The organism is Rhodoferax sp. GW821-FHT07G04, from assembly GCF_059418585.1.
The window spans coordinates 1199862-1314058 of the sequence record NZ_JBWKQD010000001.1; the positions used below are offsets into that span (position 1 = coordinate 1199862).

Below are 114197 nucleotides of genomic sequence, written 5' to 3' on the forward strand. Positions count from 1 at the left end.
CCGGCCATATCAGGAAATCGCACCTCAAAACCAAAACTCATCAATTTGGACGCAAAAGTCCTCTGCGGTACAGGGCCTTGGCGTTTTTCCCCAAAGCCGGGGTCCCCATCGTATTCAACGTAATTTGCAAAGTGCGCAGGTATGCGCACCTTCACACCGCCCAGATCACCAATGACGTCGCCCTTGGCAACCGCCGCTGCATTCATCTCATTTGGGAAAAGTGGATTGGGCTGTGAAGGCGTCTGAGCAGCAGCGTTCGATGTAAAAGACAGCCAGAATACACTGACAAACAGCAACCCAGCAGCAAGCGCCGAGTCGCCAGCAGCTTTGTTGATGTGCGCCCAAATGGTCTTCACGTTGATCCTATTCGTTGGAGGCTTGCCAGCGCATCCCGATGGTTTGCACTTCACCCGAAGCAACATCTATTAAGCGAAGTGACCAGTTGATGCTAGGTTTGTCACCACCACTGACAATGGCAACGGTTTTGTTGGATGCGGAGATTGATGCAGAAGGGGCAAAGGACCGCTTCTTCGTGAAACACGCCTCCTTGCGCAGCGGCTCTTCGACAAAGCGAAAGCACATGCCAACGCCCTGTCGATCAAACACTGCCAGCGTTCCGTCCCGCGAGACATCCCGGACCATGAGCCACATGTTTTTCTCTACCGGAAAGAAAGGCTGTATGGGTGCGCGGGGGCCGTCCACAACAACCGTCAAGTTTGCGCCAAACCGGCCTGCGTAGTCCGTTCTGAAACGGCGCCCGGTCTTTTCGTCATTGACAAAAAAGTCTTCGTCATTCGGGCGCTTCGGGTACTCCTCTGCCACCAGCATCAGCCGCTTGCCATCTGGCAAATACCGCGGTGTCGTTTTCGGAAAGGCCGCCTGGTAGTCCGTCTTTTGGACCGTCGTTTGGCTTGCAATATCCAGCTCTTTCACATCCCACGCACCGCCACCCATGCCGGCGGACAGTTGATTACTGACACCCCAGTACAGGATGCGCTTGCCGTCCCTTGTCAGGCTGGGGAATGCATAGGTGTTGTGGGGCTCCTGGGTCAGGTTCTGAAGTTTTTTGCCATCCAACCCCAGCAGCACCAAGTGGCCGCAGTATTCGCGTTGGGACGGGCCTGCGGGCAGACCTTCGCAGCGCGCATACTCCTGAGCAAAGATGACCGTGCCGTCCCAGTTGTAGGCTACATCATCGTAGTTGGCGTCGGTATTGATATGCGCCAAGCTGGACCACTGTTGGGCGGCAATGTCATAGCGCATGACGGTGCAGCGCTGGGGCTTTTTGGACAACTCCGGGTCGGTGCATGCGGTGACCATGACATTGGTCTCGTCTGGTGAGAAGCTGACCGTCTTGGGGAACCAGCCAAAGTTGACTGGGTATTTGACAGGCTCTGGAACGGGCTGGGCTTGAGCTCTAGGCACCAGGAGCGCCAGTAGCACCAACCCGGTAAGGGCAGGGAGGCATACTCGATCAATCTGTGACGTCATGGGCGACTTTTATGAGGCAACGATATTCAGGCGGCTGAGAAGCCAAACAGTTTTCTGAGTTCGGCACCTTGAAACTGATGCCATACAACAAGACAGCTTTTGAGCACATCTTTGATCGCGAATTGATCTCCAGCCTTTTAGCCAAGACTGGCGACCGATATATCCAGGAAATGCTTCAGAAGTGCAGCCTGCATTCTTTTCACTTTCTTACCTATGCGGCATGCGGTTTGCGCATGAATCGATGCATGACCTGTGGTCGGATTTCAATCGGGTCCTTGCGTCAAACTCCACTTTTTAATCATGTGTAAGTCTAAAAAGTGGGCTCCTTTTGGTCGCTTGATCAGCGACCGATAAGGTGAGGCTGCTTGTAACAAAGCGTTAGATTTTAACTTTCCAGACACATTTTCCCCACCCCATAAATTAGGGATGCGGCACAGCTTTTTGCGACTTATTTCACAAAACCCGACTTTATTTACACTAGCCCCGTCTACACCCCGATTCGCCCCTTGCTTGGCTCTGCACAAGGCCGAATCGGCCCGCGCCAGCGTCTCGGTCAAATGCTCCGCTACGCAGTACTGCGCCACACCAATGCCGATGGATTGCTTGCCGATGCCTTCAAAGACCAGAGCCTGCACTGCACTCGGCCAGGGTCATGTCGATGAAGAGAGTTGGTTGTCATTTTGGGACAGCTGATATGTCGCCGGGCAAAACCTTTGTGAGTTCAACTTGAATCAACGATGCACAGGGTTGGAATCCGAATCCAAAGTTGATGTGCCCTCTGTACGGCCCAGTGCTAGTTCCGTTGAAAACATGCACCTCATAGCCAAACCATTGACCGCCTAGCCTCGCAAGCTCTGTCTTGTCGGGTCTACTGCGCGCTGCGCGGACGCTCATGGGGCGAAACAGGTAGCCTGGCTGGCTCTCAAAGACCTGCTGTATGTCGATGGGTGTGACGCAAATTTTTTCGGTGTCTATTCCAATAATGGATAAGCGCCTCTTACTAGACATAGTCACGCCTGAGGGGGTGACCACTTGAGTCCCATACACGCCAAGTATTTCACTATGCAGTTGGAGTGGTGCGGCACTCTGTGCCTTTGCATCGGAAAACAGCGATGAAAACACATCCCCATTTGGAAATGTGCTCCGTCTAACTTTTGAAGGTGGCAGCGTCGTCCCCAGCCAAGTGTTGACGTAAGCCACCCAATCATCTGACTCCGCAACAACATAGGCTTTCAATCCCCTTAAAAGGGATTTCACGCGAGCTTCATGCTCTGGCATGCGTTGCGGTACGAACTTTGGATTGGGGTAACTCTGGGTGGTCCAGGCATAGTCCGAGTCGGAGCAGCCTTCAAAGTAGCCGTAGGAATTTGTGAAGTCCGGCAGTTGGGCTACTTCAATCCAAGGCACCTTTGTATCGGGGGTTAGGGGGGTACATTGCAAAAAACTGGGGGGAGCAGCAGGCTCCGCATACGCGCTAAGTACACAACACGTCCAAATCAGTAGGCCAATGGACCCCGACTTAGTCGCACCAAAATTCTTGCTACTGTTCATTTTTAAAGTGTTGAATTTCTGCTTCAACCCAAGAATATAGTGTTTTGCCGTCACCAAGGGTTTGTCAGTTCCCCTCCCCCGACTCCACCCGATTCCGCCCCCCTTGCTTGGCCCTGTACAAGGCTGCATCGGCCCGCGCCAGCGTCTCGGTCAGGTGCTCCGCGGCACGGTACTGCGCCACACCGATGCTGACGGACTGTTGGCCTATGCCTTCAAAGACTATCGCCTGCACGGCGATGCGCAGCTTCTCGGCCAGGGCCATGGCGCCATCCGCTTTTGTCTCGTGGCAGATCACCAAAAACTCTTCACCACCCCAGCGGCCGGCCACGTCGACCTCGCGGGTGTTTTGCACCAGGGCGCGCGCGATGCCTATCAACACCTGATCGCCCACCGGGTGGCCATAGGTGTCGTTGACGGCCTTGAAGTGGTCCACGTCAACCATCAGCACGCAGAAGCTGGCGCCGTGGCGCAGGTGGCGTTGGCGTTCGTCGCGCAGGGTCTGGTCCAGGCGCAGGCGGTTGTTGAGACCTGTCAATTGGTCGGTCACGGCCAGGCGTTCCAGCTCCTGGTTTTGCTCCAGCAAGCGGGCCTGGGTCTGGCGCAAGTCGTGCAAGGCCTGGTCCGCCCGGCGCTGTGCGGATGCAGCCACCGCATAGGCTTCGGAGTTGTCCAGCGCGATAGCGCCATACGCGCATAGCGACTGGAAGATGAAGCGTTCGCGTTCGCCATAGGCATTGGGTTGCGCGGACTGTATGGTCATCACACCCAGCAGGCGCTCACCGATCAACAGGGGCGCATACAGCAGGCTGCGCGTGGGCAGGGTGCCGGGGATCAGGCCGGCCACGTCGTCGGGCTCCAGGTGGATGACCAGCTCGCGCCGCTCGCGTGCGCAGCGTGCGAAGCGCGAGGTGGTGCTATCGAGCGCGACACTGCGCACGGGCCAGTCGACACCGCCCTCGCGGCCAAAGGCGGTGGTCAGCACATTGCGCTCACTGTCCAGCAGATAGACGGCGAAGCTGGTGGCATCCAGCAACGCATGCACATGGCGGTGCAGGGCCTCGAACACGGCCTGCGCATCCAAGCTGGCGGTGACGGCGCGGCCTATGGTACCCAGCACTTCCAGCGTGGCGGCGGTCTCGCGCAACGAGTTGGCCAACTGGCGCTGGTGGTCGGCCTCGGCCTGCGCGTGCTGCACCTGGCTGCGGATCTGCATGGCCAACGCCCGCGTCTGGGTCTGCGCGGCGTACAGCTTGTCGCGGGCGGCGACGGCCAGTTGGCTCTTCTCAAACGCGGCCTGGTAGTCTCCGCACTCAGCGTAGGCCAAGGCCAGTTGGTTCAACAGGTCTGATGGCGGTGTGTAGCCCTCCATGGAGGCTGCCACATCCAATGCCGCTTGCAGGTAGTGCAGCGCCGCTGTGGGGGCTGTCATCTGGGGCGGCGGGGGTAAGGCGTACTTCTGGTGGATCTGGGCCAGTACGCGCAGCACATGCACCTGTGGCTCGGAATGGCCGGTCTCGCGCGCCATGGTCAACGCCGCGGTGGCCTTGGCATAGGCTTCGTCCGCGCGATCCAACTGGTACAGGGCACTGGCCTGGCCGCGCCAGGCGTTGATCATTTGGTCGGGCTCCATCTGCCGTTTGATGCGGTTCTCCAGCTCGACGAACGATGCCAGGGCAGCCTCGTGCTGGCCCAGGTCCAGCTCCAGATCGCCCAAGGCCCCCAGCACCGTCTCGTACACACGCGAGCTGGACAAGACACTGGCCGTGGCCAATGCGTCTTGCAGGTATTTGCGGGCCTCGGCATAGCGGGCCAGCAGGCGCATCACATTGCCGACCTGCATCAGCGTCACGCCCAATGTGGCGGGCCAGGCGCTGGTATGGGCCAGTGCCAATGCGCGTTCGCTCCACTGCAGCGCGGCGTCCAGGTCACCCAGCTTGGCGAAGGCCTCGATGGCATTGGCCAGCACCACCAAGGCCTGGCGCACCTGGCCACTGGCCATGGCATCGTGGTGGGCCTGCATGTACTGCTGGATGGCGGTGGCGGGGTCGTCGGTGAGGCCCGCCACATTGGCACGCGCGGTGCCAAGCCATGCCGCAACTGCCGGCGGGTGCGCTATATCGGGCGCAAAGGCTTCGTGCAACTTGCTTGCCGTGGCCAATGGGTCTTTGAAGGCTTTATAAGTCAACCGCCGTGCGACGCAGGCATTCATACGCAGCACATCGCCATGGCGGTGGTAGTGGATCCATGCCTGCTCCAGCGTGATGCCGGCCTGCGCCATGCTGCCGCGGTCCAGCGCGATGGTCGCTTGCATCCAACTGGCATCGCCCTGGCCAGCAGAGTCGCCCAGTTCGGCAAAAGTCTGGGCAGCGGTCTGCACCATGCGCTCGGCCTCATCCAGCTCAGCGAACAGCAGCTTGACCTCGGCACGCAGCAATTGCAGGCGTGCGGCATGGCGGCGGCGTTCGGCTTGTGGGCTATCGGTGTGGCGCAACAGCGTGTCGGCCTCATCGGCCAGGGCCAAGGCCCGTGTGCAATCGCGTTGGCGCAGGTACCAGGCCAGTGCGATCAGGGGCGCCAGGCGCAGGCTGCCTCGCTGTGTCTCCAGATGGCGCTCCAGCAGCGGCAGATCGTCGCCAAGGGCAAACAGCGCTACGTCGGTTTCCGTAGAGGACAGCATGTGCAATCGTAGCGGCTTTCTTGCCAGCCAGGGGCGCCCAACACCACAAGCGGCAGGGTCAACGTGCAGGTGGCCTGACCATGCCATTTGGGGTGGGCTTGCCCACCGGATAATGCGCGGGGCGCCACGCGGATTGCCGCTTGGTTTTTTTCATTCCACGGGAGAGTCGATATATGTCCGATCAAGCAGGCGGTCAGAGCCGCCGAGGATTTGCGCTGCACCGGGTCGAGAATTTCAGCGATGCGGTGTTCGCGTTTGCCGTCACGCTGCTGGTGGTGTCGCTGGAGGTGCCCAAGTCGGCCCACGAGCTGCTGCACACCATGCACGGATTCGTGGCCTTTGGTGTGTGCTTTGTGTTGCTGATTTCGGTGTGGGCCGAGCACAGCCGCTTCTTCCGCCACTACCCGCTGACCGATAGCGTGACCGTGGCGCTGAACATGCTGCTGCTGTTTGTGGTGCTGCTGTATGTCTACCCCATGAAGTTTTTGTTCAGCCTATTGGCGGACCAGTTGTTCTGGACCGTGTCGCCTGATGCCATTCGCACAGAGCAGGAGATACGCCAGTTGATGGTGACCTACGGCCTGGGCGTGATCGCTGTGAATGCGGTTTTCTTCCTGATGCATTGGCGCGCGCGCAGCAAGCGGGTGGACTTGCAATTGTCAGCGATCTCACTGCTGGAACTCAAGGGCGCTCTGCTTCGCAACGCCTTCACGGGCGGCGTGGGCTTGCTGTCGGTGCTGATTGCGGCCCTGACGCACGATACGGGCCTGTTCAGCGGCATGATTTATTTCTTGCTGTGGCCGCTGAACCATGGCAGCGGCGCCTACATTGGCAAGCAGATGCGCAGCCTGCAAGCGGCCAAAGCCTAGGCAAACAAGCCGTGCAAAAACCAGTGAGACGGGTCTTGCGCGCCCAATCGCTCGCAGTACACCCACACCAGGCCCGCCACCGCGCTGCGGGCCACGTAGTAGTCGCGCAGCGCGCAATGGGCGGGACCATCCAACCAGCCAGCCTCCAGCCGCTGCGGCCCGACCAGCAGGTCTAAAGGGCCGCCCTCGTATTGCGGCACCCCCTGGTGCGCGGTCAGGCGCAGCGGCGTGGCCAGCAGCCAACTGGGGTAGAGGGCCATTCTGGCGGGATCGCTTAAGCCATTCTGACCGCTAGCCCTCGTCGGATATATACCATCCGCTCCTGATTTGGTAGCAAACGCCAATCCCTTGGGCCCACCGCCCGGTGGCAGTGCGGTGGCCGCGTGCCAGTGTTGCATGCGCTCGGGCCGGTGGTCGGCGTGCAGCGTGGCGCGGCGCACCTGCTGCGGCCCCAAGCGGGCGCTTAAGCGTTCCAGCAGCTGGTGCAGGCTGTCGCCGTGGCGCACATCTTCGGGCAGCAGGCTCACACTCTCGCCCGCCATGGCCTGGGTCTGCAGCGAGCGCATGCGCAGGTGCAGCACCGGCGCGGGCAGCGTGACCTGGGCCAATTGCTCGCCCAGCAGGCGGGCCAGGTGTTGCATGTCTTGCGTGGGCTGGGCCGTGCGCAGCACCAGGCGGCCCTGCCCGCCGCCACTGTGGTGGGCGTCCACATGCAAGGCATTGGAGCGCCGGGCGTCCAGCTCCCACAGCAGCTCCAGCCCCAGCACGCCGCGCTGGCGGGCGCGCAGCCACAGCTGCAACTGCGCCAGCAGGCGCCGCGCGCCGAACAGCAGGGCCGAGGCGCTCTCCACACTGGACAGCAGCTCCAACGGCGCGTCAAACACATCGGGCAGGGTCAGCCAGGGGTAGACCTCGGCACGCTGGCCATAAGCGCAGTCCAGCGCGTCCACCAGGTCCGCACCGAAGCGGCGCACCAAGCCGCCGCGCGGCAGCGCCCGCAACTGCCCCCAGGTGGAGAGGCCCAGGCGGGCCAGCGTGGACAGGTGGGGGCGCGCGGCCGCCAGCGTGGGCAGGGGCAAGGCATCGGCAGACAGGGTGCGCGCAACATCACCCTCCCCCGTATTGGCACATTGCAATCGCCCATACGCTACCAAAGATGTAGCGCCATGTGCATATTTGACGAGGGCTAGCGGCCAGTTTGGCTTAAGCACTTGGTCCAAAAGTGCATCTGGTCCGCCAAACAGGCGCTCGCTGGCCGACACCTCCATCACCAGCGCAGACTCCACCCGCGCCACCAGCGGCGTGAACTGCAACGCCCACCAGGCCCAGGCGGCGTGCGCGTCCACCAACAGCGCACCGTCTGCGCCCGGCGCATCCGTCGCGGCGGGGACTGGCGCGTCAGGCCTGGGCTGCAGTGCGATCCAGTGCATGGTCGACGGCTCCCCATTCGGCAGTGGGCCGGGCAGCGGCTGGTGTGGCAGCCCTATCCCTTTGGCTGGCCTCCAACAGGCAGGCCAGCCGCGCCGGGCGGGCCGCCAGGTGCAAGGGCTGCTCCAGCGGCGGGCCGCGGCGCTTGAGGGCGCGCACCTCCAGCCGGTCGGAGCCATCGTCGGCCGGGGCCGCCCACAGCCGCAGCGTGGCAGGAGAGGATTCGTGCTGGGCCTGCTCAGGCCGCAGCACAAACAGCAACTTGTCGTATTCGGCCGCGGCCATCTGCAGGCGGCGCAGTTGCTCGGGGCGCGCCTGCACCAGCCAGGCCAGCACGGCATCCACGTCGGCGCAGCGCAAGGCCTGCTCGGTGGCCCACAGGCGCTGCGCGCCGGCCTGGGCGCCTGCCTGCGGGGCCACCCACAGCAGGCGCTGGGGCAAGAGGCCTTGTGCGCCCAGCGACGGCCCAAACGGCATCTGCGGCGCGCCCACCAGCACTACGGCACCGGTGCCGCAGCGGGCCAGGGCGGGCAGCAGCAGGCGCCATTCGTTGTGCACGCCGGGAGGCTGCAGGATTTCGCTCAAGGCCCCCAGGGGCCAGCCGCCGCCGGGCAGTTGGGCGTCGAGCAGCACGTCACCCGTGGCAAGCACCCTTCCTGCCGCATTGGCCAGCGCATCGGCCTGCCAGACGTCCGCGTGGACGCCCTTCCAGGAGGGCAGATGGGCAACGGCAGGCATGGGTGGGCATTCTTTTTAACTGTATTTTCATACAGTATACGATTATGCCAGTGTTTATGGGAGAGGCCTGGCGGCCGTTTTTGTGCAAACGCCGGGGAGGCGCCGCTAAGCAGCCAGAGACTGCCCGGCCCCGCCAGCGGCGGCGGGCTCGGGCCCCAGCACCTCGACCAACTCCACCATCTCGGCCTTGAGCGCGGCGGAGATATCGCGCTCCAGCACCGGCATGACCTGCTCAAACGGCGCCAGCAGGCGGTTCAACCCGTAGGCGCGGTTGCGGCCATTGACCTTGCCCAGGTAGAGGGCCATGTCGGCGATCTGCATGGCTTTTTCCCAGTTGCAGTCGGTCTCGGACAGGCCAGAGAACGGCAGCGACAAAAAGCCGCCGGTGACCGTGATGGTCATCATCTTGTCGCCCACCGCGATGGGCTTGTCGCCAATGACATTGAGCACGCGCTGCGCCAGGCTCTTCAGGTGGGCGGCATTGGCCTTGGGCGAGAACACCAGAAACTCCTCGCCACCCCAACGCATCACCATGTCGGTGTCGCGCACCGTGCTGCGCAGGCGCTTGGCAATCTCGATCAGCACCGCGTCCCCGCCGGAGTGGCCCAATGTGTCGTTGATGTGCTTGAAGTGGTCGATGTCCAGGATCATCAGGCCGTCGGGGTTGTCGTCTGCGCGGCGGCCATTGGGGTTTTCGGCGCGGCAGTTCATCAGCTCGAAGAAGGAGCGGCGGTTGAACAGGCCGGTCAGCGGGTCGCGTACGGCGTGGAATTCCAGCTGCTTGTTGGCCTCGCGCAGCTTCTGGTTGGTCTTGCGCACGCGGCGGTACAGCAGGTAGACAAACAGGCCAACCAGCACGGTGACGATGGCACCCAACAGCGTGACGATTTGCTGCAGGCGCTGGTTGCTGATCTTGGCGTCCTTGAGGCTGTTCTCGCGGGCCAGCAGCTCGATCTGCTTTTGCCGCTGCACCGTATCGAACTGCTCCTGCATGGCGGCAACGGATTTCTCGCGGTCGGCCTGGAACAGTTGCTCGCTGAGCTTTTGCTGGTCGCGTATCGTGGACACGGCTTCGCTGTACAGGCCCAGTTGTTCGTACATGCGGCCCAGCTCGCCCAGTATGTCTTCCTCGTCGGCCATGGCACCGGCATCGTGCGCGCGCTTGAGTGCGGAACGGACCTCGGCTACGCCCTGCGACACCTTGCCCTGCCCCATCAGCGCAAAGCCGATGTTGCACTGCGCCGTGACCACGCCCGACTGGTCGTCCAGCTCCTTGTACTTGGCCAGGGCCTGGCGGGCCAGCGCTTCGGCCTTGGGGTAGTTGTGGCTGCGCAGGTAGCTGTCGCCCATGTTGTTGAGTACGGTAGCCTCCAGGCGCACCAGGCCGCTGGCACGGCTGACTGTCAGGGCCCGCTCATTGGCCAGCGTGAAGTCCTTCATGCGCCCTTGTGACGCGAATTCGGCACCCTGGTTGAGGTAGAGCGTGGCCTGCATTTTCTTGGCGTCCAGCTCCTGGGCCAGGGTCAGTGCCTCGCCGATCACGGCCAGGGTCTTCTCGTGGTTCTTCATCGCCGAGTAGACATTGCCCAGGCCGCTCAGGGCCCGCAGACGCGACTGCTTGGGGTGGCGGGTCTGTTGGTCCGCGTATTGCAGGCTTTTGAGGTAGCTGTCCAAGGCGGGCTCAAACTTGCCCATGGCCAGTTGAGCGCCGCCCAGCACGCGGTAGTGTTGCCACAGGGTTACGGCGTCACCGGCGCGCTGGGCATAGGGGCGGGCCTCGTCCAGCTTGACGAGCGCCGTGGCGTTTTGTGCCGCCAGCACCAGCACCGAGGCCTCAAAGCTCATGGCCATGGCCTGGCCTGTGTCGTCCTTTTGCGCCTGTGCCAGGGCCAGCAGCTTGGCGATGGAGGCCTTGGCTGCATCAATCTGACCGGAGTCCAGCTCCATGTCGATGCGCCGGATCAGGTATTCGCGCTGCACCGCATAGGGTGTGGTGCTGGGCAGCTGTTCACCCAGTGCGCGGATCTGGGTCAGCGCCGCGGCGTTGTCGCGTTCGGAGAGCACATAGAGTGCGTCGATGCGGTCTATGCTGCTGTCTTGCTGGGCCATGGCGGCACCAGCCAGGCCCAGAAGAAGGGCCATACCCATTCCAACAACACGATGCTTGCGCAGCCTAGCCATGCGCAATGGTATGCCCGATTTCGGGCCAGCGGTGGCGAATATAGGTCCATGACACCAGCCCCAGGCCCATCATCAGCAGCGAAGATGCTGCCAGTGCCACCGTGGAGTGCATGACCAGCGGCGAGACCACGCCCGCCACAATGCCATTGGCCGTAGACCCCACAAACATCTGCAGGCTGGAGGCCATGCCGCGCCGCTCGGGGTGCAAATCCAACACCAGCAGCGTGACCACCGGCACCATCAGCGCCCAACCAAAGGAAAAAATACCCAAGGGGAACAAGGCCCAACTGACGTGGGCCTTGAACAACAGATTGGCCACCAGGTTGAGCACTGCGATAACCAGCATGATGGAAAAGCCCATGCGGATCTGCCGCTGGGGCGCAATCTTGCCCGCCAGGCGCCCGCTGACCATGGCCCCGCCCATGATGCCGCCAATGGTTATCAAAAAGCACCAGAAGAATTGCTGCGGTGCCAACTGCAGGTGCTCACCCAGAAAGACCGGCGCGCTCAGGATGTAGAGAAACATGCCGTTGAACGGGATGCCACTGGCCAGGGCCAGCAAAAAGAAGCGCGGGTCCGAGCCCAGTTGCCAATAGCCGGCCATCAGGTTGCGGGGATGAAAGTCTTGGCGCTGGGTGCTGTGCAGGGTTTCGGGCAGCAGCCGGTAGATGGCCAGCCACAGCACGATGCCCACACCGGTCAGGAACCAGAAGATGCCATGCCAGCTGACATGCACCAGCATCCAGCCGCCCACAATGGGTGCAATCGCCGGGGCCACGCCGAAGAAGATGGTGACTTGGCTCATGACCTTTTGCGCCTGCGAGGGCGGAAACATGTCGCGTATCACCGCACGCGACACGACGATGCCGGCACCGGTGGACAGGCCTTGCATGGCACGGAAGACGATCAACAGGCCGATGTTCTGCGACAGCGCACAACCGGCCGATGCCACGGTAAAAGCCGTCAAGCCCCACAGCACTACCGGGCGGCGGCCAAAGCTGTCGGAGATGGCACCGTGGAACAGGCTCATGAAGGCGAAACCGAACAGGTAGGCCGACAGCGTCTGCTGCATCTGCACCGGCGTAGCGTCCAGCGAGCGCGCAATGTCGGCAAAGGCCGGCAGGTAGGTGTCGATGGAGAATGGGCCCAGCATGCCCAGCAGTGCCAGCAGGACCGCAAAGGCCCACTGCGGGGCCAGCCAAAGTTTGTGTGCGTCGGGATTCATGCAATCATTGGAACATGGCTATGCCGTGGGTGGCGGAAGTTCACCACCTCAGGTTTGCAAGCGCAACCGGGCAAACAGGCGGCCACCAAACAGGTTCACCGCCAGGCCAGCCATCAACAGCGCACCGCCGGCAAAGTGCACCGGCTTGAGCACTTCACCAAACACCAGCCAGCCGGTGGTGAGACCCACCAAGGGCACCAGCAATGAGAAGGGCGCAATGCGGTTGGCCGGGTAGCGGGCCAGTAGCGCCGTCCACACCCCATAGCCAAACAGCGTGGCAGCCCAGGCCAGGTAGGCCACGGCACCAAAGGCAGACCAACCGAAGTGGGCCAAGCCATTGGCCATGGCCTGTGGCCCCTCTATGCAGGCCGACAGCGCGAGCAGAGGCAGAGGCGGCACCAGGCTGGCCCACACCACAAAGGCGAACTGGTTCATCGGGCCATGGCGGCCCACGGCGCGGGTCACGATATTGCCGCAGGCCCACATGGCCGCCGCGGCAATGGTCAGCATGAAGCCCGCCAGCGGCATGGAGACGCCGTGGGCACTGCCAATCAGCATCAGCCCACCGGCCGCCAGCACCAAGCCCGCCAACTGGTTGGCATGCCATTTCTCTTTAAGCCACAGCGCAGCAAACAGCATCGTGAAAAACGCCTGCGACTGCAACACCAGCGAGGCCAGCCCGGTAGGCATGCCCACATGGATTGCCGTGAACAGCAGCGAGAACTGTCCCACCGAAATTGTCATGCCGTACAACAGATACAACCGCAACGGCACCTTGGGAGCTCGCACAAACAGCAGCGCCGGAAAGGCTGCCAGGATGAACCGCAGGCCGCCCAGCATCAGCGGCGGCACATCGGCCACGCCCACCTTGATCACCGCAAAATTGACGCCCCACAGCAGGATGACGACCAGTATCAAAAGCAGGTCTTTGGTGCGCAAGGGGCTCGTGGTCATAGGGGCAAAGTCAGCGTGGAGACATAGTCCTCTGGCACGGGGCGCAGACGGCTGCTCTTCTTGCGCGACTGCACGGTGCCGATGTTGATGAAGCACAAAGCGTGGTCGCCCTCGGCGAGGCCAAACAGAGTGCGCAGAGCGCTCGACTTTACTGCCTTGCCACTGGTCAGCGCCGAGCCATAGCCCAAGGCCGTTACCACCAGCAGGATATTTTGAATGGCACAGCCGGTGGAAACGATGCGTTCGTACAGGTCTATGCCCGGGTCGCCGCAATCGGCATTGACCACCACCAACATCAGGCAGGGGCTGCGCTGGGCTTTCTCCTGGGCCTGCGCAACCTGCTCGGGCGCGGCCTGTGGGTCGCGCTCCAGCAAGGCTTCGCCAAAAGCCTGTCCCAGCGCCATGCGCGCACCGTCAGGCACGATGACGAAGCGCCAAGGCCGCACCTGGCCATGGTCTGGCGCCGAGGCCGCGGCCCCCAGTATCTGGCGCAGTTGCTCAGGGCTGGGACCGGGTGCGGCCAGGCGTTTGGGCAGTATGGTCTCGCGCGCCTGCATCAGCGCAGAGACGGTGTCGGCCAGGTTCGAAGGCGAGGCCGTCGTCACCCACAGCTTCCCACGTGGCCGCACTGGGTGCAGTAGTCGCAACCATCCTTGCGGATCACCGCATGGGCACCGCATTCGCCGCACTTTTTGCCTGCCATGACGGGCAGGGGCGCGGTAGCCAACGCGTTCTCTTGCTGTGGCAGCAGAGTGTCAGATTCGGTCTGCACGTCGGTGGAGCGGCGGTTGTAGTTGCTGGTCTGCGCACGGTTGCGCTGGGCCTGGATGTTCTGGATGGCAAAGGCCACGGCCGCCACTTCGGAGTCGTGCCACATCGGCACTTGCGTGCCGTCTTCCTTCTGGTGTGTGCCCAGGCGGACCGGGCCACGATCCCATGCGACCTTGCGCATGTCACTCAAGGCCCGCTCCAGGAAGCCGCCGCGTGCGGCCAGTGACAGCAGGCGCATGCTGGACGTGATCCACTGCTGCGATTCCCCGCTCTGCCCCACCGGCATGAAGAACTCGATCGCGCGTTCCACGGTGGCACCATTCGGTGTCGTCACCGGTAGAAAGGACACCAGCAGGTACAGCGTCTTGTGGCCTTCTTGTGTCCAATAGTCGATCTTCTCGGCCACCGCAGACAGCGCACCCTTGGGGCGGCGCTCGATGACCGTGCGCATGGGGTCCACCACCGGGGCGGGCGGTGCTGGGGGTGTTGGGGGCGCGGCCGTCTCGGTCGGCGTGACATGCAGCACCGAACCCAGAATCGCATTGGGCCGGTAGGTAGCCAGACCCTTGAGGCGGGCCTTCCATGCCTGCTGGTACAGGCCCTTGAAATCGTCATACGGGTAGTCGGCCGGTACGTTCACGGTTTTGGAGATCGCGGTGTCGACAAAGGGTTGTACCGCTTCCATCATCGCAATGTGGTCGGCGGCCGACATGTCCAAGGCCGAGATGAAGTAGTCCGGCAAGGCGTTGACATCGCCACCCAGCTCGCGGTACAGGCGCCAGGAGTGGTCTTCGACCGAGTACTCGCTGAAGCTGCCATCGCCCTCGCGCTTCTTGCGCTTGTACATCCACGAGAACGCCGGCTCGATGCCGTTGGACGCGTTGTCGGCAAAGGCCAGGCTGACCGTACCGGTGGGCGCGATCGACAGCAAGTGGCTGTTGCGGATGCCGTGTGCGCGGATGGACTCTTGCAATGCGGCTGGCAGGCGGCTGGCAAAGGTGCCTGCGCCCAGATAGCCGTCCGCATCGAACTGCGGGAAGGCGCCCTTTTCTTGCGCCAGTGCCACCGAGGCGGTGTAGGCCGCATCGCGCATGCTGGTGGCAATGCGCGTGGCCATGGCGCGGCCTTCGGCCTTGTCATAGCGCAGGCACAGCATGGTCAACGCATTGCCCATGCCGGTAAAGCCGACACCGATGCGGCGCTTGGCGGCCGACTCATCGCGCTGCTGTTGCAGTGGCCAGAAGGTGACGTCCAGCACATTGTCCAAGGCCCGCACCTGGGTAGCCACCGATTTCTCAAACGCTTCGAAATCAAAGGACGGCACGCCGTCAAAGCCAAAGGGATGGCGGATGAAGCGGGTCAGGATGATGGGACCCAGGTCACAACAACCGTACGATGGCAGCGGCTGCTCGCCACAGGGGTTGGTCGCGGCGATGGTCTCGCAGTAGCGCAGGTTGTTGTCTTGGTTGATGTGGTCCAGGAACAGGATGCCGGGTTCGGCAAAGTCGTAGGTGGAGCGCATCACGGTGTCCCACAGGTCGCGCGCCTGCAGCGTCTGGTAGACCCACTTGCCATCCGCGCGCTGGAAGGCGCCCTTGTCCAGCAGACCGGCACCGGGCTTGGCCGTATGCACCAACTCCCAGGCCTGGTCTTGCATCAGCGCCTGCATGAAGGCGTCGGTCACACCCACCGATACGTTGAAGTTGTTCCAACGGCCTGGCGTGCGCTTGGCGGTGATGAACTCCATGACGTCCGGGTGGTCCACGCGCAGCACGCCCATTTGCGCACCGCGGCGCGCGCCGGCGCTCTCGACCGTGGAACACGACTGGTCAAACACATTGATGTAGCTGCAAGGGCCGGAGGCCATGGACGCCGTGCCCTTGACGGCCGCACCGCGTGGGCGGATGCGCGAGAAGTCGTAACCCACACCGCCGCCACGGCGCATGGTCTCGGCCGCCTCGCGCAAGGCCTCATAGATGCCGGGGTAGCCATTTTCGTCCACGCCCTGGATGCAATCGCCCACGGGCTGCACAAAGCAATTGATCAGCGTAGCCTGGATGTCGGTACCCGCCGCACTCATGATGCGGCCGGCACCGATGGCACCGGCATACAGGTTCTCCAAGAAAGCCACTTCGTACTTGGCGCGGTCTTCTTCTTTTTCGACCGAGGCCAGGGCACGTGCCACGCGAGCAAACAGGTCTTCGATGCCGGTCTCGCCGGGTTTGAGGTATTTTTCCGCCAGCACGTCGTGGCTGATGGCTTGGATCACGATCTGGTTCTGCGTGGGGCTGATGGGGTCGCGTTTCATATCGGTATCTCCTGAGAAAACTACCCGAGGCTGAGGCCATGGCGTGGCCAAAATGAGCGGTTCGGGCAAGGCGCATTGCGCGTAAAGGGGGGTGATTCTGGCAGGAGTTTGGCCCCCTGTATCGGTCTTAAGTCCCGTTTTAGACCATCGGTTTTTTCATATTGAGAAAAAACACACCCAGCCCTCGGACCCATTGGCGCACCCGCTATGCTTCCCATAGCTAGTATTTTGAACTTTTTGTGAAGGCGTGCAGGCGGGTGGCGGGAAACACCTGTTTCAAGATCGGCACTATTGCAAATAGGCTCTGTGCCCCCATTTGCAGTCCGAACACCCCTTGAAGTGATCTACTTTTATTGATCAGGGGCATTGAACTTCTTTATTAGCACTCACTCAGAGAGAGTGCTAATATTGACAACAAGACACAAGGAGTTCGGGTATGTCATACCAAGTGGGACACGCATCTACCGCCGTAGCACTGGCCAATCCATGGTCGGTTGTTCCGTCGCTGGGCAATTTGGACGCCTATATTTCGGCCGCCAACCGCCTGCCGATGCTCACATTGGAAGAAGAGCAAGAGTTTGCGCGCAAGTTCAAGAATGCCAATGATCTTGAAGCTGCCGGTAAGTTAGTGCTCTCTCACTTGCGCTTGGTGGTATCCGTGTCACGCCAGTACCTGGGGTATGGGCTGCCCCACGGTGACCTGATCCAGGAAGGCAACGTGGGCCTGATGAAGGCCGTCAAGCGCTTCGATCCCGACCAGGGCGTGCGGCTAGTCAGCTACGCATTGCACTGGATCAAGGCCGAAATCCACGAATACATCCTGAAGAACTGGCGCATGGTCAAGGTTGCAACGACCAAGGCCCAGCGCAAGCTGTTCTTCAACCTGCGCTCCATGAAGCAGCGCTTCAAGAGCGACGATGCAGCTGCCGACCTGGGCACGCACCGCGACACGCTGAACGCCGAGCAGATCGATGCGATGGCGCGCGAGCTCAAGGTCAAGCCCGAAGAAGTGATCGAGATGGAAACCCGCATGTCGGGCGGCGACGTGTTGCTGGACCCCTCTCCATCCGACGATGGCGAGGATGCCTTCGGCCCTATCGCCTACCTGACCGACACCAGCCATGAACCCGTGGCGATGCTGGAAGCACAGCAACGCGATGTGCTGGCCACCGATGGCATTGCCGCCGCGCTGGACAGCCTGGACGCCCGCAGCCGCCGCATCGTTGAAGAGCGCTGGCTCAAGGTCAATGACGACAATTCGGGCGGCATGACATTGCACGAGTTGGCCGCCGAATACGGTGTCAGCGCCGAACGCATCCGCCAGATCGAAGTGGCAGCCATGAAGAAGATGAAGACCGCACTGGCTGAATACGCCTAAGCCGCATAACACGCCAAACAACAACCCCTGACGGCTGAGGCCTCAGGGGTGTTTTTTTGGGGTCAAACGCACATCGTTGCGCGCGCCGCCGCATGGCGTCTGTGCGCCGCGCTACACAGCGCAAATTGTTGCGTGTAGACGCACACTTGTGAGACAGGCTACGGTATTGGCGTTAATATGACCGTTATACAGCTTGGTATCGCAAGACCAACTACCCCAGCGATCATCCCACCATGCAGCGCCTTAAGACATATATTGTTGAAGACAGCAGGCTCATACGGGATAGTCTGATCGCCGCGCTGGAAGAAATGGCGCCCGTAGAAGTCGTCGGTATTGCGGAAGATGAGGCAAGCGCCGTGCGCTGGCTGGCCGAATCCGCAAACGCAGCGGATCTGGTGATCGTCGATATTTTTCTGAAGTTGGGATCGGGTCTGGGCGTGTTGCGCGCGGCGGATGGTGCGCTACCCGCGCGCACCATGGTGGTCCTGAGCAACCACGCCACGCCCGAGATACGCCGCAAGTGCACCGAGCTGGGCGCGCGCAAGGTGTTCGATAAATCCAACGAACTGGACGCGCTGATGCTGTACTGCGGGCGACTGGCATCCGGTGATGCGGGCAGCAGCCTGTATGGCGAGCTGAACTGAATACGATGCGCCCGCCGACTCCTTCTATTTCTATTGGATCAAGCCGTTCTTCAGCGCGTAATAGGTCAGGTCGCTATTGGACGCGAGGCCCAACTTTTCCATGATGCGGGCTCGGTATGTGCTCACTGTCTTGATACTGAGCGACATGTGTTCGGCAATGTGGCCCACGGCTTCACCCGCTGCCAGTCGCAAGAACACTTGCAACTCGCGTTGCGACAGCTTTTGATGCGGTGGTTTTTCGACACCCCCACCCACCAAGGCATCGGCCAATTGCTCGGCAACGGCCGCGCTGATGTACTTGCGTCCCCGGCTGACCGTACGGATAGCCTCCACAATGTTTTCGGGTTCACAGTCTTTGCCCAGGTAGCCACTGGCTCCCTGTTGCAACAGAGCGGTCGCGTAATGGGCTTCGGGCAAGGCGCTGAATATCAGCACCGGCAAGTCGGGCGCACGGGCCTTGATGGCCACCAAGGCCTCGACACCGCCCTGCTCACCCATGGAGAGGTCCATGACCATGACGTCCAGCCCGCCGGCGCGGGCCAAATCGACGGCTTCATGGCCATTGGCGGCCTCCGCAACAACCAAAAGATCGGGATGGTCTGCGAAGAACTGCCGCAGCCCCGCACGGACGATGGCATGGTCGTCAACGATGGCAATCCGAATCATGGTGGTGGTCAGCGCTTTCCTACCCTGGTTGACTCAGCATTCTAGGCCTACCAATGCGCACGCCCCCTCTGCCCGCCGTCATCAAGCGAAACCCCAAGGCCATCGTGCTGCTGGTCATCGCCTCCATTGCCATGGTTTTGATCACCGAAGATTCGAACCGGCGCGCCACCGAGTTAGTGCAAAGACTCGGTGCAATCGCCGAAAACCGCCTGCATCTCTACGACTTGACCAAGGGCCTGCTGGATGCGGAATCGGGACAGCGCGGCTATCTGCTGACCGGCAACGAAGAGTATCTGACCCCCTATGACGCGGGCCTCAAAAGTGTTGCCCTCGCCTTCACGCAATTGGACTCGGCCTACAGCAGCGAGCCACGTTCGGCGGAACTGCTGCGCAAGTTGCATGCCCTGGCGGAGACCAAGCTGTCTGAATTGGCGCTCACCGTCCAGATGCAAAAGGACGGCAAGCGGCAGACCGGCAAAGACCTGACCTTGAGTGGTATAGGCCAGGAATACATGAACGCCATTCGCAGCACGGGCGCAGAGCTGTTGGAAGTAGAGACGCGCAACCTGCAGGCCAGCCAAAGCCAGGTGGCCGACATCCTGCTGTTCAGCCGCATCGGCGTGGCCCTGCTGTCGGTCGTCAGCTTGATTCTGGTTCTGGTGAATATGCGGCACAACCAGGCCTTCAAAGCCCAGCAAGACTTGCATCAACGCGACTTGCTGCATGAACAAGAGCGGCTGCAGAACGAAGTGGCGCGGCGCACCGTGCAATTGGTGGAGCTGAACTTGCATTTGCAGACCGCTCGCGAGGACGAGCGCCACCGCATTGCGCGTGACCTGCATGACGAACTGGGCGCCTTGCTGACGGCCGCCAAGCTGGATGTTGCGCGCATCCGCGCACGGCTTGGCAGCGCAACGCCCGAAACCCAGGAACGCCTCAGCCACTTGGTGGAAACACTCAATGCCGGTATTGCGATGAAGCGCCGCATCATCGACGACCTCTGGCCCTCCACGTTGAGTAATCTGGGTTTGGTCTCGTCACTGGAGATTCTGAGTCGCGAATTCTCCAAGATTTCCGGCATTCCAATGCACTGTGCGTTGCAGCCGGTGCAGTTGACTCCGAATGCTGAATTGGTGGTCTACCGCCTGGTGCAGGAAGCAACTACCAATGTCGCCAAGTACGCGCAGGCGCGCAATGTGTGGATCGGCCTGAGCAGTGAAGACGCGCGGGCGGAGGTGACCGTGCGCGACGACGGCGTAGGCTTCGATGCCAGCCAGTTCAGCAGCAAGGCCCACGGGCTCCTGGGCATGCGCTTTCGGGTGGAAGCCGAAGGGGGCGCGCTGGAGGTGGTCTCCACGCCCGGCCAGGGCACCCTGGTGCGTGCCCGGCTACCCGAGCGCTCGCCGCCAGCCCCCACCATCGGCTAAAGGGGGTTCGGCCTTAAGCCGCCAAGGCCACCGGCAGCAAGCGGCGGTACTCCTTCTTGGCCACGGCATAGCACTCGCAGGTTCTTTCCTCCAAGCGCTCGCGGTCCAGCACAACGATATGGCCGCGGCGGTAACGGATCAGCCCCGCGTCCTGCAGCTTGTGGGCGGCAACAGTCACGCCTTCGCGACGCACACCCAGCAGATTGGCGGCCAGCTCGTGCGTCATGTCCAACTCATCGGATGGCAGGCGGTCCAGTCCCACCAACAAACGGCGGCACAGCTGTTGGTCTATGGAGTGGTAGCGGTTGCACACCGCCGTTTGCGCCATTTGGCCCAAGACGGCCTGGGCATAGCGCATTACAACCTTCATGACGCCACAAGAGTGCTCAATCTCGTTTTTGACAAAGCGTGCGCTGACACGGTAGGCCCGTCCTGCGCTCTGCACCACGGCGTCGGTTGCTGCGGATTCAGCGCCCAATAGCCAGGAGATGCCGACTACGCCGTCATTGCCCACCACGGCGACTTCGGCCGATGCACCTTCCAAGGTAATGGACATCAGTGAAACGATGGCCGTGGTTGGGAAGTACACATACTCAGGCGCCGAGCCGGCGGACAACAAGACCTGGTTCAGCGATAACTCAACCAGTTCCAGGCGCCCCTGCCAGTTGTCCAAGTCCGCCTGCGGCAGCGCAGCCAACAGTTGGTTTTGCTGTACGTTGCAGGTATTGCGGTAGCTTGCTCCCATGGAGTCCTCCTTGAATTGATGGAAGCCCCATGTTCTCCAATTACACGGTGCACCGGTATCGGCGCAGGCCGCGACTGCACGTCAGCCTTGTCCTACAAGGGCTGGTCCTTGGCAGACTTGTCCAGCGTACGCAGGGCACGGCGCACGGTGTACTGGGTGGCCGCGCAAGGCGACTCCTGTAACCACCGCGCACCCAGCTGCTGCACCCATGCGGCTTGGGTCTTGCTGGCGTCGTTCAACCAGTTGGCGACCGAGTTTTGCACATAGCGGCTGGGATCGGCTCGCAGTGGCTCCAGCAAGGACAAGGCACGCCAGGGCTCGGACTTGAGCGCAGCGATGGGTGCACACCAGACACCGCGCGGGCGCGTCAGCTCACAGGCAAAACGCCGGATGTTCGGGTCCGCGTCCTGCACCCAGGGCAATAACAGCGCTAGGGCTGGGTCCAGCGCACGGATCACGTCTGCACGCACCGCCGACCAAGCCATCTCCCGCACACCAAAGTGCGGGTCCGCGGCAAAGCGGCGCACGGCATGCAGCTTGTCTGCCAAGCTTTGTTCGGTGCAACTCAACCACCCCACAGCCCAACTGCGTGCGACATCACTGGGGTGGCATGCCAGGCGGTGGGCGATGGCATCACGGTCCGCGCGGGGCGCCGTCATGTTGTACAGGGCACGGGCAATGTGGCCCTGGCGCTGAAGGGGTTTGAACGCCCCCAACATGGTCAGGGTGTCGGTCAGGTGCTCATCGTCCGGGTCCAGCCCCACATCGGCAGCAACCCGCGGCGCCAATTGAGCCAGATCAATGGCCAGGAATTCGTTGAGATTGGCGGTGGCAATACGCCCTGCATTCAAGGCCTGCAGTACGGTGGGCGGTATCAGCGCGATGCGGTGCGCGCCCACGCGGCCGGCCAGCGCTTCAACGTCGTCCTGCATGGGCTGTAGGAGGGCCTAGCGAAACCTCAAGACGCCTGCTTCAGCAATTGGCGGATGTCCTCGGTCAATGGCTTGGGGCCGCTGCCATAGCGTGTGAATAGGCGCAACTGGCCCTTGGCGTCGTACACATAGCTGCCCGCCGAGTGGTCCATGCTGTAGCTGGTGGGGGTCTTGCCTTCGACCTTTTTGTAATAGATCTTGTAGTCCTTGGCCAATGCGCCGAGCTTGTCGGGCGTGGTGTACAGCGCCAGGAAGCTGGGGTCGAAATTGCCCATATAACTCTTGAGCAGGGCTGGCGTGTCGCGCTCAGGGTCCACGGTCACGAACAGCCCCTGCAACTTGTCGCCATCCTTGCCCAGGGCCTTTTTGACCTCGGCCAATTCGGCCATGCTTGTGGGGCACACGTCAGGGCACTGGGTATAACCAAAGAACAGCACCACCACCTTGCCGGCAAAGTCAGGCAAGTGGCGCACTTGGCCGTTATGGTCGGTCAACTCAAAGCCCTTGGCATAGTCGGCACCCGTCACATCGATGGATGAAAACACCGGCTGCTGCGGAGAGCATGCGGCAATCAGGCCTGCAGCCCCCGTCAACAATGCGATAGCAGCTACAAATTTGATAGTAATTCGTTTCATATGCATCCGAGAAAGTCTGTGCCTACAAGAGATAGTGGTCCAACAGCAGCGCCGCAAACAGCACGCTGAGGTGTATCAACGAAAACCGGAAGGTCTTGCGCGCCAGCGCGTCCGAGTAGTCGCGCCACAGCCACCACGCGTACAGGCAGAACCCGAAGCCCAAGACGATCGCAGCCGCCAGGTAGATCCAGTTGCTCATGCCGTAGACAAAGGGCAGCAGGCAGGCGGCGAACAGCACGAAGGTGTAGAGCAGGATCTGCAGCCGTGTGAATTCGCTGCCATGGGTGACGGGCAGCATGGGCAGGCCCGACTTGCGGTAGTCCTCCACACGGTACAGCGCCAGCGCCCAAAAGTGCGGTGGCGTCCACAGAAAGATGATGAGGAACAGGATCATGGCCTCTGGCCCCACTTGGCCCGTCATCGCGGCCCAGCCCAGCACCGGCGGCATCGCGCCAGAGGCACCGCCGATGACGATGTTCTGCGGCGTCAGCGGTTTCAGGATCACGGTGTAGATGACGGCGTAGCCGACAAAGGTCGCAAAGGTCAGCCACATCGTCAGCGGATTGACCCAGACATAGAGCAGCACCGACCCCAGTATGCACAGCACCGCCGAGAACAGTAGGGTCTGGGTATTGCTCAATTCACCACGCGCCGTGGGCCGCCAGGCGGTGCGCTTCATCTTCGCGTCTATGCCCTGTTCCACGATGCAGTTGAAAGCTGCGGCCGCCGCCGCCACCAGCCAGATGCCCAGGCAGGCGATGGCCGCCAGGCCGACCTGCTGCAGCGTTGGCATGCCGGGCACGGCCAGGACCATGCCGATCAAGGCACAGAAAACAATCAACTGGATAACCCGGGGTTTGGTCAGCGCATAGAACTGGCGAAACACCGACGGCAGTGGCGGAGTAGTAGTGGTGGCTGTCATGCGCGCAATCCAATGGGGGTTGCTCCGCCGGGCACAGCGGATGTTGGGGAAGAAGTAGAGGCACCAGTCACCAGCAGGCGGACCAGCACGATGGCCATCGCACCGGCGCCGCCAGTGTGCAGCACGGCGGCCAGCAGCGGCCAGTCCAGCACCACGTTGCTCAGGCCCGTTGCCAACTGCAGGAGCAACAACAGGCCCAGGTCGCGGCCATGGCGGCGCCATGCCGGGCGGGTGAACAAGTAGTAGGCGAGGCAGCCCAAGAGCGCCACCGTCACTCCCGCCAACAGGCGGTGTGTGAAATGGATGGCGGTCAGCGCCTGGAAGCTGATGTGGGTGCCGTCGCGCAGAATGCCCAGCGGACGCCACAGCGTAAAGCCCTGCGCAAAGTCCATCTCCGGCCACCAACTGCTCTGGCACATCGGAAATTCGCTGCAGGCCAACACGGCATAGTTGGTGCTGACCCAGGCGCCAGAGGCGGCCTGCACGGCCAACAGCAGCAGGGCCAGCCTCGCTACTGCGCGCAGGCCGCTCGATAGCGCTGAGCGAACGCCACCAGGTTGGGCGTCAGACGCGCGAGCCAATAAGCTGGCCTGCACCGTCAGCAAGGCCAGCAACACGTAGCCACCCAGCAGGTGCAAGGTCACGATGGCAGGGAACAGTTTCATCGTCACCGTCAGCGCGCCAAAGGCGCCTTGTATGCACACCCACACTGCGGTAGCCGTGGCCCACCAAGGGCTGACGGCTGCATGGCCCTGATGCGGCTTGCGCTGCAACCAGGCGAATACCGCCAGCACTACCGTCAACACGCCCACGCCCATGGCCAGGTAACGGTGCACCATCTCCACCCAAGCCTTGCCCGGTGTGACGGGACCGGTGGGCATGGCCTGCTGCGCGGCATCGATGTGGACGCTGGCGCCAATGGGGCTGGCGTTGCCATAGCAGCCCGGCCAGTCCGGGCAACCCAGACCGCTGTCGGTCAACCGGGTAAAAGCGCCAAACAGCACCAGGTCAAACGTGAGAAACAGCGTCACCACCGTCAGCGCATGCACGCGCCCCAACGGGCCGGCGCGGCGCGTGCGCAGGTAGACCATCAGCAGCGGGCCGGACGCCAGCAATGCGCCGATCAGCAGCAGGCGCAAGGCGGGCGAAAGGTCGTACAGGGTGGCGTGCATGGTGTCCCAGGTCTTGGCTTGAAGGTCTTAACGGCCGGCCTTGTCCCAGTGGGACGAAGCACGCAAGAGGCGGTCCAGATCACGCTTGACCTTGCTGGCGGCCTGCGCGTCCAGATTGGCAGGGAAGCGCATCATCCAATTACCCAGCGGGTCTACCAAGTACAGATGCTCTTCCATGGCATGGCCGGCTTGCGGTGCCAGCCATTGCTGGAGCTCAGGCGCCGCGACGCGGACAACCGTTGCATCCTTCAGCCCCGGCAATAGCGCGGGTGCCACCGGTGCTGCATCGTTGACGAGCCAGACCCAATCCAGGCGGTCTTTCTCCTTGCCCAGCGCTTCACGCAACTGGCGCTGCAGGTACAGGTTCTGGGCACAACGCTCGGCGCAGTTCGCGCCCGACACGCTGATCAGCAGCCACTGGCCTTTCAATGCCTGGAGGTTGGTGGCCTTGCCGTCCAGGCTGCTGCCAGCCACATCGGGCAGCATACGCTGGGGTTCGATCAGTTCACCAAAATTGCGGCGCGCGCCCTCGGGCCGCACCACGTAGAACGTGAAGTACGACGCAATGACCGGTGCAGCGCAGATCAGCAGCACGGCCATCATCTTCAAACGCCCCATGCGGGTGCGGCCAGTGGCCTGGGCCTGCGGGTCGGACAGCGTGGGCAAGGTGTGCACAGTCAGGCCCAGAGGCTGGTCCTGGGTGGCAGGGCTGGTGGGAGCACTAGACATCGGGTGTAAGGTCCTTGGGACGGTGCATGAAGCGGCGAATAATCTGAAACCAGAGGTACAGCGCGGTAAACAGGGCGGCCATGCCAAACCATTGCGCGGCATAGCCATAGTTCTTTTCGACACCCAGGTTCACCACGGGCCAGTCGCGCAGCAGGCCTTCGGTGCTGGTGCCGGTTTGCTGCAGCGTCAGTGGCAGCAAGGGCAACCCGGTTTCTTGCCGGAACTGCGGCAAGGCTAGATTTTGCCGGATCGCGCCGGTCGTCGTTTCGCCAAGGGCATACAGATCCGACGGCGGCAGGGCCATGCGCCCTTCTATCTCCACCTCACCCTGTGGTGTTTCGATGGGTGGCACGCGGTTGCGGTCATCCATGCGCCGGGGCACCCAGCCGCGTTGCACGGCCAGCGCACCACGCCCGCCATCCAACACAAAGGGCATGATGACGATGAAACCTACACGCCCATCCATGGGCCGGTTTTCCAGAAACACAGGCGAAGCAGCAACCCAACGGCCGCGCAATCGGGCGTGCTGGTGCAGCAAGGCCTCGGTGTTGCCGCCAGCCCCCACCGCCGCCAACAGTGTGTCGTTGCCCAACGGAGGCTTGGCGCTTTGCGCGTCGACAGCGGCTTGGCGCGCCTGCTTTTGCGCGGCGCGCGACAGCTGCCAAAAACCCAGGCTGGTGGTCGTACCCACGGCAACCAGCGTGGCCAGTGTGATCAGCGCAAACTTCAGACGGGCATTCACCGGATAATCCCATCCATGACATACCTTGTGACCATTGCCTTCGTGGCCATTCTCTGCAGCCTGGCTGCCGCACTGTTCTTCATGCTACGGGGCGGGCGCAGCGAGGCCAAGACATCGCAAAAGATGGCGCGTGCGCTGGCGGCTCGGGTGGGTTTCTCCATTCTGCTGTTCCTGTGCGTGCTGCTGGCCTGGAAGTTGGGCTATATACACCCGACCGGCATACAGGCGGGGCAATAGAGGGGCCAAGGCTCACCGGCATTCACCGGTTCCAACAACCAAAAAAGGCACCGCAAGCGGTGCCTTTTTTTTGCGTGCAATGCGCGCGGTATCAGAGCCAGTACACCAACAGGTACAGGCCCAACCAGACGACGTCCACGAAGTGCCAGTACCAGGCCGCACCCTCGAAACCAAAATGGTGCTCGGCGGAGAAGTGGCCCTTTTGCAAGCGCAGCGTGATGAACAACAGCATCAACATGCCAACAAACACGTGGAAGCCGTGGAAGCCGGTCAACATGAAGAAGGTCGAGCCGTACACGCCGGAGCTGAGCTTGAGGTTCAACTCGCTGTAGGCATGGTGGTATTCATAGCCTTGCACAAACAGGAAGGTCAGGCCCAGCAGCACGGTGACCCACATGAAGCCCAAAGTCTTGGCGCGGTTGCCTTGGATCAGCGCGTGGTGGGCAATGGTCAATGTCACACCCGAGGTCAGCAGCAAGCCCGTGTTGATGGTGGGCAGAGGCCAGGGACCCATCGTGGTGAAGGGTTCCACGATATTGGCGGGGGATGCTGTTGCACCGGCAGCCAGGCTGGGCCAAACCGCCTTGAAGCCGGGCCACAGCAGGGCGTTGTCCAGGCTACCCAGCGCCGGCACCGAGTGCGAACGCGCCCACCACAGGGCTGTGAAGAAGGCGCCGAAGAACATCACTTCGGAGAAGATGAACCAGGTCATGCTCCAGCGGTAGGAAATGTCGATCTTGTGGCCATACTGGCCACCCAGGCTTTCGCGGATGGAGTCACCGAACCATTGGTACAGCACGATGAGCCACCAGGCCATACCCACCATCAGGGAGTATTTGCCCCACTCGACACCGTTGATCCACTGGCCAGCTCCCAGGATCACCAGAAACAGCCCTATGGACGCCATGACGGGATGGCGCGAGGGACCAGGGACAAAGTAGTACGGTGTTGCGCCGTGTGTTGATGAACTCATTTCTATCTTCTCCTATTCCACTATTCCAATCAGTTGGGGACAAAGCTTGCCGCTGCACGGCTACGGTCTGTCCCGCAAGTTATTTATTTTGCAACGACCCAATTGACCAAACTGATCAGGCCCACAACCAGCAGCAGCACACCCACCAGAGCGACCACCAGCACATGCATGGGGTTGACCTTGCTCAGGTCCTCCTGGTAGGCGTGTTTGCCGCGAATACCCAAAAACGACCAAGCCACCATCTTGACGCTACGCCACACCGACGGTGTTGACGCCGCCTGCCCCTCGACCGCCTTATGGCTCACGAGCGGCTCCCACCCACGGCAACCGCCGCCACCGGCGCGGCCGGTGTCTTGCCACCCACTTCAAAGAAGGTGTAGGACAGGGTAATGGTCTTCACATCCTTGGACAGCTTGGAATCCACATAAAAAACAACGGGCCAGGATTTTTTCTCACCCGGATCCAGCGTGTACTGGTTAAAACAAAAGCATTCCAGTTTGTTGAAATGCGCAGTCGCCTGCTGCGGCGCATAGCTCGGAATCGCCTGGGCCGACATGCGCCGGTTTTGCGTGTTCTGGAACTCGTACATCACGGTGGTCAATTCACCGGGATGCACTTGCAAGGAACGCTGCGCCGGCTTGAACTCCCAGGGGCCACGGCTATTGGCATCAAACTCCACGGTGATGGTGCGGCTCAAGTCCACCTGGGTATTGGTCGGCAGGCTGGGCTTGGCGCCCGGTATGGCCTGCTCGCCCAAAGCCAGGATGTTGATGCCGGTCATCTCGCAAATCGTCTTGTAGATGGGCACCAGCGCGTAACCGAAGGCGAACATGCAGGCTGCAACAACAGCCAGCTTGCGCACCATGCGGAGGTTTTCGCGCTGCAAAAACATGGTTCAGTGACCCAGCAACACCATGCGGGCCATGAAACCCACAAAGAACAAAACCGCGATGGAGGCCAGAATCAAACCGGTTCTGACATTGGCTTTCTTTTGCTCGGGAGTCGTCATGCTATTCATCAGCCAATGATCTTGGTCGCAGTGGCGTCCAGCTTGGGTGGCGTCTCAAACGTGTGGAACGGTGCGGGAGATGGCACTTCCCACTCCAGGCCTTCAGCGGCTTCCCAGGGCTTTTGCGCGGCCTTTTGGCCCTTGCCCATCATCGCGGGCAACACGATGCACAGGAAGAAGTACAGCTGGGCAGTGCCGAAGAAGAAGGCGCCGACCGAAGCCACGGCATTGAAATCGGCGAACTGCATGGGGTAGTCAGCATAGCGGCGGGGCATGCCGGCCAGACCCAGGAAGTGCATGGGGAAGAAGGTCACGTTGAACGCGATCAGCGACCACCAGAAGTGGATCTTGCCGCGTGTTTCGGAGTACATCACACCGGTCCACTTGGGCGCCCAGTAGTAGAAGCCCGAGAACATGGCGAACAAGGAACCCGCCACCAGCACGTAGTGGAAGTGGGCAACGATGTAGTAGGTGTCTTGCAACTGGATGTCGATAGGCGCAACGGCGGGGATCAGGCCGGTGAAACCACCCATCGTGAACACGAAGATAAAGCCCACGGCAAACAGCATGGGAGTCTCAAAGGTCATGGAGCCTTGCCACATCGTCGCGATCCAGTTGAAGATCTTCACGGCGGTAGGCACGGCAATCAACATGGTTGCGTACATGAAGAACAACTGACCGGTCACCGGCATACCGGTCGTGAACATGTGGTGCGCCCACACGATGAAGGACAGGATAGCGATGGAAGAAGTGGCGTACACCATGGAGGCATAACCGAACAGCTTCTTGCGGGAGAACGCGGGAACGACGTGGCTGATGATGCCGAAGGCCGGCAAGATCATGATGTAAACCTCGGGGTGACCGAAGAACCAGAAGATGTGCTGGTACATCACGGGGTCACCGCCACCGGCGGGGTTGAAGAAGCTGGTGCCAAAGTGGCGGTCGGTCAGCGTCATGGTGATAGCACCGGCCAGCACAGGCATCACGGCGATCAGCAGGTAGGCAGTGATCAACCAGGTCCAGCAAAACATCGGCATCTTCATCAGCGTCATGCCAGGAGCGCGCATATTCAGGATGGTGACGATGATGTTGATGGAGCCCATGATGGACGATGCGCCCAGGATGTGCATCGCAAAAATACCGGCATCCATGCTGGGGCCCATTTGCAGGGTCAGCGGTGCGTACAGCGTCCAGCCGGCTGCGGGGGCGCCGCCAGGCATGAAGAACGAACCCACCAGCATCAGACCCGCAGGGATCAACAGCCAGAAGCTGAAGTTGTTCATACGGGCGAAGGCCATGTCACCCGCGCCGATTTGCAGCGGGATCATCCAGTTCGCAAAACCCACGAAGGCCGGCATGATGGCGCCGAACACCATGATGATGCCGTGCATGGTGGTGAGCTGGTTGAACAGTTCGGGGTTCACCAATTGCAGACCGGGTTGGAACAACTCGGCGCGAATGATCAGTGCCAACAGGCCGCCGATCATCAGCATCGTAAAGGAGAACAACAGGTACAGGGTACCAATGTCCTTGTGGTTGGTCGCATAGACCCAACGCCGCCAGCCCGTGGGCGCATGGTGGTCGTGGTGGTCGTCATGGGCGTGGTCGTGGTGGTCTAGAACGGCGCTCATCCTGGTTTCCTTCTCAATTCACTAAATTCGTTCAGTCGGTGGTGGGGCGCCGCAATTACTTGCGCAGGGCCGCCACTTCAGCCGGTTGCACGATCTGGCCAGTCTTGTTGGACCAGTTGTTCTTGGTGTAGGTGATCACGGCAGCAATATCGGTATCGTTCAAGGTACCCTTCCATGCGGGCATGGCGCCATTGTTCTGACCATTCAGCACCGCCAAAATTTGTTTGGTCTTGTCGGCATCCAGCACAACAGGCGAGCCATCCAGTGGCTTGATCGGTCCGGCGCCCTTGCCGTTAGGCTGGTGGCAACCTGAGCAGGATCCTGCCGCAGCGTAGACCTTTTCGCCACGCTTCATCAGGTCAGCCAGTTCCCACACCTTAGATGGGTCATCCGCCTTGGCAGCCATCTTCTTCAGCTCGCCGGCCGCCCACTTGGAATAGTCTTCAGCCGACAGCACCTTCACGTGGATGGGCATGTAGGCGTGCTCCTTGCCGCACAACTCTTGGCACTGGCCATAGTAGTCGCCGGTCTTCTCGGCCCGGAACCAGGTGTCGCGCACGAAACCGGGGATCGCATCCTGCTTGATACCAAACGAAGGCACCGCAAAGGCGTGGATCACGTCGTTGGCGGTGGTGATGATGCGGATCTTCTTGTCCACGGGCACAACCAGAGGGTTGTCCACCTTCAGCAGGTAGTCGTCCGGGGCGACTTCACCCTTCTTGGGGCCGCCGGCGTCGGACAGGATGCGCTGGGCGTTGTCCAGTGTGGAGATGAAGCCGATGCCTTCGCCTTCGCCACGCACGTAGTCATAGCCCCACTTCCACTGCATGCCGGTGGCCTTGATGGTCAGGTCGGCATTGGTGGTGTCCTTCATGGCCACCACGACCTTGGTCGCGGGCAGAGCCATCAGAATCACGATGATGAAAGGGATGATGGTCCACACCACTTCGACGACCACGGACTCGTGGAAGGTCGCGGGTTTATGGCCGACGGACTTGCGGTGTTTCCAGATGGAATAGAACATCACCGAGAACACGGCGACGAAGATGACGCTGCACAAAATCAACATGAACCAGTGCAGGCCGGCCTGCTCACGGGCAATTGCCGTTACCGGCGGGTGCAGGTTCAACTGGTTGACGGCCGGGCCGCCAGGCAGGTCGTTGACCGCATGCGCCAGGCTGAATGCCGCGGTACCGGCCCAGGCGCCTGCCACGAGGAGCAGTGAAGCCAATTTATTGAAAATGCTCTTCATCTTGGTCATTTCTTCGTCGAATCAGATTAAACAGTGCAAAAACCTGCTCCCGCCCGTGCGCTATGCAACGGGCAGACAGGAAGGGCAGGAACGCGGTTTGCCGGGTATTGTAGCCGACCAACCCTCTCAAAATCAGGGTCTTAGGGAGGCCCTACGCCTCTAAATCAGCCGGAAGCGCCATTTTTCCGGCCTTGGCGCAAGGCCTCACGCATCGCATCCAGCGACACCGAGGTCTCGCTGGCCACCGCCAAACGGGGCGGGGCCTTGAAGGCATGGCCGTAGACGATCTCGAAGCTCAGGCGCAACTGGCCTTGCTCATCCGTCTGGGCCAAACGGCCCAGCTGTTCCAGCAATTGCGCCTTCCAAGCCCGGCCGCGTAGCCCGGCAAAGCGCTGCGGATGCAGGTTGCGGCCCAACTCTCGCAGCTCCACCAGCATGCGCTCGGGGGTCGCGAAGGTCAGCGTGATGCGCTCCATGTCCATCACCGGCTCGGCAAAGCCGCCATGCACCAGCATGTCGCCCCAGTCGTGCATATCGGTGAAGGTGTGCGAAGGCGGCGGCCAGCCCAGGGCGGCATACAGGGTGCGCAGCTCGCGCAGCGTGTCGGGCCCCAGGCAGGAGAACATCAAAAAGCCCTGTGGCTGCAGCAGACTCTGCCACTGAGCGATCAGCGCCTCGGGTTCTGCAGCCATGTGCAAGGCCATATTGGCCCACAGCATCTGGACCGGCTGCGCGGGCGGCTCGAAATGCAGCGCCGGGCCGGTCCAGCGGGAGGGGCTCCACCAGGCTGGTGCTATCAATTTTCTAGCGACCTGCGCATGCTCTGCGAGGGCTGGAACCACATAACAGTCAGCCTTGGGGTAGCGTGCGGTCAACAGCGCATGGGCTTGCAGCCCGCCGCGCACCGGCTCCCAATGCAACCAGCTCTCGGGCTTGAGCGTCATCCATTGCAAGCGCTCCTCCATGCGGCGCGCCACCTCCTCGTGCAGCCAGGGAGATGCCGAAGGCAGGCGCGCAGCCCAGCGGGCAGCTGCGGCGGGGGCGATGGTGGGGGGCAGGGCGGAGGCTTTAGCAGACATGGGGAAGTGGACGCAGGCGCTGGAGCCCAGCGGCGGCCCGAGTATATTGGTTCGGTGTTTCGCCAACTGATCCAAGGTCTTGCCAGACGCCTGCCCAGCCAGTGCGCCGTCTGCCACACCTGGCCCGCCCACCGCGTGTGCGAGGCCTGTGTGGCTGCGTTTGCCCAGCCCGTGGCCCGCTGCCCCACCTGCGCCCTGCCGGTCGCGCCCGGTGTGCAGCAGTGCGGCGCCTGCATCGTCCACCCGCCTCCGCTGGACACCTGCCTGGCCGCCCTGCCCTATGCCTACCCCTGGTCCAGCTTGGTGGCGGACTTCAAGTTTCACCAGCAGCCCGGTTGGGCATCCAGCTTTGCCGCGCTGCTGCGCGCCGCGCCCTGGGTGGAGCCTGCGTTGGATGCCGCCGATGTGCTGCTGCCCATGCCGCTGTCCAAGGAACGCTTGCGTGAGCGCGGCTACAACCAGGCCCATGTGATGGCCCGTGCACTGGATCCGCACAAACTGGCCCACGGCGTACTGCTGCGCGTGCGCGACACGCCGCCGCAACGCACGCTGCCGCGTAGCGAACGCCTGCGTGCCGTGGAGGATGCATTTGCGATAGACCCACTGCAGAACCACCGCGTGAAGGGCAAGCGCGTGGTGCTGCTGGACGACGTGATGACCAGCGGTGCGTCCCTGCACGCAGCGGCACGCGTGCTGCGGGTGGCCGGAGTGGCCCATATCACGGCGCTGGTACTGGCGCGAACCGAGTAGTTTCGAAGGTTGCTTCCAAATTCATAGCGCCTCAATAAATACTGACGAGGGCTGTAGCCTGATTTTATAAAAGGCGACAATACCGGCCATGTTTAACATCGTCCTCGTCGAACCCGAAATCCCACCCAACACGGGCAATGTCATCCGCCTGGCGGCCAATACCGGCTGCGCGCTGCATCTGATCGAGCCGCTGGGCTTTTCCATGGACGACAAGCACATGCGCCGCGCCGGATTGGACTACCACGAGTACGCCACGCTCAAAGTCCACACCGACTGGCAGGCATTTTTGGACGCGGAACAGCCGGTGCTGGACCGGCTGTTTGCGCTGACCACCAAGGGCACGGGGCAGGTTTTCGACACCGCCTTCAAGCCCGGTGATTGGCTGGTGTTTGGGGCAGAGACGCGAGGCTTATCCGACGCGGTGCGCGCCCACTTTGCGCCGCCGCAGTGCCTCAAGCTGCCGATGGTGCCGGGCCAGCGCAGCCTCAATTTGTCGAATGCCGTAGCCGTGACGGTGTTTGAGGCCTGGCGGCAGAACGGCTTCAAAGCAGGTTGAACCGCCTTAGGGGTAGTGCCGCGCAATCGACTCGGCCACGCACACCGGCTTGCTGGCACCCTCGCGCTCGGTCGTGACCTCCCAGGTCATTTGCATACCCTTGTTGTCGATGGCATCGCAAGCCAGCAGCTTCATGCGCGCGCGCAGGCGACTGCCCACGGGCACGGGTGATACAAAGCGCACCTTGTTCAGACCGTAGTTGACGCCCATGCGGGTCTCGGCGACCTGGAACGACGACTCAAAGAAACGCGGCAGCAACGACAGCGTCAAAAAGCCGTGTGCAATCGGCGCGCCAAACGGACCGGCCTTGGCCCGCTCCACATCCACGTGAATCCACTGGTGGTCGCCGGTGGCTTCTGCAAACAGGTTGACTTGCTCTTGGGTGATGGTGATCCAGTCGCTGACGACGACTTCTTGCCCGATCAGGGCCGGCATTTCTGCCAGGGTTTGGATGGTTTTCATGCGCCCACTGTAGGGCCAGGCAGTCCCGTTAGCTGTCAAGCCAGCGACAAAGTTCTTGCCACTGCTCCAGGTCCTTGGTGACCCTGCCGGGCGCCACGTCAAACAAGGTCAGGCCCCGGGCTGCGAGATGAACGTAGTTCTGTGTGTCGCGCAGATAGCCCAGCACCGGTGCCCCCACTTGCGCCACAAACTCGTGCAGATGGTCGGCCGCAATGGTGCGCGCATCCACCCGCATACCGACCAGCGCAATCTGCGTCTTGGTCGCGTGCTTGCTCTGGATCAGTTCATCCAGAAAGGCCCGGGTGGCAAAGATATCGAAGACGCTGGGCTGCAGCGGCACGACGATGCGATCGGCCATCTTGACGACCTCGTTGAGCCGCTTGCCATGCAGGCCGGCCGGCGTGTCCAGCACCACATGGGTCGTACCCTTGGGGGGTTTGGCAATGGCATCGGCGTCGATTTCCCAACTGGTGATGGGCCGTGCGGCCGGGGGGCGCAGGCCCAGCCAGAGCTTGGACGAAAGCTGGCGATCCACGTCGCCCAGCATCACCGCATGCCCGCGCGATGCGTAGTAGCCGGCAATATTGGTGGACAGCGTGGACTTGCCGACGCCGCCTTTGGGATTGGCTACAACTACGATGGGCATGCTAAATCCTTCCCAATGTTTGAGTAATGCTATGTTAGCGCCATGGAACATCTACCCACTTGGTTAATCAACAGCTTTATCTATCTCAGCGCCGCCGTCATCGTGGTGCCCCTCAGCCGAGCCCTGGGCCTGGGATCCATCATCGGCTACCTGGCAGCCGGCATCGCCATAGGCCCCTGGGGCCTGGGTTTTGTGACCAATGTGCAGGACATTCTGCATTTCGCCGAGTTCGGCGTGGTGCTGATGCTCTTCCTGGTCGGGCTGGAGCTGGAGCCCAAGCGCCTGTGGAGCCTGCGCCGCCCCATTTTTGGCTGGGGCAGCGCCCAGGTGGCAGGCTGCGCCGCTGCGCTCTTCCTGGCCGCGCAGGCCCTGGGCGTGCCCTGGTCCATCGCCCTGGTGGGTGCCCTGGGCCTGGCCCTGTCCAGCACGGCCATTGCGCTGCAGGTCATGGGCGAACGCAACCTGCTGCCCACCGGCAGCGGCCAGGCTGGTTTCTCCATCCTGCTATTCCAGGACGTGGCGGCCATCCCGATTCTGGCCCTGCTGCCCCTTTTGGGCGGGTCGCTTACGCCAAATGAGCCGGTAGCCCTCGCAGAACGTGCACAGGAAGCTATCAAAATAGTAGCAGTCATCGCCGGCATCATCATTGGCGGGCGGCTCGCACTGCGTCCGCTCTTGCGCTGGATTGCGCGCAGCAAGACACCTGAGATCTTCACTGCCGCCTCGCTGTTGCTGGTGGTGGGCATTGCCGCGCTGATGCAGATCGTCGGCCTGTCCATGGCGCTGGGCGCCTTTTTGGCTGGCGTGCTGCTGGCCGAGAGCGAGTATCGGCGCGAGCTGGAGACCAATATCGAGCCCTTCAAGGGCCTGCTGCTGGGCCTGTTCTTCATCGCCGTGGGCATGGGCGTGGACTTGGGCGTGCTGCGCGAAGCGCCGCTGCAAATGGCCATCGTCGTGCTGGGCTTCCTGGCGGTCAAGGGCGTGGTCATCTTCACGATGGCGCGGCTGATGGACTTGCCCTTCCAGGAGCGACCCGTGTTCACGCTGCTGCTGGCCCAGGGCGGTGAGTTCGCTTTCGTTGTCTTCCAGGCAGCGGCCGGCGCCAACGTGCTGCCCGCGCAGACCGCGTCACTGCTGATTGGCGCCGTGGCCGTGTCCATGTTGGTCAGCCCGCTGCTGCTGGTCGCCATCGACAAGCTGCTGCTGCCCCGCTACGCCAACTGCGGTGTGCCGCAACTGGAAGAAATCTCGGAACAGCAAAACGCCCCCACGTTGATCGCCGGCTTTGGCCGCTACGGTCAGATCGTATCGCGCGTGCTGCTGGCCCAGGGCCATGCCTGCACGGTGCTGGACCACGATGCCGAGATGATCGAGGCCGCCCGCAGCTTTGGCTACCGCGTGTTTTACGGCGACGCCACCCGCCTGGACTTGCTACGCACTGCCGGTGCGGCCCATGCCAAGATCCTGGTCGTAGCGGTAGACGACGTGGAGCAGTCGCTGGAGATCGTGGACCTGGCGCGCGAGCACTTTCCGCAATTGCAGATCGTGGCCCGGGCCCGTGATGTGACGCATTGGAACCAGTTACGCGACCGCGACGTGATGCTGGTGCAGCGTGAGCTGTTCGAGGCCAGTTTGCTCAGCGCCCGCAGCGTGCTGGAGCTGTTGGGCCAGGCGCCCGAGGCCGCCCAGAGCACCATTGCCGTGTTCCGCCAGCACAACCTGGAGTTGTTTGAGCAGCTACACCCGCACTACAAAGACCGGGCCAAGCTGATCTCGGTCGTCAAGCAAGGGCGCCTGCAACTCGAAGAGCAGATGGCCAAGGAGCGAGGCAACAACCAAGCCCGCAGAGCCTGATTCGGCCCGCAGCCCCCTCTCCAACCCCATCTTACTGAGGCGGTGGGGGAGGTGGAGGCGGGTAATAGGGCTGCGCCGGCTGCACCGGTTGCGGTGCTACGACCACCGGGGCCGGCTGCTGCACATAGACCACGCGGCCGGATGGGCGGCCGTATTGCTGCGCCGGCACATTATTCTTGGACACCATGCACTGCTGGTAGGCGATGTCATAGCGCTGCTGTGCACTCTGGTTGTCGGCCGCGCTGTTACCGGCGCCAACGGCTGTACCCATCAGCAGACCGGTGGCAGCGCCAGCCGCTGTGTTGTTGTGGTGGCGACCGCTCATGGCGGAGCCCACAGCAGCACCAAGGATGGTGCCCACCACGGCAGCGCCCACCGCCCGGTCGTTGTTCGGGGTCTCAGGCCCCAGGGATTGCTGGGCATAGCCCCGGCAATACTGGTCTTCCTGGGCGAACAGATCCAGCGGTTTACCCGGTGTGGGCATGACCGCGACGCGGGGGCCTTGGGGTGCCACCGCGCAGCCGGTCAGGCCCGCCAGGCACAGCGTCAATACAGCCAAATGCAAGCGAGGGGTAGAGGTTTTCATTGGGGTGCTCCAGAAGGTGTGGCCGGCACGGTTTTCCAGCCACTAGGGCAAGACGCCACATAGGGATAGTAGCCCTTGGCGGCCTCGCAGTAATACCAAAATTGTTGCTGCGGGGCTTGCACCACAGGGGCCGGTTGAGCAGGTTGCACAACAACGGGGGCGGGGGCTGGTACTTGCACCACGACCGGCGCCGGCTCAACAACGACTACTGGTGGACGGTAGGGGTCGGGATAGGGGTAGACCGGCTGGGGGTAAAAGTACCAGGCACCGCCGACCACCCACCACCAGCCGCTGCGGCCACCGTGCCAACCGTGGCGCCACCCGCCCGAGCGCCAGTGGCGCGCATCGTGGGTTTCAAACACCCGGATGTCACCGTGCCACCCTACGCTGACGTGTTGTGCCGAGGCGGCCACCGGCAGGGCCGCCAATACGGCGGTGGCTGCCGCCAGGGTCCAGGCAAGAATCGATTTCATACAAACACACCTCTGAATCGGTCTAGAAATACGCATTTGCGGAGTCCGCAGGAACACTATTAACGCTCAGATCGGATTGGCGGACGACGGTTCCAACAATCTTTACCCGCACTTCACAGATCGGAAACAGTTCCCGTAATGCGGCCTTCGATACTGCCCCGCATGCAAATCAAATACTGCCCGATTGACGGTGGCAACTTTGGCGATGCCCTCAACACCATGGTGTGGGACCGGCTATTCCCCGACCTGACCCAGCGCAAGGAAGGCATCCTCGTCTACGGTATTGGCACCCTGCTGGACGGCCGCCACGACCGTTCGTTGAAAAAAATTGTATTGGGCTCCGGCCTGGGTGAGGCCAGCGCCGCCCTGCCCGACCCCAACTGGGATTTCCGCTGGGTGCGCGGCCCGCTGTCGGCCCACGAATTCGGCCTTTCCAGCGAGCTGGCCCTGGGCGACCCCGCCGTGCTGTGGCCCGAGTTGCAGGCCGGCTGTGGCGGCACGCCAGGTGGCCCCATAGGCCTGATCCCCCACTACCGCACCTGGGACAGCTTTGACTGGGTGCAGGTGGCCGCCAACGCCGGCATGGTGGCCATCAATCCCCGCCTCTCGCCCAGCGAGGTGATCGCCCAGACCCGTGCCTGCTCCAAGGTCATGGCCGAATCCTTGCACGGCGCCATTTGCGCCGACGCCATGGCCATACCCTGGGCGCCCTGCATACTGGCCCACCGCTTCAACGAATTCAAGTGGAAAGACTGGCTGGCCACCGTCAACCGTCCCTTTGCACCCATGATTGCCGACCGCCCCCTGGTGCGCAGCATTGGCAAATCCAAGGCCCTGGCCAACCGCCTGGCCCGCTGGGTGCACTACAAGGCCCACACGCGGCGCCCTTCGCTGCGCGCGGTGGCCAGCGCCACGGCGGTGGACGCCTGGTGCGTGTCCGAATCACTGGCGCGGTATGCCCGCAACGACGCCCACTTTGGCTGCAGCAAGCCCGGCGATGTGGACCGCCAGCGCCAACGCATGCTGGCCGCCTGCAACACCTTTGCCAAGGACTACGGCCTGCTCTTTACTCCCTGATCACGCCCTGAAGCGCGGGTTTTGGGGGCCATGCTAAGCTTGCGCCATGTTCAGTCCATCCCAGGCCGATGTGCGCCGCTTCTTCTGCTCCGTCTATGCCAAAGCCCGCGCCGGCACTACGCTGGAAGCTATTGAAACCATAGCAAGCCAGTGGATGGACGAGCACCCGGAATACGCGCAGGACTTTGCCGATGTAGACGTCGCACTGGCCAGCATGGGCGAAGTGCAAGAGGGCCGCACCAACCCGTTTTTGCACCTGTCCATGCACCTGTCCATCAGCGAACAGTGCAGCATAGACCAGCCCCGCGGCATACGCCAGGCCGTGGAGCTGCTAACCCACAAGCGCAACTCTCTGCACACCGCCCACCACGAGGCCATGGAGTGTTTAGGCAAGATGCTGTGGGAGAGCCAGCAGGCCGGCAGGCCGCCGGATGGCGACGCCTACATCGCCTGCGTACAGCGGCAGGCGACAAGGGATTGAGCGCCTGAGCGGCAAGGCGCTCTGCTCCCCAGTCTCCACACTTTGCTCCGCCCGCTACGCGGGCTCCCCCTTTACCTGCGCAGAACGCCTTGCCGCCCAGGCTTTTTGGCGGTCGGTCGTGCTTAATGCAACTTAATGCGCGGATTCTTGGCCCAGTTGATGGTCTCGGCCCACGTAGTCAGCCAGGTGTGAAACGCGCCATTCACCGCAATCTGGTGGTGCTTGTGCAGCCACCAGTACATCCACTTGGCGATGTAGCCCTCGATGAACACCGAGCCACTGGCGATGGCACCCATCAGGCTGCCGATGGTGCTGTAGTCGCCCAGCGACACCAGTGAGCCGTAGTCCTTGTAGGTGAATTCCGGCAGCGGCTTGCCCTTAAGCAGGCGGACCAAAGACTTGGCCAGCAGCGAGGCTTGCTGGTGCGCCGACTGCGCGCGTGGCGGCACCAGGGGCTGGCCTTCGCCCTGCGGGCAGGCCGCGCAGTCACCCAGCGCGAAGATCGCTGGGTCGCGCGTGGTCTGCAGCGTGCGGCCCACCACCAACTGGTTGATGCGGTTGGTCTCCAGGCCGTCGATGTCCTTCAAGAAGTCTGGCGCCTTGATGCCCGCCGCCCAGACCACGATGCCGCTGGGGATGAACTTGCCGCTGGCCATCTGCACGCCCTCTTTGGAGATCTGCACCACCTTTTCATTGGTGTGGATCTCGATGTCCAGCTTGCGCAGCTCCAACGCCACTGCACTGGACAGGCGTTCGGGCAGCGCCTGCAGCAGGCGGGGCGATGCGTCCACGATGACGATCTTCAAATCCTTCTCGGGGTCGAAATTGCGCAGGCCGTAGGACGACAGAATCTTTGTCGTCATGTGCAGCTCGGCCGACAGCTCCACGCCCGTGGCACCACCACCAATGATGGTGACGGTAAAGCGCCCCTCGCCCGCCGCCTTGGCTTGGGCCTGGGCCCGCAGGCACGAGTTGATCAACCGACGGTGGAAGCGCTCGGCCGCCACTGGCGTGTCCAGCATCACACAATGCTCGCGGGCGCCGGGCGTGCCGAAATCATTGGTCTGACTGCCCAGGGCGATGACGAGTTGGTCGTAGGCAATGGTCTGGCGCGGCAGCACCTCGTTGCCATCCTCGTCCACCGACGGTGCCAGCGATACCTGCTTTTGCGCGCGCGACAGGCCATCCATGCGGCCCAGGCGGAATTCGAAATGGTGTTTGCGGGCCAACGCAAAGTACTCCAGCTCATCGGCATGGCTGTCCAGCGTGCCGGCGGCCACCTGGTGCAACAGCGGCTTCCAGATATGGGTGCTGGCCGCGTCGATCAGCGTGATGCGCGCCTTTTGGCGCTTGCCCAGTTTGTTACCCAGGCGCACGGCCAGCTCCAGGCCGCCGGCGCCCCCGCCCACGATGACAATATTTTGCATAACGAAAAGAATTTTTGACGAAAAAAAAGCCGCTAACGAGGTCAGCGGCTTTTGCTCAGGTGCAGGTTCTCATTTGAGGCGGAATTCGCTCTGAGGAACCGTCTTCAACTCACCGGGCAGGCTGCCGATGTAGTTGGCCAGCTCTTTCAGCTCGGCATTGGTGAACTGCTTGACCATGCCGCCCATGATGGCGTTGCCACGGCCCACTTGGGGGTTCTTCTCGGCCTTGTAGGCCTTCAGAGCCACAAACAGGTAGTCGCTGTGCTGGCCGGCGATCTTGGGATAGGTTGGGTCCAGGGGCTTGCTGAAGTTGTCGCCGTGGCAGGAGACGCAGCCACCCTTGGCAACCAGTTCCATGGCCTTGGCAGAACCGTCAGCGGCCTTGCCGGGTGCTGCAGCACCGGCCACCACACCGCTGGATTCGTAGTAAGCGGCCAAGTCCGCAATGTCTTGGTCCGTCAGCGAATCGGCAATGCCGCGCATGGAGGGGTGCTTACGCTCGCCCTTTTTGTAGGCGTTCAGCGCCGATGTGATGTATTTGGCACCCTGGCCGGAGATCTTGGGCACCTTGTGGATTTCGGGGAAGCTGGCCTGGTAGCCGATGATGCCGTGGCAGCCAATGCACATTGCATTTTTTGTCTCACCTTGCTTGGCATCTCCCTTGATCTCCTCTGCAAAAGCAGAGAAAGTGGTCACCGAAGCGACAATGGCGGCTAAAACGGGCAGCAACAGTTTGTTCATTTTGCAAGGACAATCAGACAATGTGTGATGAAAATCTAGGCTGGATTATATAGACCAGCGTTTCACGCCCAGCGCAGCCGCCGTGCTGCATGTTTGCCCTATCACCTGCGCCCAGTGCACCCTAGACCATGAAATTCCACGGAACCAAGAACTACGTCGCCACCCAGGACCTGATGCTCTCGGTCAACGCCGCTATCACCTTGCAGCGCCCGCTGCTGGTGAAAGGTGAGCCCGGCACCGGCAAAACCATGCTGGCCGAGGAAGTGGCCCAGGCACTGGGCATGCCCTTGCTGCAGTGGCACATCAAGTCCACCACCAAGGCCCAGCAGGGCCTGTATGAGTATGACGCAGTGAGTCGTCTGCGCGACTCCCAACTGTCTGACATCGACGGCGGCGAGCGCGTCAAGGACATCCACAACTACATCATCAAGGGCGTGTTGTGGCAGGCTTTTACCGCCGACCAGCCCGTGGCGCTGCTGATCGACGAGATCGACAAGGCCGACATCGAATTCCCCAACGACCTGCTGCGCGAAATCGACCGCATGGAGTTTTACTGCTACGAAACCCGCGAGCTGATCAAGGCCAAGCACCGCCCGCTGGTGTTCATCACCTCCAATAACGAAAAAGAACTGCCCGACGCCTTTTTGCGCCGCTGCTTCTTCCACTACATCAAGTTCCCCGACGCGCCCACCATGCAAAGCATCGTGGACGTGCACTTCCCCAACATTAAGAAAGAGCTGCTCAGCGCCGCCATGAAGACCTTCTTCGACGTGCGGAACCTGCCCGGCCTGAAGAAAAAGCCTTCCACCAGCGAACTGCTGGACTGGCTGAAACTCTTGTTGGCCGAAGACATCCCCGCCACCGCCCTGCAGACCAAGGACGACAAGATGGCCGTACCCCCGCTGGTGGGCGCCCTGCTGAAGAACGAGCAAGACACCACGCTGTTCGAAAAACTGATGTTCATGCAGCGCAACAACCGCTGATAGCTCCACACGCTACGCTACTATGACCAACAAGCTGCTACTGGAAGGCCTGTCCGACGCCATCGGTTTTGTCGGCGGCGCACTGGTCGGTTTTGGGGCCGGCCAGCTGCTGGGCTGGAACATCTTTGAGCCCGGCTACGGCAACGGCAGCGTGGGCGGCATTTTGCTGTCGGGCGTTGGCGGCGGCATCGGTCTGCAACTGGCCCGCCGCTGGCGCGCGCGGCAGTCGGATGCGAACAAGGACTAAAGGAGCACACCACCATGCTGCTTGATTTTTTCTACACCCTGCGTTCGGCCAAGCTGCCGGTATCGGTCAAGGAATACCTGACGCTGATCGAGGCGCTGCAAAAAGGCGTGGTCGGCCCCAAGACACCTGAGCCTGATGACGACAGCGAGCCCACCGGCTACAAGATCGACGATTTCTATTACCTGAGCCGCACCGCGCTGGTGAAGGACGAAAAGCACTACGACAAGTTCGACCGTGCCTTTGGCGCCTATTTCAAAGGCATAGAAATGGTGGCCGACTTCACCAAGGAAGTGCCGCTGGAGTGGCTGCGCAAAAACCTGGAGCTCAACCTCAGCCCCGAAGAGCTGGCCAAGATTCAGAAGATGGGCTGGGACGAGCTGATGGAGACGCTGAAAAAGCGTTTTGAAGAGCAGAAGGAACGCCACGAAGGTGGCAGCAAATGGATAGGCACCGGCGGCACGTCCCCCTTTGGCGCCTATGGCCAAAACCCCCAGGGCATCCGCATTGGCCAAGACAAGGGCCGCAACAAGAGCGCGGTCAAGGTCTGGGACCAGCGCAGCTACAAGGACTACGACGACACCCAGGAGCTGGGCACACGCAACATCAAGGTGGCGCTGCGCCGCCTGCGCAAGTTTGCCCGCGAAGGCCATGAGGACGAGCTGGACCTGGACGAAACCATCAGCAAGACGGCGGCCAATGCGGGCTACCTGGACATCAAGATGCGGCCCGAGCGCCACAACAATGTCAAGGTGCTGCTGCTGATGGACGTGGGCGGCACCATGGACGAGCACATTGCCCGCGTGGAAGAACTCTTCAGCGCCACCAAGACCGAATTCAAGCACCTGGAGTTCTATTACTTCCACAACTGTGTCTACGACTTCATGTGGAAGAACAACCGCCGCCGCTTTGCCGAGAAGTTTGAGACCTGGGACATCATCCGCAAGTACAACAAAGACTACAAGTTGATCTTCGTCGGCGACGCCACGATGAGCCCCTACGAGATTCTGCAACCCGGCGGCAGCGTGGAATACAACAACCCTGAGCCCGGCGCCGAATGGCTGCAACGCCTGATCCACGCCTTCCCCAAGTTCGCGTGGATCAACCCCGAGCCCCAGGGCGTATGGCAATACCGCCAGAGCATCAGCGTCATCCAGCAGATCATGCACAACCGCATGTATCCGCTGACGCTGAAGGGGCTGGAAGAGGCGATGCGGCACCTCACCAAGTAATTTCGGCCCTGGCGGCACCCTTACAATGTCGCCAGTCTCGCTGTAGTTCAATGGATAGAACGAGTGCCTCCTAAGTGCTAGATACAGGTTCGATTCCTGTCAGCGGGACCATCCCGCTAGTTTCAGACAATTGCAAAACCCGCATGCCTATCGGCATCGCGGGTTTTTTGTTCTTCTTCTAATTCTTGGGATTAATATGTGCCACATGTGCCGCGCGACCTTCATTGCGAAAACCCCGGCGACCTTCAGGCATGAATAGACTACCTTTGAACTATGGCAAGACCGCCCGGCCCCGGTAAATGTGTTCATTGCCTTGGTCATTTTGACCATCGAAATTGGGATCACGTGTTTCCAAAGTCGTGGTATCCCGATACGACAACGCCGAATTTATTCAAATGGCAAGTTCCCAGTTGCAAGACTTGCAACAGCGAGCTCGGAGCAATTGAACAAGAATTCTTTGTCAGAGTGGCTCTATGTCTAGATCCAAATGACTCAGCATCTAGCAGCATTGTCAAGAAGGCAATGCGGTCAATGCAGCCTGAATTTGCTAAGAGCGAGGCCGATAAGAATGCTCGTATCAACTTGGCGAAACGCATTGGATCTGAATTAATTGATGGCCCACTCATTCCAAGTGAGGGCATATACCCAAACTTGGGGGAGAGATGGAACCGTCCTACCGGAAGCGGTGTGGGGTTACTGATTCCCGCGAGGCACTTTCAACGAATAACTGAAAAAGTTGTACGCGGAATAACACATCTTGAAAATGGAAAGTTCATCGAGCCACCGTACAAATTTGATTTTTACGCGATATCAGAAGCAGGCTCAAAACAGGTGCAGGAATTCGTCGAACAGTACGGTAAAGAATACGCACAGCAGCCTGGGATAGTTGTTCGTCGTGCTGCTTTGCCCGAAGACGGTATTAGTGCCATTTACGAAATTCAGTTTTGGAAACAATTCAAAACCTATGCGTCCGTTCTGCCGACTGAGTTGGCCAATTCTTAGAATCTCGTGTGTCTACGCTGAAATTGCTAGAGGCGACTCGACAGATCGACGGAAGCTACACAGTCGCTATTGCCGAAATTTGACTGCCTATTCTGTTTGCCAATCATTGGAGGTACGGATAAATGAAACTCTCTTTGCTGATTGGCGCATCACTGGCCGCCCTACTTTGCTCCCCCGCCCAAGCCCAAACCTTCAAATGCACCGCCGCCGACGGCAAGATCACCTACAGCAACGTCGCCTGCCCGGACAGCACGCAGTCGGCACGCCCCATTGACACCAGCGCCAACACACTGGACGGCTCTGCGCTGCGGGAGCAAGCGCAAAAGGACAAGGCCGCCGCCACGCACGTGCAAGCCACACAGCGTGAGCACGCAGCGGCTGAGGCCAACGTTCGCCAGCAGGCGCAAGCCCAGGCTGCCGAGGCTGCGAAGCAGGAGGCGCAGAAGGCCCAGAGCGACGAGACCGCGTATACCAACTGCACGCGCGATGTGGAGCGCCAAGCCGCCACCGAAGAAGTCCGGGCCGAGCTGTATGCGGCGTGCCGCACGGCAGGCGCCAGCCAGCGCCAGAGCGGCATCACGGATGCAACCCTGCGCGAGTGCGTGCGCAGCGTGGAGCGTACGGCCGCCTATGCCAAGGACAAGGCGCGGCAGATCGCGATTTGCCATGGGGCGGATGTGAAGGCCGAGCCGCCTGTTGTGCGCCTCTCCCCCAGCGTGCGGACTATGGGGCCGCCCCGTATCACCACCTGCAGTGGCAACCAATGCTCGGACGACGCGGGCCAGCGCTACTTCAAGCAGCAGGGCACCGGGCTGGTCCGTGAGGATGGCAAGGCCTGCCAGCTGGCTGCGGGCAACACGGTGCGCTGCCCTTGACAGCAAGCAAAGAACCCACGGCCCGGGGAGGCTGAGAACCGTCGGCAGTGAAACAATTCCGTCACTGGACCTGCGTATGCTTTGCAGTCCTGACGCCGTCATCTCTGCACGCCACATCCTCCAGCGCATGCGCATACCACTGTGCCCACGACTGCGCAGCCTTCTGGGAGCACTTCATATGACGAAGACACTGTTTTACTTGCTTGGGTATGGGCTTGCAGCAGTAGCTCTTCCGTGCATGGCCGCAAATGACCCCAGCCAAGAACTCAAGGTCATCATTATTCGGCATGGAGAAAAGCCCAAGGCCGGGGATAACCTGACTTGCCAGGGTGAAAACCGTGCACGCCAACTGCCCGCGGTGTTGCATCGCAAATTTGGCAAACCGGCCTTCTCCTATGTCCCCGCGCTGGGCACTGGCAACGCCACCAAGCATGCCCGCATGTTCCAGACCATAGCCCCCTTGGCGGTGCGTGACAACTTGACTGTGAACAGTGCCTTCGCCGGCGACGCCTATTCCGATATCGCAGACAGCGTGCACCAGAAGACCGGTACGGTGCTGATGGTGTGGAATCACACCAACATACCAAGCCTGGCAAGAGCGCTGGGTGCGGTTTCCCCACCCGACTGGGCGGACGATGACTTCGATGGCATCTGGGTTCTGACCTACCCGCTTGGCAAGGCGGTGCTGTCTTTCGACAGCGAGGGGCTTGCACCGTCAAGCATTTGTGCCGAATAATTCACTGCGGCGTAGCATGCCAATGGAAGGCCTTCAGCGGCACCTACACACCTTATGAATCGCTTGGGCCTATTGGGTATAGCCACCGTACTGGGAATCTCCGCGATCTGGCTGTTGTGTCTTGTCGAAGACGAATCGCCGATAGCGATTGGCGCGCCATCTACCGCTCCCAAGCCGACGAGAACGGCACCCAGCAATGCGCCGCCTGGTCCAAAATCCACCCACTCGCAGTGGCAGCCCAAGACAGCCCTGCCGTCGGCTGATGCGAGCCTTGCAGGGATCGGTCCACTCTATGGTCGCAATGGAAGGACACTGGATTTCGAAGGCCTCACCGCCGCGCAATACATCGACAAGCATGTCGGCGCAGCGCGGCGCGGTGATGCACATGCCGCCTACGAGGTCTACAAGGCGGAGTCGGTGTGTGCTGTGGGCAACGAACCCATTCCGCCATTCAACCTGCCGGAAGACCGTGCGCCATTCTTGCAGGAGCGGCGAGCCTTGGCGGCGCTCTGCGCCCAGGTGAGCCCAGCGCAAGTTCAGGAGCGACTGGGCTTTCTGTCGCAGGCGGCACGCTCTGGGTTATCGGAGGCACAGGTTGATTTCTATATCGAGGGCCCCTACGGTCGCTCGCTGGACAACCTCAACAGTGACGACCCCATACTGAAAACCTGGCAGGAAGAGGCACTCCGGCATTTGAAAAGCGCCGTGACCCAGTGTGACCCCTACGCCATGGGACTATTGGCCAATGCTTGGGATGCAGGGGACTTGGGTGAGCGCAACGTGGGCCTCGCCGCTGCCTTTTTAGTGGCAGAGGCCCGCACCCGTCGGGCGCCGTTGTCTGCTGCACAACTGGCGGCCCGCTTTGGCGAAGAACTCAGTCCGCAACAAATCGAAAGCAGCCTAAAAGCAGGTCAAGACATGACCCGCGATGCCTGCAAGACCCCGTAGTGGTTGTCAGTTCCAAAGGTAGCAATAGGTTTGGCTACGCTCAAGGTTTGCACCTACGTTGCTGCCGCTGGTAAACAATTTCACCCAGCCGTTGGGTGCCGTGGTCTTTGGGGCAGCATTGCAATTGGTGTGCACCCAGTGAATGCCGACACCACTGGTGTAAGGCTCACCACACAACTCCAGGCGGGTGTTCTGCTTGATGGCCGCCAAAGACTTTGGTATCGCCGACGAATTCTTCACATAGTCCACCGCAAAAACGTTGTCCATCGCCACGTCGTAGGTTTTGCCGTCTTGGTCAGCGCGCAGCTTGACATGGGTGTGCGACAGCTTGACGCCTTTCAGCGTAGTGGATGCAGCTTGAAAAGTTGGGCCGCTGACCACCGTGCCTGTGAGGAATGTGCCCGCTGCCGCGCTGCAATTGCTCTGCTCGCTAGCCTGCGCGGTGAACACACTCACTGCGCAAGCGAAGCCGATGGTAAAGCCTAGAAGTTTCTTCATAAGAGAGACCTATCTCCAGTTAAGAGTGAGTTGACGAATGGCCCTGGTCGCGGTGCATCGATTGCCACCTGTCAAATCAACAGGGCCCGACGCCCATTGGGTAGGGCGGGCGGAGTCTATTGACCGAACGTGACCGCTTCATGTCATTGCTTCGGGCGCTAGCGACTATGCCCGGCAATTGGGAGAGACGCAACCACTGAAGCGTTCCTCCGCCAGCCTGGCAATGCTAGGAACGGCGGAGGTCACTATTCAATTGATAGCGGTAAATGCATATCCGACGAGGGCTAGCGCCAGATTTCTCTTAGAGCACTGTCTCAGTCACCTGCTAGCCACGGCATCACAAACGCAAACCAGCCGCCGATCACGTAGAAGACCACGCTGACCCCATACACCACGGCAGACACCTTGCGGGTGCGCAGGCAGGCCTGCCGCAGCGTGGGGTCTGTGGGGCATGGGGCGGTGCGGTTGCGCCACTGCAGTACGCCGCTGGCGGCCATCATCAGGCCGGCGAAGATGAACAGGCCGACCTTGTGCTCGCTGAGCCACACCACCTGCGGGAAGACGGACACCAGCGACGACAGCGCCGCGCCCGCGCCCAGTGCCACCAGCAGCGCGGGTATGGCGCAGCACACCAGCGTGCTGGACGTGGCGAACAGGCTGGCCACGGAGGACCAGAAGCTGCCGCGGCTTTCCATCAGACCGTCCGCGCTACTCATTTGCTACGGCCTTTCAACAGCTCGGCCTTGATCTCGGCCACCGATTGGCCCACGGGCTCCAGCTTGACGACGTCGTAGCCGGCATCGACTATCTCTGCGGTGATGGCCTTGCCGTCCAGCGTCTGGCCTTCTCTCGCTTCCACAGCGACGGTCTTCTTTTTCAGGTCTACGAACACTTCTTTGGTAGCGCCCATTTTGGATATGCGCTTTTCAATGCCCTGCGCGCAGAAGGCGCAGACCATGCCGTTGACGGTGATCTTCAGCGTGTTTGCAGCAGCGGCGAAGGATGGCAGCGCGGTAATGGCCAGCGCGAGGGAGATGATGAGTTTTTTCATGGCGTGTGCTCCGAAAATCAAAATGTGTACATGAAGTTGGCGCGAACCTGGGATGCGCTGTTGGCCCCCAGCTCGACGAAGTAGCGGTTGTGGATGAGGCGCAGCATGGGCGTGACCTCGGTCTTGTCTGACAGGCCCTGCATGCGCCGCACCTCCACCACAAACCAGGGTTGCACCTGGTCATAGTCGGCCTCATAAAACGAGAAGCCGATGCGGGCCGACGCGTAGTCGTGGTTGATGCCTTCGGCACGGTACAGCCGCGCGGCAGCGGAGGCGTAGAAGCGCGTGGTCTCGTAGTCCAGCTGTATGCCCGGCGATGCCAGCGTCTTGGTGCCGGCAAAGTCGTTGCCGCTGATGGCACCCACACCGGTGATGAACCAGACATTGGCCTGTGCCTCGGGCATGTTCCAGCGGCTGACCAGCCGGGTGTAGAGCGCCTCGTTAGCCTGGCGCGTGCGGGTCTCGTCGTCCGAGCGCATGTACAGCGTGGAGACGCCCAATGCGTCGCGCGGCGTCAGCGCGTAGTTGACGAAAGCCTCTTGCCAGTTGGGGCCCAGGTCGCCCATGGCCATCCAACTGCCTTTGAAGCCCATGGGGCCGCATAGGGCTGGTAACGCGGCCAGGGTAGCCAACAAGCCCACCATGACCTTTCTAAAACGCGGTTTCATATTTCACTGTTCTCCAAACAGCGGGCTTGTTGAAAAAAAGCCCAAGGGAATTGACCCGCACGCTCAGTCACGAAACGTGCGGACGTAGTTCGGCTGTCGGATCAGGAAATGGGGGGCTTGGAGGCCTGTGCCAGGTCGGCGTTGGCAAAGCGGTCGGCGCGGTGCACCGCAACCGTCTGCGGCGCGGGAGATGCCGCTTGAACGGCGGGGGTTTCATGTGTGGCCAGCGACATGCACAGTTGGCACGACTGGCAAGTCCGCTCAGTGGGAGTTGTTGAGGTGCCACTGCCGTCGGTGGACGCTTTGTCTGTGGAGCCCACCTTCACCATCTGCATCATGGGGCAATCTGCCGGCATGGCACCCATGGCGTGGGTGGTCGGTGCCCCAGTGGTTGCCATACGGTCCGCCATGCGCTCTGCGCTCCACCCCCGCAGGGGCAGCAAGACGATGAGCAGGACGAGGATGAAAACGCGGGTCACGGGGCTAGGATAGCGCAGTCGCAAGAAAGGTTCCGTGCGGGTTTCATTTATCGGTGTCCAGAACCCCGTCCCACGCCCCGTCGGCTAGGCGTTCGAGTGCCAGCGTGGCCAACGCATCATCTGGGGCCAGTGCCAGAACCTGTTGCCAATGGCTGCGGGCGGCAGCTATGTCGCCACGCCCTTGCGCCGCCAACGCCGCATCGGTGGCTTCTAAGAGCGCTGGCTGGTCGCACGGCGTAAGAACCTGCAGCGGCTGCGGGCGGCCTTTGACGCGGATGGCCCCGAGCATACGCAAAGGCAGGCCGGGCGCACCCCGGGCTGTATCGGCGGACAGCATGATCTCGGTGCCCAAGGTCTTGTTGGCACCTTCGAGGCGCGACGCCACATTGACCGTGTCGCCAATGGCGGTGTAGCTGAGCCGGCTCTCAGCTCCCATATTGCCCACCAGTGCATCACCGCTGTGGATGCCAATGCCCAGGCGCAACGGCGGTTTGCCCTGGGCGACCAGCTCCCCATTGAGCGCCACCAGCGCGTCCTTCATGGCGACGGCGGCCTGGATCGCGTGGCGCTCCTGCTCGGCATCCGGCAGGGGCGCGCCCCAAAAGGCCATGACCGCATCGCCGATAAATTTGTCCACGGTGCCACCATGGGAGAAGATGGCCTGGGTCATGCAGGTGAAGTAGCGGTTGAGCACCATGGTGATGTCGGCCGGTGCCATCTGCGCGGAGAGCGTGGTGAAGCTCCGCAGGTCGCAGAACAGCACCGTCAGGTGGCGGGTGTCACCACCGAGCCCTGCCCGCTCGGGGTGTGCGATGAGGGTCTTGACGAACTCGGGCGGCACGTAGAGTGCAAACATTTTCTGCACACGGTCCCGCTCCCGCCGGGTGACCCACGCCGCCTGGATGGCGTGGCCCGCCACCACCACGCCCACCGCAACGATAGGTGCGCCCACCGGCAGCCACCCGTTGTCGGCGGCGAAGAGCGCCCAGGCCAACGCGGGAACCACACAGACTAGTAGCGTGACCGCAGCCCACGCCAGCCAGCGTTGACGCAAACGCAAGGCCGCCGTGGAGAGCAGGGCGAGTGTGAGCAACAGTGCGATTTGCAAGCCGATAGCAACCGGCCGAATGGCGCGTTGGCGGATGACGCTGTCGAGGATGTTGGCGTGGATTTCACTGCCCGGCATCAGTTCGCCGGTCAAGCGCGTATGGGGTGTGGAGAACAGATCGCCCTGCGCCAGACCAATCTCCGTGGCCGAGCGTGTAGACCGGCCCACAATCACCACGGCGCCCTCGAAATCTTTGGGGTCGACATGCTTCTCCAGCTCCAGGGCCTTGTAGTAGGGCAAGGTCGGCCATGCGCCGGGCGGGCCCACGTAGCGGATCAGATCGCCTTCACTGACGGCACCTGGCAACTCCTGCTCCGGCAGTGCCCGGCGCAGGCCCACCAGGATGCGCCGCCAGAACGCGTCCTCATCCGTTGGCACGCGGCGCAGGACCAGATCGCTATCAAATGCCAAGTTCACGATGCCAACCTGCGCCCCCGCCGCTTGCAATGCTGTCAAGGGTTCTTGCCGGGACCACAGGGTGCCGGCCGGCGTCTCCTGGCGCACCAGCCCTGCAGCCAGCACGACGTTGCCGGCCCGGGCAATGGCCTGGGCCAGTGCATGGTCCTCGGCCGGTTGGGTTGGCAACGAGAACAAAACATCAAAGGCAATGACGGCCGCGCCCGCCGCTTTGAGTTTGTCAATCAGTCCGGCATGCAAAGACCGTGGCCAGGGCCAGGGATGCGCAATCTCGGCCAGCGACGCATCATCGATGCTGACCACAATAATGGGAAGTGGCGAGGTGCCAGGCGCCGTCACCACCGACAACACGTCGAACCCCCGCTTTTCAACGCTTTGCCACGCCGGCAGCCAGAGCAAAGCCAGCCCGGTCAGCATCGCCGCGAGTGCGATGAGCAGACTGGCTGCCTTGGCCCGGTTGAATCGGAATATCATGCGGCAAGAGTAAGGCAAGTCAGGCAACAGCGGGGGGTTTTCATCCCATGCAGTACACATGCGCACGCCAGCAGCTACTGGCTTTGGTGCTTTGCAGTTGCACCGCCTCCGCGGCACATGCGGGTTTTGCCGAGATTATTGGCCTGTCCGGCAAGGGTGACTACCGCCCGGATGGCAATGGCGCCTGGCTGGAGGCCAAGCTGAAGGTGCAACTGGAACCGTCGTGGTGGGTACGCACCGGCCCCGACAGCCATATGGCACTGGTGGTGGCGCCCGAAGTGCAGATCAAGCTGGCGGCCAACAGCATCTTCCAGCTCAGAAAAGAAGAGAAGACGCCAGGCACCACGCTCAACCTGCGCCAGGGGCGTGCCTGGTCACAGTCCAAGCAAGCCAGCGGCACGGTGAAGATGGAAACGCCATCGGCCATCGCCGCGATCCACGGCACGGACTGGGAGATGGCGGTTGATGCGCAAGGCCGCTCCACGCTAACGGTATTGCACGGCTCCGTCCAGTTTGGCAATGCCCATGGCACGGTGAGCGTGGGCAATGGCGAACAGGCGCTGGCCGAGCCCGGCAAGGCCCCGGTCAAACGCATCCTGACCAACCCTGCAGAGCGGGTGCAGTGGGTGAGCACCCTGCGTGTGGACCCGGAACGCTATGCCGAGTACCGTGGTGGTGGTGGGCAACGCAAGGACGTCGTGGAGCGCATTGCCCGCCAAGACTGGCTGGGCGCCGAAAGCCTGTTGCTTGTGCAAGCCTTGCCGCTACCGGCAGACACGCTGCTACTGGCCGACCTGGCGCTGCGCGCTGCCAACTTCGCAGAGACCCAATCAATACTGGAGCAGGGCGCAGCCACCTACCCCGAGGACGGCAGATTCCCCGCAGCCCTGTCACGCCTGGCGCTTATCCAGGGCGATGGCGCGGGTTCCCTGAAGCTGGCCCAATCGGCCTGCGAACGCTTCCCCCAAACAGCCGATACCTGGCTTGCGCTGGGTGATGCGGCGTATTTCGAGGGGCTAGCCAAGGTGGCGCACGGCGCCTACCGCCGTGCAGAGGCACTCGACCCTGCAGACGGCCGGGCCAGCCTGGGCCTAGCCCGCATCGCGCTCGCGCGTGAGGACCTTGCGGTTGCTGGCGGGCACTTGGCAGAGGCCCAGAAGCGCACGCCCCAACTGCCCAGCCTGGCGGCCGAACAAGGCAATCTGGCAACCACGGCCTACCAATGGAACGCCGCACGCACGCAATTCGATGTGGCCCTCACGCAGGACCCGCAAGACTACATCGCGCTGTCGGGTCTGGCCCAGTTGCAACTGCGGCAAGGCGAGTTAGACGCCGCCATGGAGACCATTCTGCGCAGCAACCTGCTGGAGCCCCGCTACGCCCGCACCTACCTCTACCGCGCCGCCGCCCACCATAGGCGGGGCGAATCGGCGACGGCCCTCGAGTTCTTGCGCCAGGCCATTGAGCGTGACCCGCAGGACCCGCTGCCCCACCTGATGGCGAGCCTGGTCCACCAGGACCGTGGAGAACTGTTTGCCGCGGCCGTAGAAGCGCGCAAGGCCAAAGAAAAACTGCCCTTCCTCAAATCACTCGATGCCCTGGCGATGGACCAGAAAGGCAGTGCCAATATCGGCAGCGCACTGTCCAAACTCGGCATGACCTCGTGGGCCCGCTATTACGCCGAGGAATCGAACGATAGCCTGTGGGCCGGTAGCCATTTTTTCCTGGCGGACCAGTACAGCGGCAGCTTTACCAAGGCCTCCGAGTTGGTGCAGGGCTATTTGACCGACCCCTTGGCCCTGGGTGCGAACCCGCGCGTTCAAAGCCTGCTGCCCGAGCCTGGCAGCTATCTGACACTCGGTGCGCGCATGACGAACAGCAAGGCGTTTGGCTATAGCGAACCGTCCATGGTGGTCAATGGATCGACCCACGCCCCGTTTCCCGTCGCCTGGTTTTTTGAGGGACTGCGCAACGTGGTGCGGCCGGGCCAAGAGGATTTTGACGCGAGTGGCAACGCCTACACCCTGGCGCTGGGCACCAAGCCGACGCACGATCTTGCGCTGTTCGCGTTTGCCAACCAGTATGTGCCGGAGATCGAACGCATGGGCCTGCTCAGCCGTGAGCGCATCAGCGGGCGCACCCGGCGGCTGGACGCCGGTGGCAGCCTACGGCTGGATCCCGAAACCCAGGTCTGGTTGAAGCTGGGTGAAGGCAGCTACACCGCGCGGACGACCTCGCTGAGCAGTCCCATCACACAAGACCAGGACAGCAACACGCGCGACCTGCAGTGGCGCGCCACCTGGCGCGCGGGCGGGCACGAAGCGACTGCGGGTGTTGAAGCCGCCAGCACCGATGCCGGTCTGTTGACCCGGGGCCGCACGCTCTCTACCACCAGCCATGAGCAAGACGATTACCGTCTGGTGTATGCCCAGGGTCGCTATGCCCTGGCCGAGTCCTGGAGCCTGGAGGGCGGCTTGGCCGGCACCCGCTACCGCAAGACCGTGCAGAGCAGTGCCGGTACCAGCGACTACCGGCAAGACGATGCCCTGCCCATGCTGGGCGCGGTCTGGCACCCCAGTGCGAATGTCGCACTGCGCGCGGCGTGGCAAGACTGGGTGCGCTCCAATGCGCCCCATAGCCTGCGTCCTGCGGCCATTGCCGGAATTCCAGTGGACGACCAGCTCACCCTGCCCGGCGGGCGGCAGCAACGCCTGCGCCTACAGGCCGATTGGGAGCTGAGCAGCAGCGGCTTTGTGTCGGCCTTTGTAGACGCGCGCAATGTCCGCAATCTGGGTGAGCCCGGTTTTGTGCTCAATACGGCGCAAGAGGTGTCCGATGTCAACCGCCTGCGGGACCGGGGCACGTTCCAAAGTTGGAATGACCCCGAGCGGCTGGAGGGGCAACCGGTGTTTGCCGAGGGCAGCGTGCGCCAGGCGGGCCTGGTGGGCAACGCCGTGCTGGGCAACGGTTACGCGGTCAACACCAGTGTTGTGCTGAGCGACAGCCGCAACACCAGCGAATTTTTCAAGGGCTTGCCCCTACCCTACCTGCCCCGCCAACGCGTGGGCTTGGGGCTGGACTGGAGCAATGAAGCGCGCTTGACGGCCGGTGCCGCCCTGGTCTGGCGCTCCGAGCAATTGACCACCGAATATGGCAACGAGATCCCCGCGTCGTGGGATCTGACACTGCGCATGAAATGGGAGTCCACCGGCAAACGCTGGCAGGTGGAGAGCTGGGCCGGCCAGTTGCTGAAGAAGGCCGTGGACCCGACCCTCGGCATTGCGGTGCTGCTGCGGTATTGAGTACAAAGTGAGTACAAAGGAGATAGCCATGCTGAACCATGCCACGCGTATCTTGGGGCTGATGGCGATGGGCCTTGTGCTTGCCGGCAACGCGTCGGCCCAGATCATCAAGCCGATGGTGTCCGTGGGCTACCAGCACAGCGTGGCGCTGCGCAACGATGGCACGGTGCTGACCTGGGGGTCCGACCAAAGTGGGCAACTGGGTGCGGGAGTCCTCCCCTTTGAAGCAACACCCGGCCGTGCGCTCACGGTGTCCGGTATCCAGGGCATTGCGGCCGGTGTCAGCCATTCTCTTGCCATAGGTGCCGGTGGAACGGTCTGGGCCTGGGGCAGCAACGACGCGGGTCAACTCGGAGATGGCAGCACTACCAACCGGTCCAACCCCGTGCAAGTGACGGGTTCGTCCGGAGCCTTGCAAGTCTGCGGTGGCAGTTCTTACTCGCTGGCCTTGCGCACCGACGGGTCGGTCTGGGCCTGGGGTGAAAATTCTTACGGTGTATTGGGCAACGGAACGCAGGAGAGTTCCCCCGTACCGCAGCAGATTGCCGGCCTCGGCGGTGTCAGCGCCATCGCCTGCGGCAACCGCCATGCCCTGGCTTTGCGCACCGACGGCAGCGTGTGGGCATGGGGCACCAACGTAGAAGGCGCCCTGGGTGATGGCAGCACGGTGGACCGACTTCGCCCCGTGCTGGTGAACGCACTCAGCGGCGCCACCGCCATCGCCGCCGGCAATGACTTCAGCGCGGCGCGCAAGTCAGATGGCAGCGTGTGGGAATGGGGTGTCACCGCGCCCTATGCCACCCCGCATGGCGCGCCACGCACCACGCCGGTACAAACACCGGGCCTTTCGGGCATTGCGATGATCGCTGGCACGGTCAACAGCTTTGGCCTGGTGGCCATCCATGGCGACGGCAGCAGCTGGTGGCGATGGACCACCGCCAGTGCGCCAGAGGCCCAGCCCAGCGTAGGCCCGCTGAAGGCCGTCGCGGCCGGATACGGCCAAGGATTTCTGCTCCAGACCAACGGCCAGGTACTGGGGTTTGGCGGTGGCAACGGCTTTGGCAGCCTGGGCGACGGCACGACGGTGTACCGCGACGCACCCGGCCCGGTGATAGGCATCGCCAACATCACGCAGGTGGCCTCAGGTACCTGGCACGGCATGGCCTTGGACGCGGCGGGCAATGTGTGGACCTGGGGCCTGGACACCGCAGGACAGCTGGGCCGCGCACGGGTGCTGAGCCGCTCGCTGGCGGCTGCCGTGGCCGGCTTGCCGCGCATGGCCCAGGTGTCTGCCGGATTGGGCCACAGCCTGGGGGTCGACCAGGACGGCGCCGTATGGGCCTGGGGCAGCAACGGTTACGGTGAACTGGGCGACGGCACCTACCGCGACACCGGCACACCGATCAAGCTGAGCACGATTTCTGGCGTACAAGCAGTGGCTGCGGCGGGGTACTACTCATTGGCCCTCAAGCGCGATGGCACCGTCTGGGGCTGGGGTAGCACCCTGCCCGGTGTTTTGGATCAACCCTCCGTGCCCACCCAACTGCATAGCCAGGCGACGGCCATTGCCGCGGGGGGCTCGCACGCGCTGGCCCTCAACCGCGATGGCACGGTCTGGGCCTGGGGCGACAACGCCTCGGGGCAACTGGGCAATGGCACCACGGCCAGCAGCAAGCAACCACTCCCCGTGTTCGGCCTGTCAAACGTAATCGCCATTGCTGCAGGCAGCGACAGCAGCTATGCGCTGCGCGCAGATGGCACGGTGCTCGCATGGGGTGCGAACCCACGCGGGCAGTTGGGTGATGGTTCTCCAACCACACGCTTGACCCCGGCCATTGTTCCGGGCCTCAACCAGGTCACGGCCCTGTCCATCGGCGCGAACCATGCGCTGGCGCTGCGCAACGATGGCTCGGTCTGGGGCTGGCAATGGGGCTACGAATGGCTGGGCGAGCTGGGCGACAACCCTCCGGCGGCCACGTCAGCGGCGGCGCCCCTGGCTATTGGCATCGCAGACATCACGGGCATTACCGCGGGCAATGGTGTCAGCGTGGTGCTGCGCCGGGATGGAACTGCCTATGCGGGCGGGGTCAATACGCTGGGCCAACTGGGCGACGGCACCTATGGCCGGCCAAGCACCTTTGTGGGTATTGCCGATGAGAACTTTGCTGGCTTCCTGCATTTGGACACTGCAGCGCAAAGCCTGCCGCTACCCAATGGCAAGACGGTGCCATTTTTCCTCTCCACGCACAAGACCGGTAGCTTGAGCGCTACGTCACTGAAGGTGGACGTCCGTGGGCTGGGGGGTGTCAACGGGGCTCTTGCACTGGGAGCGCCGCACGTACAGGCGGCGGGCAGGCCCGACGCAGTCCACCCGCAGGCGGGTGGTGCATACAACCTCTATGTGGCCGCCCTGTTGCCGAACAACGGCAGCACGATCTATTTCCAACTGCTGCCCAGCCGCAGCTGGGTCCCGCTGGTTTGGCCCATCAGCGCATTCATGAGCGGGCTTGCACTGAACAGCGTGCAAGACCTGGTGCTGATCACGATTCTGGAAAACGAGAATCTGACCGCTGACTTTTTAGTCGGTGCATCCGTCCTCATCGGCTACGGAACCGACCCGGACGAGATGCTGCGCACAAGCCGCTACCGCACACTGTTTACGCTGGTTCGCTAGGGGCCCAGCTGGCGGAGGTAGACGTTTTGGGCTTGCCGCGCCCTCAATCGCCCGTCAGCAGCGGCATCACAAACGCGAACCAGCCGCCTATCAGGTAGAACGCCACGCTGACGCCATACACCACCAACGACACCTTGCGCGTGCGCAGGCAGGCCTGCCGCAGCGCGGGGTCTGTGGGGCATGGCGCGGTGCGGTTGCGCCACTGCAGCACGCCGCTGGCGGCCATCATCAGGCCGGCAAACACAAACAGGCCGATCTTGTGCTCGCTGAGCCACACCACCTGCGGGAACACGGACACCAGCGACGACAGCGCGGCGCCCGCACCCAGTGCCACCAGCAGCGCGGGTATGGCGCAGCACACCAGCGTGCTGGAAGTGGCGAACAGGCTGGCCACGGAGGACCAGAAGCTGCCGCGGCTTTCCATCAGACCGTCCGCGCTACTCATTTGCTACGGCCTTTCAACAGCTCGGCCTTGATCTCGGCCACCGATTGGCCCACGGGCTCCAGCTTGACGACGTCGTAGCCGGCATCGACTATCTCTGCGGTGATGGCCTTGCCGTCCAGCGTCTGGCCTTCTCTCGCTTCCACAGCGACGGTCTTCTTTTTCAGGTCTACGAACACTTCTTTGGTCGCTGGCATTTTTGAAATGCGCTTCTCAATGCCCTGTGCGCAGAAGGCGCAGACCATACCGTTGACGGTGATCTTCAGCGTGTTGTTGGCCGTTGCAGCGGCAAAGGATGGCAGCGCGGCAGCGGCCAGCGCGAGGGTGATGATGGTTTTTTTCATGGTGTGTGCTTCGAAAATCAAAATGTGTACATGAAGTTGGCGCGAACCTGGGATGCGCTGTTGGCGCCCAGTTCGACGAAGTAGCGGTTGTGGATGAGGCGCAGCATGGGCGTGACCTCGGTCTTGTCCGACAGGCCCTGCATACGCCGCACCTCGACCACAAACCAGGGCTGCACCTGGTCATAGTCGGCCTCGAAGAACGAGAAGCCGATGCGGGCCGATGCGTAGTCGTGGTTGATGCCCTCCGCGCGATACAGCCTCGCGGCAGCGGATGCATAGAAACGCGTGGTCTCGTAGTCCAGCTGTATGCCTGGCGATGCCAGCGTCTTGGTGCCTGCAAAGTCGTTGCCGGTGATGGCGCCCACGCCGGTGACGAACCAGACATTGGCCTGCGCATCGGGCATGTTCCAGCGGCTGACCAGCCGGGTGTAGAGCGCCTCGTTGGCCTGGCGCGTGCGGGTCTCGTCGTCCGAGCGCATGTACAGCGTAGAGACGCCCAATGCGTCGCGCGGCGTCAGCGCGTAGTTGACGAAAGCCTCTTGCCAGTTGGGGCCCAAGTCGCCCATGGCCATCCAGCTGCCTTTGAAGCCCATGGGGCCGCATAGGGCTGGTAACGCGGCCAGGGTAGCCAGCAAGCCCACCATGACCTTTCTAAAACGCGGTTTCATATTTCACTGTTCTCCAAACAGCGGGCTTGTGGAAAAAAAGCCCAAGGGAATTGACCCGCACGCTCAATCACGAAACGCGCGGACGTAGTTCGGCTGTCGGATCAGGAAATGGGGGGCTTGGAGGCCTGTGCCAGGTCGGCGTTGGCGAAGCGATCGGCGCGGTGCACGGCCACAGCCTGCGGCGCAGGGCTTACGGCTGGGTCGGCGGGTATGTCATATGCAGCCAGTGCCATGCACAGCTGGCAGGACTGGCAAGCCCGCTGCTGGTAATGGCCCTTGGTGCTGGCATCACTGTCGTCGGCCGCCGAGCCCACTTGCGCCATCTGCATCATCATGGGGCAATCTGCCGGCATGGAGCCCATGGCGTGGGCTGCCGGGGCACCATCACCCGCGGCCATGTGGACCGCCATGCGCTCGGCGGTCCACCCCCGCAGGGGCAGCAAGACGATCAGCAGGAGGAGGATGAAAACGCGGGCCACGGGGCTAGGATAGCGCAGTTACCCAAAAAGTTCCGGGGGGCTATTTTCTGAAAGGGAGCAACAAGACCTGACCCAAGGCATTGCTTTGCGGGTAACGGCTGGGTTCGACAACGCCCAGCGCGGATGGCAGGCCATGGGGCCGGTAGACAAAGGTGCCAAAGACCAAGTCCCAAAATGGGGTCAGCACACCATAGTTCTTGGCTTCCCGCAGGTCTACGCTGTGGTGGTAGCGGTGCAACTCAGTACCCACCAGCAGGTAGTTCAAAGGGCCGGCCTTGATGTCCACGTTGAAGTGGGACACCAGGCCTTGCAAGCCCATCAGCGCGTTGAACAAAAAGATGGACTCTGGCCGTGCCCCCAGCACCACCAATGGCAGTTGAACGATAGCCAGCGAGACCACCAGGTTCAGCGGGTGGCCCACCGGGTGCATCAACAGGTACACGCTATTGGGCAGATGGTGCGGCAGATGCACCTTCCACAGAAATGCCCCCCAGCGGCCCAAGGCTTCGTGGCTCAGCCGGTGGTACCAGTATTGGAAGAACTCAAACACCAGCAGCAAGCCCACAAACTCCACTGCGATGGAGGTATTGGCCACAATGCCAGTGTTCAGGCGACTGAGGTCCAGCGCCAACCAGCCCAACCCCAGCTTCAGCAGGCCGGTGGTGCCGCCATTGACGACCATGTATTGCACATCGCGCTTGAAGCTGGTCCAGCTCATCTTCCATTCAGGCTTGGCCGGGTGCAAATACTCCACGGCCAGCAGCAGCACCATGCGCACACCGGCCATCCACGCAAATACCGTCGCCAGGCTCCAATGGAAATGCAACGCGCCCCCGTACAGCGCAAGCGTCGTTGCCAACAGCAAGGGATAGAAAAAGTAGCGCACAAACGTTGCCATGGCACTCACCTCCGCGCGGGCTGAAGAGGGGCCGATAGTCTCAGTGGGCACATAAAACATTTCTCCTGATAATGGACACCGTGTTCAATAATTAACGGCGTGCCCGCTATCTTCCGAGCCCAGGCACAGCCTGCAAAGCACCGCATGGCCCGATATGCCCGATAGCAGACACAACACCGGTTGCTGTTCAGGAGACCTTCATGAAGACCCGCTTACCCGCGCCTGCTGCGGCCGTTGACCGCCGCATCCAGCGCACCCGCGATGCGCTGCGCGAAGCCTTGATGGCATTGATGGTGGAGCGTGGGTGGGACGCCATTGACGTGCAGACCTTGTGCGACCAGGCCAACATCGGGCGGTCCACCTTCTACCAGCACTATTCCAACAAAGAGGAGCTGCTCAAAGCCAACTTTGCGGGCCTACGCGATGCGCTGATGGCGCAGGCGGTGACAGATGCGTCGCTGCCGAGGCCCTTAGCGTTCGTGCCGGGCTTGATCGCCCATGTGCACGAAGCCCAGGATGTGTTTCGTGCTCTGTTGGGGCGGCGGTCAGGCCACTACGTGCAAGACCGGTTTCGTGAACTGCTGGTGGAGCTGGTGCTTGCTGGCACACCGGGGGGCAAGGCCCGCAGTTGGCAAACCCAGGCGCAAGCCCATTACCTGGGCGGGGCGCTGTTTGAATTGGTGGCCTGGTGGCTGGGCAACAACCGGCCACAGAAGCCGCAGGACATAACAGCGATTTTTTGCCAGTGGAGTGCAGCCGTGCTGAAGCCCGCTGTGCACTGATCAATGCCGGTGCTGGTGGTGGATGTCGGGGAAGTGGGCGTGGCTGTGCCGAGTTTTGCCATGTTTGTGGACATGTACATGTTCCCCAGTACCGCCCCACTCAAAGTCGTGGGGGTGCTGGTGGTGCACATCATGCGTATGGGGGTGCTCATGTTCAAGCGGTTCATGCACATGCTCATGTTCGTGCTTCTCGGTCAAGTGCAACCAGACGCCGATTCCCATCAACAGCGCCGCCATCCAGAACTGGGGCCCGGCTGACTCACCAAACACCAACAGCGAGATCAGAGCGCCAATAAATGGTGCAGTAGAAAAGTAGGCGCCGGTGCGCGCCGTTCCCAGGCCGCGCAAGGCCAGCACGAACAGGACCAAGCTGAAGCCATAGCCCAGCAGACCCACCACCAGCGTTTCCAGGGTGACGGCCACACTCGGCAGCGCCGCCGCCCCCAACGCCACAGCCAAGACCGTGTTGACCAGCCCGGCCACAATGCCCTTGCTGCCTGCGATGAACAAGGCATCCGACGCCGACACCTTACGCGTCAAATTGTTGTCGATGGCCCAACACAGGCAAGCGATTGACACCAGCACCGGCCCTGTCCAATCGGATGCGCCCACGCGCTCTGTGGGCCAGGACAGCACCAGACCGCCCGCCACGATGGCCGCCATGCCCAACACCATGCGTTTGTCGGCGTTTTCTTTGAACACCAGCCAGGCGATGCATGCCGTCAGTACGGCCTCCAGGTTGAGCAGCAGCGAGGCACTGGACCCGCTGATCGTCATCAGCCCAAACATCAGCGCCACCGGGCCTAGCACACCGCCAAACAAGACGGCACCCAGCAGCCAAGGCCATTCCGCGCGGCGCAGCCCCGACGCTTGCCAACCCCGGTCTCGCACCAAGCGGATGGTGGTCAAACCCAGACCAGTGCCCAGGTACAGCAAGCCGGCCAGCAACACCGGAGGCATGCTGCCCACCAAGAGCTTGGCAAACGGCGTGCTGGCGCCAAAGCTGGCGGCCGCCAGCAGGGCGAAGACGATGCTGCGGTTCATGCCCAAATTGTGAGGCAGCGGCCGACTCTATGGACGCAGTGCGCACCCGAGAATCCTTTGTAGGGGGAGATGTAGGCTCTGTAGAAGTTGATACCGGCAAGGGCAATTTTTTGCATGTCGTTGGTCGCGGGCGCCGCCTCTGCGTTTGGAATCATTTCAACGGGATGGCGTCCGCCTGGTAGAGCGTCATCTCGAACTTTCCATTGGAGAGCTGGGCCAACGACTTCCCAAACTGCCGCGATGCCTCCACACGAAAGTGCACCTGCAGCGCGGCCATGTCAGCCCAGCGCTCCACGAAGACAAAGCGGTTTGGCTGTTCCACGTCGCGGCTCACTTCGTGGGAAATGCAGCCTGGTTCGGTGCGCGAGCGCAGCACGTGCTCGACGGAGATTTTCTGCAACTCCGCGTCGGCGCCTTCGCGCGCAATCGCACTGCCTGTCACGATGATCATGGTCTTTGCTCCTTGTTGTTAATACCGCCAGGCAGTTTAAGCCATTGGCGCCCAATAATAGCTACTCAATTGATAGCGCACTAGGCTTATGCCACGAGGGCTATAGCGATATTTTCCTCCAAAGCCTTGGTAAAATACCCAAAAGAGGTTTTTTAGACCCGTTGTAGACTTCCGGTGCTGTGCAACTGTGGGCTGATTGCTTGCTTTACCTTGAAGAAATGCTGGCTCGCACTGCAGCAGCTGTTGAACGCCGTCTCCCCGGCATGAATGACCCCACGATGATCCCTATTCCCGACGACGCACCGCCACTTCTGTCCCATGGCGCCGGCGTTTTGCACGGCCCGCTGCGCCCCGAACTGATTCGCGACGAGGTATTGGCCGATATTTTTGAAGCCACGGTTGCGCGCAACCCCGACCAGCCGGCGCTGGTCTTTGGTGAGCAGCAGCTCAGCTACGGAGCCCTCAATGCCCAGGCTGGCCGGGTGGCCTCGCACCTGATGGCGGCTGGCGTAGGCCCCGGCCGCATCGTGGGGCTGTGGTTGCCCCGTGGCATGGATTTGCTGGTGATGCAGCTGGGCATTGCCAAAACCGGCGCGGCCTGGCTGCCTTTTGATGCTGACACCCCTGCTGAGCGGATTGCCGTGTGCCTGGACGATGCGCATGCGGCCGGCCTGGTCAGCAACGCGGCCCACCTGAAGGATTGGGCACCTGATGGATGCCCTGTGTGGACCGCCGAGCAACTGCATGCGCCGTGCAGCCCGCTGCGCCGCCAGGATGTATTGCCCAGCCACCCGGCCTATGTGATTTACACCTCCGGCTCCACCGGCAAGCCCAAGGGCATTGAGATCAACCAGGGCAGTATCTGCCATTTCTTGCGCAGTGAAAACTCCCAGCTCGGTGTTCGCGCGAGCGACCGGGTGTACCAGGGGTTTTCGGCCGCGTTTGACATGTCGTTCGAGGAAATCTGGATCAGCTACCTGGTGGGCGCCACGCTGTGGATTGCCCCCAAAGACCTGGCCAGCGACCCCGAGCGCTTGCCGCTGGCATTGCAGGAGCAGCAGGTCACGGTGTTGCACGCCGTGCCCACCCTGCTGGCCCTGTTTGCGCACGATGTGCCCAGCCTGCGCCTGATCAACCTGGGCGGCGAGATGTGCCCGCAGTCGCTGGTGGAGCGCTGGGCCACGCCCACGCGGCAGCTGTTCAACACCTACGGCCCCACCGAGGCCACCGTATCGGCCAGCCTGGCCACGCTGCACCCCGGTGAGCCGGTCACCATCGGGCGACCGCTGCCCAACTATGGCCTGCTGGTCATTCAACCCGATACCGACCAGGGCCTGGTACTGACGCCGCGTGGCGACGTGGGCGAGCTGTGCATCACCGGCCCCGGCGTGGCAGCGGGCTACCTGGGCCGCCCCGATTTGACGGCGGAGAAGTTTTTGGCCAACCCCTGGGCCAGCGGTGCGCACGACCAGCGCCTGTACCGCACCGGCGACCTGGCCCGCATTGATGCAGAAGGCCAGGTGCAGTGCCTGGGCCGTACCGATGACCAGGTGAAGATTCGCGGTTTTCGGGTGGAGCTGGGCGAAATCGAAGCCGCCCTGGCGCGCCAGGCCGGCATTGGCACGGCGGCAGTCGTGCTGCGCCAGGAAGACGGGCTGGACCAGTTGATCGCCTTTGTGGTCACCGACGGTGCGGCCCCGTTGCAGCACACCGCATTGCGCAATGCCCTGGCGGCGGTGTTGCCGGCCTACATGGTGCCGGGGCACTTTGAAGTGCTGGGCCAGATGCCGCGGCTGCCCTCGGGCAAGATCGACCGCAATGCACTGAAGGCACGCCCGTTGACCGTGGTGGTGCGCGACACCGGCGCCTCCGACACGCCCAACAGCCCGGCCGAAGTGGCGCTGTTTGCGGCGCTGGCCAAGCTGTTCCCGGGCCAGGCCATCGTGCGCTCGGCCGATTTTTTCTCCGACCTGGGCGGACACTCGCTGTTTGCGGCGCGCCTGGCATCCGCACTGCGCACCGACCCGCGCTTTGCCCACGTCACCGTGCGCGACATCTACCAGCAGCGCAGCGTGGGGCGGATCGCCCAGGCGCTGGAAGCCGCGGGTGGACGCCACGAGACCGTGTCCACCGCCTGGGTTGCGCCCTCGGCGCTCGCGCGCTGGACCTGTGGCGCCGCACAGGCCGCAGCCGTGCCCTTTTTGGTGGTGGTGCGCATGGGGCAGTGGCTGGCGCCGTTTTTTACCTACCACTTCTTCACGGGCGACCCGGACGATTCGATTGCCGTGGCGGTGGGGGCGTCGGTGCTGGCGTTTCTGGCCTCCACCTTGTTGGAGTTCTTCATTGCCATTGCCGGCAAGTGGCTGATCGCCGGGCGACTGAAGGCCGGGCGCTACCCCCTGTGGGGCCTGACCTACTACCGCTGGTGGCTGGCCGACCGGCTGGTGGAAGCCGCCCCCACGTATCTGCTCAGCGGCTCATCCCTGCACGCCTGGTGGCTGCGCGCGCTGGGCGCAAAGATAGGGCGGGACGTCATGGTGGGCTCCATCACCCTGCGCGCGCCCGATCTGCTGGTGGTAGAAGACGGCGCCAGTGTGGGCAACGCGGTCAACTTCGAGAATGCCCGCGTGCAACACGGTGAACTGCATCTGGGGCCCATTCACATCGGGGCCGATGCCTGCATTGGCTCCTACGCCATTCTGGAGGGCAACAGCGCAGTCGCGCCCTTGGGCCACCTGCAGGGCCAATCGGCCCTGTGCGACGGAGAAACCGTGCCCGCGTCGCGCGTATGGGGCGGCTCACCGGCCCGTGACCTGGGTGCCTTCGACCCGGCGGCTAACCGGGCCCGCCCGGTGCTCACGCGCAGTCGCGCGGCACTGGAGGCGGTGTATTTTCTACTCGGCGCCCTGCTGGTCACCACCCTGTTTTTCCTGCCGGTTTTCCCCAGCTTCATCTTGATTGACTGGATCGACGATAACCTGCGCCAGCCCGTGTTGACGGGGACCGATGTTGCCTCGCAATTGCTGCGCTACTTTGTGTTCGCCTTTCCGGCGGCCGGGGTGCTGATCGTGTGTACGGCGCTGCTATCGGCCGGTATCCGCTGGACGGTGCTGCCGCGCCTCAAACCCGGCAGTTGGCCAGTGCACAGCACCCTGTATTGCGCCAAATGGCTGGTCAACCAGATCCAGGAGTCCAGCCTGCATGTGCTGCACGGCGTGTACGCCACGGTCTACGCACCCCACTGGTACCGCCTGCTGGGCGCCAAGGTGGGGCGCAATGCCGAAATTTCGTCGGCCCTGGGCCTGGTGCCCGACATGCTGACCCTGGGTGACGAGACCTTCATCGCCGATGCGGTCATGCTGGGGGACGAACACATCGATGGCGGCTGGATGACCATGCGCCCCACGGTGATTGCGCGCCGCAGTTTTGTGGGCAACGGCTCCTATATTCCCGATGGAACCACTCTGCCGGAAAACGTGCTGATCGGTGTGCACTCCACGGTGCCCGCCAATGGCCAGATGCGCGATGGCGATACCTGGCTGGGTTCACCACCCATTCACCTGCCGGCGCGCGAGCAGACCATGGGATTTCCGGCGCACCTGACCTTCCAGCCCCGGATCGCACGGCGCCTGGCGCGTGGCCTGATCGAGGCGTTTCGCATCATTGCGCCCCATGCCATCGTCATCTCGGTGGGCTACACAATGGTGCTCAACGTCATGCCGCTGGCCGAGGCCGAGCGCTGGGTGACCGTTGCGGCCTATTTGATGGCTGCCGGTCTGGCCTACGGCCTGCTCACATTCCTGTTCGTGGTCATTCTCAAATGGGCTTTGATGGGCCGCTACCGCCAGCACAGCGCCCCGATGTGGACGCGGTTTGTCTGGTTGTCCGAGGCCATCACCAACATGTACGAAGGCGTTACCGTGCCCAATTTCATGCGCTACCTGCGCGGCACGCCTTGGCTGCCGTTGGCCCTCAATGCACTGGGCACGCATATCGGCAAGGGCGTCTACATGGACACCACCGACCTGACCGAGTTTGACTGCGTGCACATTGGCGACTACAGCGAAATCAATGCCCTGACCTGCCCCCAAACCCATTTGTTTGAAGACCGGGTCATGAAGATTGACCACGTCAAAATTGGCAGCAAGGTCTACATGGGGCCGCGCAGCAGCGTTCTGTATGGCGCGGTGGTAGCCGACAACGCCAAGCTGGGCGCGTTGACTCTGGTGATGAAGGGCGAGTTCATCCCGGCAGCCTCCAGTTGGCGGGGTTGCCCGGCGGCCCCGGTGCGCAGCGTCTGACACGCCCAGGTCTGACACATTGAAGCCGACACACATGACCGCGCCGTTTGCAGTACACCCGTGGCCGCTGCGCGCAGACCAGGCATTGGCGGCCCTGCGATCCGATGCGGCGTGCGCGGTGGTATCCGTCGCCACGCCCCACACGGAAGACCGCACACGGGCCCGCGCGGCCATACGCGCGGCCTTGCGGGAGTTGCTGGCGGCCTATTGGCATCTGCCCTGCGACACCATTCAGTTCTCAAGCCACAGCGGTGAAAAGCTGAGCTTGCTGTCACCCGCGCGCAGCGTGGGCTTGTCCATCAGCCATGCCCCCGCATGCAGTGTGGCGGCCGTGCACCTGCACAAGGCGGTGGGTGTTGACGTGGTGCGCATCGACGCGCTTACGGCCGGGCTTGGCGACGCCATGCCGGAATGGGAGCGGCTGGCGCTCGACTACTTGGGACCGGTGGCGCACCGGCAGCTGGTGCACACCACGCCCGCCCTGCGCGCCGCCGTGTTTGCACAGGCATGGAGCCAGTTGGAGGCAGGGATGAAATGCCTGGGCCTGGGTTTGACCGAATGGACGCCGGCACTGGGGCAGGCGCTGGGCGGGTGCACGTCCATGGCCCTGGACCTGCCCGATACGCTGCGTGGGGCGCTGGCGGTCGGGCTCCGTATATAGCTACATTATTGATAGCGCAATACGCAGATCCGACGAGGGCTAGAGCCGAGTTTTACCACCGACTTCGCACAAAATACCCAAAAAGGGGTTTTAAAGCCTTTGAACAATCGCTGATGGAAGCATTTTTTAGCTCAGCCCCCCTAACCGATTGATTCCTTTGAGGATGGACGTTATCCATGGTTCACACCTTGCAATAGGCACAGTATGCCTAACGCGTACTTCCCTGCTGTTGCTCCAACCGTTTGAGAATCGGCCCAATATTTTTGCCCACGGCTATCTGGGGATTGGAAAATCCGTCCGTCTTTTTTGCATCCATCTCGCGTTGCTTGATGATTGGAACAGCAGAAGCAAACGCATCCTCGAAAGAATAGGTTTTACGCAATTGCTCTTCGAAAACGCTTTGCCCAAAGTAGGTTAGCTTTGACTTTGCGCCACAGCCATATGAAGTGTGGCTATCGTCAGATGCCGTCATGATCAGCGAAGTATCAGAGGCCAACGGTGCCACCCAACCACCGGAGTAACAGGCGGAAATTGCAATAACTCGATTCCGCACCCCTGCGTCATCCAGCATTTTGCGCAGTAAGGCGGGAGTCAATTCATCCACCTCGAGCGGCCAATGTGAGGTTGCAAGTCTGAAGTCTGATCCCCCATGCGAGGTCAGATAAATCACAAGTACGTCCTGCTGCACATCCATCCTTCTAGCAGCCGCTTCGATGCTCGCCTTTAAATTCTTGTTGGTCGCCCACGCAATCGATGTCGTCACTGAAGGGCGATTTACCAGTTGTACTACGTGACCCTTAGCCCCAAAGCGATCCTCTAGGGTATCGACCACCATGATGCTCTCGCGCAAAAAGACCTCCTGCGAGTACGGCGCAAACACGACGGCAAATACATTGACTTTTCCTGCGAGGCGCGGCGCCAAGCCGTCCAATGCTTTTGCAAGCAGCGACTGCTGAGTCTCAAAAACTTCTTGAGTCAGAGTCAATGAGTCGTGATGATTTCCTGCTTGCTCAGAGTAGTCCATCTGCCAAGGTCTGCTACTGAACTGCCATGTGCCAAGTCCTTGCAAGAACATCGCACCAAGAAAGAGTCCAAAGGCAGCATTGGCTGATCGCGTGAAACATGCGGTCACTCGCCATACAACAACGGCTGTCCATGTCCAGAACGCACCATAGAAAACCCATCCAAACCAATTACTGTCAGACCACCATGCAGGGAGCATTCCACGCGCGGTCAAGGCAATCAACAGAATCGCGACCAAACCAATGGGTAGCACAGCCACCGTCCACAATCCCAACCAAGCTGCCACGGGACCAGGATGCTTCTGGGGCGAAGGGCTGGGCACCAGAAAAGCCCAAATCAGGAAGACAAGGGACATCGTGCCGAACAAGGGATAGAGCCACACCGGCCGATTGAAAACCGCCGCACCGGGTATCTCCAGGCGTGCCAAAAGGGTCTGCACGGTGTAGGGGATCATCACGAGCCACAGCAGTTGCAACGGGCTAGGTACCGCACGCCCTATATCTATGCGTCGCCCCACAGAAGCCATAAGGCCCGTCGATATCCACTGGAGCAGAGTCAGCCGTTCGGTACCTATTGGAGACACCAAGTCTGTAACAGGGTCAGCGGGCACAGGCCCAATTGGTTCCGATGGTGCGACTTCTTGTTCAGACCTTTGGTGCGCCTGCACATCATCCGACTCCATCACTTCCAGAATCTCCACCATTGCGACGGCGCTTGCGCTGCCTCACGGCGCGAGAGCTCGGCTATTTCATCCCAGTATTCCTGCCTCGCCAAGTCTTGCTTCTGAATGCCCTTTTGAGCGTGTTCGTTACTTATAGCGATCTGAAACTCGTCTTGAAGCTTTGTAAGCGCCTTGGCCGCTGGGCTCGACATATATTTGATGACACTGTCAAGATCCGCCTCGTCCAATCGAGTCCCGTAGAAGTTGACAAAGCTTTGCTTCCATGCGGCCATGCTTTCTGTCGAGCAGGTTTTCTCCGAGAAGCGGCGGAAAGCATTTATTGCTTCTGGCCATTGAGCGGACTTAGGTGACAGACCTGAGAACTTGCCTTCTCGCGCCCAAATTTTGTCGGGCGAGTGAGGGCCGGCCATTGACGCTTCGACACAAGACCGTTTCGCAATCTCTAGTGACTGGTCAACCCGCATGAGTTCAAGCAGCTTGGTCAGCTTTTCCTGCTTCGCCACGGATATTTCCCCCGCAATTGCGAACCCCATCCCTGACAGCAGGGTAAGTGATAGGAAATAGTGAGGCCAGCGTATCTTCATCTTCAGCACCTTGCTTTCGTAGTTCTCGTTTCAATGCGTCTCTTGGGTCGCACCAGCCGAGTCTAGCCAACAATGTGCACGCCAAACATCGCACGTTTCGATGAATTCGTACGCGGGTCGCCATCAAAGTGACAATCGGAAATTCCGCTGATGCGCAACCGCCCCAGCACAGTCTTCGCTGCGCCCGACGCGGAGACTGCATTTGCCAAGCCGGTGGCAATGCATCGCAAACAGGTCGCCACTTTATTTTCTGCACCTCACGCTAGTAGCGCCGGGGATAGACCGACTGTTGACCTATCCCAAACTCAAACCTTTGGCTGAATGCACGCAAAGGAGTTGTCAATCCATATTCTGGAGGCCGACATAAGATGCAGGTGGCAGCAACACCGCTCAGCGCGACGGCACCCCCGGCGTGGCACACGCACTCAGATCCCCACCCGGCTTGCGCGGGAGCCCGGCCACACCATTTGCCGCGGCCAGCTCCCTCTGCCCATCCACCGTCAGCCACCAGGCCGAGCCGGTGTGCGGGTTGCGCACGGTCAGCGGCTCGCCCATGCAGGGTGTGGTGATGGCCACACCCTTGGCCTTGGCCAGCGCGGTGATGCGGTCAAAGGGTTCGTGCCAGGTGTGCATGGCGAGGTCGAACGTGCCGTTGTGGATGGGCAGCAGCCAGTTGCCGCGCAGGTCCAGATGGGCTTGCAGCGTCTCTTCGGGCTGCATGTGGACATAAGGCCATTGCTTGTCATACGCGCCGGTTTCCATCAGCGTCAGATCAAACGGGCCGTATTTGTCGCCGATGGCCTTGAAGCCGTCGAAGTAGCCGCTGTCGCCGCTGAAGAAGATGCGCAGGCCGTCCTTGCCCTTCTCGCCGCCGCCGTACATCACCCACGAGCCCCACAGCGTCTGGTTGCGGTCGCGCAGGCCGCGGCCGGAGAAGTGTTGTGCGGGGGTGAACACAAACTCCACGCCGCCCACGGTGGTGGTCTGCCACCAGTCGAATTGCTGCACCTTGGCGGCGTCCACGCCCCAGGCGACCATGCGATCGCCCACGCCCAGCGGCGTCAAGAAGTGTTCGGTCTTGGCAGCCAGGCGGCGGATGGCGTCTTCGTCCAGGTGGTCGTAGTGGTCGTGCGACAGGATCACGCCTTTGATGGGTGGCAGGTCTTCAATGCTGATGGGCGGCTGGTGGAAGCGCTTGGGGCCTAGCCACTGGAAAGGCGAGGCGCGGTCGGAGAACACGGGGTCGGTCAGCCAGAAGGCGCCGCCCAGCTTCAGCAAGATGGTGGAGTGGCCCATGCGGAACACGGTGCCATCTTGCGCGGCCAGCAGTTGGGCGCGGGTGATGGGCTGCACGGGGATGTCGCCTTCGGGCACGGTGTGCTTGGGCTTGTCGAACGCGAACTTCCAGGCAATGGCCAATGATTTCAGCAGGCCGCCCGCGTCTTGCGGCTCGGGCTTCACATTGCGGTAGGTGCTGCCGTTGGCCTGGGGCGATGCGGCTTGGGGAACGGTGGGCGATGACTCGATCAGGGCGCAGGATGACATGGCAAAGGCTCCGGTCAGTAAAACAGCGAGGGTGCGGAAGGTGTGCTTCATATGGGATGAAATCCAGAAGTTGCACTGCACAGTGTAGTTTCTTTATTTTAAAAAGTAAACCCATCGGTGTAAAATATTTGCATGTCCCCTACCCCCGCCCCCGAAACACCCCCCAAAGACCGCCTGACGGACCGCAAGCGCCAAGCCATCGTGCAGGCGGCGATCGACGAATTCCGCACCCACGGCTTTGGCGCCACCAGCATGGACCGGGTGGCAGCCACGGCGGGCGTCTCCAAGCGCACGGTGTACAACCACTTCCCCAGCAAGGAGGCGCTGTTTGCCGAGATATTGCTCCAGCTGTGGGACAGCAGCCATGCCCAGGTGGACCTGGCCTACCACCCCAGCAAGCCGCTGCGCGAACAGTTGCTGGAGCTGCTGTGGCAAAAGATGCGCATGCTGTGCGACGCCAGTTTCATCGATCTGGCGCGGGTGGCGATTGCCGAGACCATCCATTCCCCCGAGCGGGCACAAGAGATGGTGGCCAAGCTAGGCGACCGCGAGGAAGGCGTGACGCTGTGGTTGCGCGCCGCCGCGGCCGATGGCAAGCTGAAGCTGCCCGACCCCGTGTTTGCCGCCCACCAACTGCAAGGGCTGGTGAAGGGTTTCGCCTTCTGGCCCCAGATCACCATGGGCCAGCCCACGCTGCCTGCGGCCATGCAGCAGCAGGTGGTGGAGTCTGCGGTGGATATGTTTTTGGCCTGCTACGGCTGACGCCTAGGAAAAAATCCTTGCAAGCCTCGGCGACTGGGCCCCTGTAGTCACAAGCCGCTCACAATGCTCGCGCTGCTACGCGAAAGCCCACTGAGTGGTAGCCGCCGTTGGGCGCACGGCCTTCGCCGCGCCCGCTGGATTTGGCGCTGTTGCTGGTGGCATACCAGGAGCCGCCTTTGATGGCGTTGACGCTGGTACCCGCCTCGCCGCCGTTGCTCGCGGTGTTGACGGTGGAAGTCCACTCGTAGGCGTTGCCCGCCATGTCGAAACAGCCGCACCAGCTCTGGCCTGCGGTGTAGGCGCCTACCGCCGTGGTGTAGCCGCCGTAGGTGTGAACCAATAGGTCGAAGGTGTCCGAGTTGGCAAAGTCGGCCCAGGTCTTGTTGGTGCTGCTGTCGTACTGCCAGCCGCTCACACCACCAGAACTGCTCATGCTCAGCACCTTGCTCAGCGGGGCCGTGTCGTTGGTCAAGGCCGTGGTGCCATCGGATAGGGTCGTGACCGTGCTGTCGTTGTAATAGGTCAGGGTGCTGAAGTAGCCGCTGTTGAGCACGTACTGCGCGCACACTGCGTTGCAGTTGTAGAGCGTGCTCAGCACGCCAGTGCTGCTGGCGTAGCTGATATTGGCGGCTGCCCCCCAGGGGAAGCTGAAGCCGGTATTGTTGCCCAGCGCGGCATACTCCCATTCCGCCTCGGTCGGCACGTAGAACACGTAGCCGCTGATTTGCGTGCCGAGCCAAGCGCAATAGGCTTTGGCCGCGGCATAGGAGATGAACAGCACGGGGTGGTCTTCTTTGCCGCCGGGGTAGCCACCGTTGCTCCAATAGTTACTGGGCGTGTAGCTGCTGCCGACGGCATTGGTGAAGGCTTTCCAGTTGGCGTTGGTGACGAGGTACTTGCCCATCAGGTAGGGCACGAGGCTGCTGCTGGTGGTACTGTCGGTCATGGCGCCTGTGACTGGATCGGTGGTGGTGCTGGTGATGCGGTCGTGGAAGGTGTAGTTAACAGTGCCGAAGGCGATGACCTGCACAAAATCGGTAATCACGGGTGTCTTGGCAACAGTGCTGGTACCCGTGCTGGCCCACAGCCACGGACTGGTGCTGGACACTGCGGGGGCGATGGTTGGACTGGTTGAAGCGACGGTGCTCGCAGAGCTTGTCGCATTGGTCGTTGACGTGCTGACCGCTGTCGCCGGGCTGTCTGATCCGCCCCCGCCGCAGCCGAGCAACCCGAAAGGCGACACCGCTCCCAGCCCCAACCAGCGCAGGGCTTGTCGGCGAACGGATGGGGTGGATATCCACGCGTCGATCTCACGGGCCGGATTGACATCACGCGGATGTATTGGGGTACGCATCTGCAACTCCATGTGGTGAACATCACCAGGAGTCTGCTGTGGAATATGGGAGAAACTTGGTAGGCTCGGCGCGAAGGCTTAGTTTCTCAGCTTGCCGATCGATTCGCGCAGATCTGCCGCCCAGGCCCGGCGGTCACGCCCCTGGGCCCGCTCGGGCGTGCCGAACTGCACCACGGCCATCAGCTTGTCGGCACGCAGCGTGCGCCACAGCGATTGCCACAGCGTGTCGTCGCCCACGTAGCAGGGGGCAAAGCTGATTTTTCCGTCCACTGCGCTCACAAACTGCAGGGCCACCGGCTGCACCGGCGCGTCGGCCGAGATGGCGGCCTGCAACAGATTGGCGTGGAAGGGCAACAGCGTGGAGCCGTCGCCCGTGGTGCCCTCGGGGAAGATGGCCAGCACGTCGCCCTCACGCAGGCACTGGGCCATCTGGTGCACTACGCGCATGGCGTCGCGGCGCGATTCGCGGGTGATGTACAGCGTGTCGGCCGCATTGGCCAGCGTGGAGACCACCGGCCAGCGGCCCACTTCGTCCTTGGACACAAATCGGCAATGCCGGGCCGCATGCATGACGACGATGTCGGCCCAAGAGATATGGTTGGCCGCCAGCAGCATGGGGCCGTGGGCCGGCGGGCTACCGTGGACCACCAGTTGCATGCCCAGGCAATCCAACATGGCGCGGGCCCAGGCCTGCACGCGGGCATGCCTTTGCAGCAAGGTCATGCGCGGCAGCACGGTATAGATGGTCCAGATGCCGCCCAGTATGTGCAGCACCACTCGCAGCAGGCGCCGGCAGGCGCGCAATCGGCTCATCGGGTACAGGCCTCCTGGCGGCTACGCGGCCTGGTAGGCAAGATGCCCGCCCACGATGGTGGCGCGCACGCGGCCCGGCAGCTCGTAGCCGCCAAAGGGCGTGTGCTGGCCTTGGCTGCGCAGTGCGGAGCCTTCGACCGTCCAGGCGGCGGCGGGGTCGAACACGCAGATGTCGGCCGCTCCGCCCACGACCAGGCGCCCGGCGCTGGCAACGAATGCACCAAACGACGCGCCCACCACGCCGGCCGGCCGGCTGGTGACTACGCCCAGGGCCTGCTCCAGCGGGATGCCGCTGTCTTGCGCCCATTTGAAGGCCAGGCTCAGCAGCAGCTCCAGGCCGGTAGCACCGGGTTCGGCCTCGGCAAAGGGCAGCGCCTTGGCGTCTTCTTTCACCGGTGTGTGGTCGGACACCAGCGCGTCAATCGTGCCGTCGGCCAGGCCGGCGCGCAGGGCATCGCGGTCACGCTGCTGGCGTAGCGGCGGCTGCAGGCGCATGCGGCTGTCGAAGTAGCCCATGTCCACATCGGTCAGGTGCAGGGAGTTGATGCTGACATCGCAGGTAATGGGCAAGCCCTCGGCCTTGGCCTGGCGCACCAGGGCCACACCCGCCGCGCTGCTGAGGCGGCACAGGTGCACGCGCGCCTGCGTGGAGCGCACCAGTTCGAAGATCGTGTGCAGCGCAATGGTCTCGGCCGCCACCGGTATGCCGGACAGGCCCATGCGCGTGGCCAGCGGGCCGCTGGCGGCCACGCCCTTGCCCAGGTACAGCTCTTGCGGGCGCAGCCACACGGTGTAGCCGAAGGTGCTGGCGTATTGCAGCGCGCGCAGCATGGCCTGGGTGTTGGCCAGCGCCACTTCCGCCTGGCTGAAGCCGATGCAACCGGCTTGGGTCAGGTGCATCATCTCGGTCAGCACTTCGCCTTCCAGGTTGCGGGTCAGCGCGCCCAGCGGGAACAGGCGGGCCTGCTTCAGCAACTCGGCGCGGTGGCGCAGCATCTCGACCAGACCGGCCTCGTCCAGCACCGGCTCGGTGTCGGGCGGGCAGACCACGCTGGTGACACCGCCTGCAACCGCAGCGCCCATTTCGGAGGCCAGCATGCCGGCATGCTCCTGCCCCGGCTCGCGCAGGCGCACGGCCAGATCGACGAGGCCGGGCATGACGATGCAGCCGGTGGCGTCTATCGTGATGTCGGGTGTGAAATCACTTGCTACGTTATTGATAGCAACAATGTCAGAACCGACGAGGGCTACATCGGCGTTTTGTTTAAGGCCACTGGCGGGGTCGATGACCAGGCCGCCTTTGATCAGTGTCTTCATTATTTGCTCCCCCGCGCATCTGCTTCATTCCCGGCAACGATGCTCATCACCGCCATGCGCACGGCGATGCCAAAGGTCACCTGCGGCAGGATCACGCTCTGCTTGCCGTCCACCACCGCCGAGTCAATCTCCACACCACGGTTGATGGGGCCGGGGTGCATGACGATGGCGTCGGGCTTGGCCAGTTGCAGCTTTTCGGGCGTGAGGCCAAAGCTCTTGAAGAATTCGTGCATGGACGGCAACAGCGCGCCGCTCATGCGCTCGTTTTGCAGGCGCAGCATGATGATGACGTCGCAGTCCTTGATGCCCTCTTCCAGCGTGTGGCAGACACGCACGCCCATGTGGGACAGGTCGGACGGGATCAGCGTCTTGGGGCCAACGACGCGCACCTCGGCACAGCCCAGCGTGGTCAGCGCATGGATATCGGAGCGGGCCACGCGCGAGTGCAGCACGTCGCCAACAATCGCCACGGTGAGGTTGGAGAAATCTTTCTTGAAGTGCCGGATCGTGAACATGTCCAGCAGGCCTTGGGTCGGGTGTGCGTGGCGGCCATCACCCGCGTTGATGACGTGCACATGGGGCGCCACGTGCTGTGCGATCAGGTAGGGCGCGCCGGATTCACTGTGGCGCACGACGAACATGTCGGCGGCCATGGCGCTCAGGTTGGCAATGGTGTCCAGCAGCGATTCGCCCTTGGATGCGGATGAACGCGCGATGTCCAGGTTGATGACATCGGCCGACAAACGCTTGGCTGCGATCTCGAACGTGGTGCGGGTGCGGGTGCTGTTTTCGAAGAACAGGTTGAACACGCTCTTGCCACGCAACAGCGGGACCTTCTTCACTTCGCGGTCGTTGACCGAAACGAAGTTGGCGGCCGTGTCGAGGATGTGGGTCAGCGTGGCCTTGGGCAGGCCTTCCACCGACAGCAGGTGGACGAGTTCGCCGTGTTTGTTGAGTTGGGGGTTGCGTTTGTAGAGCACGTTCATCGCTCCTTCACATCAAAGCTAAACACGCCTGCATCACTACGCGCTAGGGCCAAGGATTGGTTTGTTGAGAGGGACACGCGGGCCGCTGCGAAGTCGGCTTGCACCGGCAGTTCGCGCCCTCCTCTATCTACCAACACTGCCAGTTTGACGCTGGCCGGGCGGCCGTAGTCGAACAGCTCGTTGATGACGGCGCGTATCGTGCGGCCGGTGTAGAGCACGTCGTCCAGGATCAGGATGTCGGCGCCGTTTACATCGAAAGGCAGAACAGTCTGTCCACCGCTGGAGAGGCCGCGTTGCGCGAAGTCGTCACGGTGCATGGCGGAGGAAATCTTGCCGGCATCGCCCGGCAGCTTCATGTCGTGCTGCAGGCGTTCGGCCAGCCAGGCGCCGCCCGACGTGATGCCCACTAACCGCGTATTGGCGCCAGAAATCAACTGCACACCGCGCAGCAATTCCTTGTACAGCGCCTCCGCATCCAATGCCAATATACTCACGGCAAACTCCTCAAAAACTGTTCCAAAATAATGCAGGCCGATGCGGCATCGGCGTCTTTGGCGCCGGAGGCAATGGCCTCGGTCGTGCTGTAGCGTTCGTCCACTTCAAACACCGGTAGCTTGAAGCGGCCATGCAACTGGCGGCCAAATTTTTGCGCACGCGCGGTGTTCTCGTGCGCCGCGCCGTCAGGGTGGTAGGGCACACCGATGACCAGGGCATCGGGCTGCCATTCCTTGATGTGTTTTTCGATCAACGCAAAGCGGGCATCGCCTTCGGCCTTGACGGTACCGACCGACGTGGCGCTGCGCATCATGCGGTTGCCCACGGCCACACCGGTACGCTTCAAACCAAAATCAATCGCCAAAAAAGTATTCAGAGTCGGTGGCACAACCGCGGGGGCGGCTGGTGCGCCGCTCATGCGTGCCCCACCTGGCTGGAGATCATCCAGGCCTGCAGCCCCAACAGGGCCAGCGCGCGGTCATAGCGCTCTTCGACCGGGGTATCAAAAATCACCGACTGGTCGGCATCCACGGTGAGCCAGCTGTTTTCGCTCAGCTCGGTTTCCAACTGGCCTTCGCCCCAGGCCGAATAGCCCAGCGTGACCAACACGCGGCGTGGGCCGGAACCGCTGGACAGGGCTTCGAGCACGTCTTTGGAGGTGGTCATCTCCAGCCCGCCGGGGATGCTCATCGTGGAGGCGTACAGGGATTGCTCGGGCTTCTCGTCTTCCGAGAACACGGATTCGTGCAGCACGAAGCCGCGCTCCATCTGCACCGGGCCGCCTTGCAGCACGGGTTTGTCGGTCAGGTCATGGCGCTGCAGCGGCAGGTCGATCTTGCCGAACAGGGCTTCCATCTTCAGTTCGGCCGGCTTGTTGATGACCAGGCCCAGCGCGCCGCGGGGGGTGTGCTCGCACACATAGACCACGCTTTTCGAAAAAATGGCGTCTTCCAACCCCGGCATGGCGATCAAAAAATGATTCGTGAGGTTGATGGATGCAGAATCGCCAGACATGCACCAATTTTAGCGGCAGCCATGCACTCAGAATTTGAATCCGGCCTGGTATGGTTTCGCCGCGACCTGCGGGTGCACGACAACGCCGCCCTCAGCGCCGCGCTGCAGGCTTGCGCCCAGGTGCATTGCGTCTTTGTGCTGGACCGCGCCATCTTGGACGACTTGCCCCGCGCCGATCGGCGGGTGGAGTTCATACGCGAAACCCTGGTGGAGCTGGACGCCAGCCTGCGCAGTCTGGCCGGCAAGCCCGGCGCAGGCCTGATCGTCTTGCACGAAACGGCGGCAGAGGCCATTCCCCGCCTGGCCGCAGCACTGGGTGTCAACGCGGTGTTTACAGCGCACGACTATGAACCCCAGGCCATAGCCCGTGACCAGGCGGTGGAGGCTGCGCTGCAGCAGCAAGGCATTGCCCTCTGCACCGTCAAAGACCACGTTATTTTTGAACGGTGCGAGGTGCTGACGCAAACCGGCACGCCCTATGGTGTGTTCACGCCCTACAAGCGCGCCTGGCTGGCGCGGCTGGGTGAGGTGCCACCCGCGCCGCATGCCTGCCCGCCCGCCCGTGCCCGGCAGGCGCTGGCAGAGCGCCCGGCGGACTATGCGCGAGATGTGGCCAGCTTGGAGGCGATTGGCTTCCAACCTACCAACCTCAAGGCGCTGGGCATCCTGCCGGGAGCCAAGGGGGCGAACAAGCTGGTCGATGACTTTTGGCAACGCATGGACCAGTACGGTCAGACGCGGGACTTTCCTTCGGTCAAAGGCCCCAGCTACCTCAGCGTGCACCTGCGCTTTGGCACGGTGTCAATACGCCAACTGGTAGGCCTAGCCCTGCAGCGCCACCTGGACGGCAGCGCGGGCGCATCGGTGTGGCTGGGTGAGCTGATCTGGAGGGATTTCTACTTCCAGGTGCTGGCGAACTTTCCGCATGTAGTGGGCAGCGCCTTCAAGCCCGAATACGACGCGATTGTGTGGGAGCAAGGTGAACGGGCCCAGGCCTTGTTCACGGCTTGGTGCCAGGGTGCCACCGGCTACCCGCTGGTGGATGCGGCCATGGCCCAGCTCAACCAGACCGGTTATATGCACAACCGCCTGCGCATGGTGACGGGCAGCTTTCTGGTCAAGCATCTGGGCATTGACTGGCGTTGGGGCGAGCGCTACTTTGCAGAAAAGCTGAACGACTTCGATCTGGCCGCCAACAACGGTGGCTGGCAGTGGGTCAGCTCCAGCGGTTGTGACGCGCAACCCTACTTCCGCATCTTCAACCCCATCAACCAGAGTGAAAAGTTTGATGCCCAGGGCAAGTTCATCAAGCGCTATCTGTCGCAATTGAGCAAGCTGAGCGCCAAGCAAGTCCACGCGCCCTGGAAACTGGGCGCGTTGGAGTTGGCAGCGGCCGGCGTGGAATTGGGCAAGGATTACCCGCACCCGATCGTGGACCATGCGGAAGCCCGTGCGCTGACGCTGCAGCGCTACGGGATCGTGAAAAAGCCGGTAGCTTAGGCTTCGGCGGTGGTCGCGCAGTAGCTGCGCACCAGGCCCAGCAACTCGTCTTCGGAGTAGGGCTTGCCCAGGTAGTGGTCCACGCCCAGTTCCTTGGCGTGCTCGCGGTGCTTACCCGCGATACGCGACGTGATCATGATGATGGGCAGATCACGCAGCTTGGCATCGCCGCGGATGTTGCGGGCCAGGTCGAAGCCGTCCATGCGCGGCATTTCGATGTCGGACAGCACCACGGTGGGCTTTTCTTCCTGCAGCTTTTCCAGCGCGTCCAGACCATCGGAGGCCAGGGCCACCCGGTAGCCTTCGCGCTTGAGCAGACGCTGGGTCACACGGCGCACGGTGATGGAGTCGTCGACCACCAGGATCAACGGCACCTGGTTGACCACGCTGCTCAAGGTGGTCACTGGAGCGACGGGGCTGCCGCTTGCATCGGCAGCTGAGGCGGCCGCGGCGATCTCCACAGACTTGTGCAGGGCACGGGCCTGGTCACCGTACACAGCCGCCAAAGCCACAGGGTTGTAAATCAGTGCCACGGCACCGGATGCCAGCACCGACACACCGGCCAGACCGGGCAGTTGCGCCAATTGCGGGCCCAGGTTCTTGACCACCACTTCTCGGTTGCCCAAGATTTCGTCGACGTGCAGGGCCAGGCGTTGGCCGGCGCTTCGGAACACCGCGACCGAGCGGGTCTTGGTCGGTGGTTCGGTGCTGTGTGCAGAAACCTGCAACAACGCACCGGCCCAGAAGAAGGGCAGCATCTGGCCTGCCATGTCGAAGCCTTCGCGCTGGTAGGCTTGCTCCAGCACCGCGGCGGGAGTGCGCAGCACGGTTTCTACCAGCGCGGACGGCACGCCGATCGTGAAGTCCCCCACGCGCAGCATCACCACCTGCGTGACCGCCGTGGTCAGGGGCAGCACCACCTTGAAGGTCGTGCCCTGGCCATGCTTGGTGGCGGTCTCGATGCGGCCGCCCAAGGCGTTCACTTCGGAGCGCACCACGTCCATGCCGATGCCGCGTCCCGACAGCTCCGTGATCTGGTCCGCCGTGGAGAAGCCGGGCGTGAAAATCAGGTTGGCTGCTTCATCATCGCTCAGCGTCTGGTCGCTGGCCAGCACGCCATTGGCAATGGCCTTGGCGCGGATCTTGTCCAAGTGCAGGCCGCCGCCGTCATCACTGAAGGCGACCGACACGTCATTGCTTTCCTGGTTGACATGGATGGCGATGGTCCCCACCGCGGCCTTGCCCGCCGCCACGCGGTCGGCGCCGCTTTCAACACCGTGCGCCACGGAGTTGCGCAGCATGTGTTCAAACGCCGGGGCCATACGCTCCAATACGCCACGGTCCATTTCAATGGAGCCGCCGGTGATGTCCAGCTTGACCTGCTTGCCCGCATCCTTGGACGCCTGGCGCACGACGCCATACAGGCGGTCCGAAATACTTTCGAACTCGACCATGCGCGTACGCAGCAGGTCGCGTTGCAGCTCGCGGGCCTGGCGGCCCTGGGCGATCAAATCGTCTTCAGCACCTTCAATGGATCGCTGCAGATTGCGCTGCACCGTGGCCACGTCGTGCACGGACTCGGCCATCATGCGGGTCAGTTCCTGCACACGGGTGAATCGGTCGAACTCCAACGGGTCGAAGGCCTGAGCCGAATCCTTGGTCTGCGCCAAACGCGACTGCATCTGCGATTCGGATTGCAACTCGACGTCGCGCAACTGGTTGCGCAAGCGCTCCAAGTTGCCGGTCAGATCGGTCAGCGATCCGCGCAATTGGGTTAGGCGGGCTTCCATGCGGGCGCGGGAGATCATCACCTCGCCGGCCTGGTTGACCAGACGGTCCAACAGCTGCGAACGCACGCGGACGGAGTGTTGGGTGGTGGATCGCGCTGCGCCGGTAGCGGCCAAGCCGCGCGGTGCCACGCGAACGGGAGCCACACTGACCACGGGCCGCGGCACACTGGGTGTTGCACCCGCGGGGGTGTCGGTCGCAACGACAGAATCGGCCACCGGCGCCACGGGCTGCTGCTGTGCCTCCACCGCCACGACGGGTGCGCCGCCCAGGGCGTTGAAGGTGGTCTGCAAACCGTCAAAGCGTGTCAACAGCGGTTCGAGCTGAACTTGCTGGATTTGCTCGGTACCGACCTGCTCGATGCTGGACTCCATGCGGTGGGCCATTTCGCCCAGGCGCATGGCACCTGCCAAACGGGCACTGCCCTTGAGGGTGTGCAGCACGCGCAGCACTTCGTTGCGTGCCTTCAGGTTGTCGGGGTTTTCGACCCACTGACGCAACGCGGTACCCAATTGGGGCATCAACTCAACAGCCTCTTCTTCGAAGATGGGGAACAGGTCTTCGTCGAGGTTGTCGCGGGCATCGATTTCGTCGTCGTCTTCGGCCTGCGCAATATTGAGCGGCGCCGCAGCCACCGACAACGGAGCGGGAGCTGCAACCACTGCGGGCTCGATCGCAACGGCGGCCGGGGCTTCCACAACAGGCTCGATCGCTATGGGCTCGGCCACCACGGGTTCTTCGACCACGACGGCTTCGATCGCTGGCGCATCGACCAGCGCATGGACTTCCGCGGCCTGCGGCTCCTCGGGCATGGCCACTTCGTCGTCCAGCGCGCTGACGATGGAGTCGATGGTGGGGGCCGGGAATTCGGTATCAATGATGGTCTGCAATGCGGCCAACACGCCTGCATCCGATTCCTTGAGGAAGCCGGCGGCGAATTGGTGCAACAGACGGCGGATGTCTTCGGCCGCGCTGGAGAACACCTCGGCCTGCTCGGGCGTGCCTTGGCGGTGCAATTGCACATGCTGCAGGGCTTGCTCCAGCGCGCGTGCCATCTCGGACAGGGCGACAAAGCCCACGGTTGCCGAGCTGCCCAACAGCGAGTGGGCCAGGGACACCAGGGAATCGGGCAGAGGCTTCTGCAGTTCCAGCGCCCATTCACTGAGCTCCACCTGCAACCTACGCGACCATTCGTCGGCCTCGTTCAGGTAGACGTTGTACAGCGGAATGCTCAGACGCAGTGGCCCAATGACCTTGACGTGTTCGTCTACCTCTTCGACCACCGGGGCGGCGGCCTGCGGTGCCTCGATCACATCGGGTACAGCCAGCTCCAATTCGTCCACCGGGGCTTCCAGGACAGGGGCCTCCAACTCGGCTTCGGGCTGGGGCTCAGCGATAGCTTGCGGCAGAGGTTCTGCTTCGGGCTCAGGCACCGCGGGTGCTTCTTCCACCGGCAGTGCAGCGATTTCCTCGGCCACTTCCACCACGTCTACCACCGCCGCCACATCTGCGGGAGCGAGTGCGGGCACCGGTTCAGGCAGCAGTTCCGCGGTCAGGTCCAGATCGGCAAGTTCCGCGTCCAACGCGGCGTAGCCATCACCATGGGAGGTGCTGACCTCTTCCACAGTCGCCACGGGCTCTTCGACAACTTCCACAGCCTCGGCCACGGATTCCTGCACCGCTGCAGGCTTGGCGGGGCTTGCCAGTTCGCCGAAATCGAAGTCGCCAAAATCGACTTCGGTGACTTCGGTTGCGCCTTGGAAGGCCTTGTCGGAATCCTGCTTGCTTTCGTGCGGGAAGGCCTGGGTATTCTCGAAACCAAAGGTTTGGGTGGAGGCGAAGTCGGGGGATGCCTCTGCTGCTGGAGCCGAGACCACGTCATCCATCACCTCAACCGCGGGCTCAGGCGCGGCAACGGCCTGCATCGCCACCGCGGTGTCTGAAACATCCGCCAACTCAACGGTCTCTGCGGGCGCGGCCACTGCGGCCTGCGGCGCTTGGGCTTCTGGCGTAGCCAGCGGAATCCACACGCCATTGAGTCGCAGAGAGTCCGAAGACTTGCGGAAATCCTGTGGATTCCATGGCACGCCGGTCTTGCCGGCAATATCGTCCACCCAGCGGCCAAAGGCCTGCATGGCCGTCTGACCGGCGGTAATGAGATCCTCACTGGCAGGGCGCTGTTCGGCCAGCCAGTTGTTGAAGAGTTGCTCAAAGGACCAGGCGGCTTCGCCAAAGTCGTTGAGGCCCACCATGCGGGAGCTACCTTTGAGCGTGTGGAAGGCGCGGCGCAGCGTGGTCTGGTCCGCCAGGTTGGACGGATCTTCCTTCAAGGCATCGACCGCGGCCAAGCCGTTTTGCACCACCTCGCGGGCTTCTTCCAGGAAGATGTCGATGAGTTCGGCTTCGTCTTCGGACAGTTCCGGGGCGGGCTGGGGTGCAGCAACCGCCTGCACAGGTGCTGGGGTTGGCTCTGGGGACGGCGCCGGGCTGGGCGCAGCCTGTTGTGGCGGTACAGCTATGGTGATGGTCTTGTCGAAGACAGGGTCCACCATCAAGGGCTGTGTCTGGTCTAAGGCCGTAGGCGTCGGCGCGGCGACAACAGCAGGAGCCTCTTCGTCCGCTGTACGCTCGCGGCCCATCAGGGGTTTGAACTCACCCTGCTCCTCATCGTAGACAAACAGCTTCTTGGCCAGCGCACGCTGGTAGCTCAGCATGTCGATCAGGAAGCCCATCGCTCCCAGGCTATTGCCCAATTTCTCGAAGATGCCGCGGCGCGCTGCACCTTCGTCAATGTCGTCGACCAGGAATTGTTCGACACTGGCGCGCATACGCAGCGCGGCCAGCGAAGGTTGGTCCAGACCCAGCACGGAAAACACGCCGCGCATTTGCGCCAACTGGCTGGGGACCTCGCGCAAAGGCGCTTTGTCTTGCGGGCTGCGGAAGAATTGGTCCAGCGACTTTTCTACATCGGCCAGCGTGGTGCGCAACTCGTCGACCACGCTTCCCATGGTCTGGCGATCGCTGACGCGGCGGTACAGCTCCTCCATCCAACCTTCCAGCGGCTCCGGTTGCCCGCCACCGCTGACATGCTCCAGCCGCACGGCCAGGCGCGCACTGCGCTCGGCCATATGGGATTCGGTGGGGTCCAGGTCGTCGTAAGCGGCTTCCAGGTACAGGATGGCGGTGGCGACTTCCATCGCCACCGGTGCCACGGGTGTGGTGCCGGAACGTACCGTGGTGTCAATGGCGCGCACCAATGCACGCCCCAACTCCCCGCTTTCGGGGTGCAATTTGACGACCGATTCGGCGACAGCACCAAACTGCTCGGCCACCACCTTCAGACGATTCGTATCGCCGCCCGCCAACGCCGACCAGGTCTCGGCTGCCGAGGCGATGCGCTTGCGCGCCAGCACCATCAGGGCAGGGTCAAAGCGACCGAATTGTTCGGTTTCATATTGAACCGGTTTGCTGCGCTCCAGACCATAGGTTGAGCGCACGGCCTTGAGTGCCGGCGCGCTCTGGTCGGGCTTGGGGACCGACAGTGAGCAAAAGAAAACCAGATCATGGGCCAGACGGTCCGAGATGGCCATGTCCCCACGGGACAGAGACGTGTACTGGCGCAAAACCCGCGACGCCGCGCGTTTGGTGTACACGTCATCGGGGCACAGCCCCAGGGCCACGCCCTCGAAAAATGCCGCGCAGATCGCCCAGAATGCTCGGGGCTCCAGGCTGGTCTGGCCCACGGCCAAGCCTTCGCACAAATCGCTCATGCGCTGGGCCGATTTGGGGTCGCCAGTGCGCATCACGCGCAAGACTGCCTGGTCCATATGCCCGCGCAGTGCCGTCGTGAACGACTGGGCCTCTACGCCGGGACGCACCGGCACGTCCAGCCAGCGCCACTCCACCGGCCACAGATCGGCCGGGTGCGGACCTTCGCCACCCACCAATTCCAACACTGCACGGTATTGCGGGAACAGTGCCACGGAGGACGCCGTTTTTCCCTTGAGCACACCTTCCAGGTATTCGGTCAGCGCAAAGCTGGCGCGTTCAACCCGGGTGGCTGCATCTTCACTGCATTGCTCCGGCCGCTGCACGAACTTCTGTGCCAGGGCCTCCATCGCACGCAACATTTTGGCGGGTGCACCGAGGCCCACCATTTCCAAAGCACCAACCGCCTGGTGCAACTGTTGCCGTGCGATGCGCAAATGGCTGGCATCCAGTTCGGAGAGATTCGAACCCCGGGCCAGCTCCGCATCGCGAACGAAACGACGAAGCGCCTTGGTTGCGCCGTCCAGGGACTTGCGAAGCTCGTCCAGCACCCAGGCCAAAGGGCCGAGATCGCTGACCGCCAGTTCATTGTCGCCGGGAGCGGCAGAATTCGATGACATGGGTTCGGGGTCTCCTGGGATCTCTCTGTTCTGGTCGGACGCGCGTGGGGCTGCTATCAGCTAATCTTGAATCGGGACACCGACTGGCGCAACTCTTCCGCCATGCGGGAGAGCTCGCGCACCTGGGTCGCCGTGACCCGGGTACCTTCACCCGTTTGCTCGGTCACCGCAAAAATGTGCTGGATGTTTTCGGCCACGACGTTGGCCAAGCCGGCTTCGCGGGACGCGGAGTTCGAGATCTGCTCAATCAGATCGGCCACCTGGCGTGACACGCGGTCAATCTCGGTCAGCGCGGTACCCGCGTTATCGGACAGTTTGGCTCCTTCCACCACACCCTGCGTGGAGCGCTCCATAGCGCCGATCGCATCCTGTGTATCGGTCTGAATCGCCTTCACCAGCGCCGAGATCTGACGCGTCGCATCTGCGGAACGTTCCGCCAATCGCTGCACTTCTTCCGCAACCACCGAGAAGCCGCGGCCGGCTTCACCGGCGGACGCCGCCTGGATAGCAGCATTCAACGCCAAAACGTTGGTCTGTTCGGTAATGTCCGAAATCAGCTCGGTAATTTCACCAATCTCCTGCGACGATTCACCGAGTCGCTTGATGCGCTTGGAGGTTTCCTGGATCTGGTCACGGATGGAGTTCATACCGCCGATCGCGTCCTGCACCGCCTTCAGGCCGGACTCTGCAGCCAGCAGCGATTGGCGCGCAACCGTCGCAGATTCCTGCGCCTGGGTGGACACTTCGTTAATACGTCCCGCCATATCCACAACCGATCGGCCGGTTTCACGAATTTCGTGGAGCTGCTCATTGGAGGCCGCCAGCAGTTCGGTCGACGTGGCATCCACATCCGACGTCGTTTGCGCCACGCGGGACGCCGTGTTCTGCACGTTGGACACCAGGGAGCGCAATTCTTCCACCGTGTAGTTCACCGAGTCGGCGATCGCGCCGGTAATGTCTTCGGTCACGGTTGCTTCCTGGGTCAAATCCCCTTCAGCCACTGTCTGCAATTCGTTCATCAAACGCAAAATGGCCGCTTGGTTGGCGTCGTTAACGCGCTTGGCTTCATGCTCCTGGCGTTCGGCTTCGACACGCTGGTCTTCAGCCACAACCTGACGGCGACGGCTGTCCTGCAACTGCACATACGACAGACCACCCGCACAGGTCAACGCGAACGCAGCAGCCAGCACCAAGATGGCCAAGGCGCCACCGCCAATACCGGTTTGTGCGGACAGCGCGGTTTGCACTTCTTCCAGGTTGCGGCGCAGCGGTTCGCTGTCCGCAATGATCGCGTCCTGCGCTTCGCGGGCGGCCACCAGACCTTGCAAGTTACCCAAGATCGCGCTGGCCTGAACCCGTGTTTCCTCGTACATCTTGATCAGGGCGTCGAGCTGTTCGCGCGTACCAGCATCCTTGGACGCAGCCAAGCGCAACTCCTGGCTACCCGACAACAGGCCTTGGGAGATTTCCTTGAAGGTGTTCAAGTCTTTACCCAGCAAGAACACGGCTTCAGGGCTGACACCTTCCGCCGTCAAGAACTCGTTGGAGGACTTACCAATACGTTGCGTCAGCATCACCAACTGACCGACCGCGGAAATTTCCACCGACGGCGCGTTTTGCTGCAACTTCATGGCCAGAATGGCTTCGGCAATTTCCAGCAGGTCGGAAGACTGGCGGTTGATCAAACGCAACGCCGAACTGATCTGTGTCAAGATTTTTTGTTGACCCAAGACGGCCTTGGAGCTCTTCTCGGCGCGGTCCACCAGCGGTATGATTTTTTCAAGCTCATGCACATAGGCATCACCCAGGGGTTTCAGGCGCAGTTCGTTGTCGCCATCTTGCAGACCGCGGGCGTTCTTAGACAAAATGCCAGCACTGTCCGACACGTCCGGGAAGGCCTGAGCACTACCCACCACCGCCTGTGTCACGGATTTGGCCAGTCGCTGCGACTGCATCAAGGCCTGACCAGTTGCACCCAGCTGTTGCGCCACTTTGTCCGACTGGTTCAGCGCGTACACCGTCACACCCGCCAGCACCAACAATGCAGCACCCAGCAGCATGAACAGCACGCGCTGCTGTTGCACCACCGTTCGACTTCCCAAGCCGGGAATGGCGACCAGGTCGCCGGCATCCTGCTTTTGCGGGACCTCTTCGACCGCCTCTTTCATAGGCGCAGCCCCCATAGGAACCCCGCCCAACTTGAGCCCCATCGGCGCCTCGTCTTCCTGGACCGTCTCGCCACCTGCCGCACTCGACAAGTCTTCAGGCATGGCAAGACTGAGACGCGAATCCAACTCGGATTCCGACTGCTTTTTGGTGAAAATATTTTTTAATTTATCGACGACGGACATGGTGAAACCTTAGGGAAGGGTCTAAGCGCTGATACTCAAAAATTGAGGGGTTTGTGACAAGATACGCAGATCGATTTCCTGCCATTGCTCGCCAGCCGAGTCAATGAACTGGTGTCCAAAATACGCCGGTGCGCCGGGGTCGGCTGCCGAAGAAGAAGTAAAGGCGTCACTGCCGCGCAAGCCCAGCAGGCCGTCGACCTGCAGTGCGCAGTTCACTTCGAGTGCCAGGTTCAGCGTAACCACGCTCAACTCCTGGGCAGGAGGCTCGGCGCGCACAGCCCCCGTATCAACAGCGACAAAGCCTGCGAGATCGACCACGCCATACAAGCCGCCGCGGATATTGATCACACCGCGAAACCAGTCGCGCGAATATGGCACGGGCTGCAGGCTGGCCAAGGGAAAGATTTCGCCGGATTGCCCCAAGGGGAACAATAGATTCCTGCCCCCCACCCGCACAGCCAGCCAAGCCACAGACATACCCTCGGTACGGGCAGCCTGCAAACGACTGGCTAGTCGAGACTGGAGTTCTCTAAGTGCTTCGCGGTTTGCCATGGGAACAGCGAATCAACCCAGTGCTTTGATTTTGGCGAACAACTCGGCGGCATCCACCGGCTTGGTGATGTAGTCACGCGCACCCTGGCGCATACCCCACACGCGATCGGTCTCCAGATTCTTGCTGGTGCAGATGAAGATCGGGATGTCAGTGTATTCCGGTGTGCGATTGATGGCACGGGTCAGTTGGAAACCGTTTTGCCCGGGCATCACCACATCCATCAGGATCAGGTCTGGCTTCTCTTCGGTCAGGCGTTTGAACGCTTCGTCTGCGTTTTCTGCGGAGCGCACGGTATAGCCGTTTTTCTGCAGCAAATCCGTGAGAAACATGATCTCGGTTTTTGAATCGTCAACGATGAGTACTTTATTTATTGCCATCAACTAGCTCCTTGCATAACGGTCCCAAATTGCCGCACGGCTTGCAGCAATTGATCTTTGGTAAAAGGTTTGGTCAAATAATCCTGTGCGCCGACCATGCGGCCCCGAGCCTTATCAAAGACGCCGTCCTTGGACGATAACATCACCACGGGCACGCCCGCGTACTTGGAGTTGCGCTTGATGATGGCGCAGGTCTGGTAGCCGTCCAAACGCGGCATCAGGATGTCACAAAAAATCAGCTGAGGTTGGTAGTCATTGACCTTGGCCAGCGCATCAAAGCCATCTTCGGCCAACAGCACATCGTGCCCACCCTGCTTAAGAAAAATTTCCGCGCTGCGGCGAATCGTATTGCTGTCATCAATGACCAAAACTCTGACAGTGGATGCTGCGGTACTCAAAAGGCTTTGCTCCTGATCATCATGTATGGACGTTTACGGACACTGCATTCTTGCCCAAACATTGCAATCTCAAATCTGAACCATTTCAAAATCTTCCTTGCGCGCGCCACACTCGGGGCACGTCCAGTTCATGGGCACATCAGCCCAATGGGTACCGGGAGCAAGACCATGCTCGGGGGCTCCCGCCGCCTCGTCATAAATCCAGCCGCAAATCAGGCACATCCATGTTTTAGTATCGCTCACAGCTTATAGGGCCTTCGAATAGAATGCAAGGATTGTATAGAAGCAGCTTAGGCAAAAAAGCCCGCCGCCAGCCCAAAAACTGCCATTCTGTCTGCTGACAAACCCTAAGACAGGACACTGCATGACGGCACTCCCCGACCCCAGCACCGAGCTCGAAACCGAAGACGAAGGCCCCAGCGCCTGCGTCATGGTTTTCAACGCCAACGACCCCAGCGGCGCTGGCGGCATCACCGCCGACATCACGGCCGTTGCCTCGGTCGGCGCCCACGCGCTCCCTGTCATGACCGGTGCCTACGCCCGGGACACGGCCGAGGTGTTTGACCATTTTTGCATGGACGACGAAGCCGTCACCGAACAGGCCCGCACCATTTTGGAAGATGTGCCGGTACAGGTCATCAAGGTGGGTTTTGTCGGCTCACCGGAGAACCTGAGTGCGATCGCCGAACTGGCGTCCGACTACTCTGACATCCCGCTGGTCTCGTACATGCCCGACCTGTCCTGGTGGCAGGAAGACCAGATCGACCTCTACCAGGACGCCTTCAACGAACTGCTGTTGCCGCTGACCACCGTGTTGGTTGGAAACCACAGCACGCTGTGCCGCTGGCTATTGCCCGACTGGAGCTCCGAGCGCAGTCCGTCGGCCCGTGACATCGCCCGCGCGGCCGATGCGTTTGGCGTGCCCTACACCCTGGTGACCGGCATTCCCCTGCCCGACCAGTACATCGACAACGTGCTGTGCAGCCCCACGGCCGTGCTTTGCAGCAACAAATTTGAGCGCTTTGAGGCGGTGTTCGGCGGCGCCGGCGACACCCTGTCGGCCGCATTGGCGGCCTTGATCGCCAGTGGCACGGAGTTGGCAGAGTCGGCCACCGAGGCGCTGAGCTACCTGGACCGTTGCCTGGAAAGCGGCTTCCGCCCCGGAATGGGTAATGTGTTGCCCGACCGCCTGTTCTGGGCCCACCCCGAGGCGGACGAAGACGACGAAGAGCCCAAAGAATCTTCCTTTGAAATCTCCCCCAATGACACCCGACACTGACCGTAACCTGCAACTGTTCCAACGCGCCCAAAAAGTCATCCCCGGCGGCGTCAACTCCCCGGTGCGCGCCTTCAAGGCTGTAGGCGGCACACCCCGTTTCGTATCCCGCGCCCAGGGTGCCCACTTCTGGGACGCCAACGGCCAGCGCTATATAGATTACATAGGCTCCTGGGGTCCGATGATCCTGGGCCATGGCCACCCTGCGGTGGTAGAGGCCGTGACCAAGGCCGCGCTGGACGGCTTCTCGTTCGGCGCCCCCACCGAGCGCGAAGTGGAGCTGGCCGAAGAAATCCTGAGCCTGGTGCCCAGCATGGACATGGTGCGCCTGGTCAGCAGCGGCACCGAAGCCGGCATGAGCGCCATCCGCCTGGCCCGTGGCGCCACCGGTCGTACCAAGATTCTGAAGTTCGAAGGCTGCTACCACGGCCATGCCGATGCGCTGTTGGTCAAGGCCGGCTCCGGCCTGGCCACCTTTGGCAACCCCACCAGCGCCGGTGTGCCGGCCGACGTGGTGCAGCACACGCTGGTGCTGGAGTACAACAATATCGCCCAACTGGAAGAAGCCTTTGCGCTGCACGGCAAGGACCTGGCCTGCCTGATGATTGAGCCGATTGCCGGCAACATGAACTTTGTGCGCGCCTCCGTGCCCTTCATGCAGCGCTGCCGCGAGCTGTGCACGCAGCACGGTGCGCTGTTGGTGTTTGACGAAGTGATGACTGGATTCCGCGTGGGGTTGGGCAGCGCCCAGGGCGTGTATGCCAAAGCCATTCCCGGCTTTGCGCCGGACATCACCGTGTTGGGCAAGGTCATCGGCGGCGGCATGCCGCTGGCAGCCTTTGGCGGCAAGCGTGCCGTCATGGAGATGCTGGCCCCGCTGGGCCCGGTCTACCAGGCCGGCACCCTCTCGGGCAACCCCGTAGCCACCGCCTGCGGCCTGGCCACGCTGCGCGAGATTCGCAAACCCGGCTTCTATGAAGCCTTGGGCGGCAAGACGCAAAAACTGATGGCCGGATTGAAAGGCGCCGCCGACAAGGCCGGCGTGCCCTTCAGCGTGGACAGCGAAGGCGGCATGTTCGGCTTCTTTTTGTTCGATACGCTGCCGCAGAACTATGCCAAGGTGATGACGACGGACAACAAGCGCTTCAACACGCTGTTCCACGGCATGCTGGAGCGCGGCGTGTACTTCGCCCCGGCCCTGTATGAGGCGGGGTTTGTGAGTGCTGCGCATACGGATGAAGACCTGGCTGAGACCGTACGGGCGGCAGAAGCAGTTTTCAAGTTGCTATAAATTTCGCAGCTAATTGCGCAACGTTGGCGGGAGCTGGCCAACCATCAACCTCCATGAGGTTCCTACACACATACCCATGACAATGCCTTTCCCTCGCTGCACTGTCGCCTTGGTTTTGGTGCTCGTTGCACTCCCAGGCGTTGCGGTTGCAGGACTCAAAGAAGGCGAAGCCGCCTTCCAGAATAAAGAATTTACAGCAGCGTTTCAAGAGCTGCTACCCGTGGCACAAGAGGGCGATGCCCTGGCCCGGCGCCTGATTGGGAACATGTATCTGAATGGCACGGGTGTTGGCACAAACACCGACGAAGCTGCCAAATGGCTGCGCCTATCGGCCGAGCAAGGCAATGCGGAAGCCATGAACGACCTGGGGCGTATCTATGTGCAGGGCCAGGGCGTTGAACAAAATTTCCGGGAAGCCGAAAAGTGGTTTCGCAAAGCCCGCCCGACGCTGCCCAATGCAGAGCCGGTAGCCACTGCACCGAATCCTGGGAGCAGCGAATGGAGGCTGGACGGTGCAGAAGTCGCCAAGGCATGCAAACAAACACCACCCGAAATGCCACGTGCAGCCATTCAAAGTGAGACCGTGGGCACGGTTATGGCCAAGCTTCTCCTCCTAGATGGCAAGCCCAAAGACGTCATCGTCATCTCTGGCCCCCGGGTTTTTCATGAAGCAGTTCGAAAAGCCATGCTGCAGTATGAGTGCAGGGTGCCATCCGGTCTGGTCGTAGCACAGCAAGAGTTTGTCTTCACCCTTGATCCGCCAAAAGACCACTACGTTGTGCGCCAAGCCGCTCCCTTGTTTTCGGTGCACCCCCCGGCTTTTGGCGCTGGCTGGCGAGGGCTCAGTGAAGAGCAGCGTCACACCGTGCGCGGGCAATATCCTGGCCTGACAGACCAGGATGAGCCCCCCTACCCTATCGAGGGCATGGGCCAGCTGCTGGAAGATTTGCGCCTAGCCGCAGAATACCTCCGTGTTCAAGGGCGGCTGCGGATCACGGCAAGCATCAACGGTCATGGCAGCTTGGAATCCGTCACCATCCAAGACAGCCCCAGTCCTGAATTGAACAAGCACGCAGAAGCTATCCTGCGCCGCACAGCGTTCAAAGGCAGTGTCTGCGGCGGTCGCCCTTGCACCAGAGACCTGCCCATTGACGCCGACATCTCCAGCTTTCGCGTTGGCGCAGGTACCACCGATCTTGAAGGATTGACCGCAGCAGCCAATGGTGGCGATCCCTCCGCCCAAAGCAAATTGGGAGAGCGCTACGAGCATGGAAACGGCGTATCCAAAGACCTTGCCCAAGCGGCTCTTTGGTACCGTCGATCCGCAGAGCAGGGGTTCGCGCCAGCCCAGACCAACTATGCGTGGATGCTGTCGAATGGTCTAGGCGTTGCGAAGGACTTGAACGAGAGTGTCAGATGGCTCCAAAAATCTGCAGCCCAGGGGCATTCCCGGGGCATCAACAACTTGGGCGCAGCCTTTGCAAATGGACAGGGTGTCAAACAAGATTGGAGCAAGGCTTTCGATCTGTACCACTTGGCTGCCAAGCAAGGTAATTCCTTGGCCCAGCGCAATCTCGCTGCGGCCTATGCTGCTGGGCAAGGCGTGCCACAGGATTTGGCATTGGCGGTCGAATGGTGGCGGAGATCGGCAGACCAAGGAGACGCGTCCAGCCAATTCTCCATGGGCGTCGCCTATAGGCATGGCCGGGGCGTTCCTGTTGACATGGCGGAGGCTTTCAAGTGGTACCAGAAGTCTGCCAGCCAAGGCAATTCGTCTGGACAAAACAATCTCGCCGACGCGTACGAAAACGGCTACGGTGTCGACGTTGATTTGGCGCAAGCGCTGAAGTGGTACAGCATGGCCGCGGCAAAGAAGAACCCCACCGCGATCTACAGCTTGTCGCGCATGTATGCCAGCGGCCGGGGCGTGGAGAGAGACGACGAGAAGGCCTTGGAAATGTTGAAAGAAGCCGCGACGCTGGAGCAATCCGCGGCCCAATTTGACTTGGCTCAGACCTACGCGGAAGGCAAGGGCGTAGAAAAGGACATGGGCGTGGCAGTCCAGTGGTACCGCAAGGCAGCAAAAAGGGGCTCAAAGGACGCCAAGGCCAAGCTTGAGGCATTGGGCTTGGCCGATTAACTGCTCTTCTCCCCGCGCGCCCATTCGACTTCCAGGCAAAGGAATCCGAGCAGCAATAGTGGCTTAAAAAACTCCTAATTTAGGAGCACTCCAGGCAATGCTGACGAGGGCTAGACCCACTTTTGTCTCGCCTGTTGCTGCATAAAACCCATTTCGGGGTTTATGGCTGCATTTCTAATGCCGGAAGTGCCGCACGCCGCTGAACACCATGGCCACGCCGCGCTCGTTCGCAGCATCTATGACCTCCTGGTCGCGCATGGAGCCACCGGGCTGGATGATGCAGGTGGCGCCGTGATCGACCACCACATCCAGGCCGTCGCGGAAGGGGAAGAAGGCGTCGCTGGCCACTGCCGTGCCGGCCAGTGACAGGTTGGCGTGGCCGGCCTTGATGGATGCGATGCGCGCGGAGTCCAGACGGCTCATCTGGCCGGCGCCCACACCCATGGTCATGCCGCCCTTGCAGAAGACGATGGCGTTGGACTTGACGTATTTGGCCACCTTCCACGCAAACAGCAGGTCTTGCAATTGCTCGGGCGTAGGCTGCAAGGTGGTGACCACCTTCAGGTCGCTCAGGGCCAGCTCGTGGTTGTCCGCGGTCTGCAGCAGGATGCCGGAGCCGATGCGCTTCATGTCGATGGCATTGCGGCCATTGTCCCAATCGGTGGCGCCACCCTTGGGCAGGTCGATCTGCAAGATGCGCACATTGACCTTGGTCTTGAAGACTTCCAGCGCCGCAGCGGTGAAGCTAGGGGCCATCAGCACTTCGACAAACTGTTTGGCGATCTGCTGCGCCGCGGCTTCGTCTAGCTCACAGTTCAGCGCGATGATGCCGCCGAAGGCAGACGTGGGGTCGGTCTGGAAGGCCTTGCTGTAGGCCTCCAACGCGTTGGCACCCACGGCCACACCGCAGGGGTTAGCGTGCTTGACGATGACGCAGGCGGGCGTATTGGTGAAGCTTTTCACGCACTCCCAGGCCGCGTCGGCATCGGCAATATTGTTGTAGCTCAGTTCCTTGCCTTGCAATTGTTTGGCGGTGACCAGTGAGCCGGGTGCAGGATAGAGGTCGCGGTACAGCGCGGCCTGCTGGTGGCTGTTTTCGCCGTAGCGCAGGTCCTGCACCTTGATGAAGCGGCCGTTCGATTGGCCGGCAAACAGGTCCAGCTTGGGAGCTGCGTCACCCGCGGGCACCGTGTCACCAATCTGGATGGCGGACAGGTAGTCGCTGATGGCGCCGTCGTACTGGCTGATGCGGTTGAAGGCGGCAATCGACAAACCCAGCTTGGTCTTGTCGCTGACTTTGCCGTCGGCCTTCAGCTCGGCAATCACCGTGGCGTATTGCGATGCGTCGGTCAGCACGGCCACATCTTTCCAGTTCTTGGCGGCGCTGCGCACCATGGCCGGGCCGCCGATGTCGATGTTCTCGATGGCGTCTTCCAGCGTGCAGCCTGCTTTGGCCACCGTGGCTTCAAACGGGTACAAATTCACCACCAGCACATCTATGGTGTCGATCTTGTGCTCGGCCAGCGCGGCCATGTGCGCGGGCACATCACGGCGCGCCAGCAGGCCGCCGTGCACGCGGGGATGAAGCGTCTTGACGCGGCCGTCCAGCATTTCGGGGAAGCCGGTCATCTCGGCCACTTCGGTCACGGGCAGGCCCTTGTCGGCCAGCAGTTTGGCGGTGCCGCCAGTGGACAGCAGTTTGATGCCCTGGGCGTGCAGCGCCTGGGCGAGTTCGACGATGCCGGTTTTGTCGGAGACAGAAAGAAGTGCGTTCATGGTGTGGAAAGCGAGCCAGAGTTAAGAATTCGGGGGAGGCCTGGCAGCAGCTTGCCGCACGAAGGCAAGTGTGGGTGTCAGTCGATCAGCCGGTGTTCCAGCAGCTTTTTGCGCAGGGTGTTGCGGTTCAGGCCCAGCCATTGGGCGGCCTTGGACTGGTTGTGGTCGGCTTGGGCCATGACCACTTCGAGCAAAGGCTTTTCCACCGCGCGAACCAACATGTCGTGCATGCCACCGGGTTCGGTGCCACGCAGGTCTCTAAAGTAACTTTCCAGACTGGTGCGTACGCAGTCTTCAATGAGCTTCTTGCTCATGGTGTTGCAAATTCCATGGTGTTGTCTCTTCCTCTGATACCGGCCGTCATCTCCTTGTGGGGGATGCGGTCCGTGTGTTCGTTGAGTGTGTCCAAAAAATGTTCTACGGCTGCCACCTGGGCCATGCTGTTGTCCAAGGCATTCATCTGGCCGCGGAAGGTTTCGCCGCCGGGCAGCTCGCGCACATACCAGCCAATGTGTTTGCGCGCGGAGCGCACGCCGATGAATTCGCCATACAGGCTGTAGTGGTCGTGCAGGTGTTCGACGAGCAGGCGTTTGACTTCGCTGACCAGCGGCGGCGCGAGGTGGGTGCCGGTTTCCAGAAAATGTGCAATCTCGCGGAAGATCCAGGGTCGACCCTGGGCGGCACGGCCGATCATGATGGCGTCGGCGCCGGTAGCCTTCAAGACAGCCCGTGCTTTTTCAGGCGAGGTGATGTCGCCATTGGCCACCACCGGTATGCGCACGGCCGCTTTGACAGCGGCCACGGTGTCGTATTCGGCGTCACCTTTGTAGCCCTGCTCGCGTGTGCGGCCATGCACGGCCAGCATCTGCACGCCAGCGCTCTCGAAGGCGCGGGCCAGCACCACGGCATTCTTGTGGGCCTGGCACCAGCCGGTGCGCATCTTCAAGGTGACAGGCACGTTGTGCGGTGCGCAGGCGGCGACCACGGCTTCAACGATGGACAGGGCCAAGGTCTCGTCCTGCATCAGCGCCGAGCCGGCCCACTTGTTGCAGACCTTCTTGGCCGGGCAGCCCATGTTGATGTCGATGATCTGGGCGCCGCGTTCGACGTTGTAGACAGCGGCGTCGGCCATCATCTCTGCCTCGGTGCCGGCAATCTGCACGGCAATCGGGCCGGGCTCGCCCGCGTGGTTGGCGCGGCGCGAGGTTTTCAGTGAATCCCACAAATCGCGGCGTGAGGTGACCATCTCACTGACCGCATAACCCGCACCCAGGCGCTTGCACAACTGGCGGAACGGCCTGTCCGTCACACCCGCCATGGGTGCGACAAACAAGGGATTCGCCAACGCGAAGTGACCGATGCGCATCTGAAATTTCTTTGGAGTATGGGGTGGGGCCGAGGCAAGCGTGTCGCGGGCCGGCCGCCATTCTAGCTGCTTAAAATTTCAGCAATTGAAATTCTTGCAGAAATGTTTCCAAGTGTGGGACGGTTAGTGCTCTCGCGCGCACCAACGCAACCGCCAACCCGGCTGATGCACAAGGTGTGCGACCACTCACGCTCGCGATCAAGCCCCAAAAATCGCAGGCCTTAAAACACCCAACCGCCACCCCGTTTGCACCACAAGGTCTACACTGCCTCCATGCCCGCGTGGATAGAACATTTGCTTACCTTGTTGTCGCTGCCGCAGTACAGCCTGACAACCGTTTTTTTGGTCTCCTTCATCTCGGCCACACTGATCCCGCTGGGATCGGAGCCGGTGGTCTTTGGACTGATCCACCTCAATCCCCATATGTTCTGGCCCGTGGTGCTGGTGGCCACGGTGGGCAATACGCTGGGCGGCGCCGTGGATTGGTGGATGGGGTATGGCGCGCACAAGGTCGCAGACAAATACAGCCATTCGCACCACCACACCCGAGCCCTGGACTGGTTGAAGCGGTTGGGCCCCAAAGCCTGCCTGCTGGCTTGGCTGCCCGGCGTGGGCGATCCGCTGTGTGCAGTGGCAGGCTGGTTGCAGCTGCCGTTCTGGCCTTGCGTGGCCTATATGGCGATTGGTAAATTTGCCCGCTACGTCTGCATGACGGTCGCCATGATGGGTGCGGTTGCTATGTTTTAGATAGCAAATAGCGACCATTTGACGAGGGCTAGCGCATCAAAACGATCATGGTCCCCAGCACCGTGGCCGCTGCCCCCCACCATGCACCGGCCGCCGGAGCCCGGCCCAGGCGCCACCACAACAGGGGCAAGACCAGCACCGGCGACACGGAGGACAGGATGCCCACCATGCCCACGTCTCCATGCTTCAGCGCCAGCATCACCAAGCTCATGCCCAGCCCCATGCCTATCATGCCGCTGAGCCCTACCCAGCCCGCGACACGCCAGGTCATGGGGTTCAGCGCCCGGGCTACACCAACACCGGAGCCCAGCAACACCAGATGCGCCACACAGGTGGCCAGCACCCGCAACAGCGTGGCGGCGATGGGGTCGACACCCGCAGCCACCACCGGCTTTGCAATCAACGAGCCCAGGGCTTGGCACAGCGCGGCGAGCAGTCCCAGGGCCACTCCCAAGGGCCAATGCCCGCGCGTCACCTCCAGTGCATGCGATTCCTGCTTGTGTGCGCCCAAGGCCACGGCCATCATCACGCCCGCAACCACCAGCGCGCCGCCCAGCATGGCCTGCGGCCCCATGCGCTCATCCAACACCGCGAAGCCGAGCACGGCACTGAAGCAGGCATGGGTGGCAAACAGAACACCGCTGCGCCGCGGCCCCAAGCGGTTCATGCAGGCAAACAGCGCGGTGTCACCGACGAAGATACCGATCAGGCCGCTGAGGGCCAACGTGCCTGTCGTCTGCCAGGTGAGGCTGTGCCAGCCACCGCTGAGCACCACCACAGGCAGCAGCATCACGAACACCAGCGCCATGCGCCAGCGGGTAAAGGCAAACGCGCCCAGGTAGCGTGCCTGCGGGGCCGACAGCAGGCTGGTGGCAGCCCAACAGGCCGCAGCGCCCAGGGCCAGCCAGTCGTAGGACGGCGTCACGCGCGGTCCAGAATGCGGATCAGGAGCTGAACAGGAAGTTCATCACGTCGCCATCCTTGACGACATATTCCTTGCCTTCGGCCCGCATCTTGCCGGCATCCTTGGCGCCCTGCTCGCCCTTGAACGCGATGTAATCGTCAAAGGCAATGGTCTGGGCACGGATGTAGCCCTTCTCGAAGTCGGTGTGGATGACACCGGCGGCCTGCGGGCCGGTGTCGCCGACGTGGATGGTCCAGGCACGCACTTCCTTCACACCCGCAGTGAAGTAGGTCTGCAGTCCCAGCAGGGTGTATGCGGCACGGATCAGGCGGTTCAGGCCGGGCTCAGTCTGGCCCAGCTCCTCCAGGAACATCTGGCGATCGTCGTCGCTCATCTCGCTCATCTCGGCTTCGAGCTTGGCGCAGATGGCCACCACGGGCGCACCCTGGGCCTTGGCAAAAGCCGTCAGGCGGTCCAACAGAGGGTTGTTAGTGAAACCGTCTTCCGACACATTGGCCACAAACATGGCGGGCTTGGCGGTGATCAGGAAAAACTGCTTGAGCAGCGGCAGCTCTTCTTTGCTGAAGTCCAGCGTGCGCACGGGCTTGGCTTCGTTCAAAGCCACCTGGCATTTCTCCAGGATGGCAACCAGCTTTTGTGCGTCCTTATCGCCCGAGCGCGCCACCTTGGTATGGCGCTGCAAAGCCTTTTCGACAGCACCCAGGTCAGCCAGGCACAGCTCGGTCTGGATGACCTCGATATCGGCAATCGGGTCCACCTTGCCGGCCACGTGGATGACGTTGTCGTCTTCAAAGCAACGCACCACATTGACCGTGGCGTCTGTCTCACGGATGTGGGCCAGGAATTTATTGCCCAATCCTTCACCGGTGCTGGCGCCGGCAACCAGGCCGGCAATGTCCACAAACTCAACGACAGCCGGCACGATGCGCTCGGGCTTGACGATGTCGGCCAACTGCGTCATGCGGGCATCAGGCACTTCAACAATGCCCACATTGGGTTCGATGGTACAGAACGGATAGTTCTCCGCAGCGATGCCGGCCTTGGTCAGGGCGTTGAACAACGTGGATTTACCGACGTTGGGTAGGCCAACGATGCCACACTTCAGACTCATGAAAATATCCTTGTCAATCAGAATTCGGTCTGCCCCTCGGGGACCTCACGTGCACTTGGGCGCAGCGCCCATGCAACGGGAAAACGGGCAAATCCCATCGAACGAGACCGCACAGTCAGGCAGTTGATCGGTCTCGGCTGGGTACTAGGGGGTAAAACGTGATTGTAATGACCCGCCGACCCTGCGACGGGACGCGCCCTTGAGGGTCGCGCCATCCGGCAGGGATTGGGTCAGGATGCCATTGGGGTTTGAGAATCAAAAACTTCGTTTCAGGCGGCCCAGATAGCGCCGCACTCTTGCAAAGAACGTGCTCTTCGGCACATTCGGGATATCCGGCGCTTGGGGTGCACTTTGCACTTGACCTACGCCATAAACAAAATACTTTTCAAGGTCTGACGATCGGCCGCCGATGAACGAGCAGCTTCCCGCAACCGCTACATCGGGATACTTTTGTGCCAGATAGCGAATACCGGAATGGTAGCGTTCCGTGATGTTTCCATGCGAGTAATGCTGGAACGTCAGCGGGAACACCTTGGACGTGATGCCCAGCCTGAATTTCGCATTGATGCAAAAATCCTCGGCGTACAGATCGAACGTCAGATGCTCGTCAAAGCGAAGCTTGGGGTTGTTGCGCAAAAGGGAGGTATGCACCAAGACGCTTTGACAGTCCAGCGTCTCAACTGTCACAGGCTCTGAAATGGGGTGCCCCACTTCAACGGCTCGACTGCCGTCCTTGTTGCTGCAAACATGCCGTCCATAGGGAGCCGGCGAATTGTTTTCGAAGTTGAGCCCAAATGTTCCATACACATGGCTGGGGTCCAGATGATCAATGGCAGACAAGCCGCCCTTTATTTCAAAGTCTTCGTGAACAAATAGCAACCAGCAATCGTCATCCAGATGGCGCGTGATCATCTCGTTGTAAATGGCGGGTAAGCCTCGGTTGTGCTGGCGATTGTCTATGGATACCAAGTCATAGCCGTTGACCACAGCGTTTTCCACAAAGAACCGCTCATACATTGCCGGAGCAATCACGACAGTGATGATTTTGAGTTGGGTCACAGCGTTCATACCTTTTTATTCAGCACTTGGTCACCAAAATGGTTGCCCAGCGTCATGGCGTGCCGCACGCCCCCCAGATGCTGGACATCCTCCTCCGAGGGGTGATCCTGCAGCGCGCCAAACAGCGCCTCGAAGTCACTGGGCTGGAAGAAGTCCAGACTGCCGATCTTTCTATCTTTGACCATTTGCGCAAACTCCAGAATGCCGGACTGGATCTCGGCGGCAATAGCCTGCCGGTTCAACTCCTGCGCACTCTGCCGCACGCTAACGGGCGCATAGCCGCCATCCACTGCCGCAATCCGCATGACACCGTCTTTTGGCGAAGATGTAATTAACTCAATAAGATTCAGGAAGCCGGAAAACCGCGCTTTGTCGCCTTGGAACAGGAAGCCCTTCTTGAAGTCAGCATGCTCCGCGTGGTCGCTGACACCCATATACATTCCGTGCAGCGTCTGGTGGCCACTACCCGACTGCTTCAGCAACTTCACGAGTGCGTTCTGGATAGTTCCTCCCCAACCCACATCCGCAATCACAATGTCGGAGTCTCCAAAGAAATTCACGGCATCCAAATAGTGCAACAGGGTATCCCGCTCGGCATTCGCCTTGGCCAAGATGGATTCCTTGTGACCCATAAGGCAACGCAGAATATCGGGTTCGCTATTGAGAAGCCCCTGCGATTCCAGTTCACTCAACGACGCCTTCAAAGCGTGCAGATCGTCATACCCCAGTCGCTCAATCAGGTCGTCTGCACAGGTAATCCCGATCGGCGTGCTAAACAGCTTGAGCATGTCCTCGTCATCCGCCAGGCGCATCGTACGCAATGAGGGAAAACTCATGCAGCGGCGAGAAGCCCAGACATACACGGCGTCCAACTCGGGGTAAAGCAGGCGATAGACCTGGCTCATGATGTCACCATCGCGCGCGAGGAAAAACACGCGAGAGGTAGAGAGCTTGGCTTGCAAGATACTGCTATTGACAAAGCCGCAGAACGCCGAGACCAAAGCTCCGCCGTAGAAAAACCCGAATTGCCGCCAGTACCCCGGCTTGCTGTCCAGAAAGCCGGACTTCCAGTACCGGAACATGCCTAGTGCAAAGGAAACCCCCAGGCTGTTTTGTTCAACCAAATAAGGGGCCTTGGAGAAGAGAAAGGCGTCGTAACGGTAGAACTCAATACTCTCCAGGTAGTGGTAAGCATCGTATCCATGCTGGCGCGGTTGAATCCAATCGGAAACGTGGTTGTCACCAATATGCAGGGCCTTGCCCACGGAGCCGGGAAGGGCTGATTGTAACCACGCGAAACGGCTGCCATCGCCTTTGATCAAGTCATCCTCCGACGACACAAAAATGTCTTCGTATTGGTTGAACCCGTTCTTATGCAGAATGGCTGCAATGGTCCCCCGGTCAAGGTACATGTCCGAGACAAAGTATATTTTTTTCCCTTTGGAGACAAGCTTCGAATACAAGGCAAACGTCTCAGGGTGCGCTGCGCAGAACGTCAACTCGGTTTCAATCTCACGCCCGAGGTCAGCCCCATAGAACGACCGGTATATCTCAGCCAATGGGATGTCTTTGCGCGAGGCCAGTCTTTCGCGGGCCTCGCGCTCCTGCTGTACGCGCATGCTTTCAAACGCGGCGGAACGCGTTGCATGTCCAATGTGCTTGAATAGATCGACCGGCTTCTCGAACAACCGGATGATGGCAGTGTCGAATACATCCAGAAAAAAATACTCGTACTTGTCCGTGTCGATGGCAGAGAGCGGCCGATAGTCGTGGCGCTCCAGCTGCAACGCCGGGCTGGGTTCCAACCCTTGACCTGAAGGCTGCGGATGTGTTGCTGACGCAACGGCACTCCGTCTGGCCAGCCGCCGCTTCACACCAGACCACCCCTCCTGCAGCGCAAAACGGACGGCATTACCGATTTGTTTGCCAACCGAGTCCCGCCGAAGAAATTGCACCGTGACCCTGGCAAGCAGCGCCGCGGCTCTGAGCTTGCGGCGGGTAGCCTCAACCCAGCGACCAATATGCCGTATAGGCGCGCTCCACCTCCAGCTGGTTGACGACAGAATGTCTTGGATGCTGGCATTCAACATGCCGATCTGCATATCCCGGTGCACGAGCATCCTTTCGCGGTCGACCAACGAGTTTCGCACCGCGGCCAAGGATGCATTCAACTCGGCCACGGTCTGGCTTAGACCGGACACCTGCAACATGTGCCCGTGCAAGGTCTGCTGCAAGTCCGCTATGGCCTGGTGCAACTGGCTGTTCTTCCCCACCTCAGCATTGAACGCATTGCGCACCTCCGCGTTTTCTCTCTCCTTGTCCTCCTGCGCACGCTCCAAGCCAGATGCCAAAAGGTCGACGTTTTCAACATCCCAGGCAGGCCACCATTTACGCCACACCACGGAACGCCGTTGCCTTTGCAGGGGTCTGTGCTCGGCGCGAGACATGCCAGAGTCGCCCAGGAAGGATCGGTACACGGCACTGACACCACCGGTTGAAGCAAAACCGGTGAGCCGCGAAACCTGAAGCCAAAAATCCCAGTCTTCGTAGGTCTCCAACGCGGTGTCAAACCGGCACCCAGCCGCTACGAGATCACGGTTGAAGAGAACCGCATGGATGGGCAAGAAGTTTCCGACCAGCAACTGCGCTGCCGAAAAAGCCTGCTCATATACACCCAAGGTAACGCCTGCGGCGTCGGTTACGCGTGTTCCGGAAAACGCGGCCTTGCAGTCAGGGGAGTCGGCCAAGGCACGGACCAGTGACGCGACGTGTCCGGCGTCGATCAGATCGTCGTCATCCAGAAACATCAGATACTGGCCGCTCGCCTTTTCCAACGCCAGGTTGGCTGCAGCACTCCGATCGAGCCGTCCCCCGGCCCTGATAAACCGAACCGGGAAGCGGCCACACCAGGGATCGACATTTCCATGCCCGTCCCCTTTTGCATTCACCACTACAAGCTCTATGGAGGGATAGGTCTGTGCAGCGACTGATGCGAGGGACTCACGCAAACTCGCACGATCCATGCTGCGGATCAGGACGCTCACCAACGGACTGGCTTCAGATATTTCGTCAGACATCGACAGATCAAGATTCAAGTATTTGGTGTGAAAAATGTACGGCACGCGTGCCAAGCGCGAAAAAGACAGCGCCTATATCCGTCCGAGCAACAGGTCCAATGGCTGGGCGAGCTGTTTGCCCTACTATGCCAACCCATTCCGCAAGCTATGGGTGCCGCGCCCATGGTCACCTGAACCGTTTGTTAGAAATCACAGAAGGCCAGGTCCTTCGAAACATTTGCCGCGACGATACCGACCGTGGTCAAGGCGTTGCACAACGCAGTTTTACCTAGGTTGGGTAGGCCTACAATGCCACTCTCGGACTCATAAAAACCTCTAAAAACGGGGGAGACAAGTGTAATGCCATCCCTGCTAGTACGACTGTTGGTGATAGTTTGCTGCCTGTTTGCTGTTTGCTGCCAGGCTGCTGAACCGCCATCCAACAACGTTCTGGTACTGGATGACAACGCGCCGTCGCTGCAAATCAGCACCGATGTCAGCAGTTGGCTGGATGAGGGCTCGCGTGCCACTATCGATCAGGTTGTCAGCGGTACCGCCAAGTTCAAATCCGAGCCGGCACTGACCCGCTATCCCCTGAACAAGTTCGATACGCTGTGGCTCAAACTGCGGGTCAAGCGGGCAACGGGCTCCAAAGCGCAATGGACGCTGAACCTGCCCCTGCCCTTCCTGGATCAGGTCACGTTCCACCATCCAGACGAGGCCGGCCGCTGGGTCGCCCAGCAGGCGGGGGACATGCTCGCACAAACCGACTGGCACCGGCCTGGCCTCTACCCGGACTTTGATTTTTCCTTGCCGGACGGTTCGACACAGAACGTCTACCTGCAAATCCGCAATTTCAAAGAACTCAGCATCCCGATTCGGCTGGCCGCCGTGCGTGAGCGCGAAATGCAGCGGCAGCAAGAGTTCATTGGCCTGGGCCTGATGTTCGGAGCACTGCTGAGCTTGGCCGTGCTGTCCCTGTTGCGCTATATGGAGCACCGCAAGGCCATCGACGGCTGGGCCGCGTTGTTCGCCCTGCTCATTGCCGCCACGTTGGCGCAGATTTCCGGTGTATTGAATGCCACCATCTGGGCCCACGTGCCGGAGCTGGCCAACTATGCCTCCCACGTCATGCCCGTCATCGCCGTGGGCAGCACGTTGCTGTTCATCCGCAATGTCTTCGTGCTGCATGTGCACTTCCACCGCTACGACCGTTTTCTGTCCTCCGTGGGCTGGGGCACGATCGCCTCGGTCCTGGTATTCGCCGTCGTGGACCGTTTCATTGCGGACCGCGTGTGCGCCATGATCATGCTGTTTGCCGCCGTCATCGGCACCGGCGCCACCGTCCTGAGTTGGCACCAAGGCTCCACCGTGGGCCGCTGGATGATGATTGCGCTGCTACCCCAGTTCTTTGCGCTGACCTATATGCTGTGCGAGACCGTCGGTCTGGTTCCGCTGCTGTGGCAGATGCGCTACCTGACGTCCGCCTGCGTCGCCACCTCCATCCCCATCCTGATGTATGCCCTGACCCAGCTCACGCATGACCGTAAGGAGTTGGTGGTGCGGGCCAACCACCTGCCCACCCAGGATGCGCTGACCGGGATGCTGACCCCCGAGGTGTTCCAGACCCATCTGGAGGGCGCCGTGCAACGCGCCATAGACCACCGCGAGCCACTGGCCCTGGTCATGGTGCAGGTCACCAACCACGAGCACATCCGCGAGGCCTACAGCGACACCACGGCCGAACAATGCCTATTGCGGGCTGTCGTCAAGATCCAGCGCATCCTGCGCGATGTGGATCCGGCAGGCCGCGTGGGCACGGCACAGTTTGGCCTGCTGATGGAAGGCGTCACCACGCGCCAGGCCCTGACCGAGCGCATGGTCAAGCTGATAGGCTCGGGCCTGATCCCCCTGCCCGGGCTGGTGCCCGAGGTAACGCTGCATTTCCAGGCCGCCTGCGTGCTGCTGCATGAAAACCCCGTGCCCCCCGAGCGCGTGTTGAACGATCTGCGCGATCTGCTGGCCGACATGTCACCCAACACCCGGCGCCCCATCCGTTTTCTGGAAGCCCTGCCCACGCAGGCATCGGCCTGGGAAGCCCCGACGGACACACCCTAGTGCCATCCACAAGCCCCCGGGCGCGTGGATGACACCGGCTTCTACAATCGCCCCACCATGACAAGACCCTTTGATATCTGCATCCGGGGCGCGGGCATCGTCGGGCGCACACTGGCCCTGCATCTGGCGGCCAAGCAATTGCGAGTCGCCCTGGTCGCCCCGGCGGGCCCATACCCCGCCCAAAGCGCCGATGCCGCCACCGATGTCAGAGCCTATGCCTTGAACCAGGCGTCTCGCCAACTGCTGGAGGCCGTGCGCTGCTGGCCTGCGCCGCAGGACGCCACGGCGGTTCTGTCCATGCAGGTGCATGGCGACGATGGCGGCGAGGTGGCGTTTGATGCCGCCCAGAGTGCAGCCGAGGCGCTGAACTGGATCGTCGACGTACCCGTGCTGGAGGCCCGCTTGGCCGAGGCCGTGCGCTTCCAACCCCTGATCGACGTGGTGGATGCCCCAAAACCCGCCGCACTGACCGTGGTCTGCGAAGGCAAGGCCAGCCAGACACGCCAGGAATGGGGCGTGGAGTGGGACGCAACCCCCTACGACCAGTGGGCGCTGGCCGCCCGCGTGCGCTGCGAAAAAGGGCATGCCCAGGTTGCCCGCCAATGGTTCAACCACCAAGGGGAAATTCTGGCTTTTTTGCCGTTGGGCGGTGCCGACGGGAACTTGTGCGCGATTGTCTGGTCTGTCAGCCCTGAGCGTGCGCAAACCCTGCAGGCCATGGATGAGGCGGATTTCTGCCAGGCGCTGGAAACCAGCAGCCACGGTGTGCTGGGTGCGCCTGCATTGACCAGCCCGCGCAAGGTTTGGCCTTTGCAACAGGCGCAGGCACGCCGTTGGTGTGGAGTGTCGGCGCAGGGTGCATGGGTGTTGGCCGGTGACGCGGCTCATACCGTGCACCCCCTGGCCGGTCAGGGTTTGAATATGGGTCTGGCCGATGTGGCCGAACTGGTGGCGGTGGTCACCGGCCGGGCGTATTGGCGCAGCGTGGGTGACCCGCGGTTGTTGCGCCAGTATGAGCGGGCGCGCAAGGCGGATTTTGCGGTGATGGGACAGGCCAATGATGTTTTGCAACGCCTATTCACCAACCGCCACCCGACGGTGCAAGCCATGCGCAACTGGGGCATGAACCGATTTGAGGCGAGTGGATTGATCAAACAGTGGGTTGCGCGGCGCGCCATGGGTGTGCTGGGCAAGACCCCAAATGGCAACAAGAACGGATGATGATGACAACGACGATGGGCTCTTCTATGAAACACCTGACACTGCAATCCCTGCTGGTCGGCACCGCCGCATTGGTTTTCGGCTCCGCCATGGCGCAAGAGGCGCAGATCCGCAAGAACATTGCGGAGCGCATGCCCGCTATCAAAAGCGTGGACGAGGTCAGCAAGACCCCGATTCCCGGCGTGTACGAACTGCGCATCAATGGCAGCGAGATTTTCTACACCGATGCCCAGGCCAACTACCTGATCGAAGGCAACATCATCGACGTGCGCGGCAAGCGCAACCTGACCGAGGAGCGCGTGAACAAGCTCACCGCCGTCAAGTTTGACGATCTGCCATTCAAGGATGCCTTCACCATCGTGCGCGGCAACGGCAAGCGCAAGATCGCCGTGTTTGAAGACCCCAATTGCGGCTACTGCAAACGCTTTGAGCGCGATCTGCAAAAGGTGGACAACGTCACGGTCTACATGTTCCTGTATCCCATACTCGGCGCCGATTCGGGCGACAAGTCCAAAGCCATCTGGTGCGCCAAAGACCCCAGTAAGGCTTGGCAAGACTGGATGGTGCGCGACCAGCCCGCTGCTATGGCCAATTGCGACACCGCCGCACTCACCCGCAATGCAGAGTTTGGCCGCCTGTACAAGATCACCGGCACCCCGACACTGTTCTTTGTGGATGGCACCCGGGTGCCCGGTGCAGTGGATGCGGCCCAGGTCGAGAAACTGCTGGCCGGTAGCAAGGGCTAAAACCGTTTCCTATGACCACAAAACGCCATCCATCGCCCTCCCCATCCAAGGCCACTCCCGCCATCCACTACCGGGTGGAACTGGCCAATCTGCAAGCCCACCTGTTTGCGGTCACCCTGACCATCGCTGCGCCGGCCGCGCGGCAGACCTTGCGTCTGCCGGTGTGGATACCGGGTAGCTACCTGGTGCGCGAATTTGCCAAGAATCTGCAGAACCTGCGCTGCCAACAGGGCACAAAAAGCGTGCCGGTCCAACAAGCCGACAAGGCCACCTGGGTTGTGGACTGCGCGCCCGGCCAGCCCCTGGTTGTGCACTACGAGGTCTACGCCTTCGACAACTCCGTGCGTACCGCCTGGCTGGACACCACCCGCGGCTTCTTCAACGGCACCAGCCTGTGCCTGCTGGTCCAAGGCCAGCAAGGCCTGCCCCATGAGCTGGAGCTGGTTGCTACTGATTCAGTAGCGCATTGGTCCGTAGCGACGGGGGCTAGCGCCCTGAAAGCCAATAAGCAAGGCTTTGGAACCTACCGCTGCGCCGACTACGACACGCTGGTGGACTGCCCCTTCGAGATGGGGCCGTTCTGGAGCGGCAGCTTCACCGCCTGCGGCATACCGCACCGATTCGTCGTAGCCGGCGCGCCACCCAGCTTTGACGGCGCCAAGTTGCTGGCCGATACCCAGGCCATCTGCGAAGCCGAGATCCGCTTCTGGCATGGCGACAACATCAAAAACCATAGCACCTCACGCAAGCAGGGCGAGGGGGCAATTCCGTTCAAGGAGTATGTCTTCATGCTGAATGCCGTCAGCGACGGTTATGGCGGCCTGGAGCACCGCAACTCCACCGCGCTGATCGCCAAGCGCTCCGACCTGCCCCGCCTGCCGCGCACCACGCTGGCACCTACCACGCACAAGCAGCCCGAGGGCTACACCACCCTCTTGGGGTTGATCAGCCATGAGTACTTCCACACCTGGAACGTCAAGCGCCTGCGGCCGGCCGAGCTGGCCACCTACGACTACACGCAAGAGAACTACACCGAACTGCTGTGGTTCTTTGAAGGCTTCACCAGCTACTACGACGACCTGTTGCTGCGCCGTGCCGCACTGATTGACAACGCGACCTACCTCAAGCTCATCACCAAGACCCTCAATGGCGTGGCCCAGGCGCCGGGGCGCAAGGTGCAAAGCGTGGCGCAGGCCAGCTTCGATGCCTGGATCAAGTACTACCGCCAGGACGAAAACACCGCCAACGCCACGATCAGCTACTACACCAAGGGCTCGCTGGTGGGCCTGTGCCTGGACCTGACGCTGCGCGCCGAGGGCAAGACCACGCTGGACGCGGTCATGCGCGCGCTGTGGACCCGCTGCCAGGGTGGGCCCATGAGCGAGCAAGACCTGCTGGCCGTGCTGACCGAACTGGGTGGGCGCTCCTTCGCAGCCGACATCGCCCGCTGGGTGCATGGCACGGCCGACCTGCCGCTGGAGCCGCTGTTGGAGCGCCATGGCGTGCAAGTCCACCACGAGCCTGACCAGGTGGCCCAGCAATTGGGCCTGCGTGTCAAGGAAGGCGGCGGCCTCTTCATCCAGCAGGTGCTGCGGGGCGGCGTGGCCGAAAAAGCCGGCTTTGCCAGCGGCGACGAGTGGATTGCGGTGCAACCCAGCGACAGCGACGCCCACGGCTCCTGGCGCCTGCAGTCGCTGGACGAGTTCACGCTGTTTGCCGGCAACGCCAAGAAGGTGACGGCCATCGTCTCGCGCGACAAACGCCTGCAAAGCCTCACCTTGACGCTGCCCAAGGCCAGCCAGGCCGTGCGCCTGAGCGTGCGCGACGCCGCCCTGGTCGATGCCTGGCTAGGACCGCAAGTGGCCAAGGCTACGGCAAAATAGCCCCGGCCCCCTCCTGTTTCCCCTCCTAGCACCGATACCACCACCATGAACTACGAATGCATCACCACCCGTGTGGAAGGCGAGCAAGTCGCCATCATCACGCTGAACCGTCCCAAGGCCTTGAATGCGCTGAACGACCAGTTGATGGACGAGTTGGGCCACGCCCTGAAGGGCTTTGACGCCGACCCCGCAATTGGCTGCATGGTCATCACCGGCAGCGAAAAGGCCTTTGCCGCGGGCGCCGACATCACGGCCATGGCCAAGTTCAGCTTTGCCGATGCCTACAAAGGCGACTTCATCACCCGCAACTGGGAAACCATCCGCTCGATCCGCAAGCCAGTGATTGCCGCCGTCAGCGGTTTCGCGCTGGGCGGTGGCTGCGAACTCGCCATGATGTGCGATTTCATCATTGCGTCCGAAAACGCCCGTTTTGGCCAGCCTGAGATCAAGCTGGGCATCATTCCCGGCGCCGGCGGCACGCAGCGCCTGCCCCGCGCTGTCGGCAAGGCCAAGGCCATGGACCTGGCCCTGACCGGCCGCATGATGGACGCCGTGGAAGCTGAGCGTGCCGGTCTGGTCAGCCGCGTCGTGCCCCAGGACAAGTTGATGGACGAGGTTCTGGGCGCGGCGCTGGCGATTTGCAGCTTTTCGCAGATCGCAACCATGGCCGCCAAGGAATCGGTCAACCGCGCCTTTGAGGGCACGCTGGCCGACGGCATTGTGTTCGAGCGCCGCCTGTTCCACGCCCTCTTTGCCACACAAGACCAGAAAGAAGGCATGGACGCCTTCGTCAACAAGCGCAAAGCGGATTTCAAGCACCTGTAACAGCCCCTTAAACGGCGAATTCTCCACGCCATTTTTCGACTATGCTATACTCCTGCCCTTCGGTCGTATAGCTCAGTTGGTTAGAGCGCAGCATTCATAATGCTGATGTCGGTGGTTCAAGTCCACCTACGACCACCAGATTCAAGCCTTGTAGGCACTAGCCCAATACTATTCAATTCATAGTATTGGGCTTTTTTCTGAGGGCGCTTTTCTACCGGAGCCATTGGGAAATGGTTTTGCTCCGTGCAGTCAGCGCCAACCAGGGAAAGTCCATGCTCAAAGGAGTGCCTCAGAAACGAGGGGCTACTCCGGCACTCCTATTGCCGCTCAAACAAGCAATTTTTTTAGAAAAAGTTAAATGAAAGTTGTCACCATGGTTTTCGACAAAATTGCCCATATGTTTGCTAGCAGCAGCTGCAAGAGCCTTGAATCAATCACTGAATCTTGTGGCGCCAGGAGAATTGGCTCGGCAATTCTGCTTTGCTTTGCGCTATTGCCCATCCAGTCCAGTTGGGCAGGCATTAGCAATGTGGGAACCAATTACACGATTGACTGTGGTGGCGCGTTTGGCGTAGCAACTCGCTATTTGACAAACACGACAGCCTACACTGTGACGGTTGCGAATTGCCCATTTGGTGGTCAAAGCGTCTGGAGTGCAGGTAGCATGACGCAAACGGCAGCAAATACTTACACCGTTGCGGCAGGAACAATTGGAACGTTCTATAGCAAGGCGCTGGTTTTCCAGTCACCATATGTTCCCTCTGCCATATTCTCACAAGCGTTGTTGCCAACGTTACTACCAGGCATCACGGTCAGTAGGCAAACGGACACTGGCGTGACAACTGCAATGCTCAACGGTCAGACATATTCTGTACAGCCTGGCCCGGCGATTGTCGATCCCGTCACGCTCAGTAGCGCAATGCTGCAAGTGGGCAGCGATGGCTATTGGCACCTACGTGCTCCATTCCGAAGCAATGACTCGACCAATCAAGCTCTGTACCCCGCCTTCAATGATCCAGCGGCATTGCGTAGCGTTTTGTTAGGACTGGACCCTAACTCGACCTTTGCCGCCTTGAGTGATGGCACCGCTTCAATTGGGTACAACCAGCAGACCTATACGCTTGTGCCAGACTTTACATTGAGTGCCGTTCCTGCAAATCGCGTCGGACAACTTTGGTGGCAGGATGGCCCAGCGCATTTTTGGGTGGCATCTCAGCAACAGAACATTGGGATGGCGCAAGGGTTCACCGTCAAACAATAGTCGCGAATCGTCTGAAGTGATACCGCGGATTCATCAACTGGTTAATTCGTAGTGCAGACTCAGCCATGGCTGCAGTCCTTTCAATGCGTTTTGGTCTATGAGGTTGGGGCGTGACCGCTCCCTGATTACGACATGGTGCTCATGGCAGATTTGCGATGCAAAGAGGCCTGGCGTTTTGGCCCTAAAATTGCACTCCCTTCTCAACAGCCTCTGGACATACACCATGAACCGCTGCATTGACCCTTCCTTCACAGCATCAGCCCGCAATTGGTGCGCTGCACTGATCACCAGCACGGTGTTGGCGTTTGCCACCGCTGCATCTGCTCAGCAGGCGGTACGCCCCTTCCCCGCCAATGCCCAGCGCGGCACCATGCAGGTCACCTACGCGCCGGAGCTGCTGATGAATGGTCAGCTAACGCGCTTGTCGCCCGGTGCCCGCATCCGCGGCACCAACAATATGCTGGTGCTATCGGGATCGCTTGCCGGTCAGACGCTGCTGGTGAACTATGTCCGCGACCCGCAAGGCTTGGTCCACGAAGTCTGGATCCTGAACGACACCGAGGCCCAGCAGGCCATGCCAGGCGCCACCACACCGTCCAACTACACCACCGACGCGACCACCGCGTCCGGCGAGGCCGGCAGCAGGGTCAGCACACCCCCGACCTCCACCGCCCAGCCCTGAACGGTCAACGGGTTCCAGCCCAAGCGGTCCACTGCCAATGTGGACGCTAGCCCTCGTCGTAATTGCATGAGGCGCTATTGAATTCATAGTATTTCCGGAGTATTGCGCATGAGCAAGAAAGTATTCATCAAGACCTTTGGCTGCCAGATGAACGAGTACGACTCGGACAAGATGGCCGACGTGCTGGGTGCCGCCCAGGGCTACACCCCCACGCAGAACGTGGACGAGGCCGATCTGATTCTGTTCAACACCTGCTCGGTGCGCGAGAAGGCACAAGAGAAAGTGTTCTCCGACCTGGGCCGCGTGCGCCACCTGGCGAAAAAGGGTGTGCTGATCGGCGTCGGCGGTTGCGTCGCCAGCCAGGAGGGGGCCGAGATCATCAAGCGCGCGCCGTTTGTGGACGTGGTGTTTGGCCCGCAGACTCTGCACCGTTTGCCTGAGATGCTCAACGCGCGCAAGGCGCAGAACAAGTCGCAGGTCGACATCAGCTTCCCTGAGATCGAAAAGTTTGACCACCTGCCCCCCGCCAAGGTGGAGGGCGCATCGGCCTTTGTGTCCATCATGGAAGGCTGCAACAAGTACTGCAGCTACTGCGTCGTGCCCT

General features: G+C 61.7%; 105 protein-coding genes and 2 tRNA genes (2 of these 107 cut by a window edge). 38 read left to right on the top strand and 69 right to left on the bottom strand.

Features of this window, described 5'->3' with window-relative positions; translation table 11 throughout:
- The 5 genes from AC07OO_RS05505 to AC07OO_RS05525 all read right to left on the bottom strand — a co-directional run.
- Positions 1 to 356, bottom strand: the start of a protein-coding gene (locus tag AC07OO_RS05505) for a hypothetical protein (RefSeq protein WP_495081047.1). Its footprint begins 526 nt before the window's first position; 356 of the gene's 882 nt are visible here — the first part of the coding sequence; it begins with the start codon at positions 354 to 356; its stop codon lies off the left edge, out of view.
- Between the two features lie 7 nt (positions 357 to 363).
- Positions 364 to 1425: a TolB family protein gene (locus tag AC07OO_RS05510; protein ID WP_495081048.1), complete on the bottom strand. Its 1062-nt coding sequence runs from the start codon at positions 1423 to 1425 to the stop codon at positions 364 to 366.
- 329 nt (positions 1426 to 1754) lie between these two features.
- Positions 1755 to 2126: a hypothetical protein gene (locus AC07OO_RS05515; RefSeq protein WP_495081049.1), complete on the bottom strand. Its 372-nt coding sequence runs from the start codon at positions 2124 to 2126 to the stop codon at positions 1755 to 1757.
- A 40-nt stretch (positions 2127 to 2166) separates the two neighbouring features.
- The gene (locus tag AC07OO_RS05520) at positions 2167 to 3096 is read right to left on the bottom strand and encodes a hypothetical protein (RefSeq protein WP_495081050.1); all 930 of its coding nucleotides are present in this window, start codon (positions 3094 to 3096) and stop codon (positions 2167 to 2169) included.
- A 10-nt stretch (positions 3097 to 3106) separates the two neighbouring features.
- Positions 3107 to 5719 carry a diguanylate cyclase gene (locus tag AC07OO_RS05525; RefSeq protein WP_495081051.1) on the bottom strand — a complete coding sequence of 871 codons (2613 nt, stop codon included), beginning with the start codon at positions 5717 to 5719 and terminating at the stop codon, positions 3107 to 3109.
- A 173-nt stretch (positions 5720 to 5892) separates the two neighbouring features.
- On the opposite strand from AC07OO_RS05525, the gene AC07OO_RS05530 reads away from it, so the two are divergent.
- Positions 5893 to 6588, top strand: a complete 696-nt coding sequence (locus tag AC07OO_RS05530; protein ID WP_495081052.1) for a TMEM175 family protein — start codon at positions 5893 to 5895, stop codon at positions 6586 to 6588.
- Here AC07OO_RS05530 and AC07OO_RS05535 read toward each other — a convergent pair.
- The 7 genes from AC07OO_RS05535 to AC07OO_RS05565 form a co-directional block, all read right to left on the bottom strand.
- Complete coding sequence (locus AC07OO_RS05535; protein WP_495081053.1) at positions 6585 to 8018, bottom strand: Y-family DNA polymerase; 1434 nt, start codon at positions 8016 to 8018, stop codon at positions 6585 to 6587. The genes AC07OO_RS05530 and AC07OO_RS05535 overlap by 4 nt on opposite strands.
- Positions 7987 to 8754, bottom strand: a complete 768-nt coding sequence (gene imuA / locus AC07OO_RS05540) for a translesion DNA synthesis-associated protein ImuA (RefSeq protein WP_495081054.1) — start codon at positions 8752 to 8754, stop codon at positions 7987 to 7989. Before imuA ends, AC07OO_RS05535 begins: the two co-directional genes overlap by 32 nt.
- A gap of 105 nt (positions 8755 to 8859) precedes the next feature.
- Positions 8860 to 10896 carry a GGDEF domain-containing protein gene (locus AC07OO_RS05545; RefSeq protein ID WP_495081055.1) on the bottom strand — a complete coding sequence of 679 codons (2037 nt, stop codon included), beginning with the start codon at positions 10894 to 10896 and terminating at the stop codon, positions 8860 to 8862.
- A 31-nt stretch (positions 10897 to 10927) separates the two neighbouring features.
- Positions 10928 to 12160, bottom strand: coding sequence for a multidrug effflux MFS transporter (locus AC07OO_RS05550; RefSeq protein WP_495081056.1), 1233 nt, complete (start codon positions 12158 to 12160; stop codon positions 10928 to 10930).
- A 48-nt stretch (positions 12161 to 12208) separates the two neighbouring features.
- Entirely contained in the window at positions 12209 to 13099 is an 891-nt protein-coding gene (locus AC07OO_RS05555; protein ID WP_495081776.1) for an EamA family transporter, read from the bottom strand.
- Positions 13100 to 13110: 11 nt separating this feature from the next.
- On the bottom strand, positions 13111 to 13671 hold the full coding sequence (locus AC07OO_RS05560) for a nitroreductase family protein (RefSeq protein ID WP_495081777.1): 561 nt from the start codon (positions 13669 to 13671) through the stop codon (positions 13111 to 13113).
- 44 nt (positions 13672 to 13715) lie between these two features.
- Positions 13716 to 16193: an adenosylcobalamin-dependent ribonucleoside-diphosphate reductase gene (locus tag AC07OO_RS05565; RefSeq protein ID WP_495081057.1), complete on the bottom strand. Its 2478-nt coding sequence runs from the start codon at positions 16191 to 16193 to the stop codon at positions 13716 to 13718.
- A 436-nt stretch (positions 16194 to 16629) separates the two neighbouring features.
- Between AC07OO_RS05565 and rpoH the strand changes: the two genes are divergently transcribed.
- Positions 16630 to 17571, top strand: a complete 942-nt coding sequence (gene rpoH / locus AC07OO_RS05570) for an RNA polymerase sigma factor RpoH (RefSeq protein WP_495081058.1) — start codon at positions 16630 to 16632, stop codon at positions 17569 to 17571.
- Between the two features lie 233 nt (positions 17572 to 17804).
- On the top strand, positions 17805 to 18215 hold the full coding sequence (locus AC07OO_RS05575; protein WP_495081059.1) for a response regulator transcription factor: 411 nt from the start codon (positions 17805 to 17807) through the stop codon (positions 18213 to 18215).
- Between the two features lie 30 nt (positions 18216 to 18245).
- Here AC07OO_RS05575 and AC07OO_RS05580 read toward each other — a convergent pair whose 3' ends face one another.
- Complete coding sequence (locus tag AC07OO_RS05580; protein WP_495081060.1) at positions 18246 to 18881, bottom strand: response regulator; 636 nt, start codon at positions 18879 to 18881, stop codon at positions 18246 to 18248.
- A gap of 53 nt (positions 18882 to 18934) precedes the next feature.
- Here AC07OO_RS05580 and AC07OO_RS05585 point away from each other — a divergent pair, with 53 nt between their 5' ends.
- Positions 18935 to 20308: a CHASE3 domain-containing protein gene (locus AC07OO_RS05585; RefSeq protein WP_495081061.1), complete on the top strand. Its 1374-nt coding sequence runs from the start codon at positions 18935 to 18937 to the stop codon at positions 20306 to 20308.
- A 13-nt stretch (positions 20309 to 20321) separates the two neighbouring features.
- On the opposite strand, the gene AC07OO_RS05590 is transcribed toward AC07OO_RS05585, so the two are convergent.
- From AC07OO_RS05590 to AC07OO_RS05620, 7 genes are all read right to left on the bottom strand, one after another.
- Positions 20322 to 21053, bottom strand: coding sequence for a Crp/Fnr family transcriptional regulator (locus AC07OO_RS05590; protein WP_495081062.1), 732 nt, complete (start codon positions 21051 to 21053; stop codon positions 20322 to 20324).
- Between the two features lie 92 nt (positions 21054 to 21145).
- Positions 21146 to 21985, bottom strand: a complete 840-nt coding sequence (locus AC07OO_RS05595; RefSeq protein WP_495081063.1) for a DNA alkylation repair protein — start codon at positions 21983 to 21985, stop codon at positions 21146 to 21148.
- Between the two features lie 26 nt (positions 21986 to 22011).
- Entirely contained in the window at positions 22012 to 22626 is a 615-nt protein-coding gene (locus tag AC07OO_RS05600; protein WP_495081064.1) for an SCO family protein, read from the bottom strand.
- 16 nt (positions 22627 to 22642) lie between these two features.
- A complete protein-coding gene (cyoE, locus tag AC07OO_RS05605; RefSeq protein ID WP_495081065.1) occupies positions 22643 to 23542 on the bottom strand; it encodes a heme o synthase in 900 nt (299 codons plus the stop codon).
- Positions 23539 to 24714 (bottom strand): COX15/CtaA family protein, encoded by a 1176-nt coding sequence (locus tag AC07OO_RS05610; RefSeq protein WP_495081066.1) that lies wholly within the window; start codon positions 24712 to 24714, stop codon positions 23539 to 23541. The genes cyoE and AC07OO_RS05610 overlap by 4 nt, the downstream gene beginning before the upstream one ends.
- Before the next feature lie 27 nt (positions 24715 to 24741).
- A complete protein-coding gene (locus AC07OO_RS05615; protein ID WP_495081067.1) occupies positions 24742 to 25443 on the bottom strand; it encodes a redox-active disulfide-containing membrane protein in 702 nt (233 codons plus the stop codon).
- A complete protein-coding gene (locus AC07OO_RS05620; protein ID WP_495081068.1) occupies positions 25436 to 26185 on the bottom strand; it encodes an SURF1 family protein in 750 nt (249 codons plus the stop codon). Before AC07OO_RS05620 ends, AC07OO_RS05615 begins: the two co-directional genes overlap by 8 nt.
- Positions 26186 to 26200: 15 nt before the next feature.
- Here AC07OO_RS05620 and AC07OO_RS05625 point away from each other — a divergent pair, with 15 nt between their 5' ends.
- A complete protein-coding gene (locus AC07OO_RS05625) occupies positions 26201 to 26422 on the top strand; it encodes a twin transmembrane helix small protein (protein WP_495081069.1) in 222 nt (73 codons plus the stop codon).
- 91 nt (positions 26423 to 26513) lie between these two features.
- Here AC07OO_RS05625 and AC07OO_RS05630 read toward each other — a convergent pair whose 3' ends face one another.
- The 7 genes from AC07OO_RS05630 to AC07OO_RS05660 form a co-directional block, all read right to left on the bottom strand.
- The gene (locus AC07OO_RS05630) at positions 26514 to 27395 is read right to left on the bottom strand and encodes a cytochrome c oxidase subunit 3 (RefSeq protein WP_495081070.1); all 882 of its coding nucleotides are present in this window, start codon (positions 27393 to 27395) and stop codon (positions 26514 to 26516) included.
- Between the two features lie 83 nt (positions 27396 to 27478).
- Positions 27479 to 27700, bottom strand: coding sequence for a DUF2970 domain-containing protein (locus AC07OO_RS05635; RefSeq protein WP_495081071.1), 222 nt, complete (start codon positions 27698 to 27700; stop codon positions 27479 to 27481).
- On the bottom strand, positions 27697 to 28287 hold the full coding sequence (locus tag AC07OO_RS05640; RefSeq protein WP_495081072.1) for a cytochrome c oxidase assembly protein: 591 nt from the start codon (positions 28285 to 28287) through the stop codon (positions 27697 to 27699). Before AC07OO_RS05640 ends, AC07OO_RS05635 begins: the two co-directional genes overlap by 4 nt.
- A gap of 3 nt (positions 28288 to 28290) precedes the next feature.
- Positions 28291 to 28404: a cytochrome oxidase small assembly protein gene (locus AC07OO_RS05645; RefSeq protein ID WP_495081778.1), complete on the bottom strand. Its 114-nt coding sequence runs from the start codon at positions 28402 to 28404 to the stop codon at positions 28291 to 28293.
- An 8-nt stretch (positions 28405 to 28412) separates the two neighbouring features.
- The gene (gene ctaD / locus AC07OO_RS05650; RefSeq protein ID WP_495081073.1) at positions 28413 to 30035 is read right to left on the bottom strand and encodes a cytochrome c oxidase subunit I; all 1623 of its coding nucleotides are present in this window, start codon (positions 30033 to 30035) and stop codon (positions 28413 to 28415) included.
- A 55-nt stretch (positions 30036 to 30090) separates the two neighbouring features.
- Positions 30091 to 31287, bottom strand: coding sequence for a cytochrome c oxidase subunit II (coxB, locus tag AC07OO_RS05655; protein ID WP_495081074.1), 1197 nt, complete (start codon positions 31285 to 31287; stop codon positions 30091 to 30093).
- Positions 31288 to 31451: 164 nt separating this feature from the next.
- Positions 31452 to 32366: a biotin synthase gene (locus tag AC07OO_RS05660; RefSeq protein WP_495081075.1), complete on the bottom strand. Its 915-nt coding sequence runs from the start codon at positions 32364 to 32366 to the stop codon at positions 31452 to 31454.
- A gap of 54 nt (positions 32367 to 32420) precedes the next feature.
- Between AC07OO_RS05660 and AC07OO_RS05665 the strand changes: the two genes are divergently transcribed.
- Both AC07OO_RS05665 and AC07OO_RS05670 read left to right on the top strand, forming a co-directional pair.
- Positions 32421 to 33116 (top strand): ComF family protein, encoded by a 696-nt coding sequence (locus AC07OO_RS05665; RefSeq protein ID WP_495081076.1) that lies wholly within the window; start codon positions 32421 to 32423, stop codon positions 33114 to 33116.
- A gap of 88 nt (positions 33117 to 33204) precedes the next feature.
- Positions 33205 to 33672: a tRNA (cytidine(34)-2'-O)-methyltransferase gene (locus tag AC07OO_RS05670; RefSeq protein WP_495081077.1), complete on the top strand. Its 468-nt coding sequence runs from the start codon at positions 33205 to 33207 to the stop codon at positions 33670 to 33672.
- A gap of 6 nt (positions 33673 to 33678) precedes the next feature.
- Here AC07OO_RS05670 and AC07OO_RS05675 read toward each other — a convergent pair whose 3' ends face one another.
- Both AC07OO_RS05675 and AC07OO_RS05680 read right to left on the bottom strand, forming a co-directional pair.
- Positions 33679 to 34134 carry a MaoC family dehydratase gene (locus AC07OO_RS05675; RefSeq protein WP_495081078.1) on the bottom strand — a complete coding sequence of 152 codons (456 nt, stop codon included), beginning with the start codon at positions 34132 to 34134 and terminating at the stop codon, positions 33679 to 33681.
- Positions 34135 to 34162: 28 nt separating this feature from the next.
- Positions 34163 to 34780 (bottom strand): nucleotide-binding protein, encoded by a 618-nt coding sequence (locus tag AC07OO_RS05680; protein WP_495081079.1) that lies wholly within the window; start codon positions 34778 to 34780, stop codon positions 34163 to 34165.
- Between the two features lie 42 nt (positions 34781 to 34822).
- Between AC07OO_RS05680 and kefC the strand changes: the two genes are divergently transcribed.
- A complete protein-coding gene (kefC, locus tag AC07OO_RS05685; RefSeq protein WP_495081080.1) occupies positions 34823 to 36634 on the top strand; it encodes a glutathione-regulated potassium-efflux system protein KefC in 1812 nt (603 codons plus the stop codon).
- A 31-nt stretch (positions 36635 to 36665) separates the two neighbouring features.
- Here kefC and AC07OO_RS05690 read toward each other — a convergent pair whose 3' ends face one another.
- A complete protein-coding gene (locus AC07OO_RS05690) occupies positions 36666 to 37220 on the bottom strand; it encodes a glycine zipper family protein (protein ID WP_495081081.1) in 555 nt (184 codons plus the stop codon).
- Positions 37217 to 37693 carry a hypothetical protein gene (locus AC07OO_RS05695; RefSeq protein ID WP_495081082.1) on the bottom strand — a complete coding sequence of 159 codons (477 nt, stop codon included), beginning with the start codon at positions 37691 to 37693 and terminating at the stop codon, positions 37217 to 37219. Before AC07OO_RS05695 ends, AC07OO_RS05690 begins: the two co-directional genes overlap by 4 nt.
- Positions 37694 to 37855: 162 nt before the next feature.
- On the opposite strand from AC07OO_RS05695, the gene AC07OO_RS05700 reads away from it, so the two are divergent.
- Together AC07OO_RS05700 and AC07OO_RS05705 are read left to right on the top strand one after the other, a co-directional pair.
- Positions 37856 to 38770, top strand: a complete 915-nt coding sequence (locus AC07OO_RS05700) for a glycosyltransferase family protein (RefSeq protein WP_495081083.1) — start codon at positions 37856 to 37858, stop codon at positions 38768 to 38770.
- A 46-nt stretch (positions 38771 to 38816) separates the two neighbouring features.
- Positions 38817 to 39251 (top strand): DUF1841 family protein, encoded by a 435-nt coding sequence (locus tag AC07OO_RS05705; protein ID WP_495081084.1) that lies wholly within the window; start codon positions 38817 to 38819, stop codon positions 39249 to 39251.
- Between the two features lie 122 nt (positions 39252 to 39373).
- Here AC07OO_RS05705 and AC07OO_RS05710 read toward each other — a convergent pair whose 3' ends face one another.
- Complete coding sequence (locus tag AC07OO_RS05710; protein WP_495081085.1) at positions 39374 to 40678, bottom strand: NAD(P)/FAD-dependent oxidoreductase; 1305 nt, start codon at positions 40676 to 40678, stop codon at positions 39374 to 39376.
- A gap of 69 nt (positions 40679 to 40747) precedes the next feature.
- Positions 40748 to 41419: a c-type cytochrome gene (locus AC07OO_RS05715; protein WP_495081086.1), complete on the bottom strand. Its 672-nt coding sequence runs from the start codon at positions 41417 to 41419 to the stop codon at positions 40748 to 40750.
- Between the two features lie 128 nt (positions 41420 to 41547).
- Between AC07OO_RS05715 and AC07OO_RS05720 the strand changes: the two genes are divergently transcribed.
- The 8 genes from AC07OO_RS05720 to AC07OO_RS05755 all read left to right on the top strand — a co-directional run bounded on the left by AC07OO_RS05720 (position 41548) and on the right by AC07OO_RS05755 (position 47439).
- Positions 41548 to 42402, top strand: coding sequence for an AAA family ATPase (locus AC07OO_RS05720; protein WP_495081087.1), 855 nt, complete (start codon positions 41548 to 41550; stop codon positions 42400 to 42402).
- A gap of 22 nt (positions 42403 to 42424) precedes the next feature.
- Positions 42425 to 42649 (top strand): hypothetical protein, encoded by a 225-nt coding sequence (locus tag AC07OO_RS05725; RefSeq protein WP_495081088.1) that lies wholly within the window; start codon positions 42425 to 42427, stop codon positions 42647 to 42649.
- Positions 42650 to 42663: 14 nt separating this feature from the next.
- Positions 42664 to 43878, top strand: coding sequence for a vWA domain-containing protein (locus tag AC07OO_RS05730; RefSeq protein ID WP_495081089.1), 1215 nt, complete (start codon positions 42664 to 42666; stop codon positions 43876 to 43878).
- A 36-nt stretch (positions 43879 to 43914) separates the two neighbouring features.
- Positions 43915 to 43989 (top strand) — tRNA-Arg (locus tag AC07OO_RS05735).
- Between the two features lie 420 nt (positions 43990 to 44409).
- Complete coding sequence (locus AC07OO_RS05740; RefSeq protein WP_495081090.1) at positions 44410 to 44880, top strand: hypothetical protein; 471 nt, start codon at positions 44410 to 44412, stop codon at positions 44878 to 44880.
- Positions 44881 to 45002: 122 nt separating this feature from the next.
- Positions 45003 to 45755, top strand: coding sequence for a DUF4124 domain-containing protein (locus AC07OO_RS05745; protein ID WP_495081091.1), 753 nt, complete (start codon positions 45003 to 45005; stop codon positions 45753 to 45755).
- Positions 45756 to 45882: 127 nt separating this feature from the next.
- Positions 45883 to 46491 carry a hypothetical protein gene (locus tag AC07OO_RS05750; RefSeq protein ID WP_495081092.1) on the top strand — a complete coding sequence of 203 codons (609 nt, stop codon included), beginning with the start codon at positions 45883 to 45885 and terminating at the stop codon, positions 46489 to 46491.
- A gap of 54 nt (positions 46492 to 46545) precedes the next feature.
- Positions 46546 to 47439 (top strand): hypothetical protein, encoded by an 894-nt coding sequence (locus tag AC07OO_RS05755; RefSeq protein WP_495081093.1) that lies wholly within the window; start codon positions 46546 to 46548, stop codon positions 47437 to 47439.
- A gap of 6 nt (positions 47440 to 47445) precedes the next feature.
- Here AC07OO_RS05755 and AC07OO_RS05760 read toward each other — a convergent pair whose 3' ends face one another.
- The 6 genes from AC07OO_RS05760 to AC07OO_RS05785 all read right to left on the bottom strand — a co-directional run bounded on the left by AC07OO_RS05760 (position 47446) and on the right by AC07OO_RS05785 (position 52134).
- Positions 47446 to 47937 (bottom strand): hypothetical protein, encoded by a 492-nt coding sequence (locus AC07OO_RS05760; RefSeq protein WP_495081094.1) that lies wholly within the window; start codon positions 47935 to 47937, stop codon positions 47446 to 47448.
- A 314-nt stretch (positions 47938 to 48251) separates the two neighbouring features.
- Positions 48252 to 48653 (bottom strand): hypothetical protein, encoded by a 402-nt coding sequence (locus tag AC07OO_RS05765; protein ID WP_495081095.1) that lies wholly within the window; start codon positions 48651 to 48653, stop codon positions 48252 to 48254.
- Positions 48650 to 48988, bottom strand: coding sequence for a heavy-metal-associated domain-containing protein (locus AC07OO_RS05770; protein WP_495081096.1), 339 nt, complete (start codon positions 48986 to 48988; stop codon positions 48650 to 48652). The genes AC07OO_RS05765 and AC07OO_RS05770 overlap by 4 nt, the downstream gene beginning before the upstream one ends.
- A 17-nt stretch (positions 48989 to 49005) precedes the next feature.
- Complete coding sequence (locus AC07OO_RS05775; RefSeq protein ID WP_495081097.1) at positions 49006 to 49656, bottom strand: hypothetical protein; 651 nt, start codon at positions 49654 to 49656, stop codon at positions 49006 to 49008.
- A gap of 101 nt (positions 49657 to 49757) precedes the next feature.
- Positions 49758 to 50135, bottom strand: a complete 378-nt coding sequence (locus tag AC07OO_RS05780) for a hypothetical protein (RefSeq protein WP_495081098.1) — start codon at positions 50133 to 50135, stop codon at positions 49758 to 49760.
- A 43-nt stretch (positions 50136 to 50178) separates the two neighbouring features.
- Positions 50179 to 52134, bottom strand: coding sequence for a CHASE2 domain-containing protein (locus tag AC07OO_RS05785; protein WP_495081099.1), 1956 nt, complete (start codon positions 52132 to 52134; stop codon positions 50179 to 50181).
- A gap of 47 nt (positions 52135 to 52181) precedes the next feature.
- On the opposite strand from AC07OO_RS05785, the gene AC07OO_RS05790 reads away from it, so the two are divergent.
- Positions 52182 to 55436: a TonB-dependent receptor domain-containing protein gene (locus AC07OO_RS05790; RefSeq protein WP_495081100.1), complete on the top strand. Its 3255-nt coding sequence runs from the start codon at positions 52182 to 52184 to the stop codon at positions 55434 to 55436.
- Positions 55437 to 55464: 28 nt separating this feature from the next.
- On the top strand, positions 55465 to 58110 hold the full coding sequence (locus AC07OO_RS05795) for an RCC1 domain-containing protein (RefSeq protein ID WP_495081101.1): 2646 nt from the start codon (positions 55465 to 55467) through the stop codon (positions 58108 to 58110).
- 43 nt (positions 58111 to 58153) lie between these two features.
- On the opposite strand, the gene AC07OO_RS05800 is transcribed toward AC07OO_RS05795, so the two are convergent.
- From AC07OO_RS05800 to AC07OO_RS05820, 5 genes are all read right to left on the bottom strand, one after another.
- Positions 58154 to 58555 carry a hypothetical protein gene (locus tag AC07OO_RS05800; protein WP_495081102.1) on the bottom strand — a complete coding sequence of 134 codons (402 nt, stop codon included), beginning with the start codon at positions 58553 to 58555 and terminating at the stop codon, positions 58154 to 58156.
- A complete protein-coding gene (locus AC07OO_RS05805) occupies positions 58552 to 58896 on the bottom strand; it encodes a heavy-metal-associated domain-containing protein (protein WP_495081103.1) in 345 nt (114 codons plus the stop codon). Before AC07OO_RS05805 ends, AC07OO_RS05800 begins: the two co-directional genes overlap by 4 nt.
- A gap of 17 nt (positions 58897 to 58913) precedes the next feature.
- The gene (locus tag AC07OO_RS05810; RefSeq protein ID WP_495081104.1) at positions 58914 to 59564 is read right to left on the bottom strand and encodes a hypothetical protein; all 651 of its coding nucleotides are present in this window, start codon (positions 59562 to 59564) and stop codon (positions 58914 to 58916) included.
- Between the two features lie 101 nt (positions 59565 to 59665).
- Positions 59666 to 60043: a hypothetical protein gene (locus tag AC07OO_RS05815; RefSeq protein WP_495081105.1), complete on the bottom strand. Its 378-nt coding sequence runs from the start codon at positions 60041 to 60043 to the stop codon at positions 59666 to 59668.
- 40 nt (positions 60044 to 60083) lie between these two features.
- The gene (locus tag AC07OO_RS05820; protein ID WP_495081106.1) at positions 60084 to 60941 is read right to left on the bottom strand and encodes a sterol desaturase family protein; all 858 of its coding nucleotides are present in this window, start codon (positions 60939 to 60941) and stop codon (positions 60084 to 60086) included.
- A gap of 200 nt (positions 60942 to 61141) precedes the next feature.
- Between AC07OO_RS05820 and AC07OO_RS05825 the strand changes: the two genes are divergently transcribed.
- Entirely contained in the window at positions 61142 to 61723 is a 582-nt protein-coding gene (locus tag AC07OO_RS05825) for a TetR/AcrR family transcriptional regulator (protein WP_495081107.1), read from the top strand.
- On the opposite strand, the gene AC07OO_RS05830 is transcribed toward AC07OO_RS05825, so the two are convergent.
- Positions 61724 to 62767 (bottom strand): DMT family transporter, encoded by a 1044-nt coding sequence (locus AC07OO_RS05830; RefSeq protein WP_495081108.1) that lies wholly within the window; start codon positions 62765 to 62767, stop codon positions 61724 to 61726. It abuts the gene before it with no gap.
- 151 nt (positions 62768 to 62918) lie between these two features.
- Positions 62919 to 63218 (bottom strand): putative quinol monooxygenase, encoded by a 300-nt coding sequence (locus AC07OO_RS05835; RefSeq protein WP_495081109.1) that lies wholly within the window; start codon positions 63216 to 63218, stop codon positions 62919 to 62921.
- 278 nt (positions 63219 to 63496) lie between these two features.
- Between AC07OO_RS05835 and AC07OO_RS05840 the strand changes: the two genes are divergently transcribed.
- Both AC07OO_RS05840 and AC07OO_RS05845 read left to right on the top strand, forming a co-directional pair.
- Entirely contained in the window at positions 63497 to 67519 is a 4023-nt protein-coding gene (locus AC07OO_RS05840) for a Pls/PosA family non-ribosomal peptide synthetase (protein WP_495081779.1), read from the top strand.
- Positions 67520 to 67553: 34 nt separating this feature from the next.
- A complete protein-coding gene (locus AC07OO_RS05845) occupies positions 67554 to 68180 on the top strand; it encodes a 4'-phosphopantetheinyl transferase superfamily protein (protein WP_495081110.1) in 627 nt (208 codons plus the stop codon).
- A gap of 208 nt (positions 68181 to 68388) precedes the next feature.
- Here the strand turns inward: AC07OO_RS05845 and AC07OO_RS05850 are convergent, their stop codons facing one another.
- From AC07OO_RS05850 to AC07OO_RS05860, 3 genes are all read right to left on the bottom strand, one after another.
- A complete protein-coding gene (locus AC07OO_RS05850; RefSeq protein WP_495081111.1) occupies positions 68389 to 69906 on the bottom strand; it encodes a C13 family peptidase in 1518 nt (505 codons plus the stop codon).
- Positions 69885 to 70478, bottom strand: a complete 594-nt coding sequence (locus tag AC07OO_RS05855) for a hypothetical protein (protein ID WP_495081112.1) — start codon at positions 70476 to 70478, stop codon at positions 69885 to 69887. Before AC07OO_RS05855 ends, AC07OO_RS05850 begins: the two co-directional genes overlap by 22 nt.
- Before the next feature lie 381 nt (positions 70479 to 70859).
- Positions 70860 to 72014: an MBL fold metallo-hydrolase gene (locus AC07OO_RS05860; RefSeq protein WP_495081780.1), complete on the bottom strand. Its 1155-nt coding sequence runs from the start codon at positions 72012 to 72014 to the stop codon at positions 70860 to 70862.
- A gap of 132 nt (positions 72015 to 72146) precedes the next feature.
- Here AC07OO_RS05860 and AC07OO_RS05865 point away from each other — a divergent pair, with 132 nt between their 5' ends.
- Positions 72147 to 72776 (top strand): TetR/AcrR family transcriptional regulator, encoded by a 630-nt coding sequence (locus AC07OO_RS05865; RefSeq protein ID WP_495081113.1) that lies wholly within the window; start codon positions 72147 to 72149, stop codon positions 72774 to 72776.
- Between the two features lie 58 nt (positions 72777 to 72834).
- Here the strand turns inward: AC07OO_RS05865 and AC07OO_RS05870 are convergent, their stop codons facing one another.
- The 7 genes from AC07OO_RS05870 to AC07OO_RS05900 all read right to left on the bottom strand — a co-directional run bounded on the left by AC07OO_RS05870 (position 72835) and on the right by AC07OO_RS05900 (position 78755).
- Positions 72835 to 74130 (bottom strand): formylglycine-generating enzyme family protein, encoded by a 1296-nt coding sequence (locus tag AC07OO_RS05870; RefSeq protein WP_495081114.1) that lies wholly within the window; start codon positions 74128 to 74130, stop codon positions 72835 to 72837.
- A gap of 78 nt (positions 74131 to 74208) precedes the next feature.
- Positions 74209 to 74943 (bottom strand): lysophospholipid acyltransferase family protein, encoded by a 735-nt coding sequence (locus AC07OO_RS05875; protein ID WP_495081115.1) that lies wholly within the window; start codon positions 74941 to 74943, stop codon positions 74209 to 74211.
- A 21-nt stretch (positions 74944 to 74964) separates the two neighbouring features.
- Positions 74965 to 76260 (bottom strand): dihydroorotase, encoded by a 1296-nt coding sequence (locus AC07OO_RS05880; RefSeq protein WP_495081116.1) that lies wholly within the window; start codon positions 76258 to 76260, stop codon positions 74965 to 74967.
- On the bottom strand, positions 76260 to 77240 hold the full coding sequence (locus tag AC07OO_RS05885) for an aspartate carbamoyltransferase catalytic subunit (protein WP_495081117.1): 981 nt from the start codon (positions 77238 to 77240) through the stop codon (positions 76260 to 76262). The genes AC07OO_RS05880 and AC07OO_RS05885 overlap by 1 nt, the downstream gene beginning before the upstream one ends.
- Before the next feature lie 2 nt (positions 77241 to 77242).
- Complete coding sequence (gene pyrR / locus AC07OO_RS05890; protein WP_495081118.1) at positions 77243 to 77740, bottom strand: bifunctional pyr operon transcriptional regulator/uracil phosphoribosyltransferase PyrR; 498 nt, start codon at positions 77738 to 77740, stop codon at positions 77243 to 77245.
- A complete protein-coding gene (gene ruvX / locus AC07OO_RS05895; RefSeq protein WP_495081119.1) occupies positions 77737 to 78159 on the bottom strand; it encodes a Holliday junction resolvase RuvX in 423 nt (140 codons plus the stop codon). The genes pyrR and ruvX overlap by 4 nt, the downstream gene beginning before the upstream one ends.
- Entirely contained in the window at positions 78156 to 78755 is a 600-nt protein-coding gene (locus tag AC07OO_RS05900; RefSeq protein WP_495081120.1) for a YqgE/AlgH family protein, read from the bottom strand. The genes ruvX and AC07OO_RS05900 overlap by 4 nt, the downstream gene beginning before the upstream one ends.
- A 21-nt stretch (positions 78756 to 78776) precedes the next feature.
- Here AC07OO_RS05900 and AC07OO_RS05905 point away from each other — a divergent pair, with 21 nt between their 5' ends.
- Positions 78777 to 80255 (top strand): cryptochrome/photolyase family protein, encoded by a 1479-nt coding sequence (locus tag AC07OO_RS05905; RefSeq protein WP_495081121.1) that lies wholly within the window; start codon positions 78777 to 78779, stop codon positions 80253 to 80255.
- On the opposite strand, the gene AC07OO_RS05910 is transcribed toward AC07OO_RS05905, so the two are convergent.
- The 6 genes from AC07OO_RS05910 to AC07OO_RS05935 form a co-directional block, all read right to left on the bottom strand.
- A complete protein-coding gene (locus tag AC07OO_RS05910; RefSeq protein ID WP_495081122.1) occupies positions 80252 to 86431 on the bottom strand; it encodes a hybrid sensor histidine kinase/response regulator in 6180 nt (2059 codons plus the stop codon). The two genes, AC07OO_RS05905 and AC07OO_RS05910, sit on opposite strands and share 4 nt — an antisense overlap.
- 56 nt (positions 86432 to 86487) lie before the next feature.
- Complete coding sequence (locus tag AC07OO_RS05915) at positions 86488 to 88782, bottom strand: methyl-accepting chemotaxis protein (protein WP_495081123.1); 2295 nt, start codon at positions 88780 to 88782, stop codon at positions 86488 to 86490.
- Positions 88783 to 88803: 21 nt separating this feature from the next.
- A complete protein-coding gene (locus tag AC07OO_RS05920; RefSeq protein ID WP_495081124.1) occupies positions 88804 to 89334 on the bottom strand; it encodes a chemotaxis protein CheW in 531 nt (176 codons plus the stop codon).
- A 12-nt stretch (positions 89335 to 89346) separates the two neighbouring features.
- Entirely contained in the window at positions 89347 to 89712 is a 366-nt protein-coding gene (locus AC07OO_RS05925; RefSeq protein ID WP_495081125.1) for a response regulator, read from the bottom strand.
- Positions 89712 to 90110 carry a response regulator gene (locus tag AC07OO_RS05930; RefSeq protein WP_495081126.1) on the bottom strand — a complete coding sequence of 133 codons (399 nt, stop codon included), beginning with the start codon at positions 90108 to 90110 and terminating at the stop codon, positions 89712 to 89714. Before AC07OO_RS05930 ends, AC07OO_RS05925 begins: the two co-directional genes overlap by 1 nt.
- Before the next feature lie 69 nt (positions 90111 to 90179).
- The gene (locus AC07OO_RS05935; protein ID WP_479612583.1) at positions 90180 to 90353 is read right to left on the bottom strand and encodes a rubredoxin; all 174 of its coding nucleotides are present in this window, start codon (positions 90351 to 90353) and stop codon (positions 90180 to 90182) included.
- Positions 90354 to 90474: 121 nt separating this feature from the next.
- On the opposite strand from AC07OO_RS05935, the gene thiD reads away from it, so the two are divergent.
- The 3 genes from thiD to AC07OO_RS05950 all read left to right on the top strand — a co-directional run bounded on the left by thiD (position 90475) and on the right by AC07OO_RS05950 (position 94817).
- On the top strand, positions 90475 to 91389 hold the full coding sequence (gene thiD, locus AC07OO_RS05940) for a bifunctional hydroxymethylpyrimidine kinase/phosphomethylpyrimidine kinase (protein WP_495081127.1): 915 nt from the start codon (positions 90475 to 90477) through the stop codon (positions 91387 to 91389).
- A complete protein-coding gene (gene hemL / locus AC07OO_RS05945) occupies positions 91373 to 92677 on the top strand; it encodes a glutamate-1-semialdehyde 2,1-aminomutase (RefSeq protein WP_495081128.1) in 1305 nt (434 codons plus the stop codon). The genes thiD and hemL overlap by 17 nt, the downstream gene beginning before the upstream one ends.
- Positions 92678 to 92753: 76 nt before the next feature.
- A complete protein-coding gene (locus tag AC07OO_RS05950) occupies positions 92754 to 94817 on the top strand; it encodes a hypothetical protein (protein ID WP_495081129.1) in 2064 nt (687 codons plus the stop codon).
- Positions 94818 to 94991: 174 nt separating this feature from the next.
- On the opposite strand, the gene purH is transcribed toward AC07OO_RS05950, so the two are convergent.
- The 3 genes from purH to dusB form a co-directional block, all read right to left on the bottom strand.
- Positions 94992 to 96593 (bottom strand): bifunctional phosphoribosylaminoimidazolecarboxamide formyltransferase/IMP cyclohydrolase, encoded by a 1602-nt coding sequence (gene purH, locus AC07OO_RS05955; RefSeq protein ID WP_495081130.1) that lies wholly within the window; start codon positions 96591 to 96593, stop codon positions 94992 to 94994.
- Positions 96594 to 96670: 77 nt separating this feature from the next.
- Positions 96671 to 96907, bottom strand: a complete 237-nt coding sequence (locus AC07OO_RS05960; protein WP_495081131.1) for a helix-turn-helix domain-containing protein — start codon at positions 96905 to 96907, stop codon at positions 96671 to 96673.
- Positions 96904 to 97959, bottom strand: coding sequence for a tRNA dihydrouridine synthase DusB (gene dusB / locus AC07OO_RS05965; protein WP_495081132.1), 1056 nt, complete (start codon positions 97957 to 97959; stop codon positions 96904 to 96906). Before dusB ends, AC07OO_RS05960 begins: the two co-directional genes overlap by 4 nt.
- 273 nt (positions 97960 to 98232) lie before the next feature.
- Between dusB and AC07OO_RS05970 the strand changes: the two genes are divergently transcribed.
- A complete protein-coding gene (locus tag AC07OO_RS05970) occupies positions 98233 to 98706 on the top strand; it encodes a YqaA family protein (protein ID WP_495081133.1) in 474 nt (157 codons plus the stop codon).
- A gap of 28 nt (positions 98707 to 98734) precedes the next feature.
- On the opposite strand, the gene AC07OO_RS05975 is transcribed toward AC07OO_RS05970, so the two are convergent.
- The 4 genes from AC07OO_RS05975 to AC07OO_RS05990 form a co-directional block, all read right to left on the bottom strand.
- Positions 98735 to 99631 carry a DMT family transporter gene (locus AC07OO_RS05975; RefSeq protein WP_495081134.1) on the bottom strand — a complete coding sequence of 299 codons (897 nt, stop codon included), beginning with the start codon at positions 99629 to 99631 and terminating at the stop codon, positions 98735 to 98737.
- Positions 99632 to 99650: 19 nt separating this feature from the next.
- Positions 99651 to 100742, bottom strand: coding sequence for a redox-regulated ATPase YchF (gene ychF / locus AC07OO_RS05980; protein WP_495081135.1), 1092 nt, complete (start codon positions 100740 to 100742; stop codon positions 99651 to 99653).
- A gap of 255 nt (positions 100743 to 100997) precedes the next feature.
- Positions 100998 to 101810 (bottom strand): hypothetical protein, encoded by an 813-nt coding sequence (locus tag AC07OO_RS05985; RefSeq protein ID WP_495081136.1) that lies wholly within the window; start codon positions 101808 to 101810, stop codon positions 100998 to 101000.
- The gene (locus tag AC07OO_RS05990) at positions 101807 to 104896 is read right to left on the bottom strand and encodes a glycosyltransferase (protein WP_495081137.1); all 3090 of its coding nucleotides are present in this window, start codon (positions 104894 to 104896) and stop codon (positions 101807 to 101809) included. The genes AC07OO_RS05985 and AC07OO_RS05990 overlap by 4 nt, the downstream gene beginning before the upstream one ends.
- A 321-nt stretch (positions 104897 to 105217) precedes the next feature.
- Between AC07OO_RS05990 and AC07OO_RS05995 the strand changes: the two genes are divergently transcribed.
- The 9 genes from AC07OO_RS05995 to miaB form a co-directional block, all read left to right on the top strand.
- The gene (locus AC07OO_RS05995) at positions 105218 to 106975 is read left to right on the top strand and encodes a 7TM-DISM domain-containing protein (protein ID WP_495081138.1); all 1758 of its coding nucleotides are present in this window, start codon (positions 105218 to 105220) and stop codon (positions 106973 to 106975) included.
- Between the two features lie 57 nt (positions 106976 to 107032).
- Positions 107033 to 108196, top strand: a complete 1164-nt coding sequence (locus AC07OO_RS06000; RefSeq protein WP_495081139.1) for an FAD-dependent monooxygenase — start codon at positions 107033 to 107035, stop codon at positions 108194 to 108196.
- Positions 108197 to 108222: 26 nt separating this feature from the next.
- Positions 108223 to 108942, top strand: a complete 720-nt coding sequence (locus AC07OO_RS06005) for a DsbC family protein (protein WP_495081140.1) — start codon at positions 108223 to 108225, stop codon at positions 108940 to 108942.
- Between the two features lie 11 nt (positions 108943 to 108953).
- Complete coding sequence (locus tag AC07OO_RS06010) at positions 108954 to 110825, top strand: M61 family metallopeptidase (RefSeq protein WP_495081141.1); 1872 nt, start codon at positions 108954 to 108956, stop codon at positions 110823 to 110825.
- A gap of 45 nt (positions 110826 to 110870) precedes the next feature.
- Complete coding sequence (locus tag AC07OO_RS06015; protein ID WP_495081142.1) at positions 110871 to 111650, top strand: enoyl-CoA hydratase; 780 nt, start codon at positions 110871 to 110873, stop codon at positions 111648 to 111650.
- A 61-nt stretch (positions 111651 to 111711) separates the two neighbouring features.
- Positions 111712 to 111788: transfer RNA gene (locus tag AC07OO_RS06020), tRNA-Met, on the top strand.
- Between the two features lie 220 nt (positions 111789 to 112008).
- On the top strand, positions 112009 to 112911 hold the full coding sequence (locus AC07OO_RS06025; RefSeq protein WP_495081143.1) for a hypothetical protein: 903 nt from the start codon (positions 112009 to 112011) through the stop codon (positions 112909 to 112911).
- A gap of 223 nt (positions 112912 to 113134) precedes the next feature.
- A complete protein-coding gene (locus tag AC07OO_RS06030) occupies positions 113135 to 113593 on the top strand; it encodes a hypothetical protein (RefSeq protein ID WP_495081144.1) in 459 nt (152 codons plus the stop codon).
- 108 nt (positions 113594 to 113701) lie between these two features.
- Positions 113702 to 114197, top strand: partial view of a tRNA (N6-isopentenyl adenosine(37)-C2)-methylthiotransferase MiaB gene (gene miaB, locus AC07OO_RS06035; protein WP_495081145.1) — the beginning only. Its footprint extends 851 nt past the window's final position; only the first 496 of its 1347 coding nucleotides appear in the window; it begins with the start codon at positions 113702 to 113704; its stop codon lies off the right edge, out of view.

Excerpts from the sequence above, each read along its gene's own strand:
- AC07OO_RS05750 (WP_495081092.1), top strand. The coding sequence starts at position 45,883 with ATGCGCATACCACTGTGCCCACGACTGCGCAGCCTTCTGGGAGCACTT.
- AC07OO_RS05970 (WP_495081133.1), top strand. The coding sequence starts at position 98,233 with ATGCCCGCGTGGATAGAACATTTGCTTACCTTGTTGTCGCTGCCGCAG.
- AC07OO_RS05675 (WP_495081078.1), bottom strand. The coding sequence starts at position 34,134 with ATGAAAACCATCCAAACCCTGGCAGAAATGCCGGCCCTGATCGGGCAA.
- AC07OO_RS05770 (WP_495081096.1), bottom strand. The coding sequence starts at position 48,988 with ATGAAAAAACTCATCATCTCCCTCGCGCTGGCCATTACCGCGCTGCCA.
- AC07OO_RS05565 (WP_495081057.1), bottom strand. The coding sequence starts at position 16,193 with ATGAAACGCGACCCCATCAGCCCCACGCAGAACCAGATCGTGATCCAA.
- AC07OO_RS05725 (WP_495081088.1), top strand. The coding sequence starts at position 42,425 with ATGACCAACAAGCTGCTACTGGAAGGCCTGTCCGACGCCATCGGTTTT.
- AC07OO_RS05755 (WP_495081093.1), top strand. The coding sequence starts at position 46,546 with ATGAATCGCTTGGGCCTATTGGGTATAGCCACCGTACTGGGAATCTCC.
- AC07OO_RS05645 (WP_495081778.1), bottom strand. The coding sequence starts at position 28,404 with ATGACGACTCCCGAGCAAAAGAAAGCCAATGTCAGAACCGGTTTGATT.
- AC07OO_RS05660 (WP_495081075.1), bottom strand. The coding sequence starts at position 32,366 with ATGTCTGCTAAAGCCTCCGCCCTGCCCCCCACCATCGCCCCCGCCGCA.
- AC07OO_RS05900 (WP_495081120.1), bottom strand. The coding sequence starts at position 78,755 with ATGTCTGGCGATTCTGCATCCATCAACCTCACGAATCATTTTTTGATC.
- AC07OO_RS05860 (WP_495081780.1), bottom strand. The coding sequence starts at position 72,014 with ATGTCATCCTGCGCCCTGATCGAGTCATCGCCCACCGTTCCCCAAGCC.
- AC07OO_RS05705 (WP_495081084.1), top strand. The coding sequence starts at position 38,817 with ATGTTCAGTCCATCCCAGGCCGATGTGCGCCGCTTCTTCTGCTCCGTC.
- AC07OO_RS05740 (WP_495081090.1), top strand. The coding sequence starts at position 44,410 with ATGCAGCCTGAATTTGCTAAGAGCGAGGCCGATAAGAATGCTCGTATC.
- AC07OO_RS06000 (WP_495081139.1), top strand. The coding sequence starts at position 107,033 with ATGACAAGACCCTTTGATATCTGCATCCGGGGCGCGGGCATCGTCGGG.
- AC07OO_RS05575 (WP_495081059.1), top strand. The coding sequence starts at position 17,805 with ATGCAGCGCCTTAAGACATATATTGTTGAAGACAGCAGGCTCATACGG.
- ruvX (WP_495081119.1), bottom strand. The coding sequence starts at position 78,159 with ATGAGCGGCGCACCAGCCGCCCCCGCGGTTGTGCCACCGACTCTGAAT.
- AC07OO_RS05730 (WP_495081089.1), top strand. The coding sequence starts at position 42,664 with ATGCTGCTTGATTTTTTCTACACCCTGCGTTCGGCCAAGCTGCCGGTA.
- kefC (WP_495081080.1), top strand. The coding sequence starts at position 34,823 with ATGGAACATCTACCCACTTGGTTAATCAACAGCTTTATCTATCTCAGC.
- AC07OO_RS05630 (WP_495081070.1), bottom strand. The coding sequence starts at position 27,395 with ATGAGTTCATCAACACACGGCGCAACACCGTACTACTTTGTCCCTGGT.
- AC07OO_RS05715 (WP_495081086.1), bottom strand. The coding sequence starts at position 41,419 with ATGAACAAACTGTTGCTGCCCGTTTTAGCCGCCATTGTCGCTTCGGTG.
- AC07OO_RS05995 (WP_495081138.1), top strand. The coding sequence starts at position 105,218 with ATGCCATCCCTGCTAGTACGACTGTTGGTGATAGTTTGCTGCCTGTTT.
- hemL (WP_495081128.1), top strand. The coding sequence starts at position 91,373 with ATGACACCCGACACTGACCGTAACCTGCAACTGTTCCAACGCGCCCAA.
- AC07OO_RS05920 (WP_495081124.1), bottom strand. The coding sequence starts at position 89,334 with ATGGCAAACCGCGAAGCACTTAGAGAACTCCAGTCTCGACTAGCCAGT.
- AC07OO_RS06030 (WP_495081144.1), top strand. The coding sequence starts at position 113,135 with ATGAACCGCTGCATTGACCCTTCCTTCACAGCATCAGCCCGCAATTGG.
- AC07OO_RS05905 (WP_495081121.1), top strand. The coding sequence starts at position 78,777 with ATGCACTCAGAATTTGAATCCGGCCTGGTATGGTTTCGCCGCGACCTG.
- rpoH (WP_495081058.1), top strand. The coding sequence starts at position 16,630 with ATGTCATACCAAGTGGGACACGCATCTACCGCCGTAGCACTGGCCAAT.
- AC07OO_RS05530 (WP_495081052.1), top strand. The coding sequence starts at position 5,893 with ATGTCCGATCAAGCAGGCGGTCAGAGCCGCCGAGGATTTGCGCTGCAC.
- purH (WP_495081130.1), bottom strand. The coding sequence starts at position 96,593 with ATGAACGCACTTCTTTCTGTCTCCGACAAAACCGGCATCGTCGAACTC.
- AC07OO_RS06015 (WP_495081142.1), top strand. The coding sequence starts at position 110,871 with ATGAACTACGAATGCATCACCACCCGTGTGGAAGGCGAGCAAGTCGCC.
- AC07OO_RS05820 (WP_495081106.1), bottom strand. The coding sequence starts at position 60,941 with ATGGCAACGTTTGTGCGCTACTTTTTCTATCCCTTGCTGTTGGCAACG.
- AC07OO_RS05550 (WP_495081056.1), bottom strand. The coding sequence starts at position 12,160 with ATGAATCCCGACGCACACAAACTTTGGCTGGCCCCGCAGTGGGCCTTT.
- AC07OO_RS05910 (WP_495081122.1), bottom strand. The coding sequence starts at position 86,431 with ATGTCATCGAATTCTGCCGCTCCCGGCGACAATGAACTGGCGGTCAGC.
- AC07OO_RS05795 (WP_495081101.1), top strand. The coding sequence starts at position 55,465 with ATGCTGAACCATGCCACGCGTATCTTGGGGCTGATGGCGATGGGCCTT.
- imuA (WP_495081054.1), bottom strand. The coding sequence starts at position 8,754 with ATGCCTGCCGTTGCCCATCTGCCCTCCTGGAAGGGCGTCCACGCGGAC.
- AC07OO_RS05785 (WP_495081099.1), bottom strand. The coding sequence starts at position 52,134 with ATGATATTCCGATTCAACCGGGCCAAGGCAGCCAGTCTGCTCATCGCA.
- AC07OO_RS05535 (WP_495081053.1), bottom strand. The coding sequence starts at position 8,018 with ATGCACTGGATCGCACTGCAGCCCAGGCCTGACGCGCCAGTCCCCGCC.
- ychF (WP_495081135.1), bottom strand. The coding sequence starts at position 100,742 with ATGAGTCTGAAGTGTGGCATCGTTGGCCTACCCAACGTCGGTAAATCC.
- AC07OO_RS05865 (WP_495081113.1), top strand. The coding sequence starts at position 72,147 with ATGTCCCCTACCCCCGCCCCCGAAACACCCCCCAAAGACCGCCTGACG.
- AC07OO_RS05810 (WP_495081104.1), bottom strand. The coding sequence starts at position 59,564 with ATGAAACCGCGTTTTAGAAAGGTCATGGTGGGCTTGCTGGCTACCCTG.
- AC07OO_RS05595 (WP_495081063.1), bottom strand. The coding sequence starts at position 21,985 with ATGCAGGACGACGTTGAAGCGCTGGCCGGCCGCGTGGGCGCGCACCGC.
- AC07OO_RS05610 (WP_495081066.1), bottom strand. The coding sequence starts at position 24,714 with ATGCACGCCACCCTGTACGACCTTTCGCCCGCCTTGCGCCTGCTGCTG.
- AC07OO_RS05845 (WP_495081110.1), top strand. The coding sequence starts at position 67,554 with ATGACCGCGCCGTTTGCAGTACACCCGTGGCCGCTGCGCGCAGACCAG.
- AC07OO_RS06010 (WP_495081141.1), top strand. The coding sequence starts at position 108,954 with ATGACCACAAAACGCCATCCATCGCCCTCCCCATCCAAGGCCACTCCC.
- AC07OO_RS05790 (WP_495081100.1), top strand. The coding sequence starts at position 52,182 with ATGCAGTACACATGCGCACGCCAGCAGCTACTGGCTTTGGTGCTTTGC.
- AC07OO_RS05960 (WP_495081131.1), bottom strand. The coding sequence starts at position 96,907 with ATGAGCAAGAAGCTCATTGAAGACTGCGTACGCACCAGTCTGGAAAGT.
- AC07OO_RS05985 (WP_495081136.1), bottom strand. The coding sequence starts at position 101,810 with ATGAACGCTGTGACCCAACTCAAAATCATCACTGTCGTGATTGCTCCG.
- AC07OO_RS05835 (WP_495081109.1), bottom strand. The coding sequence starts at position 63,218 with ATGATCATCGTGACAGGCAGTGCGATTGCGCGCGAAGGCGCCGACGCG.
- ctaD (WP_495081073.1), bottom strand. The coding sequence starts at position 30,035 with ATGAGCGCCGTTCTAGACCACCACGACCACGCCCATGACGACCACCAC.
- AC07OO_RS05805 (WP_495081103.1), bottom strand. The coding sequence starts at position 58,896 with ATGAAAAAAACCATCATCACCCTCGCGCTGGCCGCTGCCGCGCTGCCA.
- dusB (WP_495081132.1), bottom strand. The coding sequence starts at position 97,959 with ATGCGCATCGGTCACTTCGCGTTGGCGAATCCCTTGTTTGTCGCACCC.
- AC07OO_RS05925 (WP_495081125.1), bottom strand. The coding sequence starts at position 89,712 with ATGGCAATAAATAAAGTACTCATCGTTGACGATTCAAAAACCGAGATC.
- AC07OO_RS05590 (WP_495081062.1), bottom strand. The coding sequence starts at position 21,053 with ATGGGAGCAAGCTACCGCAATACCTGCAACGTACAGCAAAACCAACTG.
- AC07OO_RS05745 (WP_495081091.1), top strand. The coding sequence starts at position 45,003 with ATGAAACTCTCTTTGCTGATTGGCGCATCACTGGCCGCCCTACTTTGC.
- AC07OO_RS05670 (WP_495081077.1), top strand. The coding sequence starts at position 33,205 with ATGTTTAACATCGTCCTCGTCGAACCCGAAATCCCACCCAACACGGGC.
- AC07OO_RS05585 (WP_495081061.1), top strand. The coding sequence starts at position 18,935 with ATGCGCACGCCCCCTCTGCCCGCCGTCATCAAGCGAAACCCCAAGGCC.
- AC07OO_RS05625 (WP_495081069.1), top strand. The coding sequence starts at position 26,201 with ATGACATACCTTGTGACCATTGCCTTCGTGGCCATTCTCTGCAGCCTG.
- AC07OO_RS05560 (WP_495081777.1), bottom strand. The coding sequence starts at position 13,671 with ATGCAGGCGCGCGAGACCATACTGCCCAAACGCCTGGCCGCACCCGGT.
- coxB (WP_495081074.1), bottom strand. The coding sequence starts at position 31,287 with ATGAAGAGCATTTTCAATAAATTGGCTTCACTGCTCCTCGTGGCAGGC.
- AC07OO_RS05690 (WP_495081081.1), bottom strand. The coding sequence starts at position 37,220 with ATGAAAACCTCTACCCCTCGCTTGCATTTGGCTGTATTGACGCTGTGC.
- AC07OO_RS05950 (WP_495081129.1), top strand. The coding sequence starts at position 92,754 with ATGACAATGCCTTTCCCTCGCTGCACTGTCGCCTTGGTTTTGGTGCTC.
- AC07OO_RS06025 (WP_495081143.1), top strand. The coding sequence starts at position 112,009 with ATGAAAGTTGTCACCATGGTTTTCGACAAAATTGCCCATATGTTTGCT.
- AC07OO_RS05840 (WP_495081779.1), top strand. The coding sequence starts at position 63,497 with ATGATCCCTATTCCCGACGACGCACCGCCACTTCTGTCCCATGGCGCC.
- AC07OO_RS05720 (WP_495081087.1), top strand. The coding sequence starts at position 41,548 with ATGAAATTCCACGGAACCAAGAACTACGTCGCCACCCAGGACCTGATG.
- AC07OO_RS05710 (WP_495081085.1), bottom strand. The coding sequence starts at position 40,678 with ATGCAAAATATTGTCATCGTGGGCGGGGGCGCCGGCGGCCTGGAGCTG.
- AC07OO_RS05830 (WP_495081108.1), bottom strand. The coding sequence starts at position 62,767 with ATGAACCGCAGCATCGTCTTCGCCCTGCTGGCGGCCGCCAGCTTTGGC.
- AC07OO_RS05580 (WP_495081060.1), bottom strand. The coding sequence starts at position 18,881 with ATGATTCGGATTGCCATCGTTGACGACCATGCCATCGTCCGTGCGGGG.
- AC07OO_RS05915 (WP_495081123.1), bottom strand. The coding sequence starts at position 88,782 with ATGTCCGTCGTCGATAAATTAAAAAATATTTTCACCAAAAAGCAGTCG.
- AC07OO_RS05765 (WP_495081095.1), bottom strand. The coding sequence starts at position 48,653 with ATGAGTAGCGCGGACGGTCTGATGGAAAGCCGCGGCAGCTTCTGGTCC.
- AC07OO_RS05760 (WP_495081094.1), bottom strand. The coding sequence starts at position 47,937 with ATGAAGAAACTTCTAGGCTTTACCATCGGCTTCGCTTGCGCAGTGAGT.
- AC07OO_RS05525 (WP_495081051.1), bottom strand. The coding sequence starts at position 5,719 with ATGCTGTCCTCTACGGAAACCGACGTAGCGCTGTTTGCCCTTGGCGAC.
- AC07OO_RS05870 (WP_495081114.1), bottom strand. The coding sequence starts at position 74,130 with ATGCGTACCCCAATACATCCGCGTGATGTCAATCCGGCCCGTGAGATC.
- cyoE (WP_495081065.1), bottom strand. The coding sequence starts at position 23,542 with ATGACAGCCACCACTACTACTCCGCCACTGCCGTCGGTGTTTCGCCAG.
- AC07OO_RS05825 (WP_495081107.1), top strand. The coding sequence starts at position 61,142 with ATGAAGACCCGCTTACCCGCGCCTGCTGCGGCCGTTGACCGCCGCATC.
- AC07OO_RS05800 (WP_495081102.1), bottom strand. The coding sequence starts at position 58,555 with ATGAGTAGCGCGGACGGTCTGATGGAAAGCCGCGGCAGCTTCTGGTCC.
- AC07OO_RS05545 (WP_495081055.1), bottom strand. The coding sequence starts at position 10,896 with ATGGCCCTTCTTCTGGGCCTGGCTGGTGCCGCCATGGCCCAGCAAGAC.
- AC07OO_RS05875 (WP_495081115.1), bottom strand. The coding sequence starts at position 74,943 with ATGAGCCGATTGCGCGCCTGCCGGCGCCTGCTGCGAGTGGTGCTGCAC.
- AC07OO_RS05680 (WP_495081079.1), bottom strand. The coding sequence starts at position 34,780 with ATGCCCATCGTAGTTGTAGCCAATCCCAAAGGCGGCGTCGGCAAGTCC.
- AC07OO_RS05640 (WP_495081072.1), bottom strand. The coding sequence starts at position 28,287 with ATGTTTTTGCAGCGCGAAAACCTCCGCATGGTGCGCAAGCTGGCTGTT.
- AC07OO_RS05695 (WP_495081082.1), bottom strand. The coding sequence starts at position 37,693 with ATGAAATCGATTCTTGCCTGGACCCTGGCGGCAGCCACCGCCGTATTG.
- AC07OO_RS05615 (WP_495081067.1), bottom strand. The coding sequence starts at position 25,443 with ATGTCTAGTGCTCCCACCAGCCCTGCCACCCAGGACCAGCCTCTGGGC.
- AC07OO_RS05600 (WP_495081064.1), bottom strand. The coding sequence starts at position 22,626 with ATGCATATGAAACGAATTACTATCAAATTTGTAGCTGCTATCGCATTG.
- thiD (WP_495081127.1), top strand. The coding sequence starts at position 90,475 with ATGACGGCACTCCCCGACCCCAGCACCGAGCTCGAAACCGAAGACGAA.
- AC07OO_RS05700 (WP_495081083.1), top strand. The coding sequence starts at position 37,856 with ATGCAAATCAAATACTGCCCGATTGACGGTGGCAACTTTGGCGATGCC.
- AC07OO_RS06005 (WP_495081140.1), top strand. The coding sequence starts at position 108,223 with ATGAAACACCTGACACTGCAATCCCTGCTGGTCGGCACCGCCGCATTG.
- AC07OO_RS05880 (WP_495081116.1), bottom strand. The coding sequence starts at position 76,260 with ATGAAGACACTGATCAAAGGCGGCCTGGTCATCGACCCCGCCAGTGGC.
- AC07OO_RS05850 (WP_495081111.1), bottom strand. The coding sequence starts at position 69,906 with ATGGTGGAGATTCTGGAAGTGATGGAGTCGGATGATGTGCAGGCGCAC.
- AC07OO_RS05775 (WP_495081097.1), bottom strand. The coding sequence starts at position 49,656 with ATGAAACCGCGTTTTAGAAAGGTCATGGTGGGCTTGTTGGCTACCCTG.